The 112,034-nt window shown below is 73.3% G+C and carries 108 protein-coding genes, 1 tRNA gene and 1 pseudogene (2 of these 110 cut by a window edge); 59 read left to right on the plus strand and 51 right to left on the minus strand.

What is annotated here, in order from left to right:
- The 7 genes from LQ940_RS00780 to mftR all read right to left on the minus strand — a co-directional run.
- Window positions 1–189: the start of a mycofactocin-coupled SDR family oxidoreductase gene (locus tag LQ940_RS00780; RefSeq protein WP_231241077.1), read on the minus strand. Its footprint begins 600 nt before the window's first position; the window shows 189 of its 789 coding nt (coding positions 1–189); it begins with the start codon at window positions 187–189; the stop codon falls past the left edge of the window.
- Window positions 186–863 carry a mycofactocin biosynthesis peptidyl-dipeptidase MftE gene (gene mftE, locus LQ940_RS00785; protein ID WP_231241076.1) on the minus strand — a complete coding sequence of 226 codons (678 nt, stop codon included), beginning with the start codon at window positions 861–863 and terminating at the stop codon, window positions 186–188. The genes LQ940_RS00780 and mftE overlap by 4 nt, the downstream gene beginning before the upstream one ends.
- A 1-nt stretch (window position 864) precedes the next feature.
- Complete coding sequence (gene mftD / locus LQ940_RS00790) at window positions 865–2,091, minus strand: pre-mycofactocin synthase MftD (protein WP_231241075.1); 1,227 nt, start codon at window positions 2,089–2,091, stop codon at window positions 865–867.
- Window positions 2,088–3,323, minus strand: coding sequence for a mycofactocin radical SAM maturase (gene mftC, locus LQ940_RS00795; RefSeq protein WP_231241074.1), 1,236 nt, complete (start codon window positions 3,321–3,323; stop codon window positions 2,088–2,090). The genes mftD and mftC overlap by 4 nt, the downstream gene beginning before the upstream one ends.
- Window positions 3,320–3,601, minus strand: coding sequence for a mycofactocin biosynthesis chaperone MftB (gene mftB / locus LQ940_RS00800; RefSeq protein WP_231241073.1), 282 nt, complete (start codon window positions 3,599–3,601; stop codon window positions 3,320–3,322). The genes mftC and mftB overlap by 4 nt, the downstream gene beginning before the upstream one ends.
- A 3-nt stretch (window positions 3,602–3,604) precedes the next feature.
- Window positions 3,605–3,724, minus strand: coding sequence for a mycofactocin precursor MftA (mftA, locus tag LQ940_RS00805; RefSeq protein ID WP_231241072.1), 120 nt, complete (start codon window positions 3,722–3,724; stop codon window positions 3,605–3,607).
- 73 nt (window positions 3,725–3,797) lie between these two features.
- Entirely contained in the window at window positions 3,798–4,406 is a 609-nt protein-coding gene (gene mftR, locus LQ940_RS00810) for a mycofactocin system transcriptional regulator (RefSeq protein ID WP_231241071.1), read from the minus strand.
- Between the two features lie 164 nt (window positions 4,407–4,570).
- Here mftR and LQ940_RS00815 point away from each other — a divergent pair, with 164 nt between their 5' ends.
- On the plus strand, window positions 4,571–5,050 hold the full coding sequence (locus tag LQ940_RS00815) for a nuclear transport factor 2 family protein (RefSeq protein ID WP_231241070.1): 480 nt from the start codon (window positions 4,571–4,573) through the stop codon (window positions 5,048–5,050).
- Here the strand turns inward: LQ940_RS00815 and LQ940_RS00820 are convergent.
- Window positions 5,047–5,550 (minus strand): nuclear transport factor 2 family protein, encoded by a 504-nt coding sequence (locus tag LQ940_RS00820; RefSeq protein WP_231241069.1) that lies wholly within the window; start codon window positions 5,548–5,550, stop codon window positions 5,047–5,049. The two genes, LQ940_RS00815 and LQ940_RS00820, sit on opposite strands and share 4 nt — an antisense overlap.
- Window positions 5,547–6,401 (minus strand): TIGR03619 family F420-dependent LLM class oxidoreductase, encoded by an 855-nt coding sequence (locus LQ940_RS00825; RefSeq protein WP_231241068.1) that lies wholly within the window; start codon window positions 6,399–6,401, stop codon window positions 5,547–5,549. The genes LQ940_RS00820 and LQ940_RS00825 overlap by 4 nt, the downstream gene beginning before the upstream one ends.
- A gap of 135 nt (window positions 6,402–6,536) precedes the next feature.
- Between LQ940_RS00825 and LQ940_RS00830 the strand changes: the two genes are divergently transcribed.
- Window positions 6,537–7,370 (plus strand): IclR family transcriptional regulator, encoded by an 834-nt coding sequence (locus LQ940_RS00830; RefSeq protein ID WP_231241067.1) that lies wholly within the window; start codon window positions 6,537–6,539, stop codon window positions 7,368–7,370.
- On the opposite strand, the gene LQ940_RS00835 is transcribed toward LQ940_RS00830, so the two are convergent.
- From LQ940_RS00835 to LQ940_RS00845, 3 genes are read right to left on the minus strand one after another with little or no spacing between them, the layout of a single operon-like run.
- Window positions 7,342–8,133 carry an SDR family NAD(P)-dependent oxidoreductase gene (locus LQ940_RS00835; protein ID WP_231241066.1) on the minus strand — a complete coding sequence of 264 codons (792 nt, stop codon included), beginning with the start codon at window positions 8,131–8,133 and terminating at the stop codon, window positions 7,342–7,344. The genes LQ940_RS00830 and LQ940_RS00835 overlap by 29 nt on opposite strands.
- Window positions 8,130–8,468, minus strand: a complete 339-nt coding sequence (locus tag LQ940_RS00840) for a hypothetical protein (RefSeq protein ID WP_231241065.1) — start codon at window positions 8,466–8,468, stop codon at window positions 8,130–8,132. Before LQ940_RS00840 ends, LQ940_RS00835 begins: the two co-directional genes overlap by 4 nt.
- On the minus strand, window positions 8,468–9,613 hold the full coding sequence (locus tag LQ940_RS00845) for a Rieske 2Fe-2S domain-containing protein (protein WP_231241064.1): 1,146 nt from the start codon (window positions 9,611–9,613) through the stop codon (window positions 8,468–8,470). Before LQ940_RS00845 ends, LQ940_RS00840 begins: the two co-directional genes overlap by 1 nt.
- Window positions 9,614–9,816: 203 nt before the next feature.
- On the opposite strand from LQ940_RS00845, the gene LQ940_RS00850 reads away from it, so the two are divergent.
- From LQ940_RS00850 to LQ940_RS00890, 9 genes are all read left to right on the plus strand, one after another.
- Window positions 9,817–10,449 carry a TetR family transcriptional regulator gene (locus tag LQ940_RS00850; RefSeq protein ID WP_231241063.1) on the plus strand — a complete coding sequence of 211 codons (633 nt, stop codon included), beginning with the start codon at window positions 9,817–9,819 and terminating at the stop codon, window positions 10,447–10,449.
- Window positions 10,446–11,216, plus strand: coding sequence for an SDR family oxidoreductase (locus LQ940_RS00855; RefSeq protein WP_231241062.1), 771 nt, complete (start codon window positions 10,446–10,448; stop codon window positions 11,214–11,216). Before LQ940_RS00850 ends, LQ940_RS00855 begins: the two co-directional genes overlap by 4 nt.
- A 114-nt stretch (window positions 11,217–11,330) precedes the next feature.
- Complete coding sequence (locus tag LQ940_RS00860) at window positions 11,331–13,004, plus strand: class I adenylate-forming enzyme family protein (protein ID WP_231241061.1); 1,674 nt, start codon at window positions 11,331–11,333, stop codon at window positions 13,002–13,004.
- Window positions 13,001–14,281, plus strand: coding sequence for an NADH:flavin oxidoreductase (locus LQ940_RS00865; RefSeq protein ID WP_231241060.1), 1,281 nt, complete (start codon window positions 13,001–13,003; stop codon window positions 14,279–14,281). Before LQ940_RS00860 ends, LQ940_RS00865 begins: the two co-directional genes overlap by 4 nt.
- Before the next feature lie 38 nt (window positions 14,282–14,319).
- Entirely contained in the window at window positions 14,320–15,273 is a 954-nt protein-coding gene (locus LQ940_RS00870; protein WP_231241059.1) for an ABC transporter permease, read from the plus strand.
- The gene (locus LQ940_RS00875) at window positions 15,260–16,342 is read left to right on the plus strand and encodes an ABC transporter permease (protein ID WP_231241058.1); all 1,083 of its coding nucleotides are present in this window, start codon (window positions 15,260–15,262) and stop codon (window positions 16,340–16,342) included. Before LQ940_RS00870 ends, LQ940_RS00875 begins: the two co-directional genes overlap by 14 nt.
- Complete coding sequence (locus LQ940_RS00880) at window positions 16,339–17,346, plus strand: ABC transporter ATP-binding protein (RefSeq protein ID WP_231241057.1); 1,008 nt, start codon at window positions 16,339–16,341, stop codon at window positions 17,344–17,346. The genes LQ940_RS00875 and LQ940_RS00880 overlap by 4 nt, the downstream gene beginning before the upstream one ends.
- Window positions 17,336–18,331, plus strand: a complete 996-nt coding sequence (locus LQ940_RS00885) for an oligopeptide/dipeptide ABC transporter ATP-binding protein (RefSeq protein WP_231241056.1) — start codon at window positions 17,336–17,338, stop codon at window positions 18,329–18,331. Before LQ940_RS00880 ends, LQ940_RS00885 begins: the two co-directional genes overlap by 11 nt.
- Window positions 18,328–19,743 (plus strand): amidase, encoded by a 1,416-nt coding sequence (locus tag LQ940_RS00890; RefSeq protein WP_231241055.1) that lies wholly within the window; start codon window positions 18,328–18,330, stop codon window positions 19,741–19,743. Before LQ940_RS00885 ends, LQ940_RS00890 begins: the two co-directional genes overlap by 4 nt.
- Before the next feature lie 74 nt (window positions 19,744–19,817).
- Here LQ940_RS00890 and LQ940_RS00895 read toward each other — a convergent pair whose 3' ends face one another.
- Both LQ940_RS00895 and LQ940_RS21695 read right to left on the minus strand, forming a co-directional pair.
- Window positions 19,818–21,443: an ABC transporter substrate-binding protein gene (locus LQ940_RS00895; RefSeq protein ID WP_231241054.1), complete on the minus strand. Its 1,626-nt coding sequence runs from the start codon at window positions 21,441–21,443 to the stop codon at window positions 19,818–19,820.
- 173 nt (window positions 21,444–21,616) lie between these two features.
- Complete coding sequence (locus LQ940_RS21695) at window positions 21,617–22,207, minus strand: TetR/AcrR family transcriptional regulator (protein WP_269217224.1); 591 nt, start codon at window positions 22,205–22,207, stop codon at window positions 21,617–21,619.
- Window positions 22,208–22,295: 88 nt separating this feature from the next.
- On the opposite strand from LQ940_RS21695, the gene LQ940_RS00910 reads away from it, so the two are divergent.
- The 11 genes from LQ940_RS00910 (at window position 22,296) to LQ940_RS00960 (ending at window position 34,969) form a co-directional block, all read left to right on the plus strand.
- Window positions 22,296–23,045 carry an SDR family NAD(P)-dependent oxidoreductase gene (locus LQ940_RS00910; protein ID WP_231241053.1) on the plus strand — a complete coding sequence of 250 codons (750 nt, stop codon included), beginning with the start codon at window positions 22,296–22,298 and terminating at the stop codon, window positions 23,043–23,045.
- Window positions 23,046–23,078: 33 nt separating this feature from the next.
- Window positions 23,079–23,918, plus strand: a complete 840-nt coding sequence (locus tag LQ940_RS00915) for an SDR family oxidoreductase (protein WP_231241052.1) — start codon at window positions 23,079–23,081, stop codon at window positions 23,916–23,918.
- A 130-nt stretch (window positions 23,919–24,048) separates the two neighbouring features.
- Window positions 24,049–24,213, plus strand: a complete 165-nt coding sequence (locus LQ940_RS00920; protein WP_231241051.1) for a hypothetical protein — start codon at window positions 24,049–24,051, stop codon at window positions 24,211–24,213.
- A complete protein-coding gene (gene kdpA, locus LQ940_RS00925; RefSeq protein ID WP_231241050.1) occupies window positions 24,210–25,874 on the plus strand; it encodes a potassium-transporting ATPase subunit KdpA in 1,665 nt (554 codons plus the stop codon). Before LQ940_RS00920 ends, kdpA begins: the two co-directional genes overlap by 4 nt.
- Before the next feature lie 62 nt (window positions 25,875–25,936).
- Window positions 25,937–27,979: a potassium-transporting ATPase subunit KdpB gene (gene kdpB / locus LQ940_RS00930; protein ID WP_231241128.1), complete on the plus strand. Its 2,043-nt coding sequence runs from the start codon at window positions 25,937–25,939 to the stop codon at window positions 27,977–27,979.
- 27 nt (window positions 27,980–28,006) lie between these two features.
- Window positions 28,007–28,630, plus strand: a complete 624-nt coding sequence (kdpC, locus tag LQ940_RS00935; protein WP_231241049.1) for a K(+)-transporting ATPase subunit C — start codon at window positions 28,007–28,009, stop codon at window positions 28,628–28,630.
- A gap of 33 nt (window positions 28,631–28,663) precedes the next feature.
- The gene (locus tag LQ940_RS00940) at window positions 28,664–31,201 is read left to right on the plus strand and encodes an ATP-binding protein (RefSeq protein ID WP_231241048.1); all 2,538 of its coding nucleotides are present in this window, start codon (window positions 28,664–28,666) and stop codon (window positions 31,199–31,201) included.
- On the plus strand, window positions 31,198–31,878 hold the full coding sequence (locus LQ940_RS00945; RefSeq protein WP_231241047.1) for a response regulator: 681 nt from the start codon (window positions 31,198–31,200) through the stop codon (window positions 31,876–31,878). Before LQ940_RS00940 ends, LQ940_RS00945 begins: the two co-directional genes overlap by 4 nt.
- 97 nt (window positions 31,879–31,975) lie before the next feature.
- Window positions 31,976–33,007, plus strand: coding sequence for a methylenetetrahydrofolate reductase C-terminal domain-containing protein (locus LQ940_RS00950; RefSeq protein ID WP_231241046.1), 1,032 nt, complete (start codon window positions 31,976–31,978; stop codon window positions 33,005–33,007).
- Entirely contained in the window at window positions 33,004–33,771 is a 768-nt protein-coding gene (locus tag LQ940_RS00955; protein ID WP_231241045.1) for a class I SAM-dependent methyltransferase, read from the plus strand. The genes LQ940_RS00950 and LQ940_RS00955 overlap by 4 nt, the downstream gene beginning before the upstream one ends.
- A 97-nt stretch (window positions 33,772–33,868) precedes the next feature.
- Window positions 33,869–34,969: a phosphatase PAP2 family protein gene (locus tag LQ940_RS00960; protein ID WP_231241044.1), complete on the plus strand. Its 1,101-nt coding sequence runs from the start codon at window positions 33,869–33,871 to the stop codon at window positions 34,967–34,969.
- A gap of 77 nt (window positions 34,970–35,046) precedes the next feature.
- On the opposite strand, the gene LQ940_RS00965 is transcribed toward LQ940_RS00960, so the two are convergent.
- From LQ940_RS00965 to LQ940_RS00985, 5 genes are all read right to left on the minus strand, one after another.
- Window positions 35,047–36,201 carry a CapA family protein gene (locus LQ940_RS00965; protein WP_231241043.1) on the minus strand — a complete coding sequence of 385 codons (1,155 nt, stop codon included), beginning with the start codon at window positions 36,199–36,201 and terminating at the stop codon, window positions 35,047–35,049.
- 18 nt (window positions 36,202–36,219) lie between these two features.
- Complete coding sequence (locus LQ940_RS00970) at window positions 36,220–37,014, minus strand: SDR family NAD(P)-dependent oxidoreductase (RefSeq protein WP_231241042.1); 795 nt, start codon at window positions 37,012–37,014, stop codon at window positions 36,220–36,222.
- 92 nt (window positions 37,015–37,106) lie between these two features.
- Complete coding sequence (locus LQ940_RS00975) at window positions 37,107–37,673, minus strand: cysteine hydrolase family protein (RefSeq protein WP_231241041.1); 567 nt, start codon at window positions 37,671–37,673, stop codon at window positions 37,107–37,109.
- Between the two features lie 77 nt (window positions 37,674–37,750).
- A complete protein-coding gene (locus LQ940_RS00980; RefSeq protein ID WP_231241040.1) occupies window positions 37,751–38,419 on the minus strand; it encodes a response regulator transcription factor in 669 nt (222 codons plus the stop codon).
- Window positions 38,416–39,231, minus strand: coding sequence for an AfsR/SARP family transcriptional regulator (locus LQ940_RS00985; protein WP_231241039.1), 816 nt, complete (start codon window positions 39,229–39,231; stop codon window positions 38,416–38,418). Before LQ940_RS00985 ends, LQ940_RS00980 begins: the two co-directional genes overlap by 4 nt.
- 214 nt (window positions 39,232–39,445) lie before the next feature.
- Here LQ940_RS00985 and LQ940_RS00990 point away from each other — a divergent pair, with 214 nt between their 5' ends.
- The 3 genes from LQ940_RS00990 to LQ940_RS01000 are packed head-to-tail and all read left to right on the plus strand — an operon-like array spanning window position 39,446 to window position 41,719.
- Window positions 39,446–40,366 (plus strand): manganese catalase family protein, encoded by a 921-nt coding sequence (locus LQ940_RS00990; protein WP_231241038.1) that lies wholly within the window; start codon window positions 39,446–39,448, stop codon window positions 40,364–40,366.
- 25 nt (window positions 40,367–40,391) lie between these two features.
- Complete coding sequence (locus LQ940_RS00995) at window positions 40,392–41,477, plus strand: putative manganese transporter (protein ID WP_231241037.1); 1,086 nt, start codon at window positions 40,392–40,394, stop codon at window positions 41,475–41,477.
- A 17-nt stretch (window positions 41,478–41,494) separates the two neighbouring features.
- A complete protein-coding gene (locus LQ940_RS01000; RefSeq protein WP_231241036.1) occupies window positions 41,495–41,719 on the plus strand; it encodes a hypothetical protein in 225 nt (74 codons plus the stop codon).
- Window positions 41,720–41,761: 42 nt separating this feature from the next.
- On the opposite strand, the gene LQ940_RS01005 is transcribed toward LQ940_RS01000, so the two are convergent.
- Complete coding sequence (locus tag LQ940_RS01005) at window positions 41,762–42,469, minus strand: hemerythrin domain-containing protein (RefSeq protein WP_231241035.1); 708 nt, start codon at window positions 42,467–42,469, stop codon at window positions 41,762–41,764.
- A gap of 153 nt (window positions 42,470–42,622) precedes the next feature.
- Window positions 42,623–43,576: a helix-turn-helix transcriptional regulator gene (locus LQ940_RS01010; protein ID WP_231241034.1), complete on the minus strand. Its 954-nt coding sequence runs from the start codon at window positions 43,574–43,576 to the stop codon at window positions 42,623–42,625.
- Window positions 43,577–43,676: 100 nt separating this feature from the next.
- Between LQ940_RS01010 and LQ940_RS01015 the strand changes: the two genes are divergently transcribed.
- A complete protein-coding gene (locus tag LQ940_RS01015; RefSeq protein ID WP_231241033.1) occupies window positions 43,677–44,099 on the plus strand; it encodes a VOC family protein in 423 nt (140 codons plus the stop codon).
- A gap of 128 nt (window positions 44,100–44,227) precedes the next feature.
- On the opposite strand, the gene LQ940_RS01020 is transcribed toward LQ940_RS01015, so the two are convergent.
- From LQ940_RS01020 to LQ940_RS01030, 3 genes are all read right to left on the minus strand, one after another.
- Window positions 44,228–45,319 (minus strand): ABC transporter ATP-binding protein, encoded by a 1,092-nt coding sequence (locus LQ940_RS01020; RefSeq protein ID WP_231241032.1) that lies wholly within the window; start codon window positions 45,317–45,319, stop codon window positions 44,228–44,230.
- 107 nt (window positions 45,320–45,426) lie between these two features.
- The gene (locus tag LQ940_RS01025) at window positions 45,427–46,080 is read right to left on the minus strand and encodes a response regulator transcription factor (RefSeq protein ID WP_231241031.1); all 654 of its coding nucleotides are present in this window, start codon (window positions 46,078–46,080) and stop codon (window positions 45,427–45,429) included.
- A complete protein-coding gene (locus LQ940_RS01030) occupies window positions 46,068–47,318 on the minus strand; it encodes a sensor histidine kinase (protein ID WP_231241030.1) in 1,251 nt (416 codons plus the stop codon). Before LQ940_RS01030 ends, LQ940_RS01025 begins: the two co-directional genes overlap by 13 nt.
- A 133-nt stretch (window positions 47,319–47,451) precedes the next feature.
- On the opposite strand from LQ940_RS01030, the gene LQ940_RS01035 reads away from it, so the two are divergent.
- The 4 genes and pseudogenes from LQ940_RS01035 to LQ940_RS01045 all read left to right on the plus strand — a co-directional run bounded on the left by LQ940_RS01035 (window position 47,452) and on the right by LQ940_RS01045 (window position 51,049).
- Window positions 47,452–48,207, plus strand: coding sequence for an ABC transporter ATP-binding protein (locus LQ940_RS01035; protein WP_231241029.1), 756 nt, complete (start codon window positions 47,452–47,454; stop codon window positions 48,205–48,207).
- 754 nt (window positions 48,208–48,961) lie between these two features.
- A pseudogene (locus LQ940_RS21835) lies at window positions 48,962–49,261 on the plus strand (FtsX-like permease family protein); the annotation flags it as partial.
- A gap of 195 nt (window positions 49,262–49,456) precedes the next feature.
- The gene (locus LQ940_RS21840; RefSeq protein ID WP_442939794.1) at window positions 49,457–50,659 is read left to right on the plus strand and encodes an FtsX-like permease family protein; all 1,203 of its coding nucleotides are present in this window, start codon (window positions 49,457–49,459) and stop codon (window positions 50,657–50,659) included.
- A gap of 129 nt (window positions 50,660–50,788) precedes the next feature.
- A complete protein-coding gene (locus LQ940_RS01045) occupies window positions 50,789–51,049 on the plus strand; it encodes a PspC domain-containing protein (RefSeq protein ID WP_231241027.1) in 261 nt (86 codons plus the stop codon).
- Between the two features lie 6 nt (window positions 51,050–51,055).
- On the opposite strand, the gene LQ940_RS01050 is transcribed toward LQ940_RS01045, so the two are convergent.
- From LQ940_RS01050 to LQ940_RS01060, 3 genes are read right to left on the minus strand one after another with little or no spacing between them, the layout of a single operon-like run.
- Window positions 51,056–51,403 (minus strand): MmcQ/YjbR family DNA-binding protein, encoded by a 348-nt coding sequence (locus tag LQ940_RS01050; RefSeq protein WP_231241026.1) that lies wholly within the window; start codon window positions 51,401–51,403, stop codon window positions 51,056–51,058.
- Between the two features lie 34 nt (window positions 51,404–51,437).
- Entirely contained in the window at window positions 51,438–52,901 is a 1,464-nt protein-coding gene (locus LQ940_RS01055) for a protein adenylyltransferase SelO (RefSeq protein WP_231241025.1), read from the minus strand.
- 22 nt (window positions 52,902–52,923) lie between these two features.
- Window positions 52,924–53,454, minus strand: a complete 531-nt coding sequence (locus LQ940_RS01060) for a pyridoxamine 5'-phosphate oxidase family protein (protein ID WP_231241024.1) — start codon at window positions 53,452–53,454, stop codon at window positions 52,924–52,926.
- A gap of 131 nt (window positions 53,455–53,585) precedes the next feature.
- Between LQ940_RS01060 and LQ940_RS01065 the strand changes: the two genes are divergently transcribed.
- Window positions 53,586–53,957, plus strand: a complete 372-nt coding sequence (locus tag LQ940_RS01065; protein WP_231241023.1) for a VOC family protein — start codon at window positions 53,586–53,588, stop codon at window positions 53,955–53,957.
- A gap of 14 nt (window positions 53,958–53,971) precedes the next feature.
- On the opposite strand, the gene LQ940_RS01070 is transcribed toward LQ940_RS01065, so the two are convergent.
- The 5 genes from LQ940_RS01070 to LQ940_RS01090 form a co-directional block, all read right to left on the minus strand.
- Window positions 53,972–55,183 carry a YibE/F family protein gene (locus tag LQ940_RS01070; RefSeq protein WP_231241022.1) on the minus strand — a complete coding sequence of 404 codons (1,212 nt, stop codon included), beginning with the start codon at window positions 55,181–55,183 and terminating at the stop codon, window positions 53,972–53,974.
- 49 nt (window positions 55,184–55,232) lie between these two features.
- On the minus strand, window positions 55,233–55,979 hold the full coding sequence (gene ppgK, locus LQ940_RS01075; protein ID WP_231241021.1) for a polyphosphate--glucose phosphotransferase: 747 nt from the start codon (window positions 55,977–55,979) through the stop codon (window positions 55,233–55,235).
- Entirely contained in the window at window positions 55,970–56,710 is a 741-nt protein-coding gene (locus LQ940_RS01080; RefSeq protein WP_231241020.1) for a helical backbone metal receptor, read from the minus strand. Before LQ940_RS01080 ends, ppgK begins: the two co-directional genes overlap by 10 nt.
- A gap of 111 nt (window positions 56,711–56,821) precedes the next feature.
- Complete coding sequence (gene icmF / locus LQ940_RS01085; RefSeq protein ID WP_231241019.1) at window positions 56,822–60,052, minus strand: fused isobutyryl-CoA mutase/GTPase IcmF; 3,231 nt, start codon at window positions 60,050–60,052, stop codon at window positions 56,822–56,824.
- A gap of 51 nt (window positions 60,053–60,103) precedes the next feature.
- Window positions 60,104–60,997: a hypothetical protein gene (locus tag LQ940_RS01090; RefSeq protein WP_231241018.1), complete on the minus strand. Its 894-nt coding sequence runs from the start codon at window positions 60,995–60,997 to the stop codon at window positions 60,104–60,106.
- A 57-nt stretch (window positions 60,998–61,054) separates the two neighbouring features.
- Between LQ940_RS01090 and LQ940_RS01095 the strand changes: the two genes are divergently transcribed.
- From LQ940_RS01095 to lysX, 3 genes are read left to right on the plus strand one after another with little or no spacing between them, the layout of a single operon-like run.
- Entirely contained in the window at window positions 61,055–62,389 is a 1,335-nt protein-coding gene (locus tag LQ940_RS01095; RefSeq protein WP_231241017.1) for an LssY C-terminal domain-containing protein, read from the plus strand.
- Window positions 62,386–63,084, plus strand: coding sequence for a DUF998 domain-containing protein (locus LQ940_RS01100; RefSeq protein WP_231241016.1), 699 nt, complete (start codon window positions 62,386–62,388; stop codon window positions 63,082–63,084). The genes LQ940_RS01095 and LQ940_RS01100 overlap by 4 nt, the downstream gene beginning before the upstream one ends.
- Window positions 63,081–66,413 (plus strand): bifunctional lysylphosphatidylglycerol synthetase/lysine--tRNA ligase LysX, encoded by a 3,333-nt coding sequence (gene lysX / locus LQ940_RS01105; protein WP_231241015.1) that lies wholly within the window; start codon window positions 63,081–63,083, stop codon window positions 66,411–66,413. Before LQ940_RS01100 ends, lysX begins: the two co-directional genes overlap by 4 nt.
- A gap of 12 nt (window positions 66,414–66,425) precedes the next feature.
- On the opposite strand, the gene LQ940_RS01110 is transcribed toward lysX, so the two are convergent.
- Window positions 66,426–68,000, minus strand: coding sequence for an adenylate/guanylate cyclase domain-containing protein (locus LQ940_RS01110; protein ID WP_231241014.1), 1,575 nt, complete (start codon window positions 67,998–68,000; stop codon window positions 66,426–66,428).
- Window positions 68,001–68,072: 72 nt separating this feature from the next.
- Here LQ940_RS01110 and LQ940_RS01115 point away from each other — a divergent pair, with 72 nt between their 5' ends.
- Window positions 68,073–68,816, plus strand: coding sequence for a lytic murein transglycosylase (locus LQ940_RS01115; protein WP_231241013.1), 744 nt, complete (start codon window positions 68,073–68,075; stop codon window positions 68,814–68,816).
- Window positions 68,817–68,907: 91 nt separating this feature from the next.
- Here the strand turns inward: LQ940_RS01115 and LQ940_RS01120 are convergent, their stop codons facing one another.
- Window positions 68,908–69,810, minus strand: coding sequence for a sulfite exporter TauE/SafE family protein (locus tag LQ940_RS01120; protein WP_231241012.1), 903 nt, complete (start codon window positions 69,808–69,810; stop codon window positions 68,908–68,910).
- A 177-nt stretch (window positions 69,811–69,987) separates the two neighbouring features.
- Between LQ940_RS01120 and LQ940_RS01125 the strand changes: the two genes are divergently transcribed.
- From LQ940_RS01125 to LQ940_RS01135, 3 genes are all read left to right on the plus strand, one after another.
- Complete coding sequence (locus LQ940_RS01125; RefSeq protein ID WP_231241011.1) at window positions 69,988–70,494, plus strand: nuclear transport factor 2 family protein; 507 nt, start codon at window positions 69,988–69,990, stop codon at window positions 70,492–70,494.
- A gap of 66 nt (window positions 70,495–70,560) precedes the next feature.
- A complete protein-coding gene (locus LQ940_RS01130) occupies window positions 70,561–71,052 on the plus strand; it encodes a PGPGW domain-containing protein (protein WP_231241010.1) in 492 nt (163 codons plus the stop codon).
- Window positions 71,053–71,084: 32 nt separating this feature from the next.
- Window positions 71,085–72,074, plus strand: a complete 990-nt coding sequence (locus LQ940_RS01135) for an alpha/beta hydrolase (RefSeq protein WP_231241009.1) — start codon at window positions 71,085–71,087, stop codon at window positions 72,072–72,074.
- A 3-nt stretch (window positions 72,075–72,077) separates the two neighbouring features.
- Here the strand turns inward: LQ940_RS01135 and LQ940_RS01140 are convergent, their stop codons facing one another.
- From LQ940_RS01140 to LQ940_RS01160, 5 genes are all read right to left on the minus strand, one after another.
- Window positions 72,078–72,797 (minus strand): FAD-binding oxidoreductase, encoded by a 720-nt coding sequence (locus LQ940_RS01140; RefSeq protein ID WP_231241008.1) that lies wholly within the window; start codon window positions 72,795–72,797, stop codon window positions 72,078–72,080.
- Window positions 72,794–73,405 (minus strand): sulfite oxidase-like oxidoreductase, encoded by a 612-nt coding sequence (locus LQ940_RS01145; RefSeq protein ID WP_231241007.1) that lies wholly within the window; start codon window positions 73,403–73,405, stop codon window positions 72,794–72,796. Before LQ940_RS01145 ends, LQ940_RS01140 begins: the two co-directional genes overlap by 4 nt.
- Window positions 73,406–73,442: 37 nt before the next feature.
- Window positions 73,443–73,961 carry a cupin domain-containing protein gene (locus LQ940_RS01150; protein ID WP_231241006.1) on the minus strand — a complete coding sequence of 173 codons (519 nt, stop codon included), beginning with the start codon at window positions 73,959–73,961 and terminating at the stop codon, window positions 73,443–73,445.
- A gap of 54 nt (window positions 73,962–74,015) precedes the next feature.
- Window positions 74,016–74,927 carry an NAD-dependent epimerase/dehydratase family protein gene (locus tag LQ940_RS01155; RefSeq protein ID WP_231241005.1) on the minus strand — a complete coding sequence of 304 codons (912 nt, stop codon included), beginning with the start codon at window positions 74,925–74,927 and terminating at the stop codon, window positions 74,016–74,018.
- A gap of 66 nt (window positions 74,928–74,993) precedes the next feature.
- Window positions 74,994–75,926 carry a hypothetical protein gene (locus LQ940_RS01160; protein ID WP_231241004.1) on the minus strand — a complete coding sequence of 311 codons (933 nt, stop codon included), beginning with the start codon at window positions 75,924–75,926 and terminating at the stop codon, window positions 74,994–74,996.
- A 259-nt stretch (window positions 75,927–76,185) separates the two neighbouring features.
- Here LQ940_RS01160 and recC point away from each other — a divergent pair, with 259 nt between their 5' ends.
- The 4 genes from recC to LQ940_RS01180 are packed head-to-tail and all read left to right on the plus strand — an operon-like array spanning window position 76,186 to window position 85,283.
- On the plus strand, window positions 76,186–79,530 hold the full coding sequence (gene recC / locus LQ940_RS01165; RefSeq protein ID WP_231241003.1) for an exodeoxyribonuclease V subunit gamma: 3,345 nt from the start codon (window positions 76,186–76,188) through the stop codon (window positions 79,528–79,530).
- Complete coding sequence (locus LQ940_RS01170; protein WP_231241002.1) at window positions 79,527–82,871, plus strand: UvrD-helicase domain-containing protein; 3,345 nt, start codon at window positions 79,527–79,529, stop codon at window positions 82,869–82,871. The genes recC and LQ940_RS01170 overlap by 4 nt, the downstream gene beginning before the upstream one ends.
- On the plus strand, window positions 82,868–84,628 hold the full coding sequence (gene recD, locus LQ940_RS01175) for an exodeoxyribonuclease V subunit alpha (protein WP_231241001.1): 1,761 nt from the start codon (window positions 82,868–82,870) through the stop codon (window positions 84,626–84,628). The genes LQ940_RS01170 and recD overlap by 4 nt, the downstream gene beginning before the upstream one ends.
- Before the next feature lie 43 nt (window positions 84,629–84,671).
- Window positions 84,672–85,283: an ACT domain-containing protein gene (locus LQ940_RS01180; protein WP_231241000.1), complete on the plus strand. Its 612-nt coding sequence runs from the start codon at window positions 84,672–84,674 to the stop codon at window positions 85,281–85,283.
- Window positions 85,284–85,374: 91 nt separating this feature from the next.
- Here the strand turns inward: LQ940_RS01180 and LQ940_RS01185 are convergent, their stop codons facing one another.
- Entirely contained in the window at window positions 85,375–85,821 is a 447-nt protein-coding gene (locus LQ940_RS01185; protein WP_231240999.1) for a nitroreductase family deazaflavin-dependent oxidoreductase, read from the minus strand.
- A gap of 55 nt (window positions 85,822–85,876) precedes the next feature.
- On the opposite strand from LQ940_RS01185, the gene LQ940_RS01190 reads away from it, so the two are divergent.
- Window positions 85,877–86,818: a 1,4-dihydroxy-2-naphthoyl-CoA synthase gene (locus tag LQ940_RS01190; RefSeq protein WP_231240998.1), complete on the plus strand. Its 942-nt coding sequence runs from the start codon at window positions 85,877–85,879 to the stop codon at window positions 86,816–86,818.
- Here LQ940_RS01190 and LQ940_RS21845 read toward each other — a convergent pair.
- Window positions 86,812–87,102 (minus strand): Rmf/CrpP family protein, encoded by a 291-nt coding sequence (locus LQ940_RS21845; RefSeq protein WP_374229447.1) that lies wholly within the window; start codon window positions 87,100–87,102, stop codon window positions 86,812–86,814. The two genes, LQ940_RS01190 and LQ940_RS21845, sit on opposite strands and share 7 nt — an antisense overlap.
- A 16-nt stretch (window positions 87,103–87,118) precedes the next feature.
- A complete protein-coding gene (locus tag LQ940_RS01195; protein WP_231240997.1) occupies window positions 87,119–89,287 on the minus strand; it encodes an ABC transporter permease in 2,169 nt (722 codons plus the stop codon).
- Window positions 89,288–89,435: 148 nt separating this feature from the next.
- On the opposite strand from LQ940_RS01195, the gene LQ940_RS01200 reads away from it, so the two are divergent.
- The 6 genes from LQ940_RS01200 (at window position 89,436) to thpR (ending at window position 93,969) form a co-directional block, all read left to right on the plus strand.
- On the plus strand, window positions 89,436–90,041 hold the full coding sequence (locus LQ940_RS01200) for a TetR/AcrR family transcriptional regulator (protein ID WP_231240996.1): 606 nt from the start codon (window positions 89,436–89,438) through the stop codon (window positions 90,039–90,041).
- A gap of 58 nt (window positions 90,042–90,099) precedes the next feature.
- Window positions 90,100–90,711, plus strand: coding sequence for a class I SAM-dependent methyltransferase (locus LQ940_RS01205; RefSeq protein ID WP_231240995.1), 612 nt, complete (start codon window positions 90,100–90,102; stop codon window positions 90,709–90,711).
- Entirely contained in the window at window positions 90,708–91,394 is a 687-nt protein-coding gene (locus tag LQ940_RS01210) for an NAD-dependent deacylase (RefSeq protein WP_231240994.1), read from the plus strand. The genes LQ940_RS01205 and LQ940_RS01210 overlap by 4 nt, the downstream gene beginning before the upstream one ends.
- A gap of 47 nt (window positions 91,395–91,441) precedes the next feature.
- A complete protein-coding gene (locus LQ940_RS01215; protein WP_231240993.1) occupies window positions 91,442–92,587 on the plus strand; it encodes an acyl-CoA dehydrogenase family protein in 1,146 nt (381 codons plus the stop codon).
- Between the two features lie 71 nt (window positions 92,588–92,658).
- Window positions 92,659–93,387 (plus strand): VIT1/CCC1 transporter family protein, encoded by a 729-nt coding sequence (locus tag LQ940_RS01220; protein ID WP_231240992.1) that lies wholly within the window; start codon window positions 92,659–92,661, stop codon window positions 93,385–93,387.
- Between the two features lie 12 nt (window positions 93,388–93,399).
- Window positions 93,400–93,969, plus strand: a complete 570-nt coding sequence (thpR, locus tag LQ940_RS01225) for an RNA 2',3'-cyclic phosphodiesterase (RefSeq protein WP_231240991.1) — start codon at window positions 93,400–93,402, stop codon at window positions 93,967–93,969.
- 19 nt (window positions 93,970–93,988) lie between these two features.
- Here the strand turns inward: thpR and LQ940_RS01230 are convergent, their stop codons facing one another.
- The 5 genes from LQ940_RS01230 to upp all read right to left on the minus strand — a co-directional run bounded on the left by LQ940_RS01230 (window position 93,989) and on the right by upp (window position 98,742).
- The gene (locus LQ940_RS01230) at window positions 93,989–94,156 is read right to left on the minus strand and encodes a hypothetical protein (RefSeq protein ID WP_231240990.1); all 168 of its coding nucleotides are present in this window, start codon (window positions 94,154–94,156) and stop codon (window positions 93,989–93,991) included.
- Between the two features lie 56 nt (window positions 94,157–94,212).
- Window positions 94,213–94,995 (minus strand): inositol monophosphatase family protein, encoded by a 783-nt coding sequence (locus LQ940_RS01235; protein WP_231240989.1) that lies wholly within the window; start codon window positions 94,993–94,995, stop codon window positions 94,213–94,215.
- Window positions 94,996–95,026: 31 nt separating this feature from the next.
- Complete coding sequence (pntB, locus tag LQ940_RS01240; protein WP_231240988.1) at window positions 95,027–96,484, minus strand: Re/Si-specific NAD(P)(+) transhydrogenase subunit beta; 1,458 nt, start codon at window positions 96,482–96,484, stop codon at window positions 95,027–95,029.
- A 1-nt stretch (window position 96,485) separates the two neighbouring features.
- A complete protein-coding gene (locus tag LQ940_RS01245; RefSeq protein WP_231240987.1) occupies window positions 96,486–98,024 on the minus strand; it encodes a Re/Si-specific NAD(P)(+) transhydrogenase subunit alpha in 1,539 nt (512 codons plus the stop codon).
- A 76-nt stretch (window positions 98,025–98,100) separates the two neighbouring features.
- Entirely contained in the window at window positions 98,101–98,742 is a 642-nt protein-coding gene (gene upp / locus LQ940_RS01250; protein ID WP_231240986.1) for a uracil phosphoribosyltransferase, read from the minus strand.
- Window positions 98,743–98,865: 123 nt separating this feature from the next.
- On the opposite strand from upp, the gene LQ940_RS01255 reads away from it, so the two are divergent.
- Genes LQ940_RS01255 through LQ940_RS01270 form a run of 4 tightly spaced genes read left to right on the plus strand, consistent with a single transcriptional unit; the run spans window position 98,866 to window position 102,330 of the window.
- On the plus strand, window positions 98,866–99,351 hold the full coding sequence (locus tag LQ940_RS01255) for a tRNA adenosine deaminase-associated protein (protein WP_231240985.1): 486 nt from the start codon (window positions 98,866–98,868) through the stop codon (window positions 99,349–99,351).
- Window positions 99,352–99,377: 26 nt separating this feature from the next.
- Window positions 99,378–99,827 carry a tRNA adenosine(34) deaminase TadA gene (gene tadA / locus LQ940_RS01260; RefSeq protein WP_231241127.1) on the plus strand — a complete coding sequence of 150 codons (450 nt, stop codon included), beginning with the start codon at window positions 99,378–99,380 and terminating at the stop codon, window positions 99,825–99,827.
- 38 nt (window positions 99,828–99,865) lie between these two features.
- Window positions 99,866–101,104 carry a hypothetical protein gene (locus LQ940_RS01265; protein ID WP_231240984.1) on the plus strand — a complete coding sequence of 413 codons (1,239 nt, stop codon included), beginning with the start codon at window positions 99,866–99,868 and terminating at the stop codon, window positions 101,102–101,104.
- On the plus strand, window positions 101,101–102,330 hold the full coding sequence (locus tag LQ940_RS01270) for an alpha-hydroxy acid oxidase (RefSeq protein ID WP_231240983.1): 1,230 nt from the start codon (window positions 101,101–101,103) through the stop codon (window positions 102,328–102,330). The genes LQ940_RS01265 and LQ940_RS01270 overlap by 4 nt, the downstream gene beginning before the upstream one ends.
- Before the next feature lie 140 nt (window positions 102,331–102,470).
- Here the strand turns inward: LQ940_RS01270 and eda are convergent, their stop codons facing one another.
- Genes eda through zwf form a run of 3 tightly spaced genes read right to left on the minus strand, consistent with a single transcriptional unit; the run spans window position 102,471 to window position 106,457 of the window.
- Entirely contained in the window at window positions 102,471–103,109 is a 639-nt protein-coding gene (eda, locus tag LQ940_RS01275; protein WP_231240982.1) for a bifunctional 4-hydroxy-2-oxoglutarate aldolase/2-dehydro-3-deoxy-phosphogluconate aldolase, read from the minus strand.
- The gene (edd, locus tag LQ940_RS01280) at window positions 103,093–104,961 is read right to left on the minus strand and encodes a phosphogluconate dehydratase (protein ID WP_231240981.1); all 1,869 of its coding nucleotides are present in this window, start codon (window positions 104,959–104,961) and stop codon (window positions 103,093–103,095) included. Before edd ends, eda begins: the two co-directional genes overlap by 17 nt.
- A complete protein-coding gene (gene zwf / locus LQ940_RS01285; RefSeq protein WP_231240980.1) occupies window positions 104,958–106,457 on the minus strand; it encodes a glucose-6-phosphate dehydrogenase in 1,500 nt (499 codons plus the stop codon). The genes edd and zwf overlap by 4 nt, the downstream gene beginning before the upstream one ends.
- Before the next feature lie 114 nt (window positions 106,458–106,571).
- On the opposite strand from zwf, the gene LQ940_RS01290 reads away from it, so the two are divergent.
- Entirely contained in the window at window positions 106,572–107,738 is a 1,167-nt protein-coding gene (locus tag LQ940_RS01290) for an ROK family transcriptional regulator (RefSeq protein ID WP_231240979.1), read from the plus strand.
- 71 nt (window positions 107,739–107,809) lie between these two features.
- On the opposite strand, the gene LQ940_RS01295 is transcribed toward LQ940_RS01290, so the two are convergent.
- The gene (locus tag LQ940_RS01295; RefSeq protein WP_231240978.1) at window positions 107,810–108,646 is read right to left on the minus strand and encodes an AraC family transcriptional regulator; all 837 of its coding nucleotides are present in this window, start codon (window positions 108,644–108,646) and stop codon (window positions 107,810–107,812) included.
- 48 nt (window positions 108,647–108,694) lie between these two features.
- Here LQ940_RS01295 and LQ940_RS01300 point away from each other — a divergent pair, with 48 nt between their 5' ends.
- From LQ940_RS01300 to LQ940_RS01320, 5 genes are all read left to right on the plus strand, one after another.
- Complete coding sequence (locus LQ940_RS01300) at window positions 108,695–109,129, plus strand: DUF2000 family protein (protein WP_231240977.1); 435 nt, start codon at window positions 108,695–108,697, stop codon at window positions 109,127–109,129.
- 10 nt (window positions 109,130–109,139) lie between these two features.
- Window positions 109,140–110,177: an aldose epimerase family protein gene (locus LQ940_RS01305; RefSeq protein ID WP_231240976.1), complete on the plus strand. Its 1,038-nt coding sequence runs from the start codon at window positions 109,140–109,142 to the stop codon at window positions 110,175–110,177.
- A gap of 29 nt (window positions 110,178–110,206) precedes the next feature.
- Entirely contained in the window at window positions 110,207–110,785 is a 579-nt protein-coding gene (locus LQ940_RS01310) for a TIGR03086 family metal-binding protein (protein WP_231240975.1), read from the plus strand.
- 61 nt (window positions 110,786–110,846) lie between these two features.
- Window positions 110,847–110,936 (plus strand) — tRNA-Ser (locus tag LQ940_RS01315).
- Between the two features lie 780 nt (window positions 110,937–111,716).
- Window positions 111,717–112,034, plus strand: partial view of a hypothetical protein gene (locus tag LQ940_RS01320; RefSeq protein ID WP_231240974.1) — the start only. 633 nt of this gene lie beyond the right edge of the window; only the first 318 of its 951 coding nucleotides appear in the window; its start codon is at window positions 111,717–111,719; its stop codon lies beyond the right edge, outside the window.

The raw sequence follows: 112,034 nt of genomic DNA on the forward strand, positions 1-112,034 counted from the left end.
GTCGGGGAAGGCTCGCGCGACCGCGTCGAGCTGCTCGCGGTTGGCCATCGGGTAGCCGACCCCAGGTGACACCAGTCCACCGCTGCAGATGTCCAGGGCGGTGACGGAGTAGCCCTGGCGGCAGAGCGTGGCGACGGTGGCGGCGCCGATGCCGCGGGCCGCCCCGGTGACCAGGGCGACCCGGCTCACCGGGCCACCCTCTCCTCGCGGAGGGCGCGGAGGGCGTTCCCGACGATCTGCTCGAGGATCCGGGCGCCGTGGTGGGCGGAGGCGCCGGTCGGGTCGCCGAGCACGCCGTTGGCCGAGACCGCGGCCACCCCACCGGTCCGCATCGCGGGGAGGATCTCGTCCAGGGGCCGGGTGTTGCCGGCCTCGGCCCGGTGGCGGCGTACGGACCACGGCGCCAGGTGCAGCATCAGCGAGGTCTCGGTGTGCCCGGCGTGCAGGTCGACGTCCTCGGTGGCGCACGGCACCCAGGTGACGTCGTGTCCCTCGGCGCGCAGCTGCTCGACGGCCTCGTGTACGGCGGTCAGGTTGCCGCCGTGGGCGTTGACGAGCACGACCCGGTCGGCCCAGCAGCGGATGGACCGCACCAGCTCGACGACCAGGAGGCGCAGGGCCTCGGTCCCGATGGAGCAGGTCCCCGGGAACGCCTGGTGCTCGCCGCTGGATCCGTAGGAGACGGCCGGGGCGACCCAGGCGTCGCCGAGCTCGAGCGCCATCCGGTCCGCGACCGCCCGGGCGATGAGCGTGTCGGTCTCGAGCGGCAGATGCGGCCCGTGCTGCTCGATCGAGCCCACCGGCACGATCACCAGCGTCGCGCCCGACGTCTGAGGCGAGGTCGCCTCGGCCAGCTCGGTCATGTCACGCCCGCACCGGGTGGTCCGAGCCGAGCGCCCGGTGGAAGTCCGCCGGCAGGACGAGGTCGTCCGGGGTCACGTCGTGGATCGAGGCGACGCCGATCCCCATGAGGGCGGAGTCGATCCCGCCGCGCAGGATGTCCAGGACGTTCTCGACGCCCGTCTGGCCGTTGGCCGCGAGGCCCCACAGGTAGGCGCGGCCGATCATCACGGCACGGGCCCCCAGGGCGACGGCCTTCACGACGTCGGAGCCGCGGCGGATGCCGCCGTCCATGACGACCTCGATCTGGGACCCGACGGCGTCGGAGATCGGCTTGACCATCCGGATCGCCGCAGGGGTGCCGTCGAGGTTGTTGCCGCCGTGGTTGGACACCGAGATCGCGGAGGCACCGGCGTCCACGGCGCGGCGGGCGTCGTCGATGCGGCAGACGCCCTTGAGCATGAACGGCCGGCCGCCGCTGATCTGCTGCCACTGCTCGCGCATCCAGGACACGTCGTCCCACGACGGGGGCGGGGTGGTCATCCATTCGTAGTAGGCGGCGAAGAAGGTCGGCGCCTGGCCACCCGGCGGGGTCAGGTTGGGAGCGGTGAGGTCGGGGATCTGGCCGGTCCTGCCGAACTGGTAGAGCCAGCGCGGCCTGGTGACGACCTGCGGGGCGAGCCGCACCATCGTCTTGAGGTCGACCCGCTCCGGGATCTCGGGGCTGCCCCAGTCGCGCCCCATCGAGAACGACCAGTCCAGGGTGGCGATCAGGCCGAGCGCGCCTGCGTCATGGGCGCGCTGCATGCGCTGGACGACGACGTCGCGGTCGCCGGTCCAGTACATCTGGAAGAACGTCGGAGCGCCGGTCGCGGTGACCTCCTCGACCGACTTGGAGGCGAAGTTGGACAGGCCCATGACGGTCCCGCGGGCCGCGGCGGCGCGGGCGACGGCCACCTCGCCGTCGGGGTGCACCGCCTGTACGCCGGTCGGGCTGATCACCACCGGCAGCGAGATGTCCTGGCCCATGACCGTGGTGGCCTGGGCCCGCTCGGCGTGCTGGCCGGCGACGTGGGGCGCGAGGCCGATCTCGGCGAAGGCCGCCTGGTTGTCGGCCACGCTCTGGCCGCGCTCGGAGCCGGCGACCAGAGCGCCGTACACGGGCGCGGGAAGGCGCTTCTTCGCCCGGGCCTGGGCCACGGCCACCGACTCGAACCAGGGGTTCGGCTTCCAGGGGTTCTCGAGCTTCACGAGCAGCAGCCGTTCTGGTGAGTGGGGTCGAAGCCCGCGAGGGGGCTCTCCGCGCACGCCGAGACGGGCGGGCGCGTCAGGAGCTTGAGCATCACCGGCTGGTTGCGCGTGGGGCTGGCCTTGGAGTGGTCCTGGCTCGCGGCGGGGACCGCCCGATCTCCGGCGAGGGCCTGCTCGCCATACCCCTGCACGCACTCGGGGTCGGGCCCGTCGAGCGGGAGGCCGGTGAAGAACTTGGCCGCCATGCAGCCGCCGCGGCAGGAGTCGTAGAAGTCGCACTTCGCGCAGGCGCCGCCGGTCTGCGGCGAGCGCAGCTCGGTGAAGAGATCGGACTCCTGCCAGACCTTCTTGAAGCCACCCTCGTCGAGCAGGTTGCCGGCCAGGAAGTTGTCGTGGATGGCGAACGGGCAGGCGTAGACGTCGCCGATCGGGTCGATCAGGCAGACCACCCGCCCCGCGCCGCAGAGGTTGAGGCCGGGCAGCGCCTCGCCGAACGCGGCGAGGTGGAAGAAGGAGTCGCCCGTGAGCACGTTGTCGCCGCGGGCCATCAGCCAGTCGTAGAGCACCTTCTGCTGCTCCGGCAGTGGGTGCAGCTCGTCCCACACGTCCGCGCCGCGGCCGCTCGGGCGCAGCCGGGTCAGGCGCAGGGTGGCGCCGAACCGGTCGGCGAGGGCCTGGAACTCGTCGAGCTGGCCGATGTTCTGCCGGGTGCAGACGACCGAGATCTTGGCATCGGAGAATCCGGCGTCCTGGAGGTTCTTCAGGGCCGTGAGCGCCGTGTCGTACGAGCCCGGGCCGCGCACGTAGTCGTTGACCTCGGCGGTCGCGCCGTCGAGCGAGATCTGCACGTCGACGTAGCCGTTGCACGCGGGCGAGGCCAGGAACGCCGCGCGCTCGGGAGTCAGACGTACGCCGTTGGTGGAGAACTTCACGCCGACCTGGTGGTCCACGGCGTACTGCAGCAGGTGCCAGAAGTCGGGCCGGATCGTCGGCTCGCCGCCACCGATGTTGACGTAGAAGACCTGCATCCGCTGGAGCTCGTCGATCACCGCCTCGCACTGCTCGGTCGTCAGCTCGCGCGGGTCGCGGCGGCCGGAGGAGGACAGGCAGTGCGCGCACTCCAGGTTGCAGGCGTAGGTCAGCTCCCAGGTCAGGCAGATCGGCGCGTCGAGGCCGTACTCGAACTGCTCGACGAGGGATCCCGTGGTCGGGCGCTCTTGCAGGGTGGTCATGCGGTGACTGCCTCTCGGGGGCGGATCATGTCGGTGGCAGCGAGCCCGCGCAGTGCCTTGACGTAGGCCTGGTGCTGGGTGTCCGGGACGCCCGCGGCGGCCAGGGCCGAGCGCACGTCCGGCTGCTCGGCCAGGGCACGGACCACGGCCACGAGCTCAGGACGCTTGAGGAACGTGAGCTTGCGGTTGCCGAAGTGGTAGGCCAGGGCGCCGAACGGCTCGGGTCTCAGCGCCACCGAGGGCGACAGCCCCCAGGCCTGGTCGAGGAGGTCGTCCATGGCTCAGTACACGCCGCACATGCCGTCGATCGAGACCTCCTCGATGAGGTCTTCGGTGACCAGGTCCTGGTCCGTACTGGCGTCGGCGACGGCGGAGGTCTGGGTCTGGGTGGGCTCGGTCATGGTGGACCTTCCGGTGCGGGAGTGAGGAAGCCCACACTTTAAGTGCACCCGGTGCAACAATGGAAGGGTTCCCTCAGAATCGCTCGAGGAAGTCGCCGAGCGCCTCCCGGGTCTCGGCCAGGAGCTGCGGCACGGTGCTGTCCGGGTCGGAGAGCCAGCGCTCGTACGCCGTGAGCGCCAGCGCCAGGCTCACGTGCCCGACCGTCTGCGGCAGCAGGTCGCCCGGATCGACCGCGAGTCGCCGGGCGACGTACTCGCTGATCACCTGGCGCCACTCGCGGTAGCGCAGCACCGAGTGCGCCTGCAGGGCGGGCGTCTGGAGGATCAGCCGCATCCGGTCGAGGTGCGGCGGCTCGGCGTCACCGGGGAACTCGTTGAAGCCCACGATCCCCTGAAAGACCGCCTCGTGCAGCGGCAGGTCCTCGGGCATCGCCTCCAGCAGCGCCCGGAAGCTCTCGAGCGTCCGGTCGAACTGTCCCCACGGGATGTCGTTCTTGGAGTCGAAGTAGCCAAACAGCGTGCGCCGGCTCACCCCGACCTCGCGCGCGATGTCCTCCAGCGTCGTGGCCTCGAACCCGCGCTCCGCGAAGAGGCGGAACGCGGCCTGCTCGATCTCGGCATGCGTGGTCGCCACCGGCCGCCCACGCGACGGGCGCTTCTGGCGCGGGCCCGGAGCAGTCATCCTGTGGAATCTACCTCCCGAGCAGCCCGCATGCGTTCTCGGCGAAGCTTCCTCCGCACGCCGATCCGCCCCGCTGGTGGGCGTCTGGTCATGCCGGCCCGCCAGGTCCCACTGAACGGTCACTGCCCAGCCGGGGGAGTGAGTCGCTGCCTACGGTCCCGTGCATGGCTCACCACGACGACATCGCTGCGATCAGCCGGCTGAAGTACCGCTACCTGCGCTGCCTCGACACCAAGCAGTGGGACGACTTCGCGGCCTGCTTCGCCCCCGACGCCACCGCGGACTACAACGGCCTGGTCTTCTCCGATCCGACGGCGCTGGTCGACTTCATGCGCACGAACATGGGCGAGGGCGTGCTGACCATGCACCAGGCGCACCACCCCGAGATCGACGTCGCACCCGACGACGCCGATGATGCGGGCACCGCGACCGGCACGTGGTACCTGCACGACAAGGTGATCGTCGACGCGCACCGGTTCGCGCTGGAGGGCGGGGCGTTCTACGCCGACCGCTACGTGCGCGGCGCCAACGGCGGCTGGCTGATCCAGCACACCGGCTACCGGCGCACCTTCGAGCTCACCTGGGACCTCGACGACCCGGCGCGGGTCAAGGTGGCCGGCCCGGAGGCGCGAGCGCGCGGCTAGGGCCCGGGCGTGGTGGCGGCGAGCAGCGCCCGCGCCGCCGGCGTACCGTCCAGGCCGCGGGTGGTGCGCCGCGTGGTGCGCCACGCCCCTTCGGTCCGCACGAGCTCCCAGCGGTTGGCCCCGATGCGGGCCACGTGGGTGCGGCCCTCGTGTCGCACGAGCAGGACCGACTCGCAGACCGCGACGGCCCGGTCCCCGTCGACGACCACGTGGGCGGGGCCGAGAAAGTGGCTGCAGCCTCGCGAGATCAGCTCCTGGTGAGCGTCGGAGCGCACCATCGCCTCGATCTGGGGGCGGTCGCCCATGAACCACTCGTCGACGTCGTAGACACCGTCCTCGGTCCACAGCGCCGCGACGCGCTCGGCCTCGCCGGCGTCGACCAGCGGCCCGTACGACGCGACGAGCCGTGCGATCTCGAGCTCGTCCTCCAGCGCCCGCAACCGCGCCTCGACGGCGGCCAGGCGCACGTCGGTCGATCCGGTCTGCTGATCCTCGGTCACTGACTCTCCTCCAGCCCGGCCAGGGCCTCCAGCTGCTCGACGTAGTGGTCGGCGGACGTCGCGGCGACGTGCGCGGTGACCAGGGTGGCGCCTGCGGCGCGGGTGCGGTCGAGGGCGCGTCGGGTGCGGTCGGGCTCGCCGATCGGGTCGACGGGGCGTCCGGCGCCCAGGACGACCTCGAAGCCGTCGGGCAGGTCGGTGGCGGCGAGCAGCTCGCGCAACCGGTCGTGGCCGAGCCCGAACGGCATCCAGCCGTCGCCGAGCGTGACGGCGCGGCGCAGGCTGCGCGGCGTGTATCCGCCCACCCACAGCGATACGCGGTCCTGCACGGCGTGCGGCTCGACGACCAGTCCGGAGTAGGAGAAGTGGGGGCCGTCGTGCTCCGGAAGCCGCTGCCCGAGCGAGCCCCTCAGGGCGCGCATGGCGTCGTCAGCGACGGCGCCACGGGCGGGGAAGTCGGCGCCGACGAGCGCGAACTCCTCCTCGACAGAGCCGACCCCGACCCCCAGCACGACCCGGCCGCCGCTGACCAGATCGAGGGTGCCGTAGCGCTTGGCGACCTCGAGCGGGTGGTGGTAGCCGAGCACGAGCACCTGGGTGACGAGCCGGATCCGGCTGGTGCGCGCGGCGAGGTAGGACAGGGTGGCGAGGGGGTCCCAGTACGTGCCGCCGCGCTGCTCGGCGACCTCGACCGGCACCGCGACGTGCTCGGAGCAGGTGAGGTGGTCGAAGCCGAGCCGGTCGGCGGCCTCGGCGATCCGGGAGAGCTCGGCGATGCCGGCGGTGCGCTCCCACGCGGAGTTGAACCCGGGCAGCGCCGTGACGACGGGACTGGTGAGACCGAGGCGCATGTCGGCATCCAAGCCGGGGTGGCCCGCCGGGCGGCCGGAGCACTCCCAGTGAGCGGAACTAGAACGAATTCTAGAAATGCGTTCCGATCCGGAGCGGTCGCTGCTACGGTCAAAACTAGAATTCATTCTAGTCTCGTGGAGGTGCCCGTGGCGACGATGACGTCGGAGCGGCCCGAGAGCGGGCTGCCGCCCTCGATGGTCGAGCGGATGACCCTGATCCTCGACCGTTTCACCGAGCGCGAGAGCCGGCTCAGCCTCGAGGAGATCGCCGGCGCCACCCGGCTGCCTCGCTCGACGGCGCATCGCATCCTCGATCAGCTCGTGCGCCTGGAGTGGCTCGAGCACTCGAGCACCGGCGGCTACGGACTGGGGCGCCGCTCGCTCGTGCTCGGCGGTGGGTCCGGGGAGCACGGCGAGCTCCGCTCGGTCGCCTCGCCCTACCTGCACGACCTGTTGCTGCGTACCGGCGCCGTGGTGCACCTCGGCGTCCTCGACGGCGCCCGGGTGGTCTACCTCGACAAGCTCGGTGGCCGGTTCGCCACCAGCGTCCCCTCCCGCGTGGGCGGCTCGGCGCCGGCGTACTGCACCGGCCTCGGCAGGGCGATGCTGGCCTGGCTCGACGCCGAGACCGTGGACGGGCTCGTCGGCGACCACCTGCCGCTGCGCACCCCGGCCACCATCGGCGAGGTCGGCTCCCTGCACCACGAGCTCGCGCGGATCCGGTCCCGCGGCGGGCTCGCCCTCGAGCGGGAGGAGTGCTTCCCCGGCATCGCCTGCGCCGCGGCCGCCGTGCGCGGGCCCCGTGGTCCGATCGGCGCCGTCTCGGTCGTGACCTCGGCCGGCACCCCGCTCGAGCGCGTCGCGCCGCTGGTCATCGACGCCGCCCAGCGCATCGCGGCCGACATCTACCCCGACCTGTCGGACTCGGACCGCGGTCGGGTCAGGTGCGCGGCACCAGCAGGCGCATGATCTTCTCGGTCCCGAGCACCAGCCGGGCCCGGTCCGGCCCGCTGCGCCGCTCGACGCTCGCCTCGTTGCCGGCGACCACGTGCACCGGGCCGCTGCCCAGGGCCGCCAGGCCCTCGGCGGCCACGGCGGCCGGGTCGGCGACGTGCAGACCGGGCAGGTCGAAGTCGAGGCCTGCCCGTTGCATCGCCGGGGTGCGCGTGAGCCCGAGGACCAGATGGAGCACGTCGATGCCGTCGCCGCGCAGCTCGGCCCACAGCCCCTCGGCGAAGATCCGTCCGAACGCCTTCGCGGCGCCGTACACGCTCTCGGTCGAGGTGCCGACATAGCCGGCCAGTGACCCGACGAGCAGCACGCCACCTCGGCCGCGGGTCTTCATCGGGTCCAGGAGGCCGTAGGTCAGCCTGAGCATCGCGATGACGTTGAGGTCGACCACGCCCATCGCCGCGCCGAGGTCGCCGCCGGAGAACGGCTCCGCGCTGGTGTTGGCGCCCGCGTTGTAGACCAGCAGGCCGACCTCGACGTCGGCCACCGCCGCGACGACGGCCCCGACCGCGTCCGGGTCGGTCAGGTCGACGGCCACGGTGCGCACCTCGGCGCCGAGCGCGCGGGCGCTCTCGGCCGTCGCCTCCAGCGGCTCGGGCCGCCGCGCGACGAGCAGCAGGTGGAAGCCGTCGGCGGCGAGCTGCCGCGCCATCTCGGCGCCCACGCCCTCGGAGCCTCCGGCGACCACGGCCCACGGCCCGTAGCGGAGCACGTCGGTCATCGAGGTCGCGCCGGGGGAGTCGTGGGGGCGGCGTCGGCGAGCACCTCGAGCTGACCGCGGGCCGCCGCCTCGAGCACGGTGTCGCGCAGCGCCGAGCACCCGTCGAACGCCTGCCGGTTGGGCCGGTCGCTGGTCGGTCGGAGCGCGGAGCGCTCGTGGCAGCGCCGCAGGGCCGGGGCGCTCCACTGGATCGAGGTCTGCTCGGGGCTGCTCTTGCGCACGGCGACCTCGGCGCCGCAGGCCGAGCAGGCGACCGGGCGCATCGGCCGGTCCTGCAGGCGCACGTCCTCGCGCAGGGCCGGGGGCGTGGGATCGGTCGGGGTGCGCTCGGACATCAGCCCGGGACCGCGTCGCGGGCGGCGAGGTTGTCCTGGACCTCGAGCTGCCAGGCCTCGTTGGCGTGGGTGGTGTCGATCTCGAACTCGAAGCGGTCGGTCATCTCGGGGGCGACGGCGGCGGCGTCGACGTAGAACTGCTGGTACCAGCGGCGCAGCTGGTAGACCGGCCCGTCCTCCTCGCAGAGCAGCGGGTTGTCGATGCGGGCCTTGCTCTTCCAGATCGCGACATCCTGCTCGAACCCGTAGCGGATGAACTTGCCGGTGGTCGCCGCCATCGCCTCGGCGTCCTCGTCGGAGATGCCCTCCTTCTTCTCCACCATGATCCCGTACTGGAGCACGAACGAGCTCTCGTCGATCGGGTAGTGACAGTTGATCAGGATCGTGTCCACGTCGAGGTCCTCGTAGTGGTAGGTCACCTCGTCGATCATGAACGACGGGCCGTGGTAGGCGGCGACCGACGACGTGCCGAGCACGACGGGGTTGCGGGCAGACGGACGTGCGGGGCGCACGTCCTCGCGGCCGGCCCCGTCCATGTACTGGTGCGCCGTCGTGCCCTCGAAGACGTTCTTGAAGTAGGTCGGGAACGAGTAGTGCACGTAGAAGAAGTGCGCCATGTCGACGACGTTGTCCACGATCTCGCGGCAGTTGGCGCCGTCGATGACCGTCTCGTACCAGAGCCACTCGGTCCACCGGTCGTCGCCGACCTGCGGGATCCGCGGGATCGTCACGTCGGCCGGTGGCGGATTGCCCTCGGGGTCGTTCCAGACGAACAGCATCCCGTCCTGGACCAGGGTCGGCCACGCCGCTGTCCGGGCGCGCAGCGGGACCCGGCGGGCGTAGGGGATCTGCTTGCAGCGCCCGTCACCTCCCCACCGCCAGTCATGGAAGGGGCAGGCGATCTCGTCGCCCTTCACCGTGCCTTGCGACAGGTCCCCGCCCATGTGGCGGCAGTAGGCGTCGAGGACGTGCAGCGCGCCGTCGGAGCCGGCGAAGACCACGAGTTTCTGCCCGAAGGCGTCGACCCGGTGCGGTCGGCCGTCGGCAAGGTCGCGGGTCAGGCCCAGGCAGTGCCAGCCCCGGGCGAAGCGTCGCGGCGTGGGGTCGACCTCGATGTGTCGCACCGCCTGGTCGTGCTGGGTCATGTCGCCTCCGTACGGCTGGTGGTGGGGCCCCGCGGGGGACCGGGCGGGCCGGCTGCTGCGACCGCACGACGACTCTCGGTGCGGTCGGCGAAGGCTGCTCGGCGAGGTCCCACTCACCGGTAGTCGGGGACGGGCCCGGAAGGTCCGGCGCGCAGGATGGGTGTGGTGCGGCGACTGCGCCGCGACCAGACCAGGAGGTGACCGTGCCCCGCATCACCGAAGCCCGGCAGCCCGCCGAGCCGAGCTCGGCGGAGCAGAAGGACCGCTATCGGCGAATGCTGCGCGCGGCCAGCCGGCTCGGCGCGGAGCACGGGCTCGAGCGGATGCAGATGCATGACGTGGCCAAGGAGGCCGGCGTGGCGATCGCGACCCTCTACCGCTACTTCCCGTCCAAGACGGACCTGTTCGTCGCGGTGCTGCACCGTCACGTCGACCAGCTCGGCCAGGACGACGTCCTGGCGCAGCGTGGTGGTGCGAGCTCGGGCTCGCGCGCCGACGCGGTGGCCGACGTGCTGGTCGCCGCGAGCCGCCGGATGCTCCACCGCCCGCAGCTGGCCACCGCCATGCTCCAGGCCAACAACGCCGCGCAGCTGCAGGGCGCTCGGGAGTACACCGAGGCCAACGCGGCCTTCCACCGCATGCTCCTCACCGCGCTCGGGGTCGGCGACGAGCCGGAGGACGAGGACCTGCGGATGGTCCGCATCGTCGAGCAGACCTGGTACGGCGTCCTGGTGTCGACCCTGAACGGCGTCATCGACCTGCCGCAGGCCGAGCACGACACTCGACTGGCCGCCCGGCTGCTCCTCGGCCCTCGCTACGACGCGACGCGGCCGTGAGCCGCGTCGTCGCGGTCACCGGCTCCGCATCCGGTATCGGCGCGGCCACCGCCGCCTTGCTGCGCCAGCGCGGCGACCGGGTGATCGGGGTCGACCGGGCCGACGCCGGCGTCGAGGTCGTCGCCGATCTCTCCACGGCGCAGGGCCGCGCCGAGGCAGTCGCGGCGGTCACCGAGCTGACCGGCGGAGTCCTCGACGGCCTGGTCACCTGCGCCGGCCTGAGCCGCGCCGGCGCCCCGCAGGTCAGCGTCAACTACTTCGGCACCACCGAGCTGGTCGACGGGCTACGTCCGGCCCTGGCCGCGTCCAGCGCCCCCCGGGTCGCTCTGGTCGGCTCCATCTCGGCCATCCAGCCGCACGACGCCGCGCTGGTCGACGCCTGCCTCGTCGGCGACGAGCCCGCCGCTCTGGCCCTGGCCGAGTCGGCGCTCGCCGACGGTCGGCCGCACGAGATCTACTCCTCGACCAAGGCGGCGCTGGCGCGCTGGCTGCGGCGGGTCAGCGTCACGGCCGACTTCGCCGGTGCCGGGATCGCGCTCAACGCGATCGCTCCCGGGGTCGTGCTCACCCCGATGACCGAGGAGCTCGTCTCCGACCCGCAGTGGAGGCAGGTCATGGATCGCGCCGTCCCGATGCCGCTCAACGGCTACGCCTCGCCCGAGACCATCGCGTATGCGCTCGCCTGGCTGCTGTCGGTGGAGAACTCCCACATGGCCGGCCAGGTCGTCTACGTCGACGGCGGCGCCGAGGCCCTCGCCCGCCCCTGACCCGTCGTGCCTGGGCGCTCCGGCCCGGAGGCCGCTCCGGCCCGGAGGCCGCTCCGGTCCCGGTCACCGGGAGGGCCGTGGGCCGACCTGGCGCGGTCGGCTCATCCTCTGGCTGTGAGCCAGACCACTGACGCGGACGCCGTGACCGAGCAAGGCGCCGCGGCGCGCGCCGCGATCGCCGCGATCACCGGCCCGGGCGGGCCCAGCGAGATGCGCACCGAGCAGGTCCTCGGCGCCCCGGTCGCGGTGTTCGTCGAGCGTTACCGCGCGCTGCACGAGGTGCTCGCCGACTCCGTGCGCCACGGCGACCGGCCGTACGTCGTGTCCCTGGAGGCCACGCTCACCTTCGCCGAGCATGCCCGCCGGGTCTCCTCGCTCGCGCAGGTGCTGCGCGAGGAGCACGGGGTGCGCAGCGGTGACCGGGTCGCGATCGCGGCCGCCAACTCTCCGGCATGGATCGAGTCGTTCTGGGCCGTGGTGTCGATCGGTGCGATCGCGGTCGGCTGCAACGCCTGGTGGTCCCCGCGCGAGGTGGCCCAGGCGCTGGAGCTCACCAGCCCCGTGCTGGTGCTGGCCGACGAGCGCCGGCGCGAGGCGTCAGGGTCGACCGGCGTGCCGGTGCTCGACCTCGAGTCCGGTCACGAGCGGCGCTGCACCGCTCACCCCGAGGCGCCGCTGCCCTCGGCCGACGTCGACGAGGACGACCCGTGCGTCATCCTCTTCACCTCGGGCACCTCGGGCCGCCCGAAGGGCGCGGTCCACACCCACCGCAACCTCTGCGCGGTGCTCGGGTTCCACCGTCACAACGACGTGCTGAGCGCGATGTTCGGCGACCCGGTGGCCCCCGAGGACAAGGTCTACCTGCTGGCGATGCCGCTGTTCCACATCGGCAGCCTGCACAACCTGACCGTGCCTCGTCTGGCCGGCGGCAGCACCGTCGCCCTGCACCTCGGAGCCTTCGATCCGGCGCGGGTGCTCCAGCTGGTGCAGGAGGCCGGAGTGACCCACTGGGGGGCCGTGCCCACCATGGCCAACCGGCTGCTCGCCTTCGAGCGGGTGCGCGACTACGACACCTCGTCGCTCTACGCCTTCTCGCTGGCCTCGGCACCCTCGTCGGTGGCCTTCCAGGACCGGCTGCGCGAGCACCTGCCGTTCGCGGGCGCGCTGGTCGACAGCTACGGGCTGACCGAGTCGTGCACGGCGGTCGCCGTCGCGACCCCGGCGGACCTCCTGGAGTCGCCCGGCACCCTGGGCGCGCCCATCATCGGCGTCGAGATGGAGGTGCGCGACGCCCTCGGCGAGCGGGTGACCGCCGGCGTCGAGGGCGACATCTGCGTGCGCAGCGCCTACAACATGCTCGGCTACTGGGCCGACGACGCGGCGACCCGGGCGGCGTTCGACGACCAGCGCTGGCTGCGTACCGGCGACATCGGCACCCTGGACGAGAAGGGCAGGGTCCGGCTGTCGGCCCGCCGCTCCGACCTGATCATCCGCGGCGGCGAGAACGTCTACCCCGCCGAGACCGAGGCCGTGCTCGCCGAGCACCCTGCGGTGGCGGAGTGCGTGGTGCTGGGGGTCCCCGACGACGACCTCGGTCAGCAGGTCGCCGCCGTCGTGGTGACCCGCGATGGCGCCGCCACCGACGGACTCGAGCAGGCGCTGCAGGCCCACGTCGCCGCCGAGCTCGCGCACTACAAGGTGCCGACCCGGTGGCGGATCACCGCCGAGCCGCTGCCGCGCAATGCGACGGGCAAGGTCCGCCGCCCCGACGTCACCGTCACCACATGAGCACCACCAGGGGTCCCGTGGGCCAGCCCGCCGTGCCGGAGGTCTTCACCCCGGGCCGGATCGGTCCGTTGCGCCTGCGCAACCGCACGATCAAGGCCGCGACGTACGAGGGGCTGAGCCACCGCGGGCAGGTCACCCAGGACCTCGTCGACTTCCACGTCGCCTACGCCCGCGGCGGCGTCGGGATGACCACCGTCGCCTACTGCGCCGTCGCGAAGGACGGGCGCACGGATCGCCACCAGGTGGTGTGGACCGACGAGGCGATGCCCGGCCTGCGAGCGCTGACCGAGGCCGTGCACGACGCCGGAGCCGCGGTCTCGGCGCAGATCGGCCACGGCGGCCCGGTCGCCGAGTCACGCAGCAACCGGTCGCCGGCCCTCGGGCCGAGCCGCCGCGCCAACATCCTCGCGATGAGCACCTCCCGGGCCGCCAAGGTCGCCGACCTCGAGCGGATCGTGGCCGCCCACGGCCGAGCCGCCGCGATGGCCGTCGACGCGGGCTTCGACGCCGTGGAGGTGCACCTGGGCCACAACTACCTGGCCAGCGCGTTCCTCAGCCCCAAGCTCAACCGCCGCACCGACGACTACGGCGGCAGCCTGGGCAACCGTGCCCGCCTGGCCCGCGACGTGATGCGGGCGGTGCGCGACGCGGTCGGAGACCGGATCGCCGTCATCGCCAAGCTCGGCATGGACGACGGCGTGCCCGGAGGCTTCTGGCTCGACGAGGCCATCCCGGTCGCGCAGTGGCTCGAGGCCGACGGCACGCTCGACGCTCTCGAGCTGACCGCGGGCAGCTCGCTGCTCAACCCGATGTACCTCTTCAAGGGCGACGTGCCGCTGGCCGAGTTCGCCGGGATCATGCCGCAGCCGATCCGCGCCGGTGTCCACCTCGTCGGCCACCGGCTGCTCAAGAGCTACCCCTACCGCGACGCGTTCCTGCTCGAGGACGCCCGCCAGGTGCGCGCCGCCGTCGACCTTCCGATGGTGCTGCTGGGCGGCGTGACCGACCGGGCGGTGATGGACACCGCGATGGCGGAGGGCTTCGAGTTCGTCGCCATGGCGCGCGCGCTCCTCCGCGAGCCCGACCTGGTCGACCGGCTGCAGCGCGACGCCGGGGCCCGCTCGCTGTGCGTGCACTGCAACAAGTGCATGCCGACCAACTACACCGGCGTCCGCTGCGTCCTGGTCGAGCGCCGGACCAGCCGCGGAGCGCTCTGGGGCACGACCGAGGGGTACGCCGCGCCGCCCCCGCCGGTCGCTTCCGGTGAGTGGGACTGATCTCGGCGGCGCCGCGGGGCCGGTGCGAGGTTCGGTCGGTGATCCGGCGTCTCCTGCTTCCCCTCCTGGAGCTGGTCGCCGTCCTGCTGCTGGTGAGCGTCGGCGTGTTCGGGCTGCTGGCGCTGGTCCCCGGCGACCCGGCCGTGGCCGTGCTGGGCGAGGGCCGGGCCCCCGAGGAGTACGACGCCCTGCGCCGCCAGCTCGGCCTGGACGAGCCGTTCTGGAGCCGCTACCTCGACTGGCTCGGCGGTGCCGTCACCGGTGACCTCGGCACCTCGCTGGTGCCACCGCAGGGGCCGGTGCTCGACCGCATCGTCTCCGCCCTTCCGGTCAGCCTCGAGCTGGCCCTGCTCGGGCTGGTGATGGCCCTGGCGATCGCCGTGCCACTGGCCATGTGGTCGGCCTCCCACCCCGGAGGCCGCGCCGACCGGTCGATCAGTGCGGCGACGTTCGGGCTGCTGTCGATGCCGTCGTTCCTCGTGGGGCTGCTGCTGATAGCGCTTCTGGTCAACACCCTCGACCTGTTCCCGCGCAACGAGTGGGTGCGCCTGGGCGAGAGCGTCACCGGCAACCTGCACCACGCGTTCCTGCCCGCCCTCACCATCGCGCTGATGGAGGCGGCGATGTTCACTCGGATCCTGCGCAACGACCTCGTGACCACGCTGCGCGAGGACTTCATCCTCTCGGCCCGGGCGCGCGGCATGACCCCGCTGCGGATCCTGCTGAGCGACGCCCTGCGGCCCTCGTCGTTCTCGCTGGTCACGATCCTCGGCCTCAGCATCGGTCGCCTCGTCGGGAGCACTGTCATCGTGGAGTACCTCTTCGCCCTGCCCGGGATGGGCAAGCTCGTCATCGACGCCGCCAACCAGGGCAACTACCCCGTGGTGCAGGGGGCGGTGCTCGTCGTCGCCGTGGTCTACGTCGGCAGCAACACGCTCATCGACTGGTCCTACGGCCTCCTCGACCCCCGGACCCGTCGTGCTCGCGTCTGACCCGGTGCTGCCCGACGTCGCGCCCGTCGAGCCCGTCGCCGGCGCAGCCCTCGGTCCGCGCCAGCGTCGTGGCCGGCTCGTGGCCACCGGCGCTGCGCTCGTCGTGGCCGGCGCCGGCCTCGCCGCCTGGTCGGTCGGCAGCGATGCCGTGGTCACCGCCGCTCGCGCGGTGCTGGTCGTCGCCGGCCTGCTCGTCGTGGTCGCCGGGCTGAGCCGCCTCGCGCGCGGCCTGCTCGGGCGTCCGGTGGACGTCGTCCTGTGGCTGGGCGTCGCCTGGCTGGTGCTGGTGCTCGGGGCGGCCGCCCTGGCGCCCTGGCTCCCGCTGGGCAACCACGACGACTCCGTCGCCGGGCTGAGCGAGCCGATCTTCGCCGCGCCCGACCTCGGCTCGGAGCACCCGCTCGGCACCAACAACTACGGCCTCGACGTGCTCTCGCGCGCCATCCACGGAGCTCGTACGTCGATCCTCGTCGCCCTGCTCGCGGTGCTCGTCGGCACCACGGTCGGCGGCCTGGTCGGGATGGTCTCGGGCTTCCTGCGCGGCACGACCGACCGGGTGGTCGGCGTGCTCTCCAACGCGCTGCTCGCCGTGCCCCCGCTGATCCTGCTCATCGCCCTCGGGGCGGTGCTCGAGCCCAGCGTGCGCAGCATCGCGTTCGCGCTGTCGCTGCTGACGATCCCGAGCATGGTGCGCCTGGCTCGGGCCAGCACGATCGCCGTCGCCGAGCGCGAGTTCGTGCTGGCCGCCCGCGCGATGGGGGCCAGCCGTTGGCGGCTGCTGCGCCGTGAGGTGCTGCCCAACGTCGTCCTGCCGGTGCTCTCCCTCGCGGTCGTGATGATCTCGGTCCTGGTCGTGGCCGAGGCGTCGCTGTCGTTCCTCGGCATCGGTATCGAGCAGCCGGCGCCCACCTGGGGCAACATGATCGCCGAGGGCCAGGGAGGCGTCATGGAGGAGCATCCGTACCTGGTCGTGGTCCCGGCCGTCTGCCTCTTCCTCACCGTCTTCTCCTTCAACCTGCTCGGCGAGAGGGCGCAGAAGGCCTGGGACCCGAGGAGCGCGAAGCTGTGACCACCACCGACCCCCTCCTCGTCGTCGAGGACGTGCGCACCGTCTTCCACACCGCCCGCGGCGATGTCCGCGCCGTCGACGGCGTCTCCCTCACCCTCGCGCCGGGCGAGACCCTCGGCCTGGTCGGTGAGTCGGGCTCCGGCAAGTCGGTGCTCGGGCGCACCGTGATGGGTCTGGTCGCCAGCGGCCCGACCACCACGGTGAGCGGCCGCGTTCGCATCGGAGGCCAGGACGTGCATGCGCTGCACCCGCGGCACCGCCGCCGGCTGTGGGGACCCGAGGTGGCGATGGTCTTCCAGGACCCGATGACCTCGCTCAACCCGGTCAAGCGGGTCGGCACCCATCTCACTGAGACGCTGCGCCGCCACCTGCGCTGCTCGCGCGCCGAGGCCGCCGACCGAGCGGTCGACCTGCTGCGCCAGGTCGGCATCCCCGATCCGGCCCGCCGGGCCCGGCAGTACCCGCACGAGCTCTCCGGCGGCATGCGCCAGCGCGTCGTGATCGCCGCCGCGCTGGCCTGCGACCCGCGGCTGCTCATCGCCGACGAGCCCACCACCGCCCTCGACGTGACCGTCCAGCAGCAGATCCTCGACCTGCTCGCCTCGCTCGTGCGCGACCGGACGATGGCCATGATCCTGGTCAGCCACGACCTCGGCGCGGTCGTCGGCCGCACCGACCGCATCCAGGTGATGTACGCCGGCCGCACCGTCGAGTCCGGCACGACCCGCGACGTCTTCGGCGCCGCCCAGCACCCCTACACGGACGCGCTGCTCGGCTCGATCCCACGGCTGGGCGACCCACCGCACACCGTGCTGCGCTCGATCGAGGGGAGCCCGCCCGACATGGCCCGACCCCCCGCGGGCTGCCGCTTCGCGCCGCGGTGTCCCCGGGCCACGGACCGGTGCCTCGAGGACCTCCCGGAGCTGGTGCTCGGCGCCGACGACCGCCTGGTCGCCTGCCACCACCCGGTCCACGAGTCGTCAGGAGCCGGACATGGCCGGTAGCGGAACCGCCCACCTGCGCCCCGACCGCGACCTGGCGCTGGCCGTCGACGACCTCGTCGTCGAGTTCCGGGTCGCGGGCGGCACGGTGCACGCCGTCTCCGGCCTGCACCTCGACCTGCTGCCGGGCGAGACCCTCGGCATCCTGGGGGAGTCCGGCTGCGGAAAGTCCAGCGCCGGGCGTGCCCTCATGCAGCTGCCGCCGCCCACGTCGGGCACCGTACGGCTCGGCGACACCGAGCTGACCGCCCTCTCGCCGCGCGACATGCGGCGGGCGCGGGCTCGGATGCAGCTGGTGCTGCAGGACCCGGTGTCCGCGCTCAACCCGCGCCGCCGGGTCGGCGACATCGTCGTCGAGGGGCTCGAGATCTGGGGCTGGGGCGATCGTGACCGCGCCCGCGTCGTCGACGAGCTGCTGACCTCCGTGGGCCTGGACCCCGAGACCGTGCGCGACCGCCGACCGCACGAGCTGTCGGGGGGCCAGTGCCAGCGCGTGGCCATCGCCCGCTCGCTCGCGCTCGACCCCGACGTGCTCATCTGCGACGAGCCGGTGTCCAGCCTCGACGTGTCGGTGCAGGCGCAGATCCTCAACCTCCTCGAGCGGGCCCGCGAGCGCTTCGAGCTCAGCATGGTGTTCATCGCGCACGATGTCGCCGTGGTCAAGAACATCAGCGACCGGGTCCTGGTGATGTACCTCGGCAAGACCTGCGAGGTGCTGCCCTCGGCCGCTCTCGAGACCTCGGCGCGGCACCCCTACACCCGGCTCCTGCTCGACTCGGTGCCGAGCGCCGTCGACGCCGACCGGGTGCCCCAGCCGGCCCGCGCGATCGAGCTGCCCTCGCCCCTCGACCCGCCGTCCGGGTGCCGCTTCCGCACCCGCTGCCCGCTGGCCACCGAGCGCTGCGCCGTCGAGGAGCCGGTGCTGCGGGAGCTTGCGCCGGGACAGTTCGTCGCCTGCCACCACGCCGAGCGCCAGGGGCCTGCGTGACCACGTACGCGGACGCCACCGCGACCGCCGCCGCGATCCGGTCCGGCGAGGTGTCGGCCCGCGAGGTCGTCGAGCGCGCCATCGCCCGCATCGAGGAGCACGACGCGGTCCTCGGCTGCGTGGTCTCCGAGCGGTTCGAGCGGGCCCTCGCCGAGGTCGACGCGGTCCTGCCACCCGGGCCGCTGCACGGGGTGCCGCTGCTGGTGAAGGACCTCGGCATGCGGGTGGCCGGTCTGCCGGCCACCCGCGGCAGCCGGTTGTGGGTCGACGACGTCGCGACCGTCGACAGCGAGCTGGTGCGCCGCTACCGCGCGGCCGGCATGGTCGTGCTCGGCACCAGCAACAGCCCGGAGCTCGGGAAGAGCGCCAGCACCGAGCCGCTCCTGCACGGCCCGACCCGCAACCCGTGGTCGACCGGCCGCTCGGCCGGCGGGTCCTCTGGCGGCTCCGCGGCCGCCGTCGCCGCCGACCTGGTGCCGCTCGCCCACGGCAACGACGGCGGCGGCTCGCTGCGGATCCCCGCGTCGATGTGCGGGCTGTTCGGTCTGAAGCCGAGCCGCGGGCGCGTCACGACCTTCCCGGCGGCCAGCAGTCTCGCCGCCCCGCTGACAGCCAACCACGTGCTCACGCGCTCGGTGCGCGACAGCGCCCTGCTGCTCGACCTCACCAGCGCGCCGGTGCGCGGCGACGCGTTCGCCGCCCCCACGCCCGCGACGCCGTTCGCCGAGCAGGCGGCCCGGCCCCCGGCCCGGCTGCGCATCGGGCTGGTCACCCGGCGCGCCGACGGCGGCGCCGTCGACCCGCAGGTGGTCGAGGCGGTCCGCACCACGGCAACCCTGTGCGAGGACCTGGGCCACGTGGTCGACGAGGTCTCGCCGGCGTACGACGCCGGGCTGGCGACCGCGGGGTTCGCCACGCTCATGGGCGTCTCGCTGCTGGCCGAGGTCGGGCACCGGCTCGGCGAGCTCGGCCGCGAGCTGCGCGAGGACGACCTCGAGCCGTTCACCCGGATGCTGCACGACCACTATCGCGCCACCATGACCGCGGTCGAGGTGCACGACGCCCACGTCGCGGTCCAGGAGGTCGGCTGGCAGCTGGGCGCGATCTTCGAGCGCGTCGACCTGCTGCTCACCCCGACGCTGCCGCTGCCCGTGCCCGAGCTCGGTGTCCTCGACACCAGGCGGCCGGAGGTGATGTGGCAGGTCGCCGGCGACTACTCGTCGTTCACCGCGGTCGCCAACGCGACCGGCATGCCCGCGCTCTCCCTGCCCTGCGGCCTCGACCGCGACGGCCTGCCGCTGGGCGCACACCTGATGGGCGACCTCGGCGCCGAGGGCACCCTCCTCGCCCTCGCCGCCCAGCTCGAGCAGGCCCGGCCCTGGCCGCTCGTCGCTCCGGCGTACGCCGGCTGACGCCCGCGGCCCGACCGCGCCGAGACCACGAAGCCCCCACCCGGAGACCGGGCGGGGGCTTCGTCGATGCGGGCTCAGCCCTTCCAGGCGTCGCCGAACAGCAGCATCGTCTCCGAGGTCGAGGTGATCCCGTGGACGTCGTCGTTCCAGGGCTGGAAGAACGCGCCTGCGCCCATCGCGACGCCGGGCACGGTCTCCTGCCATAGCTCGTTGATCTGCGTCAGCAGCGCGGTGGCCTCGTCGCCCTCGGCCGCCTGCAGCTGGGCGATCAGCTCGTCCATCTCGGGGTTGGCGTAGCCCGAGGGGTTCTGCGGCGAGGCGCCGATCAGGTTGGTGGCCAGGCGGGAGTAGGGGTCCTCGTCGGGGATGCTCATCGCCGAGACCGCCAGGTCGTAGTCGTGGGTGACGTAGATCCGCTGGGTCTGGTCGGCGATGTTGCGCAGCAGGTCGGTCTTGACGGTGAATCCCGCCGCTTCGAGCATCGCCTGGATCGTCACCGCGCCGGTCTGCGAGGCCTGGTCGGACTGGCCGACGTAGGTCAGGGTGCCGTCGTACCCGTCGGCCTTGGCCTCCGCCAGCAGCGACTTGGCCTTCTCCAGGTCGTAGTCCGACGTCTCGACCTCGGCGAAGTAGGGCGCGCTCGGCGAGTAGATGTTGCGGCCCGGCAGGCCGGCGCCGCCGCTCACCCGCTCGGCGTAGACGACCGGGTCGATGGCGTGGTTGATGGCCTGGCGGACCCGTACGTCGGACGCGGCGCGCCCCTCGCGGTTGTTGAGCCAGAACATCGTGGCCAGGCCGCTGGGCGACATGATCCCCGCGAAGCCGTCGTTGCGGGCCTTCTCCAGGGTCTGCGGGGCGCGGATGTTGGCCGCGTCGACGGTGCCGTCGGTGAGCGACTCGAGTCGGGCGTCGTCGCTGCCCAGCCATACGAAGCGCAGCTCGTCGAGGTGCGGCGCCCCGCCCCAGTAGTCGGGGTTGGCGGCGAGCACGAGCTCCTCGGCCGGCTGGTAGCTGTCCATGACGAACGGCCCGGCACCGATGGGCTCGAAGGCGTCGGGCCCGCCGGCGTACGCTGCCGGCGCCACGACCATGCCGGGGCCGCTGGCCAGCATGTTGGGGAAGGTGATCCACGGCTGGTTGAGCGTGAACACCACCGTCGAGTCGCCCTCGGGCCGCATGTCCTTGATGTTGGTGGCGAGCAGGAGCGTGTTGTAGCCGGCGTTCTCCATGTAGTAGCCGAGGCTGCCGACCACGGCGGCCGCGTCGAGCGGGGTGCCGTCGGAGAACATCACGCCGTCGCGAAGCGTGAGCGTCCAGGTGACGTTGTCCTCGGTCGTCAGCGACTCGGCGAGCCAGGGCTCGAAGCTGTCGCTGGCCTGGTCGTAGCGCATCAGGACGTCGTAGACCGCCGCGAGGGCGTTGCCGCCGGCCGCGCCGTTGGGGATGGTCTTGGTGGGGTCGAGGCTGCGGGCCTCGGAGTAGTCGGCCAGCGTGAGCGTGCCGCCCTGCTGCGGCTCGCCCGGGTCGTCGGTGACGCCGACGACGCCGGCGGCGTAGATCTCCTCCTTGCTCAGCGCGGACGATCCACCGTCCCCGTCCCCGTCGTCGTCCTCGCTGTCCGAGCTGGCGCATCCGGCCACGAGCAGCGAGCCCGCGAGGAGTGCGGTGGCGATGCGGCCCCGTGTCGTGAAGCGGTTCACTGATCCTCCAGTGGGTCGTCCTGGCGTCTCGGGACGCCCGGATCGTGTGTGATGCGTCACGCTAGGAGTGGCCGTACTTCGCTCTCCGATGCGGTCTCACTCACCGGGAGGTGGTCGCTGGGTGGGCCCACGGCCTTCGGGTCCAGGCGAGCGCGCTCTGGGGGCGCGGGCCCCTAGCCGGCGCCTGCGGTGGCTGCCGCATCGTCGGTCATGCGGCGCACCACCTCCACGATGGCGCTGCGCAGCTCGGCGCGGGGTGGCAGCGAGGGCTGGAGCGCGGGGGAGGTGAGATGCCAGGTCTGCGCGACGGACAGCACGATGGCGAGGTACGTGCGGGGTGACAGCGAGCCCGTCCGGCCGAGGCCCCGGTCCTTCAGGACCGCCTCCTTCTCGGCGTAGGAGTCCACCTCGGCCGCGGTCGCCTCGGGCCGCTCGAGCTGTCGCCACATGCTGAGCCGGAAGACCGCCGGGTCGTCCATGAGGGCGTCGAACATCGAGCCGGCGTAGCCCGGCAGGTCGTCGGGGTCGAGCGGCACCGCGGCGATGAGGCGCTGGAGGGCGCCCGCGACCACGAGGTCGAAGAGCGTCTCCTTGTTGCCGAAGTAGAGGTAGATCATCCGCTTGTTGGCCTCGGCAGCCGCGGCGATCCGGTCGACCCGGGCCCCGCTGAGCCCGAACTCCGCGAACTCGGCCGTCGCCGCGTCGAGCAGACGCCGCTGCGTCGCTGCCTTGTCACGGGTGGTCGTCGACGCCGAGGGGGTCACCCGCCCAACCTAGCGCGGCTCGGACCCTTGTCACCAACTGGTTAGTGGGTTACCTTCTAACTAACCAGATAGTTACAGGAGGCAGATCATGAGCTCACGATTCACGGCACGGACCGTGCTCGTCACCGGCGCCACCGGCGCCCTGGGAGAGGCGCTGGCGAGGGCCTTCCACGCCGAGGGCGCCCACGTGGTCGTCGCGGCGCGCGACCGCGTGGCCGGCGAGCGCCTGGCCCGCGACCTCGGCGCCCGCGCGAACGCGGTCGGCCTCGACGTGACCAGCGAGGAGCAGTGGCAGGCCGCCGTCCGGCATGCCGAGGAGGTCGCCGGGCCGGTCTCGGTCCTGGTCAACAACGCGGCCAACCTCCAGGTCGGCACCGTCGAGTCGGTCCCGGTGGACGCCTGGCGAGCGGTCATCGACACCAACCTCACGGGCTCGTTCCTGGGGATCCGCGCCGTCGTGCCGAGCATGGTGAGGGCGGGCGCCGGCTCGATCGTCAACATCTCCTCGATCGCCGGGCTGCACGCCGCGCCCGGCCTCGTGGCCTACTCCGCCAGCAAGTGGGCTCTGCGGGGTCTCACCCGGACCGCAGCCGCGGAGCTGGCGCGCAAGAGCATCCGCGTCAACGCGGTCCATCCCGGGATCATCGACACCCCGCTGGCCTACGACCCGGCCACCCACCAGGAGCTGGTCCCCGTCGACGGCTTCGCGATCCCCCGACAGGCGAGCACGGCCGAGATCGCGCAGTACGTCCTGTTCGTCGCCTCCGAGGATGCCGCGTTCTCGACCGGCTCCGAGTTCATCGCCGATGGCGGCTTCGCCCTCGGGCCCGTCGCCTGACCCCTCAGCACACCGCCGATCAAGGAGATCACCATGACCACCTGGCTCATCACCGGAACCTCCAGCGGCTTCGGACGCAGCCTGACCGAGCTGCTTCTCGAGCGCGGCGACACCGTCGCGGCCACCCTGCGCCGGCCCGACGCTCTCGCCGACCTGCAGTCCCGGCACGGCACGCGGCTGTGGGTGCGCACCCTCGACGTGACCGACACGCCGGCGCTGCGCCGGGTCGTCGACGAGGCGTTCGCTGAGCTCGGCACCGTCGACGTCGCCGTCTCCAACGCCGGCTATGGGCTCTTCGGCGCGGCGGAGGAGCTCGACGACGCCGAGATCCTGCGGCAGCTCGACACCAACGTCGTCGCCTCCATCCAGCTGGCCCGTGCCCTGGTGCCGCACCTCAGGGGCCAGGGCGGCGGCCGCATCCTCCAGCTCTCCAGCCTCGGCGGGCAGGTCGGGTTCCCGGGCCTGTCGGTCTACCACGCCTCGAAGTGGGCGATCGAGGGCTTCTTCGAGGCGTTCGGCCCCGAGGTGGCGCCGTTCGGGATCCAGACGATGCTGGTCGAGCCCGGCATGTCCCGGACCGAGTTCGCCGGCTCGTCGGCCAGGATCGGCGCCCCTCACACCCGCTACGACGGGGGTGTCCTCCGGGTCGACTCGGTGGCGCGCGAGGCCATGCCGGGAGACCCCCGCAAGATGGCGAGGGCGATGATCGCGGCCGCCGAGCGTGACCAGCTGCCGGCCAGGCTCTCGCTCGGCTCGGACGCCTACACGATGATCCGCGAGGCCCTGCAGACCCGGCTCGCCCGCCTCGAGGAGCAACGAGACCTCGCCTTCTCCACCGACGCCGACGACTACCGGCCGCCGCCCGCAGCCTGACTCGGCCGGCCCCCGTCGACGTGGTCCGGATCACGTCGCCGCAAACGATGCGTCAAGACCGGGCCCGGGAGGCGTCAGGGAAGCGTCAAGAGCGCGCAGGCGGCGAGATCCGAGGTCTAGGAATGGCTCCGTGCTCGATCTCATCTACGTCCTCGTGACCCTGGGGGTCTTCGTCCTTCTCGCGCTGCTCGTCGGCGTCCTCGACCGCTCGGGCGCGTCGGAGTCACCACCCCGCGAGGCCGGTGGGCCCGCTGAGCCACGCCGCGACCTCGTCGCCGAGGGCGGCGCCACGTGAGCGCCGTCGGTCCGGCGATCGGCCAGATCCTGGTCCTCGTCGTCGCGCTCGCGATCACCGTGCCGCTCCTGGGCCGCTACCTCGCCCACGTGCTCACCAGTGATCGGCATCTCGCGGTGGAGCGGGTGTCCTACCGCCTGCTGCGCGTCGACCCCGACGCCCAGCAGCACTGGCGGACCTACGCGATGTCGGTCCTGGGCTTCTCGCTGGTCGGCATCCTCTTCCTGTTCGGCCTTGGGCGCCTGCAGGCCCACCTGCCGCTGAGCCTCGGCTTCCCGGGCCTGCCCAGTGACGGCGCGTGGAACACGGCGGTCTCCTTCGTCACCAACACCAACTGGCAGTGGTACTCGGGCGAGGCGGCCGCGGGGCATCTCTTCCAGATGTCGGGCCTCGCGGTCCAGAACTTCGTGAGCGCCGCCGTCGGCATCGCGGTCGCCGCCGCCTTCGCGCGGGGGCTGGCCGGTCAGAGGCGGGACGGTCGCGTCGGCAACTTCTGGTCCGACCTGGTGCGCTCGGTCGTCCGGGTCCTGCTGCCGTTCGCGGTCGTCTCGGCGCTGCTCCTGGTCGCCCTCGGCGTGGTCCAGAACCTCAGCGGCGCCCGGTCGGTGACCACGCTGAGCGGCGGGACCCAGCAGATCACGGGCGGCCCGGTGGCCAGCCAGGAGGTCATCAAGCAGCTCGGCACGAACGGCGGCGGCTTCTACAACGTCAACTCCGCCCACCCCTTCGAGAACCCCACCCCGCTGACCAACCTGCTGCAGATCTTCTTGATGCTGCTCATCCCCTTCGCCATGGCCTGGGCCTTCGGGCTGATCGTCAAGGACCGGCGCCAGGGCGTCGCCATCCTCGGCGTGATGGCGCTCCTGCTCACCGTCTCCGTGGGGCTGCTCACCTGGGCCGAGATGGCGGCCCCGGGGACGGCGCCCGGGCTGGCGGGCGGCGCCATGGAGGGTAAGGAGACGCGCTTCGGCGAGGCGGGCTCCGCGCTCTTCGGCGCGGCGACGACCGGGACCTCCACCGGTGCCGTCAACTCCATGCACGACTCGTTCACGGCGCCCGGTGGCGGGGTCGCGATGTTCAACATGATGCTGGGCGAGATCGCTCCGGGAGGCGTCGGCTCCGGTCTCTACGGCATGCTCATGCTGGCCATCGTCACCGTCTTCCTGGCCGGCCTGATGGTGGGGCGGACCCCGGAGTACCTGGGCAAGAAGATCGGCCAGCGCGAGATCGTCCTGGTGGCCCTCTACGTCCTCGCCACGCCGGTCCTGGTCCTGAGCGGCATCGCCATCGCCATCACCGCCAAGGACGGGCTCGCCGGGCTGCAGGCGTCGGGGCCGCACGGGCTCTCCGAGGCCTTGTACGCCGTCACGTCGGCCTCCAACAACAACGGCAGCGCGTTCGGCGGACTGACCTCGGGCACCCCGTTCTGGAACTCGCTGCTCGGGATGCTGATGCTCCTCGGGCGGTTCCTGCCGATGATCTTCGTGCTGGCCCTGGCGGGGCGCTTCGCCGCCCAGCAGCGGCTGCCACCGGGTGCCGGCACCCTCCCCACCCACCGACCGCTCTTCGCGGTCCTCCTCTCGGGCGTCGCCCTGGTCGTGGTCGGTCTGACCTACGTGCCGGTGCTCGCCCTCGGTCCGATCGTGGAGTCCCTGTCGTGAACGTCAATGTCCAGCCCAGGCCCGACGAGGTCGGCCACACCCCCACCGCGCCCAAGGCGCCGATGCCGGCCCTGAGCCTCAGCCCGGCGCTGCTGCGCGAGGCCCTCCCGGGGGCGCTGCGCAAGATGGACCCGCGCCAGCTCCTGGCGACCCCGGTCATGCTCGTCGTCGAGGCCGGCGCCGCCGGCACGACCGTGATGTCGGTGCTCGACCCCAGCACGCTCGGCTGGCTGGTCACCGTCTGGTTGTGGCTGACGGTCCTCTTCGGGGCGCTCGCCGAGTCCGTCGCCGAGGGGCGGGGCAAGGCGCAGGCCGCGAGCCTGCGCGCCCTGCAGCAGGAGACGTCGGCACGGCGCGTCACGGGCTCCGCGGAGGGCCGGCGCGGCCCGGGTGCCTTCCTCTCGCTGGCCGTCGAGGAGGTGCCCAGCACGTCGCTGCGCGCCGGCGACGTGGTCCTGGTGCGCGCCGGGGAGCGGATCCCGGGCGACGGCGATGTCGTCGAGGGCGTCGCGAGCGTCGACGAGTCGGCCGTGACCGGGGAGTCGGCACCGGTCATCCGGGAGTCCGGGGGCGACCGCAGCGCGGTCACGGGCGGCACCGTCGTCCTCTCCGACGAGATCGCGGTCAAGATCACCTCCGACCCGGGCCAGTCCTTCGTCGACCGGATGATCGCCCTGGTCGAGGGCTCCGAACGGCAGCGCACCCCCAACGAGGTCGCCCTCAACGTGCTCCTCACCTCGCTGACCGCCATCTTCGTCGTGGTCTGCGTCTCCCTGTGGTTCGTGGCCGACTACAGCGGCGCGCACCAGTCGCTGATCGTCCTGACCGCCCTGCTCGTCTGCCTCATCCCCACCACCATCGGGGCCCTGCTCTCCGCGATCGGCATCGCGGGCATGGACCGGCTCGTACGCCGCAACGTGCTGGCGATGTCGGGCCGTGCCGTCGAGGCGGCCGGTGACGTCGACGTCCTGCTGCTGGACAAGACCGGCACCATCACCTACGGCAACCGCCAGGCCTCCGAGCTGCTCACCGTCCCCGGGGTGTCCCGCGAGGAGCTCGTCGACGCCGCGCTCCTCTCCTCCCTGGCCGACGAGACGCCGGAGGGGCGCAGCATCGTGGCGCTCACCGGGGAGGGACGGCCGGTGCCGGCGGGCGCCGTGATGGTGGAGTTCTCGGCCACCACCCGGATGAGCGGTCTGGACGCCGACGGCCGACGAGTCCGCAAGGGTGCGGCCTCGGCCGCGACCCGGTGGGTGCGCGACTCCGGCGGTGAGCTCTCGTCGGAGATCGACGACCACGTCAACCGCATCAGCGCCGGCGGCGGGACCCCGCTGGTGGTCGCGGAGCAGCGCGGGGACGCCCCCGCCCGCCTGCTGGGCGTGATCCACCTCAAGGACGTGGTCAAGGAGGGCATGCGCGAGCGCTTCGAGGAGCTGCGCGCCATGGGCATCCGCACGGTGATGATCACCGGGGACAACGCGCTCACGGCGAAGGCGATCGCCGCGGAGGCCGGTGTCGACGACTTCCTCGCCGAGGCCACTCCCGAGGACAAGCTGGCGCTGATCCGCCGGGAGCAGCAGGGCGGGCGGATGGTCGCCATGTGCGGCGACGGCACGAACGACGCCCCCGCCCTGGCCCAGGCCGACGTCGGCGTGGCCATGAACACGGGCACGACCGCGGCCAAGGAGGCCGGCAACATGGTCGACCTCGACTCGGACCCCACGAAGCTCATCGACATCGTCGAGATCGGCAAGCAGCTCCTGATCACCCGCGGCGCCCTGACGACGTTCTCGGTCGCCAACGACGTCGCGAAGTACTTCGCGATCCTGCCCGCCATGTTCGTGGTGGCCTTCCCGCAGCTCGACGTCCTCAACGTCATGCGGCTGTCCTCGCCGGAGTCGGCGATCGTGTCGGCGGTCATCTTCAACGCGCTCGTCATCGTCGCGCTCATCCCGCTGGCGCTGCGGGGGGTGGCCTACCGGCCGGCGTCGGCCTCGGACCTGCTGCGCCGCAACCTGCTGATCTACGGGCTCGGAGGGCTGGTCGCGCCGTTCGTCGGCATCAAGCTCCTCGACCTGGTCGTCTCACTCATCCCCGGCCTCTGACGAAACCCGATTGGAAGACGTCTCATCATGAAGGATCTCTACGCACTGTTCCGCCACAGCCTGGCCGGCCTGCGGATGCTTCTCGCCGCCACGGTGGTGTGCGGCGTCGCCTACCCCCTGCTCGTGACCGGTGTCGCCCAGGTGGTGTTCCCCTGGCAGGCGGACGGCTCCCTGGTCACCGAGGGCGGTGAGCACGCGGACTCCGCCGACGAGGCCGTCGGCGCGAGCCTCATCGGCCAGCTCACCGAGTCCGACGGGCTGTTCCATCCCCGGCCCTCGGCGGCGGGGGACGGCTACGACCTGCTCTCGACCTACGGCTCGAACCACGGACCCGAGAGCGCCGAGCTCGTCGAGGCCATCGAGGAGCGCCGCTCCGAGGTGGCCGCCCGGGAGGGGGTGGAGCCCGCGCAGGTGCCGGTCGACGCCCTCACCGCCTCCGGCTCGGGCATCGACCCGCACATCTCCGAGGCCTACGCCGACCTCCAGGTCTCGCGCGTGGCGGCGAGCACCGGGCTGAGCGAGGACGAGATACGGCGACTCGTGCTGGCCCACACCGAAGGGCGGACCTGGGGCGTGCTCGGGGAGACGAGGGTGAACGTCCTGCGGCTCAACATCGACGTCCTCGCGGCCTCCGGGGGTGGAGCCGGGTGACGCACACCTGCGGCGACGACGAGAATCACGCCCATGGGCGATGATCCGCGGCGCGGCCGGCTGACGGTCTACCTGGGCGCCGCCCCGGGGGTCGGCAAGACGTTCGCGATGCTGGGGGAGGCGCGGCGCCGCCGCGAGCGCGGCACCGACGTCGTTGTCGGCTTCGTCGAGACCCACGGGCGCGCGCACACCGCGGCGCAGGTGGACGGCCTCGAGGTCCTGCCCCGGGCCGAGATCTCCTACCGGGGCACGACGTTCTCCGAGATGGACGTCGCGGCCATCCTCGCCCGCCGGCCGGCCGTCGTGCTGGTCGACGAGCTGGCGCACACGAACGTCCCCGGGAGCCGGCACCGCAAGCGGGCCGAGGACGTGGCCGAGCTCCGCGCGGCGGGCATCGACGTCATCACGACCGTGAACATCCAGCACCTGGAGTCGCTCAACGACGAGGTCGAGCGCATCACCGGCGTGCGGCAGCGAGAGACGGTGCCGGACGTCGTCGTCCGCACCGCCGACTCGATCCAGCTCGTCGACATGGCGCCCGATGCGCTGCGCCGGCGCATGGCGCACGGCAACATCTACCAGGCCGACAACATCGACGCGTCCCTGACGTCGTACTTCCGCGTCGGCAACCTCACCGCCCTGCGCGAGCTGGCCCTGCTGTGGCTCGCGGACCGGGTCGACGACGCCCTCGACGACTACCGCAGGGCCCACCGGATCGAGTCGCCCTGGCCGACCAAGGAGCGCATCGTCGTCGCTGTCACCGGCGGTCCCGAGAGCGAGACCCTCATCCGCCGGGGGGCCCGCATGGCGCAGCGCTCCGCGGGCTCGGAGCTGCTCGCGGTGCACGTCCTCAGCTCCGACGGGCTGCGCAACCCCGACGAGGCGAGGATCCTGCGCGCCCAGCAGCTGGTGGCCTCGCTGGACGGCTCCTTCCACTCGGTCGTGGGGGAGGACGTCTCGCAGGCGGTGGTCGACTTCGCCACCGGTGCCAACGCCACCATGATCGTGGTCGGGGTGTCGCGACACGGCGGGCTCCGGCGGCTCTTCACCGGGTCGACCGGGGACCGGATCGCCCGGCTGGCGGGCGCCGTGGACGTCCACCTCGTGACGCACGAGGAGGTCGCCGGCGCCCTGGCGCGGCCGCGTACGCTCTCGCCGCTGTCGCGGGCGCGTCAGCTGGTCGGGTGGGCAAGCGCGGTCCTCCTGCCGCTGGGCCTCGCACTGGTCCTCCACGGCTTCGAGGACACCGACCAGCTGACCCTGGCCAGCCTCCTGCTGCTCGGGGCGGCGGTGCTGGTCGCCTTCGTCGGCGGGCTGCTGCCGGCGCTGCTGGCAGCGTTCGTGGGCTTCCTGAGCCTCAACTACTGGTTCACGCCCCCGGTCGGGGACCTGGCGATCTCGCGTCCGGCCGACGTCCTCGGGCTGCTGGTGTTCGTGGCGGTTGCGGCCGCCGTCGCCACGGTCGTCGACCGCGCCTCGCGGCGTACGGCGGACGCCCTGCGGGCCCGCACCGAGGCCGCGACCATGGGCTCGCTCTCGCGCTCGGTGCTCACGGGACAGGACACGGCCGAGGCCATCGTCGAGCGGCTGCGTGAGACCTTCGGCCAGACCTGCGTCGCTCTCCTGGAGCGGGCCGACGCCGGCTGGCGCGTCCTGGCGTCCGCCGGACCCGGTGGCGCCGAGCGGCCGGAGGACGGCGACACCCGCGTCAAGGTCGACGAGGACCACGTCCTCGTCCTGTGCGGGCAGGCCCTCAGGGCCACCGATCAGCGGGTCCTCGAGGCCTTCGCGGTCCAGACCAGCCTGGTGCTGGAGTACCGGCGCCTGCGCGACCGCGACGAGCGGGCCGCCACGCTGGAGCGTGCCGACGCCACCTCGACCGCGTTGCTGCGCGCGGTCTCGCACGACCTGCGTACGCCGCTGGCGATCGTGCGGGCCTCGGTCGACGCGCTGATGACCTCGCAGCTGAGCGACACCGACCGTCATGAGCTCACCACCGCCGTGGACGGGTCCACCGCGCAGCTCGAGGGGCTCATCGACAACCTGCTGGACCTCTCCCGGCTGCAGAGCGGGCTCATCCGGCCGGTCATGAGGGCCCGTAGCCTCGACGAGGTCATCCCCCTGGCCGTCGCGGGGAGCGCTCCCGGCTCGGTGCGCCTCGACTTCGCGGAGTCGACCCCGCTCGTCCTCACCGACGCCGGGCTGCTCGAGCGGGTGGTGGCCAACCTGGTGACCAACGCCGTGCGCGCCGCCGACGGCGGCCCCGTGCGGGTGCTCGCCCACGCCCTGCCCGACACCGTCGACATCCTGGTCGTCGACCGCGGGCCGGGGGTCGCTCCGGACCAGCGCGAGCGCATGTTCGAGCCCTTCCAGCGGCTCTCGGACTCCGCGCCCGGTGGACTGGGGCTGGGCCTGGCGGTCGCCCGGGGGCTCGCCGAGGCCATCGACGGCGTGCTCTCCGCGGAGGAGACTCCCGGTGGCGGCTTGACGATGGTGCTGTCGCTGCCGAGGGCGCCCTCCCCGGGCCCGGCACCGCTCCCAGCGCCGGAAGTGGAGGGATCCGCGTCATGAGCCCCAGCGTCCTGATCGTCGACGATGAGCCGGCCCTGGTCCGTGCCCTGAGCATCAACCTGAGAGCCGCGGGCTGGCAGGTGCACACCGCCGGCGACGGCACCGGCGCCCTCCAGGCGGTGGCGGAGGTCCGCCCCGACGTGGTCCTGCTCGACCTCGGTCTGCCCGACCTGGACGGCACCACGGTCCTGGCCTCGCTGCGGGAGTGGAGTGCGGTGCCGGTCGTGGTGCTGTCCGCGCGCCAGGGAGGCGAGGACAAGGTGGAGGCGCTCGACCTGGGCGCGGACGACTACGTCACCAAGCCGTTCGCCATCGGCGAGCTCCTCGCCCGCCTGCGCGCCGCCGTGCGACGCGCCGAGGGCGGGACGCCGACCCCCGCCGTGCTCGAGGTCGGTCCGCTCGTCATCGACATGGGGCGCAAGAAGGTGGCCAAGCACGGGGTCGACGTCCGGCTCAGCCCGACCGAGTGGGCCTTCCTGGAGCTCCTGGCGCGCAACGTCGGGATGCTGGTGCCGCGCCAGCAGATCCTGCGCGAGGTGTGGGGGCCCACCTACGAGCGAGAGGGCCACTATCTGCGCGTCTACATCGCCCAGCTGCGCCGCAAGCTGGAGGACGACCCGGCGCATCCTCGCTACCTCCTGACGAGCTCGGGGCTGGGCTACATCCTGGAGCCGTAGCGGCGTCGGCCTCGGGGGGCTGAGCCGGCGTCACGTAACGTGCGAGCACCGGCCGCGGCAGTGCCCGCGGCGCTTCGATCCCCGGGAGGCACGTCGCATGGCTGGCGGTCACGTCGAGCGTGAGGTCCCCTCGTGCCCCAAGCGCATGGTGTTCGGCCCCTGCGGGGGAGTGCACGACGACGGCTCCTGTGAGGTGGACTCGCGGCCGTGCCCGTTCGCAGCCCCGGGCGCCGCCGTGGTGCGCTGGGACCGGGAGGCGCCCGTGCGCCCGGCTCCGGAGAGCACGCTGCTCGCGGCGGCGCGAGCCGGCGCCGCCGTGGTGACCGACCTGACGATCCCGCCCTTCGACGCCGCCGGGCTGGGGGACGTCGTCGAGGCGCTGAGCGGGTCCTGCGACGCCGTCCTCGTCGGCGAGCATCAGAACCGGCCGGACTTCCCGCCCTCCCTGATGGCCGCGCTCGTGACGCAGGCCGGCGGGGTGCCCTGGGTGACCCTGGCCTGCCGGGACCGCAACCGGGTGGTCCTGGAGCAGGAGCTGGCCGGTCTTGCCGTGGCAGGCGTCGACGGGGTGCTGTGCGTGACCGGCGACGCACGCGCCGCCGGGATGCGGCCGGAGGTCACCCAGGTCTTCGACCTCGACGGCACCCAGCTGGCGGCCCTTGCGTCCCAGACCGGTCACGCGGTCGCCGTGCCCGAGGCGCCGTCCGCCGCCCCCCGCCAGCTTCGTCCGGCCCGCCTGTTCCAGAAGCAGGCGGCCGGGGCGCACCTGGCGGTCCTCAACCACGTGGGCAGCCCGGCGCAGGTCGCTGGCTTCGTCGCGGCGGCCCGTGCCGAAGGGCTCACGATCCCGGTGATCGCGGGCGTGGCCGTCTACACCGACGAGAGGTCGGCGAGGGTCCTGCAGCGCTTCCCCGGCCTGGACGTCGACCCGGCGCAGGTCGAACGGGTGCTGGGTGCATCCGATGTCCGCGAGGCGGGTATCGAGACCGCGGTGCGGGAGGCCAGGGCGCTGCTGGCCGTCGCGGGGGTCTCGGGCGTCAACCTGTCCGGGCTCGCGTCGGAGGACGGCGCGCTGGCCGGCGCCCACGTCAAGGCCGAGATCGGCCGCCGGATCAAGGAGGGGCGATGATCGAGGCTGAGCCGATGATCGACGAGTTCGACACCGTGGCGTCCTGGACGGCGTCCGCGGTACGGGCGCTGGGCGAGGACCACGCCCTGCCGGCCGCGTGCCGGGGGAGCGGCAGCCCGGACGCCCTCGACTGGCTGGGCACCGCGATGGGGCTCGGCGAGGGCGCGCGACTGCTGGACTCCGGGGCCGGCGTGGGCGGCCCCTCCGAGTACGCCGCACGGTCGTGGCGGGTCCGACCGCTCCTCGCCGAGCCGATGGAGGGGGCGTGCCGCGCCTCGCGCTCGCTGTTCGGCCGCCCCGTCGTGGTGGCCGACGGCGCCGCCCTGCCGTTTCGCGACGGCAGCGTCGAGGCGGCCTGGTCGCTGGGCGTGCTCTGCACCCTGGCGGACAAGCGCCCCTACCTCGCCGAGCTACGGCGCGTCGTGGTGGCGGGGGGCGCCGTCGGTCTGCTCGTCTACGAACGAGCGGTGGACTCGCTGCCCGACCAGGCGGAGGGCAACCACTTCCCCAGCCACCAGGAGCTCCTCGACGAGCTGGGGGCGAGCGGCCTCCTGGTGGTCGGGCAGACGCTGCTGACCGACCTCCCCGGCACACCCGACGACTGGCAGGAGGCCGCGGACCGCGTGGAGGACCTGATCCGGGACCGGCACAGCGACGACGAGCGCTGGCAGCGCGCGCAGGAGCAGCAGGACACCATCGTCGGCCTGATCGGGGAGGGCCTCGTCGTCGGGCGCCTGGTCAGCTGCGTCGCCGTCCCCACGTAGGCTCGGACGCCTGGGCGTCGCCTCGCCGTCGGCCGTGGTGGGGGCGGCGAATATCGTGGTTGCGTACGAGCCGTCTGCGACCGAGGAGCCAACGAACGTGACCGAGGGGACCTCGACGGGCATCCGCCCTGGGCCCACAGGAGGCCGACGGCGTCCGGTGTGGCTCCCGCTCGCCGTGATCGCCCTGGCGATCGGCACGGCGGCGGCCGTGGGCAGCGCCGTGACCGGCGAGCCGATCGCGGACCCGGAGGGCAGCTTCCTGGGGCCGTCGTGGGTGCGCCTGCCGGTCCTGTGTGGCGCCGCGGTCCTGGCCGACCTCCTGCCGCGCGCGCTGTGGGTGGGCCGGCTCCACCCGGGGCGGACCAAGGCGGCCGTGCGCGAGCGCCTCACCTCCCATTGGACGCGCGAGCGCCTGAAGCTGGTCGTCGTCGGGATCTCGTGCTTCTACGTCGTCTACGTCTCTTACCGCAACCTCAAGTCCCTGCTGCCCGTGATCAGGTCCGAGAAGTACGACCGCGAGCTGCATCTGCTGGACCGGGCGCTCTTCTTCGGCCACGACCCCGCCCCGGTGCTGCACGACCTGCTCGGCACCAACATCGCCGCGCACCTGCTCTCCAGCGTCTACCTCGCCTACATCCCGCTCGTCGCGATCCTGGTGACGATCTGGCTGGTGTGGTCGCGCAACACCGGCTTCGGCTGGTGGTTCGTCACGTCGCAAGGGATCGCGTGGACGCTGGGGGTGCTCTGCTACTACGCGCTGCCCACGGTGGGTCCGGGCTTGGCGTACCCGCCGCTGGTCGCCGACCTGGCCCACACCGGGACCACCGACCTCATGGACTCCCTGGTCAACGCGCGCCACGGCTTCCTGTGGGGCGAGCACGACCACCAGGGGGTTGCCGGATTCGCGAGCCTGCACACGGCGATCTCGCTGCTGTGGGCCCTGATGGTCCAGCACACCGTGCGCCACCGGGGGCTGCGGATCCTGTTCTGGGTCAACTTCTTCGCCACCGTCGTCGCCACGCTCTACTTCGGCTGGCACTACGTAGCCGACGACATCGGCGGCGTGGCGATCGCGGTCATCGCGTTCTACCTGGGGGCGCGGTGGACCGGCAACGACGTCGGGCGCAAGCACGGCCTGGACCCGCCGGAGGTCGAGCCGAGCTCGACCCGCCAGGTGCAGGACGAGCCGGCCGCCTGATCCGGTCGCCCGATCCGGTCGCGTGACCGGGAGCGCCGGGCTGAACTGCCAGCGTCGCGCACGCACGGCGGTCGCCGCTACGGCGTCAGGCCGGCGCACCTGCGCAGCGCCTCACGGTCGGCCTCGAAGGCCGGGCGGTCCGACGGGGCGAGGGCGGCTGGGAGGCCGTCGGGGCCGATGCGGGCGGGCTGCCACTGCGCGGAGACGACCCTGGCGCGACCGGCGCGGGTGCGGCCCGGACGCACGGTCAGGGTGAGTACGCCGGTCGGCTCGGCGTCCTGGGTGTACCAGGCGTAGTTGCCCAGCCCGTAGGCCACGTAGCCCGCCCCCAGGCGGCCGTCGCCCTGGAGGCGATGGGCGTGGCTGCCGGCGACGACGTCGGCGCCGGCGGCGACCAGGTCGGCGGCCAGCGAGCGCTGGTCGTCGGTCGGGCAACTGTCGCCCTGGATGCCCCAGTGCAGGTAGGCGACGACCACGTCGGCGGTGCGGTCGGCGGCCCCGACGGCGCGCAGCAGCCGGGCCGGGTCGACCGCGTCGGCGGTGCCGGGGGAGGAGGCGGTCGCCGCCCACTGTCCCGTGGGATCGGCGGTGGGGTCCTCGCCTGCGACGGTGGCGGCGATCGTGGCGACGACCGTGTCGCCCACGAGGGTGCGCGCGGGGCGGAAGGCCTCGTCGGCGTCGCGGCCCAGCCCCACGACCGCCAGCGGCGGGTCGGCCGAGCGGGCCGCCGCGATCGCCGCCAAGGCCCCCGGCAGCGGGGCGCGGCCGAAGTCCAGCGCGTGGTTGTTGGCCTGGCTCGCCACGTCCACGCCGGCCGCGGTCAGCGCCCTGAGCGCCGAGGGCGGCGCCTGGAAGGTGTAGCGCTTGCCCGGCTCGGGACGCCCGCCGGAGCCGAGCGAGGTCTCCAGGTTGAGGATCGCGACGTCCGCCGCCGCGAGAGCCCGCGTCGCCGGCGCCAACGCCGTCGCCGGGTCGGCCAGCCTGCGGCGCAGCGCACCCTCGAAGTGCACGTCACCGGCCAGCGCGATGGTCACCGGCCGGGCGCGCGTGTCGGGGGTCCCCGTGGATGTTCCCGTGGATGCTCCCGTGGGACCCGGCTCCGGCTCGGGGATGGGAGACGGCGGCGTGCGGGCACCGGTGGGCGGGTCGCCTGAGGTCACCTGCGTACAGGCGACCAGGGCGAGGGCCAGCCCGCCGGCGACGAGCGAGCTCGCGAGCCGGCGGGACCTCATCCGGCGAGCGTACGGCGCTCAGTCCTGGGGCTTGGTCATCCGCGCCATGAGCGGGGTGGCCAGGGCGTCCGGCAGGTGCGTGCCGAGCTCGGCCTGGACGCGGTTGGCGAAGGAGCCGCCCACGACGCTGGAGCGGCCCTTCAGCATGGCCTCGACCCCCTCGCGCGCGACGTCGGCCGGGTCGTCCTTGTCGTCCATCTGGCCGATCTTCGTGTCCTCCATGTCGGCGCGCGAGAAGAACTCGGTCTCGGTGGGGCCCGGCATCAACGAGGTCACGCTGACCCCCGTGTCCTTGAGCTCCTCGCGGATGCCCTCCGCGAAGGAGTGCACGAACGCCTTCGAGGCGGCGTACGTCGCGTGGTACGGCCCGGGCGCGACGGCGGCGATCGACGACGTCACCAGGACCCGGCCGTCACCGCGCGCGACCAGGTCGGGCAGCAGCAGCTTGGCCAGGTGGACCGTGGAGCGCACGTTGAGGTCGACCAGGTTGAGCTCGTCCTCGAGCGGGGTCTGGTCGAAGCGGCCGTTGACGCCGACGCCGGCGTTGAGGATCACCGCGTCCAGGGGCGCGCCCTGCTCCCGCGCGGTGCGCGCCAGCTGCTCCACCCCCTGGGCGGTCGCGAGGTCCACCTGGACGGGGGTCACCGTCCGCCCGTCGCGGGCGAGCTCGGCGGCCGCCTCGTGGATGGCCGGCTCCTCGGCGGCGATGACGACGTCGTACCCGCGCTCGACGAGCTCCGCGGCGATCGCGCGGCCGATCCCCGTGGAGGCGCCGGTCACGACGGCGAGAGGTGCTGCGGTGTCGTTGGTCATCTCGCGCCGGTAACCACCCGGCACCGTTTCACCGCTGACCCGTCACAAACTTTATGACGGGTCAGCGGGGATTCGGTGAAGTTGGTGACGGGTCAGCGGTTCGCCCAGCGCTTCTCGACCTCGGCGGCGGTACGGACCTGCTGGCGGTAGCGGTCGGCGAGCTGGGCGAGCGTGTCGTCGTGCAGGTCGCGGTCCACCGAGGCCGTGGCGTCGCTCACGAAGGTCACCGCGAGGTCGTGGGCGAACGCCTCGATCGCGGTGGCGGCCACGCAGGACTCGGTGGACACCCCGCACAGGACCAGGTGGTCGACGGACTCCTCGCCCAGGACGTCGAGCAGGTCGGTGCCGAAGAAGGCGCTGTCGCGGGTCTTCGTCACCAGCCTCGCGCCCTCGGTCTGGAGTCCCTCGACCGGCTCCGCGCCGGAGGTGCCGTCGAGGGCCATGCCCTGGCCGTCCTCGCGCATGCTCATCGTCCAGGTGCTGCCGCCCGGGTCGTGGACGGTGCGCACCTCGATGACGGGTACGCCGCTCGCGCGCGCCGCCCGGACGAGGTCGTTGCACGCCGCGACCAGGTCCTCGCGACAGCGCTCCAGCTCGTCGTCGGCGAAGTAGTCACGCTGCAGGTCGATCAGGACGAGCGCCTCGCGCCCAGATGTCACGGTCTTCTCCTCTCCTGGCCCGAGTCTCGGGCAGCAGGAGTGGTACCCGGACCGGGCGGCCGCGATGCGCCCCGCGGCTACTCCTCGGTGAAGACGCGCTTCTCGGTCACGCCGAAGCCGTGCTCCAGGGCCCAGCGGGTGGCCTGGCTGCGCCGGTTGACGCCGATCTTGGCGTACGCCGTGCGGATGTAGGTCTTCACCGAGTTGATGCTCAGGTAGACCGTGGAGGCGATCTCCTGGTTGCTCATGCCCTTGGCGATCAGGGCCATCATCTCCGACTCCCGCGCGCTCAGCCCGAGCTCGGCGCCGGGCCAGGTCGCGCCGGCGCCGTCGGTCGGGATGTTCTCCTCCGCTGCCAGCTCCGGGTCGGGGAACACCTGTTCGCCGGCGTGGATGGCCTCGAGCGTCTCGATGAGCTCCTCGGCCGACAACGACTTGGAGACGTAGCCGGCCGCGCCGTCGGCCCTGGCGCGCTCGACGGCCCGCGGGTCCGGGGTGACGCTGAAGACCACGACCTTGGGGCCTCCTGGCCGCACCAGGTCGGCGACGTCCATGCCGTCGCCCGGCACGTAGCCGAAGGCGTCCAGCAGCACCACGTCCACGTCGGAGACGACCGGCTCACGGTTGTCGAGCTCGACCACGTGCACCCGGTCGGAGTGCGCCGCGAACATGGACGCGAGGCCCTGAACGACGATCTCGTAGTCGTTGACGATCGCCAGCCGGAGCGGGCGGGTGGTGTTCGTCACGAGCGGGTCCGATCTATGGGATTCCGCCGCCGGTCGGATACCGGCGGCTGGAAGGTCACGCGGCCCTGCGCCTCACACCGCGGGCAGGTCGACCGGGCGGCCGAGCAGCGGCGCCACCATGGTGCGATCGCGGGCGACGGACGCAACCCCAGGTCATGGGCCAGCAGGGTCCGGTAGGCGTCGTACTGACGCAGTGCCTCCGCGTGGTTGCCCTCCTCCAGGTGGACCGCGATCACGCTGCGGTGCGCGCTCTCGCGCAGGGGCTCGGCCTGCACCGCCCCGAGCCCGGCGCAGAGGGCGTCGGTGAACCGCCCGCGACGGCGCAGCGCGTCCGAGGAGCGCTCGAGGGCGTGCAGCCGCTTCTGTCGGAAGCTCTCCTGCTCCACCTGCAGCCACTCCTCGTCCCAGGCGGGCAGCAGGTCGCGGGTCAGGGGGGCCAGGTCGTCGAGGGCGGCGGGCGGCGGCTGGTCCGCCGTGCAGAGGGCATGGGCCTGCGCCTCCACGGCCCACAGGTCGACGTGGACGTCGCCGGCGAGACGCACCGTGGTGGTGGTGCAGGTGACGAGCGTCCGTCCGCGCGGCCGGGGCAGGCGCCACAGCACCGAGCGCAGGCTCGACGCCGCCCGGCCGGGAGCCGCCTGCGGCCAGAGCCGCTCCGCCAGGGTGGCGCGCTGGATGGGGCGCCCGCGCTGGAGCACCGCGAGCCGGGCGAGCAGCCGCTGGGCCGGCAGCGACGTCCGGAGCACGTCGCCGGCGAAGGAGACCTCGAAGTCCTCGAGCAGCCCGAGACGCAGTTGCGGATGCTCTGCCACTTGTCGCCTCCCGTCGCGGTGTCGAGCCCTAGGGCAGCAGGTGCCCTCGCCGCGCGCCGGCCTCTCTCACCCGGCGGGGTGATTCCCCGGTGACGGCGTCGCGACGGACCGGCGTACGCGGGTGGTCACCGGTGGCACCACGCGCGGGACACGGCGCGCCGGAAGGGTCGAGGTCATCGGGAGCGACCGGCGCCCCCACTGCGGAAGGACCCTCATGTACCGGCACAGCATCAACCTGCAGTTCGACGTCAAGCCCGAGCGCCCCGACGCGCTCTTCGCGGCCAAGCTCCAGGAGCTGGTCGGCGGCCAGTTCGGGGAGATGACCGTGATGATGCAGTACCTCTGGCAGGGCTGGAACTGCCGCATCCCCGGCAAGTACAAGGACATGATCCTCGACATCGGCACCGAGGAGATCGGCCACGTCGAGATGCTGGTGACCATGATGGCCCGCCTCCTCGAGGGTGCGCCGTCGGAGACCCAGGCCGACGCGGCGGCCGCCAACCCCGCCCTGGCGGCCGTGCTCGGTGGCCAGAACGTCCAGCATGCGATCGTCACCGGCGGGGCCGCGATGCCGACCAACAGCCAGGGCGTCCCGTGGAACGGCGGCTACATCGTCGCCAGCGGCAACCTGCTCGCCGACTTCCGCCACAACGTCGCCGCCGAGGCGCAGAGCCGGCTGCAGACCGCCCGGGTCTACAACATGACCGACGACCCGGGCGTGAAGGAGACGCTGCAGTTCAACCTGGCGCGCGACACCTTCCACCAGCAGCAGTGGCTGCTGGGCATCGAGCAGCTGATCGAGGACGGCTACACCGACGGCATCGAGGACTCGCTCAAGGAGGAGGAGCACCACGAGGCGGCGCGGACGTTCTACAGCTTCCACGACGGGAGCACCGCCCACGAGGGGCGCTGGGCCCAGGGCACCACGCTCATCGGGGACGAGGAGATCCGCTTCGAGGAGGGACGTCCCCTGGGCGACGACATCAACGACGTCCCGGCGCCCGACCCGCTGCTGTTCGCGACGTACGACGGGCACAAGGGCCCGGGCAAGCCCGGCAATGCGGGCGGCGCCTTCATGCAGGGCGCGGAGAACCTGCTCTCCAAGGCCAAGGAGAAGCTCACGCCCGGCGAGTGACGCCTCCACCACCCAGGAGATCGTGATGGTCGACGTGCTGCTGCGGCCCCTCGCCGACGCCTTCATGCAGGTGGGCGTCTTCGTGGCGCTGCTCGTGGCGCCCTTCGGCTGGGCCCGCTTCCGCTGGGGCCACCGGCTCGACGACGCGCTCGTGCGGCACCGCCGCCTCGGCCCCCTCGTGGCCGCGGCGCTGACGGTGCCGCCCGGGTGCGGCGGGGCGATCGTCGTCATGGCGGTCTACGCCCGGGGCGGGGTGTCGTACGGCGCGGCGATCGCGGCGCTGGTCGCCACGATGGGGGACGCGTCCTGGGTCCTGCTCGCCGCCGACCCGGTGCTGACCTTGCAGCTGAAGGTCCTGCTCGTCACCGTGGGCGCGCTGTCCGGGTACGCGGTCGACGCCCTGGGCATCGCGCCGCGGCGGCGGGTGGACGCCGTCGTACCGACCGCCCGGCCGCTGCCGGTGGATCCGGCGCCGCGCGAGCGCGTGCTCGTGGCCGCGGGGCACGTGCCGGCCGCGGTCCGGCTCCACGAGCTGGGCGTGCTGCCGGCGCTGTTGTGGCTGACCCTCGGCACCGGTGCGACGGTGAGCCTGCCGGTGACCTTCCAGCTGCTCCGGCCGGACAACCTCTACCTGGTGCTGGGGGTGGCGGGCACGGCCGTCGCCGTCGTGGCCTTCGTCCGCGGGGGCTGCAAGCTCGCCGACGACGACGACCGGACCGCTCACCCGACCTCGATGACCCAGGTGCTGCGCCACGGCGGCCACGAGATCGCGTTCGTCACCGTCTGGGTGGCCGTCGCCTACCTGGCCTGGTCGATGGTCACGCACCTGACCGGCTTCGACGGCTCCCAGCTGCCGCTGTTCGGGGTCGCCGGCGTCGTGGTCGGGGCGCTCGTGGGCCTGATCCCCGGCTGCGCGGTCCAGATCGTCTTCGCCGGGATCTTCCTGGCCGGCGGGATGCCGCTGTCGACCCTGGTCGCCAACACGGTGAGCCAGGACGGCGACGCCCTGCTGCCGCTGCTCGCCCTGGAGCACCGCTCCGCGCTGCTCGCCACCGTCCTCACCACCGTGCCGGCCCTCCTGGTCGGCGCGGCACTGCTCGTCCTCACCTGAACCCCCTGGAGGTCCCCATGCCCCGCATCCTCGGCACCACCCGGCTCCACCTGGCCCTCGCCCTCGCCGCCGCCCTCACCGGCACCCTCACCGGCACCACCTCCGGCGTGCTCGTCGCCGCCGTCGTCGTGGTCGTCGTCGCGTTGCGCGTCTGGGTGCGCGCCGAGTTGGCGTCGTCCAGTTTCACCGGGTACCCGGTGAAACTCGCGCTTCCGGTACGAAACTTCATGCGGGAGGCATGAGTTTCACCGGGCACCCGGTGAATCTCACAGCACCGCACGCAGCTAGCCCCGGTGCGTGCTGCGGTGCTCGCCGCGGCGCAGTACGCCGACCCGCTCGACGCGGCCGGCGGCGCGCGCCATGGCCTGGCTGGTGGTGCGCAGCCGGGTGGCGGTGCCGTTCGAGGTACGGCGGGCGGCCGCGTCGACGAGGTCCCGCGTGTGGTCGATGACCGTCAGCGGCAGCGCGGCCAGGGCGTTGCCGGGGGGACGGCGGGCAACGACAGGGTGCGGCCGGGTGGGCGCGGTGCGACGTACGGCCTCCCAGGCGACGCCGAGCTGACGCAGCCGGGCGGGTCCGACGGCTTCCTGCAGGCGCGGCAGCAGCTCGTCCTCCTCGTCACGCACGTCCTCGCGCAGGACCTCGACCAGGCGCCCGAGCACCTCGCGCCGCTCGCTCGGCGAGAGGGAGCCGTCCTCGAGACGTACCCAGAGCTCGTTGACCTCCTGGTGCTCCAGCTCGACCTGCAGGGTCAGCTGATGTCCCTCGGGCAGCAGTCGTCGCAGTTCGGGCCACAGCACCGACTCCTCGGCGAACGCGTGCGGGAACACCAGCCGGGCGATGCGGTGCAGCACCCGCTCCTGCTCGACGCCCGAGGTGCCCTCGAGCTGGTGCAGCAGCCGGTCGAGGCGTTCGTGGTCGCGCTTCTGCCGGGTGAGGACGCTCCAGGGGCCGCCGAGCTGGTCGACGGTCTGGTGGGCGAGGGAGGTCATGGCGTGCTCCTGAGACGGTCGGGGGGCAGCGCTGGTACCCAGCGGTCACCGGCGGCATGCTCGCTCCCGCGCAGCCCACCAGCCGCATGTAGGCCGCCGCTTTCGCCTCTACCCTCGCTGAAATATCGACCCGGTAGACCGTCGAACGACGTGTTACCTACCCTCCGCGGCCCGCACCAGCCGCTCGCCCAGGCGCGCCATCGCGTCGCGGAGCTCGGGCGGACCGACGACGGTGACCTCGGCGTCGTAGCGCGCCACCGCCCCGGCCAGCCCCGCCCACGACCATGAGCCGAGAACGAGCCGGCAGTGGTCGGGACCGAGCTCCTCGACCACCCCGTCCATCGAGTACGGCGCCACGTCGTGGGCGGGCAGCGTGAGGACCACCTCGCCGGTGCAGGGCCACTCGGGGGTGTCGGAGCCCCGGAATCGGCCGGCGACGAACGCGCCGGTGTCGCCGCCAGGCACCTCCCGCGGCACGAAGCGCGGGCCCGTCGGCGTGCGCGGGTTGAGCCGGTCGACGCGGAAGGTGCGCCAGTCGTCGCGGTCGAGGTCCCACGCCAGGAGATACCAGCGACCACCACGGACCAGCAGGTGGTGCGGCTCGGCCTGACGGGGTGGGGCGTCGGCGTCGCCGTAGTCGAACCGCAGCACCTCGCGCGCGCGCACCGCGCTGCTCACCGCGACGAGCACCTCGGGGTCGACCTCGCCGCCGGTGTGCCCCGGCATCGGCGTGACCTGCACCGCGTCGATGCGGTGCCGCAGCCGCGCTGGCATCACCTGGCGCAGCGTGGTGAGGGCCCGGGCCGCCCCCTCAGCCACGCCCGCCCCGCTGGCAGCGGCGGTCCGCAGCGCCACCGCGAGCGCCACGGCCTGGTCGTCGTCGAACAGCAGCGGTGGCAGGTCGCTGCCGGCGTCGAGGCGGTACCCGCCGTCGGGACCCTTCACGGTGCGGACCCGGTAGCCGAGCTCGCGCAGGCTGTCGACGTCGCGCCGTACGGTGCGCGGGCTGACCTCCAGCCGCTCGGCCAGGACCTGGCCGGGCCAGTCGCGGCGTACCTGCAGCAGTGAGAGCAGCGCCAGCAACCGGGCGGAAGGTCCGTGGGTCATGACCGCAGTCTCGCCGAAGTAGCGGTCACGATCTGACCGCTACCTCGCAGATGCTCCTCCCCGTGTCCCGGATCGACCGGGCCGAACACGAGGAGCACCGATGAGCATCACGACCGTCACCCACCTGAACCTCCGCGGCGAGGCCCGCGCCGCGCTGGAGCACTACCGCGCCGTCTTCGGCGGCGAGCTGGTCGCGGTAACGTACGCCGACGCCCAGGCTATCTCGGACCCGGCCGAGGCCGACTGGGTCATGTGGGGCCAGGTCGCCTCGGCCGAGGGCTTCCACGTCATGGCCTACGACGTTCCCTCCTCGCGGTCCTGGAGTCGGGGCGAGGACCCGTTCTTCGTGTCCGTGCGGGGCCAGGACGTCGAGGAGATCACCCGCTACTGGGAGCGCCTCAGCGACGGCGCCGACGTGCTCGTGCCGCTCGCGCCCGCGGCCTGGGCGCCGCTCTACGGGATGGTGCGCGACCGGTTCGGGGTCAACTGGGTGCTCGACGTGGCGGTCGAGTACGCGGGGTAGCCGGCAGCGAGTTTCACCGGGTGCCCGGTGAAACTGGCGGCTCCCGTACGAAACTTCATGCCGGAAGCGCGAGATTCACCGGGTGCCCGGTGAATCTCGCGCAGCCTCGCGCAGCCGGACAGCCGCGCTCAGGCGCTGAGCCGGGCCCCGCTGGCGGTGTCGAAGACGTGCACCTTGTCGGGGGTGGTGGCCAGCTTGACGGTCGCGCCCTTGACCAGGTCGCGACGCGCCTCGACGCGGACGACCATCTGGTGCAGCATGTCGGAGCCCTCGACGGCGGGGGTGCCGTAGAGGAAGGCGTCGGCGCCCAGCTCCTCGATCACCGCGACCTTGACCGGGTAGCCGTCCTCCTCGTCGCCGACCACGCGCCAGGACTCGGGGCGGACGCCGAGGGTCACCTCGCCGTCGGCGCGACCGAGGGCCTCGCGGTCGACCAGCAGCTCGTGCCCGTCCACCTCCACCCGGCCGTTGGCGTTGACCTTGCCGGTGAGCAGGTTCATGGCGGGGGAGCCGATGAACCCGGCGACGAACAGGTTGGCCGGCCGGTCGTAGAGCGCGAGCGGGGTGTCGACCTGCTGCAGGATGCCGTCCTTCAGTACGGCGACCCGGTCACCCATCGTCATCGCCTCGACCTGGTCGTGGGTGACGTAGACGGTCGTGATCCCCAGCCGCTGCTGGAGCGCCGCGATCTGCGTGCGGGTGGAGACGCGCAGCTTGGCGTCGAGGTTCGACAGCGGCTCGTCCATGCAGAACACCTGCGGCTGGCGCACGATGGCGCGGCCCATGGCCACGCGCTGGCGCTGGCCGCCGGAGAGCGCCTTCGGCTTGCGCGAGAGGTACTCCTCCAGGTCGAGCAGCTTGGCCGCCTCCTGGACGCGGGTGGTGCGCTCGGCCTTGCCGATCCCGGCCATCTTGAGCGCGAAGCCCATGTTCTCGGCGACGCTCATGTGCGGGTAGAGGGCGTAGTTCTGGAACACCATCGCGATGTCGCGGTCCTTGGGAGGGACGTGGGTGATGTCGCGATCGCCGATCCTGATCGTGCCCGCCGTCACCTCCTCGAGTCCCGCGAGCATGCGGAGCGAGGTGGACTTGCCGCACCCCGAGGGGCCGACGAGGACCATGAACTCCCCGTCCTCGATCTCGAGGTTGAGGTCGTCCACGGCGGGGGTCTCGGACCCCGGGTAGATGCGTTGTGCGTGCTCGAAGCTCACTGAGGCCATGGCGGAGCCATCCCTTCACCGGCAGGTACGTGCCGGACGATCCATAGTGGAGGGTCGACCGGGTGATCCCGGTCACACGGCACGCTAGCCGCTCAGGCGCGGCCTGACTAGGACCGCAGGTAGGTCAGGGTCGCCAGGACCCGGCGGTGGCCGCTGTCGGAGGTGGACAGGCCGAGCTTGGCGAAAATGTTGCCGATGTGCTTGCTGACGCCGGTCTCCGACAGCACGAGCTCCTCGGCGATGTCGTTGTTGGACTTGCCCTCCGCGACCAGCGAGAGCACCTCGCGCTCGCGTGGCGTGAGCGAGCGGATCGGGTCGTTGCTGGAGCGCCGGCTAAGCAGCTGGGCGATCACCTCGGGGTCCATGGCGGTGCCGCCGCCGAGCACCCGGCGCAGCGCGTCGACGAACTGGCCGACGTCGCCGACGCGGTCCTTGAGCAGGTAGCCGACCCCACCGGAGCCACCGGACAGCAGCCGCCCGGCGTACTGGTCCTCCACGTGGGCCGAGAGCACGAGCACCGGGAAGTCCGGCACCCGCTCGCGCAGCTCTAGCGCGGCCCGCAGCCCCTCGTTGGTGAACGTCGGCGGCATTCGTACGTCGAGCACGGCGCCGTCGATGCCCTCGTCGCGATGCGCGTCGAAGGCGGCGAGCAGGTCGTCGGCGTTGTCGACGGCCTCGACGACGATGAACCCCTCGCTCTCGACGAGCAGGGTCAGGCCGGCGCGCAGCAGGGCGTCGTCCTCGGCGATCAGGATCCGCACGGCAGCTCCACCTTCACGGTCGTCGGTCCACCCACCGGGCTGGTGAGGTGCAGGGTGCCCTCGAACGCCGAGGCCCGCCGCGCGATCCCGGCCAGGCCGCTGCCCGCCTCGGCGGACGCGCCCCCGACGCCGTCGTCGCGGACCTCCACGACCAGGACCTGCTCGTCGTCGCGCACCTCGGTGCGCAGCGAGACGCCGACACGGGAGGCGCCGGAGTGCTTCATCGCGTTGGTCAGCGCCTCGGCGAGGACGAAGTACGCCGCCGACTCGACGGCGGCCGGCGCGCGGCGCAGGCCGCTGACGTCGAGCGTGCAGGGGATCGTGGCCCGGCTGGTGAGCGACGACGCGGCGTCGCCCAGGCCGAGCTCGTCGAGCACGGGCGGGTAGATGTCGTGGACGGCGGTGCGCAGCCCGGCCAGGGCGTCGCCCGCGGCCTCCTGGGCGCGTTCGAGCAGCGGCAGCGCCGTCGTGGCGTCGGTCTCGAGCGCGCGGCGGGCCATGCCCAGCATCATCACCACCGACACCAAGCGGTTCTGGGCGCCGTCGTGCAGCTCGCGCTCGATGCGCCGCAGCTCGGCGGAGTGCGCGTCCAGGGCGGCGGCCCGGCTCGCGGACAGGGCGTCCACTCGCTGCGCGAGCACCTCCGAGCGGGGCCGCTCGAGGACGGCGAGGGTCCCGCGCGCGATGCGCCGCGCGGCCCACGGGGTGAGGAGCCAGGCCGCGGTCCCGTACAGCAGGCCGAGGCCGATGGTCAGCCACGCGTCGCGCCAGCTCTCGATCGGGAAGGCGAGCGACAGCGGCAGGTCGTCGGGGAACAGCCACCACCACGGAGCGCCCACGACGTACAGGACCGCCGCGAAGCTCATCGACACCAGCAGGATCGACACGACGAAGACCAGCGTCGCGTGCAGCAGCAGCCAGCGCAGGTTGCGGCGGGTCTGCGGTGCCCGCAGGTCGTGCTCGGCCTCGCCCAGGTCCGTCGTACGGCGGTCGGGCGCGGCGGCGAACCGCGCCGCGGCCGCGTGGGCGCGGGTCGCGAGCCGGTGCACGAGGTCGAGCGTGGGGGCGCCGCCGGTGCGACCGCTCAGCAGGGCCGCGAGCGGCAGCGAGAGGAGCGCGACGAGCAGGACCGCGATCGAGGCGGGCCACCCGACGACCTCGAGGGCGAGGTAGCGCAGGTCGCGCAGGCGCTCGCGCAGGGCCCGCCGCGACGGGCCGGGCCTCCTCGACTCGGTCACCTGTCCATCCTCCCGGCCGCGGGGGGCCTTTGTCGGTAGGGCTGGCTACACCATCAAGAGGGTGGTCAGCACGGTCGAGACGAGCGTCCCCGAAACCTAGCGTCGTAGACCTCCCACGACGAAGGAAAAGACCATGTTGACCCAGGACCTGATGTCCCCACCGACCACGGCGCTGTCGCTGCGCGGCGTCACCAAGACCTACGGCTCGGGGCACCGTCCCGTGACCGCGCTGCGCGGTGTCTCCGTGGAGATCCCCACCCAGTCCTTCACCGCCGTGATGGGCCCCTCGGGCTCCGGCAAGAGCACGCTGCTGCAGTGCGCGGCCGGCCTGGACCGCCCCGACAGCGGCACCGTCGTCGTCGGCGGCACCGAGATCTCCGCGATGCGGACCAAGGCGCTGACGGTCTTCCGTCGCGACCACGTCGGCTTCGTCTTCCAGGCCTACAACCTGCTGCCCCACCTCTCGGTGGAGCAGAACGTCACCCTGCCGCTGCTCCTCAGCGGCCACGACGTCGACCGGGCGTGGCTCGGCCACATCCTCGAGGCGGTCGGTCTCGCCGACCTGACCCGGCGGATGCCGGCGGAGCTCTCCGGCGGCCAGCAGCAGCGGGCCGCGATCGCCCGTGCGCTGGTCACCCGGCCCGCGGCGGTCTTCGCCGACGAGCCAACCGGCGCCCTCGACTCCACGACCGGCCACCAGGTGCTCGAGCTGCTGCGCCAGACCGCCACCGAGCTGGGCCAGACCGTCGTCATGGTCACGCACGACCCGATCGCCGCCGGGTACGCCGACCGGGTGCTGTTCCTCGCCGACGGCGAGATCGTCGGTGCCATGGACAAGCCCGACGCGCGTCGCGTGGCCGAGCACATGACCACGATGGGCGGTCACTGAGATGTGGGGCCTGGCTCTGGCCGGGATCCGCCGCCACCGCGGCGGGTTCGCGGGCGTGTTCGTCGCGGTGCTCCTGGCCTCGACGCTGATGACCGGCCTGGGCGTCCTCCTGGAGTCCGGGCTCCGGGGCGGCGTGCCGCCCGAGCGCTACGAGTCCGCCGACGTCATGGTCGGCGGCCGCCAGTCGCTCCCGCTCCCCGAGGACCTCGAGGTGCCGTTCCCCGAGCGGGTGACCCTGCCGAGCACCAGCGTCGAGGAGCTCGCCGCCCTGCCCGGCGTCGCGGACGCCGTGGCGGACATGAGCGTGCCGCTCGCGACCGTCGACGGCGCGGAGGTCGACGCCCACGGCTGGGCGTCGGCGACGCTCGGCTCGGACGAGCTGGTCGCCGGGGACGCTCCGGCGGACGACCGCGAGGTCGTGGTCGCCAGCGGGTCCGGGCAGCAGCCCGGAGATGAGGTCGTGCTCAGCCACGGAGGCGAGACGACGACGTACACGGTGAGCGGCACGGTGCGCGCCGACGATGCCACCGTGTTCCTCAGCGACAGTCGGGTCGAGGAGCTCTGGCCGCACTCCGGCCAGGTGGCCACCGTCGGCCTGGTCGCCGAGCCCGGCACCGACGCCGAGGACCTGGCGGAGACCGTCGAGCGCGAGGTGGACGGCACGCAGGCCTACACCGGACGCGAGCGGGGCGACCTCGAGTCGCTCGAGGCGCTGTCGGCGCGCGGCCAGCTGATGCTGCTGAGCAGCTCGTTCACCGGCGTCGCGCTGATGATCGCGCTGTTCGTGGTGGCCGGCACCCTGTCGCTCGCCGTCGCGCAGCGGCGCCGCCAGTTCGCGCTGCTGCGCGCCGTCGGTGCCCTGCCCGGCCAGGTCCAGGGGCTGATCCGGCGCGAGGTCCTGGTCGTCGCCGGGGTGGCCGCGCTGCTGGGCGCCGCGCCCGGGTACTGGGCGGCTCGCGTGCTCGGCGCGCAGTTCACCAAGGCCGGCGTGATGTCGGAGGACTTCGCCCTGGCCTACAGCCCGCTGCCGGCTCTCGGTGCGGTGCTGCTCAGCGTGGGCGCCGCGGTCGCGGCGGCCTGGGTGGCCGGACGTCGTACTGCGCGGATCTCCCCCGTCGAGGCTCTCGCGGAGGCCGACGTGGAGACGCCCGGGCTGTCCCGGTCGCGCATCATCGGCGGCGTGGTGCTCATCGCCGGCGGACTGGCGGCCGCAGGCGCGCCGTTCCTGTTCGCCGGGGCGGCGGGCCTCGTGGCCGCGGCCAGCTCCTCGCTGCTGCTGCTCTTCGGGGTCGGCCTGCTCGGTCCGCTCCTGGTCCAGCGCCTCCTCGACGTCGCCCACCGCGTCACCGGGCGCAGCTCGTCGCCGGGGGTCACGCTCGCGATGTCGAACCTGCGCGGCTACAGCCGTCGTACGGCGTCGGCCGTCGTGCCGCTGGCACTCGCGATGTCGTTCGCGTGCGTCCAGCTGTTCCTCCCCACGACCGTGGACGCGGAGGCCTCGGCCCAGTCGCGCGACGGGCTCAGCGCCGACCTCGTCGTCGCCGCCCCCGCGGGCATCTCGCCCGGCACGGTGGAGCAGGTCGCCGGCATGGACGGTGTGGAGAGCGTCAACCCGGTCGTGCGCAGTGGCGTGCTGCTGTCCGGCACCACGTTCGGCGACCCGACCGTGGAGCCCTTCGCGGCGCAGGGGGTCGACCCCGCGACGGCCCCGGGCACCCTCGACCTGGACGTGCAGGACGGCTCGCTGGAGCGGCTCGGTGATCCGGACACGATCGCCCTGAGCAGTGATGCGGCGCACTTCCTGGGCGCCGAGGTCGGCGAGACGATCGGCTTCCACCTGGGCGACGGCATCGAGGCCGACGCCGACGTGGTCGCGGTCTACGACCGTGGCCTGGGCTTCGGCGACGTCACGATGGACGGGGCCACCCTGCGCGAGCACACCAGCGCCGGCCTGGACGACTATCTGCTCGTGACGACCGAGCCCGGCGCCAGCGTCGAGCAGGAGCTCGGGGAGCTCGGCCTGGTCGCCGAGACCCCGGACGCGCTGGCCGAGGACGGCTCGGACGCCCGGGACTCCCAGGCCTGGGTCAACCGGATCGCGCTGATCGTGATCCTCGGCTACGTGGCGCTCTCGGTGGTCAACGGCCTGGTCATGGCCACCCTCGGCCGGCGGCGTGAGCTCACGCTGCTGCGCCTGGTGGGCGCCCGCGACCGGCAGGTCCGGACCATGACGCTCCTGGAGTCGCTGGCCACCGGCGCCCTGGCCGTCGTCCTCGGCACCGTGGTCGCCGTACCGCCCCTGATCGGCATCGCGCTCGGCGTCTCGGGCCGGCCGCTGCCGACGATCGAGCCACTCGCCTACGCCGCCATCGCGGTCGGGGTTGTGGTCCTGGGGGTGGTCTCGGTCTGGGTGCCGACGCGCACGACGCTGCGCACGCGACCCTCGCTGTGACCCCGGGTCCGGCCCCCGGATCTGGGGGTCGGACCAGGGTCGCACCCGATGGGATGCGGCGGCGGTGCGAGCAAGACTGGGGTCGTCGGGGAGACACCCCGGCCGCGATCCGAAGGAGCACCCCCCGCCATGAACACCGTCAGCAGAGCCTTCGCCCGACAGGGCCTGGTCCGACCCCGCGGCAGCCGCATCCTGGGCGGCGTCTGCGCCGGCATCGCCCGGCGGCTGGGGATGGGCGAGTGGACGGCCCGGCTGCTGTTCGTGCTGGTCCTGATGGTCCTGCCCGGGAGCCAGATCCTGGTCTACCCGATCCTGTGGATCCTGATGCCGTCCGAGGACCAGGTCGTCGAGGCCCCCCGCCCGCCGGTCCCGGGCGGTCCGCTGCGCTGAGGCGCCTCAGCTCGGCAGCCGGTCGGCGCGCTCGGAGACGAGCGCGGCCGGCGCGGTGAGGCGCCAGGCCTCGAAGGTGAGCTCGGCCAGCTCGTCGCGGGCGACGCCGTCCAGGTGGACGACGACCCAGCCGAAGGCGCCGGCCGTGAACTGCACCTCGAAGACCTCCGGTCGCTCGGCCACCAGCGCGAGCTGCTCGTCGAGGGTCTGCTTGAGCCCGACCGTCGCGGTGGGCTCCCACAGGTAGCCGAAGGTGTGGGCGCCGACCTGGAAGCGGTGGTAGCGGCCGTGGTCGCTGCCTCGGACGCCGGGCAGCTGGCCGACGAGGTCGAGGAAGTCGGCGATCGTGCTCATCGACGCCCAGGCTAGAGGGTCGCGGGGACAGGCCTCAGGTGCCGCAGTACGTCGTGTAGTGGCCGAAGTCCTCGGGCGCGGGCTCGGCGTAGCGCTCGAGCCCCGGCCGCTCGTCGTACGGCGCGGAGAGGGCCTCGAGCAGCCGCTGGAGCGGGTCGAGGTCGCCCTCGGTGCCGGCCACGAGCGCCTCCTCGACCAGGTGGTTGCGGGCGACGTAGACCGGGTTGGCGCGGTCCATCCTCTCGGCGTCGGGGCCGAGCGCCCGCCAGCGCTCCACCCAGGCGTCGAAGCCCGCGAGGTCGAGCACCTGGTCGCGGGCCGGCGCGACGTCGCCCCGGGCCGCGTGGCCCAGCGCCCGGAGGAAGCCGGTGTGGTCGACGCGGTCGGTCTTCATCAGCTCCACCAGGTCGCCGATCAAGGGCGTGGCGACCTCGTCGGCGAGGCCGTCCGGCAGGCCCAGCTTGGCCCGCATCCCGCGACTCCAGGCCTCGGAGTACGCCGGGCGGAAGGTGCCCAGCGACTCGACCGCCAGCGCGACGGCCTGCTCCTGGTCGTCGTGGATCAGCGGGAGGAGGGCCTCAGCGAGGCGGGCGAGGTTCCACTCCGCGACGAAGGGCTGGTTGCCGTAGGCGTAGCGGCCGGTCTCGTCGATCGAGCTGAAGACCGTGGCGGGGTCGAAGGCCTCCAGGAAGGCGCAGGGCCCGTAGTCGATGGTCTCGCCGGAGATCGTCATGTTGTCGGTGTTCATGACGCCGTGGACGAAGCCGACCAGCATCCACTGCGCGACGAGCGAGGCCTGGGCAGCGACGACGGCCTCGAAGAGCGCCCGGTACGGCGACTCGGCGTCGGCGGCGCCCGGGTGGTGGCGCGCGATCGCGTGGTCCGCGAGCCGGCGGAGCAGGTCGATGTCGCCCTGCGCGGCGGCGTACTGGAAGCTGCCCACGCGCAGATGGCTGCTCGCGACCCGCGCCAGCACCGCGCCGGGCAGGACGGTCTCGCGGCGCACCGGGCGACCGGTCGCGACCACGGCCAGCGATCGGGTGGTGGGGATGCCGAGGCCGTGCATGGCCTCGCTGACGACGTACTCGCGCAGCATCGGGCCGACCGCCGCCAGCCCGTCGCCGCCGCGCGCGAACGGCGTACGGCCCGAGCCCTTGAGGTGCAGGTCGCGCAGGGTGCCGTCGGCGGCGGTGAGCTCGCCGAGCAGCAGCGCGCGCCCGTCGCCCAGGCGGGGGCTGAAGCCGCCGAACTGGTGGCCGGCGTAGGCCTGGGCGACCGGCCGCGCGCCCTCGGGCACGTGGTTGCCGACGAGCAGGCGCACTCCCTGGTCGGTCCGCAGCGAGGCGGGGTCCAGACCGAGCTCGGCGGCAAGCGGCTCGTTGAGCGCGAGCAGGGTGGGGGAGGGCGCCTCCTCGGCCTGCCACTCCAGGGCGAGCTCGGGCAGCTCGCGCGCGAAGCGGTCGCCGAGGACGACGGTCTGGGCGGGGGCGAGGCTCACGCGAACGAGCCTACGTCGTGGCTCAGAGCGCCCACCTGGTCGCGCCGCCCGGCTCGACGGTGGCCACCGCCGTCATCGAGCGGACCTCGACGCGGTAGACGTGCCACGGCGGTGGGCCGGCCGAGGGGGCGCTGAAGTCAGCGGTGAGCGACGTGCCGGTCTCGTCGACGCGGCACGGCCAGCCGCCCGCGGCCCACTCCGCTGCTCGCCTCGCCACCGCCTCGGGGTCGCTCACCCGCGCCGCGGTCCCGTCCATCACCAGGTCGAAGTCGTGCGTGGCGACCGCCAGGGCGCAGCGCGCGTCGCGCGCGAGGTTGCGCGCCTTGCGGGTGGCGGGACCCGTCTCGAACCAGACCGCCCCCTCCGCCCAGAGCGCGCCGATGCCGGTGACGTGCGGGGCTCCGTCGGCGCCGACGGTGGTGAGCCAGCAGGTATGGCGATCGGGGCCCCCCGAGCCCGGCGCCTGCGAGAGCCCGGCGTCGAGCCGGGCCGTGACCGCGTCCAGGTCGAGGGGTGCGAGGTCGTAGTGGGCGGCGAGGTTCGTGACGTCCATGCCGGCTACGACCTCCCGGCCGGGCCGGACTCATCGGTACAGGTGGGCTCGCATGCGGACAGAACCTGACCTGAACCCCGCCTAGCGTGGCTCAGAGCCCCGAACAGCGGGGCGGGAAGCAAGGAGCAGACATGGACTTCAGGATCGAGCTGATCCCCCTCGCGGTGCGAGACGTCGACCGGTCGGTCGCGTTCTACGGCGAAGGGCTGGGCTGGAACGTCGACCACGACCAGGTGATCTCTCCCGAGCTGCGCTTCGTGCAGGTGACCCCGCCGGGGTCGGCCTGCTCGATCTGTTTCGGTGTCGGCCTGGACATGATGCCCTCGGGCTCGGCGCAGTTCATCCAGGTCGTCGTCGAGGACGCCGACGCGGCCCTGGCCTACCTGCGCGACCGCGGGGTCGAGTGCCAGGGCGTGGACGACCAGCCCTGGGGCCGTTTCGTCAGGTTCGACGACCCCGACGGCAACCGGTGGGCCCTGCAGCAGCTCGTCGCCCCCGAGTAGGCCCGAGTAGGCCCTCAGGCGCCGCCGGTCGGGGCGGCGGCCGGCACGGTGAGCGCCGCGATCGCCGTCGTGAGCGGGACCGCGAGCACCAGACCGATGCTGCTCACCAACGAGCGCACGATCTCGGCGGTGATCTCCTCGGTGCCGAGCAGGTCGACCACCGGCCGGTCGTAGAGCTGCAGCACGAGGAGCAGCGTGAGCGCCGTGCCGGCGTATGCGAACACGATCGTGTAGATCGTCGAGGCGATGTGATCGCGACCGATGCGCATGCCGCTGTGGAAGATCTGGGTGCGGGTCATGGTCGGCGAGGCGGCGCGCAGCTCCCACACCGCCGACGACTGGGTGATCGTGACATCGTTGAGCACGCCCAGCCCGGCGATGATGACGGCCGCGATGAGCAGGCCCTGGAAGCTGACCTCGGGGGTGAACGCCGCCAGCAGCCCGCCCTCCTCGCCCGCGACGCCGGCCAGGTGCGTGGAGCGGACCGCCCACCAGCCGACGAATGCCGTGATGGCCAGTCCGGCCAGCGTGCCGGCCAGTGCCGTGCTCGTGCGGACCGAGAACCCGTGGGTCGTGTAGAGGACGACGTACATGATCACGGTGGCGGCCACCAGCGCGACGGGGATCGCCGACTCGCCGGTGAGCAGCGCCGGCAGGGCGAAGACGAACATCACGGCGCTCGCGAAGCCCAGGCCCAGGAGGGCCATCACCCCGCGCAGCCGGGCGATCGCGACGACCACGACGACGAACGCGATCCCCAGCAGCCACAGGGTCCCGGAGCGGTCGGTGCCGAAGTAGGCGAACCGCGCGTCGGCGTCTCCCTCCGGGGGCTGGCGCACCAGCTCCAGCCGGTCACCCGGGTCGAGCCCCGAGCCGGTCACCTGGGGAGGGACCTCGACCAGAACCTCGACGCCGGCGTCGGGCCCCTCGTCGACCGTCGCCCGCACCCGCCCGCACTGCTCCTCGGCCGGCGACACCTCGGCGGACTCGCAGGCGGGCTCGACCTCCTCGACGACGGCCTTCGGGAAGGTCACCCCGTCCGCGGCGAACCCCACCGACCCCTGCAGGTCGTCGGCGGCCGCCCGGTCCGGCCACAGCAGCAGCAGGCCGATCAGGGTGGCGACGCCGATCCCGGCCAGGATCCCCAGCAGCGAAACGCGTGGCACCCAGTCGACCTCGACCTCGGGCCCGACGGTGCCGGCGCGGTGCGAGTGTCCGTGGGCCATGCCTCCATCCTCCCGCTGACCCGTCAGAAAGTTTCTGACGGGTCAGCGGTCAGGACACGTTGAGGGCGGCGCCGATGATGCCGGCCCGGTTGCGCAGGGTGGCGGGGACGATCGGGGTGTCGAGGTCGAGCAGGGGCAGGAAGCTCGCGGCGTGCTTGCTGACGCCGCCGCCGACGACGAGCAGGTCGGGGGAGAAGAGCTGCTCCAGGGCGCGGTAGTAGCGGGTGAGCCGCTCGGCCCACTGCTCCCAGGACAGCGACTCGCGCTCGCGGGCGCTGTTGGCCGCGCGGCTCTCGGCCACGGCCCCGTCCAGCTCCAGATGGCCGAGCTCGGAGTTGGGGACCAGGACGCCGTCGTACAGGAAGGCGCTGCCGATGCCGGTGCCGAGCGTGGTGACGATGACCAGTCCGGACTCGCCCCGGGCGGCGCCGAAGCGGACCTCGGCGAGGCCGGCCGCGTCGGCGTCGTTGACCGTGCGCACCGTCCGGCCGGTCGCCTCGGAGAACAGCGCGTCGGCGTCGGTGCCGATCCAGGAGGCGTCGATGTTGGCGGCGCTGCCGACCACGCCGTGCCGTACGACGCCCGGCACGGTCACGCCCACCGGGCCGTCGGCCTCGGGCAGCTGGGCCAGCAGGTCGACCAGCACCTGCGCCACCCGCTCCGGCGTCGACGGCGAGGGGGTCGCGATGCGCACCCGCTCGCCGGCGAAGTCGCCGGCCTGCAGGTCCACCGCCGCTCCCTTGATGCCGGAGCCGCCGAAGTCGACGCCGACCGGATGGTGCTCGTTCAGGTCCATGGGCCGGATAGTACGGAGCCGAGCACCCGGTGCGCCTCCGGCAGCGACGGGCCGTACCAGGTGAGCAGGCGGCCGCTGACCAGCCGGGTGGGGGTTCGGGTGAAGGCCTCGGGGCCGTCGGCGCTGGTGAAGACATAGGGCTCGTCGGGCAGCAGCACCACGTCCGCACCGGCCGCGTCGATCTCCTCCAGCGGGACCTTCGGGTAGCGGTCGGGATGTTCGCCGAACGCGTTGCCGATGCCGAGGCGGCCCAGCAGGTCGCCGGTGAAGGTGGAGCTGCCGACAACCATCCAGGGGTCGCGCCAGATCGGCACGGCCGCCGTGCTGCTCTCCGGCGGCAGCGCACCGCACCACAGCTCCCGCGCCTCGGCGAGCCAGTCGGGGCGGGGCCAGCCGAGGACGTCGTCGAAGAGCTCGTCGTACGCCGAGAGCGCGTCGGGGACGGTCTCGATCACCGTGACGTGCACGCGGACGCCGGCCTCACGCAGCCGGCGCACGTCGAGCTCGCGGTTCTCCTCCTTGTTGACGATGACCACGTCGGGCTCGAGCGCGCGGATCGCGGCGAGGTCGGGGTTCTTGGTGCCGCGCACGCGGGTGACGTCGAGGCCGGCCGGGTGGGTGCACCAGTCGGTCGCGCCGACGAGGGCGTCCGGTCGGGCCTGCGCGAGTGCCTCGGTGATGGAGGGGACGAGGGAGACGACTCGCTCCGCTCGCGGTGCCTGCTTGGTCATTCCTTGATCCTCACTGGGTTTCGAGACGCCGTGCTCCGCCCTCGCGGGCTCGGTCGGAGCACGGCTCCTCAACCTCCTCGCTGATCGGGCCCGGCTTCGCCGTGCCCGCGCTCAGACATTCCGGCGGTACTGGCCGCCGACCTCGAAGAACGCCTCGGTGACCTGGCCCAGGGAGCAGACGCGGGCGGCGTCCATGAGGACGGCGAAGACGTTCTCGCCCGAGACCGCCGCCTCGCGCAGGCGGGCGAGGGCCGCGGCGGCCTCGTCGGTGCGCTCGGACTGGAAGCGACGCACCCCGGCGAGCTGGGACTCCTTCTCGGCGTCGGTCGCGCGCGCGAGCTCGATCTCCTGCGGGGCCGCGCCGGACTCGGCCTTGCGGAAGGTGTTGACGCCGATGATCGGCAGCGAGCCGTCGTGCTTGCGGTGCTCGTAGAGCATCGACTCGTCCTGGATCCGACCGCGCTGGTAGCCGGTCTCCATCGCTCCGAGCACCCCGCCGCGCTCGTTGATCGCGTCGAACTCGGCGAGGACGGCGGCCTCCACGAGGTCGGTGAGCTCGTCGATGACGAACGAGCCCTGGAGCGGGTTCTCGTTCATCGCCAGGCCCCACTCGCGGTTGATGATCATCTGGATCGCGAGCGCCCGGCGCACCGAGTCCTCCGACGGCGTGGTGACGGCCTCGTCGTAGGCGTTGGTGTGCAGCGAGTTGGCGTTGTCGTAGATCGCGATCAGCGCCTGCAGCGTCGTGCGGATGTCGTTGAAGTCCATCTCCTGCGCGTGCAGCGAGCGCCCGGAGGTCTGGACGTGGTACTTCAGCTTCTGCGAGCGCTCGCCGGCGCCGTACCTCTCCTTCATGGCGACCGCCCAGATGCGGCGGGCGACTCGGCCGATGACGGAGTACTCGGGGTCCATGCCGTTGGAGAAGAAGAACGACAGGTTGGGCGCGAAGTCGTCGATGTCCATGCCGCGCGCGAGGTAGGCCTCGACGTAGGTGAACCCGTTGGCGAGCGTGAACGCCAGCTGGCTGATGGGGTTCGCCCCGGCCTCGGCGATGTGGTAGCCGGAGATGGAGACCGAGTAGAAGTTGCGCACCTGGTGGGCGATGAACCACTCCTGGATGTCGGCCATCATCCGCAGCGAGAACTCGGTGGAGAACAGGCAGGTGTTCTGGCCCTGGTCCTCCTTGAGGATGTCGGCCTGCACGGTGCCGCGGACGTTCGCGACCGCGTGCGCCGCGAGCATCGCGCGCTCCTCCTCGGACGGCTCGCGGCCCTCCTTCTCGCGGAACGCGTCGACCTGCTGGTCGATCACGGTGTTGAGGAAGAACGCCAGCACCGTCGGCGCCGGCCCGTTGATCGTCATCGACACCGACGTCGACGGCGCCACCAGGTCGAAGCCGTCGTAGAGCACCTTCATGTCGTCGAGCGTCGCGACCGAGACCCCGGACGTGCCGACCTTGCCGTAGACGTCGGGGCGCGGGTCCGGGTCACGGCCGTAGAGCGTCACGGAGTCGAACGCCGTCGACAGCCGCTTGGCGTCCCCTTCGGCCGAGAGGATCTTGAACCGTCGGTTGGTGCGTGCGGGGTCGCCCTCGCCGGCGAACATCCGCGCGGGGTCCTCGCCGTCGCGCTTGAACGGGAACACGCCGGCGGTGAACGGGAAGAAGCCGGGCAGGTTCTCGCTCCGCCAGAAGCGGACCAGCTCGCCGTGGTCGGCGTAGCGCGGCAGCGAGACCCGCGGGATCTTGGTGCCGCTGAGCGACTCGCGGGTCAGGGCGGTGTGGATCTCCCGGTCGCGGACCTTCACCACCTGCTCGTCGCCGGAGTAGGACTCCACGACCGCCGGCCACCGCTCGATCTGCTGGGCGACCTCGGCAGGCAGGGCCTGGCGGGCCTTCTCCAGCAGTGCCGGTACGCCGCCGGCGTCCAGGCCCTCGTCGCTCGCCAGCTCGCCGGCGACCAGCTGGAGGCGCTGCACCCGACGGGCCGCCTCGGCGAGCTCGGCGGTGCGCGCGTGGTAGCCGCGCACGGTCTCGGTGATCTCGGCGAGGTAGCGCACGCGCTCCGACGGCACGACCTGGCGGATGCCCGAGGAGTGCCGCACGTCGACCGGTGGCAGCGTCCCCTCGGTCACCGGCAGCCCGCGCTCGCCCAGCAGGCCGCGCAGGTGCTGGTAGAGCGCGGTGACCCCGTCGTCGTTGAAGGTGGCGGCCGAGGTGCCGAACACCGGCATCTCGTCCGGCTGCTGGCCGAAGGCCTCACGGTTGCGCACGAGCTGGCGCCCGACGTCGCGCAGCGCGTCCTTGGCGCCACGGCGCTCGAACTTGTTGATCGCCACGAGGTCGGCGAAGTCGAGCATGTCGATCTTCTCGAGCTGGGAGGCGGCGCCGAACTCCGGCGTCATCACGTACATGGAGGTGTCGACGAACGGCACGATGGCAGCGTCGCCCTGGCCGATGCCGGGGGTCTCGACGACGACCAGGTCGAAGCCGGCGCCCTTGATGACGTCGATGACGTCGGCCAGGTGCTCGGGCAGCTCGTGGGCGCCCCGGGTGGCGAGCGAGCGGAAGAAGATCCGGTCCCCGTCCAGCGAGTTCATCCGGATCCGGTCGCCCAGCAGCGCGCCGCCACCGCGCCGCCGGGTCGGGTCGACGGCGAGCACCGCGATGCGCAGCTTGTCCTGCTGGTCGAGCCGGAAGCGGCGTACGACCTCGTCGGTCAGCGACGACTTGCCGGAGCCTCCGGTGCCGGTGATGCCGAGGACCGGGGTGCTGGTGCGCGCCCCCGCCGCCCGCAGCTGGTCGAGGACGTCGGCGGGCAGCTGGCCACGCTCGGCGGCGGTGATCGCTCTGGCGATGGCGAACCGGTCCCCGCTGAGGACCTGGTCCGCGGTGACCTGACGGCCGGCCCAGAGGTCGAAGTCGCACTCCTGCACGACCTGGCTGATCATGCCGACCAGGCCCAGCCGCTGGCCGTCCTCGGGGGAGAAGATGGTCACGCCCGACCCGCGCAGACGCTCGATCTCTGCGGGCACGATGACGCCGCCGCCGCCCCCGACGACCTTGACGTGGTCGGCGCCCTGGGCGCGCAGCGACTCGACGAGGTACTCGAAGTACTCGACGTGGCCGCCCTGGTACGACGACACCGCGACGCCCTGCACGTCCTCCTCGATCGCCGCGTCGACTACCTCCTGAACGGAGCGGTTGTGACCCAGGTGCACGACCTCCGCGCCCTGGCTCTGCAGGATCCGCCGCATGATGTTGATCGAGGCGTCGTGGCCGTCGAAGAGGGCCGACGCGGTCACGAGGCGCACGGGATGGGTGGGGCGGTACAGGTCGGACATGGGTCCTCCGGAGGCTCACAGCTGGGGCGTCACCCAATATAGTAGGACGTCCTAGTAATTCCCACTCCGCGTCGCGTCCTCGGGGTGCCCCTCCTCGGGAGGGGCGACCTCGCCGTGGCGGGCGAGCGCGACCGCGCCGGCGACCGCGAGGACGAACCCGGCGCCGGCGACGAGCCCCCACCCGGGCCGCGGCTGGTCGCCGAGCAGCAGCAGCCCCACCAGGGCCGGCGCCACGGTCTCGCCGACGACCAGGGGGGCGGTGGCCTGGGTGACGCTGCCGCGCTGGAGGGCGATGGAGTAGGTGAGCAGCGCGACCACCCCGGCGACGGCGAGGGCGTAGGTGGCCGGACTCCTCAGCAGCGGGCCGACCTCGTCGAGCAGGTGCTGGGGCGAGAGGTCGCCCGGCAGCATCCGCGAGGCGACCGCCGTCGCCCCGAACGCGAGCCCCGCGACGGTGCCCAGCGCCCGGGCCCCGGACGCCCCGGGGAGCCGGGCCAGCGGGATGGCCGCCACGGCCAGGAGCACGGCCGCCCCGAGGACGCCCCACTGCTCGGCGTCGCTGACATCGACGCTGCGGTCCTCGGTGGCGGAGAGCCCGACCAGCACCAGGCCGCCGACCACCACGGCGATCCCGATCCGGTCGGAGCGGCTCAGCGGCATCCGCAGGAAGAGGGCGCCCAGGACGGCCGTGACGGCCAGGAAGCTGGCCACCACCGACTGCACCACGAAGAGCGGCAGGCTGCGGACCGCGACCAGGCTTAGGAGGAACCCCAGGCCGTCGAGGCCGACGCCGCCGAGGTAGGTCCCGGAGCGGAGCAGGCGGGTCAGGAGCCGCGGGTCGAGGCCCTGCACCCGGTCGGCCCGGCGGGCCGCGACCGCCTCGAGCAGGGAGCTGACGCCGTAGCACAGCGCCGCCCCCGCTGCCGCCAGCAACCCGAGAAGCATCCACCCAGGCTAGACGTGCGCGGAGGGGTCCTCGTGCGCGTCGGGCACACTGGTGTGATGCCGAGCACCAGCCGGCACGACCGAGTTCTCTCGTGGAGCGCTCTGCTCGACGGCTGGTTCTACGCGCTCTCGTGCGTGACGGGGCTCTGGTTCGCCTTCGTGCTGCTGCGCGACGGGGTCCGTCCCGGCTGGCCGACGCTGCTGCTGGTCGTCTTCTGGCTGTTCCTCAGCTACCTGGTCCTGCCGCGCCTGCACCGGATCCTCACCTCGATCTACCTGCCCGGCTACTTCGTCGGGCGCACCCGCACCAGCGACGGGCTGCTGGGTGACCCGGTGAACCTCGGCTTCCTGGGGGACGCCGCCCAGGTCCACGGCGCGATGATGCGCGCCGGCTGGACGCTGGCCGACGAGCTCGACGTGCGCAGCGCCTGGGGCATCGTCCGCGGCGTGCTTCGGGGGCGCAGCTACGTCGGCGCCCCGGTGAGCCCGCTGCACCTCTTCGACCGCAAGCAGGACTTCGCCTACGAGCAGGAGGTCGCGGGCAGCCCCACGCGGCGCCACCACATCAGGTTCTGGCGGTGCCCGGACGGGTGGCTGCTGCCGGGGGGCTTCCGGGCCGACTGGCTGGGCGCGGCGACCTTCGACCGGCGCGTGGGCCTGTCGCTGTTCACCCTCCAGTTCACCCATCGCATCGAGGAGGACACCGACGTCGAGCGCGACTTCGTCGTCGCCCGGGTGTGCGCGGCGGTGCCCGGGGTGCGCGTCGGCGTGATCGAGAAGTTCTCCTCCGGCTACCACCACCGCAACGGCGGCGGCGACCGGATCCGCACCGACGGCGACCTGCCGATCCTGGACCTGCGCGCCACGTCTCCCGGCCCCGGCGCCGCCGTGGCGACCAGCACTCCGGCGCAGACCGCCGCGGCGACGCTCCTGGCGCGGGTGAGGAGCGCCCCCGAGACGGTGCTCGTCGGCGGCGGGATCGCGCTCGCCCGCGCGACGACGTACGGCGTGGGCGCGACGCTGTACGCCGTGCAGGAGCGCGTGACCCCGCTCGTGGTGGCGGTCATCGCGCTCGCCGTGTGCGAGGCGACGCTGGCACTGACCGTGCTGGCGGGGCACAACTGGGCGCGGCTGCTGCTGACCGCGGGCTGCTCGGTGACCGCCGTGGTCTCCATGGTCGGCTCCGTCGTGGGCCACACGCCGCCGGTGGGAATCGGCCAGCTCCTCACGGCTGGCGGCAGCATCCTGGTGCTGATGGCGCTCTCGAGCCAGCAGGCACGCGAGTACGCGACGGGCCGGGCGTACGGCGCGGCCTCGGGCGCGGCCCCGTTGGAGACGAATCCGGCGCCGGCGCCCTCGCCCGGCGAGACCCGGCCGGAGGTGCGGCGATGACGCCCCGACCCAGGCCGCTGCGGCCGGCCGCCCTGGGCGTCGGCGCCGGCCTGCTCTACTCGAACTTCGTGCTCGACTGGGTACGCCGAGGCCCCGAGAGCCTGTCCCACGCGGTGAGCGAGCTGGCGGCTCCGGGCGAGCCGCTCGCCTGGGTCTACCGCGGCGGCGAGGTCGCCAGCGCGGCGCTGGTGCTGCCGCTGCTGCCCTCGGTGCGCGCCGCACTGCCGCCCGGCCCGGGGCGTGAGGTCGTCACCGCCGCCACCGCCCTCTTCGCGCTGGCAGCCACGGTGGCGGCCGTCGTGCCCACCCCGTGCGGGCCGGGTGAAGGCCACGAGAAGGTCGACCGGCGACCCCGCAGCGACCTGCACGACCGCGCCAGCATCGCCGCCGATGCGGCGCTCTACACCGGCGTGGTGGCGACCTGGGCGAGCACGCGCCGCCGCGGCCCCCGGTGGCTCCACCGCGCGGCCCGCCGGGTCGCGTGGGTGGGGGCGGGCACCAGCGCGGCGTACCTCCGCGCGCGCCCCTCCGCGGACCTGCGCCTCGTGGCGGGTGTCAGCCAGCGGCTCGACATCGTCACGGTGAGCGCCTGGCTGTGCTGCCTCGGCGTCCTCGCAGCAAGGGCCGTCCCACGAGAGGCGCCCCATGAGGCCGTGCCGGCTGTCTCCCACCTCGTGACAGGACGACGCACATGAGCGACCCGAGCACCGAGCGGCGCCCGCGCCTGCACCTGCCCACCGACGACCGGTGGCCGGACCGCTTCGCGGGCACGATGTTCCTCTTCGGCACGCTGGTCGCCGTCGTCTCGGTGGTGCCGCCGTGGCACCGCTACTTCGAGCGCTCGACCGACCCGCTCTCTCTGCTGACGATCCCGGTCGTCCCGAGCCTGGTGTACGCCGCGCTGCTCCTGGTCACCGGCGTCGCGCTGCGCCGCCGGCTGCTCGCGGCGTGGTGGGTGGTGCTGCTGTGGTGGCTGGGCCTGCCTCAGGTCGGTCGCGTGCTCTCGATCGTCGAGGGGAAGGACGTGGCGCTCTCGGCCGTCGGGCTGGTGCTCGTCGCCGCGGTGATGGTCCTGGCGGTGCGCGTGCGGCACCAGTTCGTGGCCCGCCGCGCGCCGGGCAGCGTCTGGACGGCGCTCGTGCTGTTCGTCCTCGGTGGGGTGGCGACCCTGCTGGTGGGGGGCGGCCTCGTCGGCGCCTTCGGCAGCTCCACGAGCTACTCGGCTTCGCTCGACTACGTCCTCGACGCGATCCTGTTCGACCTCGGCCGGATCAGTCCCGAGCCGTCGGTCGCCGCGCCGTGGTGGGTCCGGCTGGTCATCGGGGTGCTCGGCGCCGTCGTGGTGCTCGGTGCCGCGCTGGTCCTGTTCCGGCCCTCTCGTGACACCCGCACCCTCTCGGTCGCCGACGAGGCGCGGGTGCGGGCACTGCTGCGTGACTTCGGGGACCACGACTCGCTCGGCTACTTCGCGACCAGGCGCGACAAGGCGGTGGTGTGGGACACCGGCGAGCCCGCCACCGCGCGGGCGGGCGTCTCCTACCGCACGGTCGGCTCGGTGAGCCTGGCCAGCGGCAACCCGGTCGGCGACCCGGCGCACTGGCCCGACGCGATCGGCCGGTGGCGCGAGCAGGCCCGGGCGAACGGCTGGTCGCTGGCGGTCATGGGGGCCGGCCACGAAGGCGCGGTGGCCTACGCCGACGCCGGCCTCTCGCTGCTCGACCTCGGCGACGAGGCGATCGTCGACATGGCCGACTTCTCGCTCAACGGGCCGGGGATGAAGTCGGTGCGCCAGTCCGTCTCCCGCCTCCACCGCCGCGGCTACACCACCCGCGTGGCGCGCCACGCGACGCTGACCGAGGCCGACTTCGCCGCCCTGGACACCGCCGCCGAGTCGTGGCGGGGGGACGGCGGCGACGAGCGCGGCTTCTCGATGGCGCTCGGCCGGCTCGCGGACCCGCTGGACGGGGCCTGCATGCTGGTGGCGGCGTACGACGCCGAGGGGGGCCTGCGCGGCTTCCTGAGCTTCGTCCCCTGGGGCCGCACCGGACTCTCGCTGGACCTGATGCGCCGCGACCCGACGTCCGACAACGGGCTGGTGGAGCTGATGATCGCCAGCCTGGCCGACCAGGCGGCGACGTTCGGGATCGGGCCGGTCTCGCTGAACTTCGCGATGTTCCGCGAGGCGTTCGAGCGTGGGGCCGAGATCGGCGCCGGCCCGGTCGCCCGGCTCTGGCGCCAGGGCCTGCTGGTGGCCAGCCGGACCTGGCAGCTGGAGTCGCTCTACCGCTCGAACGCCAAGTACCTCCCGCGCTGGCAGCCGCGCTACCTGGGCTTCGAGTTCACCTCCGACCTGCCCCGGGTCGGCATGGCGGCCGGCAACGCCGAGGGCTTCCTCACCGCGCCCTCGATCGCGCTGCTGCGCCGCAAGGCCAAGGCCGAGGAAGGGTTGGAGACCGGCGGCCCCGACCACGCCGCGGCGGTGCTGGCGCTCATCCCGCCCGCGCCCGACGTCGTCGCCGAAGCGATCTCTCCCGACCACCTGCCAGACCAGATGCGGGTCCGTCGCGCCAAGCTGGACCGGATCCGCGCTCGTGGGATCGACCCGTACCCCGTCACCGCGCCCCGGACCCACACGCTGGCCGAGGTGCGTGCCCTGGTGGCCCCCGACCTCCCGCCCGGCACCGAGACCCCGGCCACGGTCAGCGTGGTCGGCCGGGTCCTGCTCAAGCGGGACCTGGGCCGACTGGGCTTCGCCACGTTGCGCGACGGCAGCGGGGACCTGCAGGTGATGGTGGACGCCACACACGTGTCGGCCTCCGACCTGGACTTCTGGCGGCACTCGATCGACCTTGGCGACCACGTGAGCGTCACCGGGCGGGTCATCACGACCGAGAAGGGGGAGCTCTCAGTGCGGGCCGAGTCGGTGCTGCTCGCCAGCAAGGCGCTGCGCCCGCTGCCCGACAAGCACCGGGGCCTCACCGACCCCGAGGCCCGGGTCCGGATGCGCTACGTCGACCTGATCGTGCGTCCCGAGTCGCGCGCGATCGCCTACCAGCGCGCGGCGGCCGTCCGCAGCGTGCGGGACTCGCTGCAGGCGCGCGGCTTCACCGAGGTCGAGACCCCGGTCCTGCAGACCGTGCACGGGGGCGCCAACGCCCGGCCCTTCGAGACCCACATCAACGCCTACGACATGGACCTCTACCTGCGGATCGCGACCGAGCTGCACCTCAAGCGGCTGCTGGTCGGCGGGATGGAGAAGGTCTTCGAGGTGGGGCGGCAGTTCCGCAACGAGGGCGCCGACTTCAAGCACAACCCGGAGTTCACCTCGCTGGAGGTCTACGAGACCTACGGCGACTACGACACCATGCGGGTGCTGACACAGGAGCTCATCCAGGAGGCGGCCATCGCGGTCCACGGCGCGCCGGTCGCCCGCCGGGCGGACGCCGAGGGCCGGGTCGTCGAGTTCGACCTGTCGGGGCAGTGGCCGGTGAAGACCATCTGCCAGGCGGTCTCGGAGGCGCTGGGCGAGGAGATCAGCACCGAGACCCCGCTGCCCACGCTGCTCGCCTACGCCGAGAAGATCGGCCTCGAGCTGGACCTCGACCCGTCGTGGGGCTTCGTGCTCGAGGAGATCTACGGCGAGCTGTGCGAGAGCCGGACCACCACGCCGGTCTTCTACACCGACTTCCCCAAGGAGAACGCGCCGCTGACCCGCCCGCACCGGCGCCAGCCCCGGCTCACCGAGAAGTGGGACCTGGTCATGTTCGGCGCCGAGCAGGGGACGGCGTACTCGGAGCTGATCGACCCCGTGGACCAGCGCGAGCGGCTGGTCGCCCAGTCCCTGCTGGCGGCCGCCGGTGACGCCGAGGCGATGCAGGTGGACGAGGACTTCCTCCAGGCCCTGGAGTACGGCATGCCGCCGACCGGGGGCATGGGCCTGGGCATCGACCGGCTGGTCATGAACCTCACCGGGCTCAGCATCCGCGACACCATCCTCTTCCCGCTGGTCCGGCCGCAGCGCTGAGCCGGATCGGGCTCAGGAGCGCGGGCAGGGCACCGCCAGCTCCGTCTCTTGGGGTCGCCCGCGCAGCAGCGCGCTGCCCTGGCGGCTCCACTGCGCCCCCTCCTGGGCGGCCTCCTCGCCCGCCGCCTCGACGGTGGCCCAGGTGGCGAGCAGCCGTCCGTCGACGCCCTTGGCGAGGTCGGTCAGGCGGGCGGCGGAGTTCACCGCGTCGCCGATGACGGTGTACTCGAACCGCTCGCGGTGTCCGACGTTGCCGGCGACGACCTCCCCCGTCGCGACGCCGATCCCGGCCCCGATCTCCGGCACCTCGGCCGCCAGCCGGGCCGCCATCGCGCGCGCCGAGGCCAGTGCGGCGCCGGCGTGGTCGTCCAGCTCGACCGGCGCGCCGAAGATCGCGAGCACCGCGTCGCCGATGAACTTGTTGACGAGCCCGCCGTGGCGGTCGACCTCGTCCACGACGACGCCGAAGAAGCGGTTGAGCACCTGCACGACCTCGGCGGGCGAGTGTTCGGTGGCGTACGTCGTGGAGCCGACCAGGTCGACGAAGACCACGGTCACCACCCGGGTCTCGCCGCCCAGCTCGACCTCGCCGTTCGCTGCGGCGTCCGCGACCTCGCGACCGACGTGTCGGCCGAACATGTCGCGCAGGTGCTCGCGCTCGCGCAGTCCGTGGACCATCTCGTTGAAGCCGGCCTGCAGCAGCCCGAGCTCGGTGCCGTCGTAGACCGGCACCTCGCGGTCGAGGTCGCCGCGCTCGACGTCGAGCAGGGCGTCGCGCACGGACAGGATCGGGGCGACGACCGAGCGCGCGTTGAGCACCGTGAGGAAGAACCCGAAGACCAGGATGACGCCGGCCAGCACGAGCGCCGTCACCGCCAGGCGGGTCAACGACGTGGCGTCGTCGGTGAGCGCGACCACGGCCGCGACGACCAGCCCCACCACCGGGGCGCCGGTGCCGAGCCACCAGAAGAGCACCATCCGGCCCCCGACCCCCGCGCCCCGAGGGCGGCGCCGGCTCAGCGACGCGCCGGCGAGGGCCCGGGCGGCCAGGGGGCGCAGGGTGAACTCCGTCAGCAGGTAGGCCACCCCGCACGACACCAGCCCCGCGATGCCCACGGTCAGGCCGGTGCTCAGCGCCCTGCTGGGCTGCAGGAGCAGGGACAGTCCGGTGAACAGCACGGTGGCCACCAGCCACATGAGTGCCTGCATCAGCGTCAGCCGCAGCGGCACGCGCAGCGCCTTGCGGCGGTCCTCGTAGTCGGGGGTGCTGTCGGTGGTGGCCCACCGCAGGGCCCGCAGCGTCGTCGCCGTACCGACCGCCGCGCCGACCAGCACCGCCGCCGCGACGTAGACAGGCACGGCGATCGCCAGCGACACCACCGTCGCGCGGGTGGGCTCGGGGGCGGGGACCACGAAGTAGGAGATCACGAAGACCAGCGCCGCGCCGACGAGGTTGGTGGTGACCAGCAGGGCGGTCAGCAGGACCTGCACCCGGATCCGCAGCGCCCGGGCGGACTGGTCGGCCGCTCCCAGGAGCCGCGAGCCGAACGGGTTGCGCCGGCGGGCGTCGGTGCGGCGCAGCGGCATGGGGCGGAGCCTAGTGCCGCCGCGGGCCGGGATGTCGTGGTCCCGGCAAGGCCACGCATACTGGTCGGCGTCATGTCCGGCCACCCACTGCGCAGCGCCCTGCTCCTCCTGGTGGCGCTGGGGACCGTGGGCGCCGGCGGGTACGCCGTCCAGCAGTCCCTGTACGCCGGTCGCGAGCCGCTCGACCTGACCCCGGGCGCCGTACTCGACGAGGCGCCGCCGCCGGCCACGGCCCCAGCGGCTCCGGCGAGCACGGTGCCGCTGATCGATGCGGCCTGGGTGAGCGCCACGGCGGCCCGTGCCGGGATCCCCGAGCCGGCCGTCCTCGCCTACGCGCGCGCCACCGTCCGCATCGATGCCGACTGCGGGCTCGGCTGGACGACCCTGGCCGGCATCGGCTGGGTCGAGTCGCAGCACGGCGCCATCGGGGGCCGGCGGCTGCGGGCGGACGGCACCTCCTCCCGCAAGATCCTCGGTCCGGCGCTCGACGGTGACGGCGGGTTCGCCGCGATCCCGGCGACCGCCGAGTCGACGCAGTGGCACGGCGACCCCGACTGGGACCACGCCGTCGGGCCGCTGCAGTTCATCCCGTCGACCTGGGACGACTGGGCCTCCGACGGCGACGGCGACGGTCGGACCGATCCGAATGACATCGACGACGCGGCCTACGCCGCCGCCCGCTACCTGTGCCACGACGACGCCGACCTCACCACCGGCACCGGCTGGGCCAGCGGCGTCTTCTCCTACAACCACGCCCAGGCCTACGTCGACTCCGTCTACGCCGCGGCCACCTCCTACGCCTCCCGCACCAGCTGACCCGTCACCAACTCACGCAAATCCCCGCTGACCCGTCACAAACTTTCTGACGGGTCAGCGGGGATTCGGTGCAGTTGGTGACGGGTCGGTGTCAGGCGGGGACGCGCTCGGCCGCAGCCGTCTCCCGCTCGAGGGCGCGGGCGAGGCGCTCCTGGCGGACGGCCCACACGATGCCGCTGACCCAGAGCACCGCGATGGTCGCGGCGACGAGGACGACCGTGGTGGTGTCGGCGCCGAGCGTCTCCACGATGGTCTTGGAGTTGGTGAGCACGATCAGGCCGCCCGCCGCGACGCCGAGGACGCGGGCGGCGAGCTTCTTGACCAGCCAGGCCGCGATCGGGGCGGCGATGACGCCGCCGGCCAGCAGGGCCAGCGCGTAGGACCAGGGGATGTCCTCGGAGGCCAGCGCGAACAGGAAGCCCAGCGATCCGCCCACGGCCACCACGAACTCCGAGGTGTCGATGGAGCCGACGACCTTGCGCGGCTCGAGCCGGCCGGAAGAGAGCAGCGTCGTGGTCCCGACCGGGCCCCAGCCGCCGCCGCCGATGGCGTCCAGCGCGCCGCCGACCAGGCCCATGGGGGCCAGCATGCGGGCCGACGGCCGGCTCTTGAACGTGGGCCGTCGGCCGCCGAGGACCAGGAAGCGCCAGATGACGTAGAGACCCAGGCAGAGCAGGATCCCGGCGACCCACGGCTTCGCGGCGTCGCCGTCGAGGTTGGACAGGAGCGTCGCGCCGGCGAAGGCGCCGACGAAGCCGGGCACGGCCAGGATCGAGACGGTGCGCCAGTCGACGTTGCCGAGCTTGTGGTGGGAGAAGCCGGAGACCAGGGAGGTCCCGATCTCGGAGAAGTGGACGGCGGCGGAGGCGGAGGCCGGAGCGAGGCCCGCCGCGAGCAGCAGCGTCGAGGAGGTGACGCCGTACGCCATCCCCAGCGAGCCGTCGATGAGCTGGGCCAGGAGTCCGACGAACCCGAGGACGATGAGCTTGCGCATGCGGTGCACCTTCCGGCTGTTCGGACCCTGCACCGGGCCCGACGTAGTCGACTGTGATCCAGTAATGGACTGAATTACTAGAGATTATGCAGTGACGCGACTCGATCGTCCAGTCCCGGCGTGCCGGCCGCAGGCCAGGGACTAGAACCTGTTCTTGTTCCTTGGTTGGATGAGCGCGTGACCACCAAGCGCACGGGGACCTTCACCGCCGACGAGATCACCGAGGCGTACGCCGCCATGCACGCCCGCGTGCAGGAGCACACGCGCACCGGCGACTGGGGCGACTTCGCGCTGAGCTTCACCGAGGACGCCGAGTACGTCGAGCACGCCTACGGCACCTTCCGCGGCCGCGACGCGATCCGGTCGTGGTCGGTGGCCACGATGACGTCGTTCCCGGGCGGCGTGATGACCGCCTTCCCGCTGGCATGGCAGGTCGTCGACGTCGCGACCTCGCGTCTGCTCTGCGAGGTGCGCAACCTGATGCCCGACCCGGGCGACGGCTCGCACCACGAGGCCTCCAACCTGACGATCATGACCTACGCCGGCGACGGCCTGTTCTGCCGCGAGGAGGACGTCTACAACCCGCTGCGCTTCCTACGGATGACCCTGCGCTGGGCCGAGGTCGCCGAGGCTCACGGCACCCTGTCGGAGCAGGGCCGCTCGTACGTCGCGACGTACGGCTGATCCCGAGCACGACGCGGATCGGGGCATCCCGGACGCCGCGTTGGCCGCGTCTGGGATGCTCAGTGCATGAGAACGGCGGCGAAGCGGATCGGGCTGGAGACGGTCGGCTGGGTGTTGGTCGTGGCCGGCATCGCCGCGCTGGTGCTGCCGGGCCCCGGCCTGCTCATGGTCTTCGGTGGTCTGGCGATCCTCTCCCAGCAGTACGAGTGGGCCGAGCGGCGCCTCGCGCCGATCAAGTTCCGCGCGCTCAAGGGCGCCGCGGAGAGCGTGGAGACCCTCCCGCGGATCGTCATCTCGATCATCGGAGTCCTGGTCCTGCTCGCCGCCGGCGGGCTGTGGATCGCGAGCCCGCCCTCCCCCGAGTGGTGGCCGCTGAGCGACACCTGGTGGCTGCCGGGCGGCTTGGCCACCGCGGTCACCCAGATCGCGTCGGCGTTCATCGCGATGGGGCTCATCGTCTACAGCTACCGCCGCTTCCACGGCGACCCCGACGCCGTCGCCCGGCTCGAGGAGGACCTGGAGCGAGCCGATGCCGACGCCCGGTGGAGCGAAGACTGACCCGGCTACCAGGGCGCTGAGACAATGGTCGTATGACGACCAGGCTCAGGTTGCCGCCGGGCGTGCGTGCCATCGACCGGCTGATGAAGGCCAACAAGATCTTCTCGATCGAGCGCATGGACCAGCGCGCGCTGGAGCGTGCCCAGACGGCGGTCATCCCCGACGCCGGCCTCGGTGCGATCCTCGCCGGCCTGATCATCGGGCGCGCGCGGGCGGGGGTCACGATCGCCACCAGCTCGTTCCCGGCCGAGCACGGCGAGGTGCCCTTGCGGATCTACACCCCCGACGCCCCCGGCGGTCCCCGCCCGGTGGTGGTGAACTTCCACGGTGGCGGGTTCGCGCTCGGCAGCTCGCGGCAGGGCGACTGGATCTGCTCGACCGTCGCCGCCGACCTGGACGCCGTCGTGGTGTCCGTCGACTACCGGCTCGCGCCCACCCACCGCTTCCCGGCCGCCGTCGAGGACTGCTACGACGCCCTGGTGTGGACCGCCGCGCACGCCGACGAGCTGGGCGGCGACCCCGAGCGGATCGGGCTCATGGGCGACAGTGCCGGCGGAAACCTGGCCGCCGTCGTGGCGATCATGGCCCGAGACGAGGGCGGGCCGCGGGTCCTGCACCAGAGCCTGATCTACCCCGCGACCGACCTCACCGAAGGGCTGCGCGAGCACGAGTCGTACCTCGCCAACACGCGCGGCATCGTCCTGAGCAACGCCGACCTGGAGATCTTCCGCGGGTTCTACCTCACCGAGGACGACGACCCCTCCGACTGGCGCCTCTCGCCGCTGCACTCCGAGGACCTCTCCGGACTGCCCCCGGCCGTCGTGGTGGTCGCGGGGCTGGACCCGCTGCACGACGCCGGAGTCCGCTACGCCGAGGCGCTCGTGGCGGCCGGGGTGCCCGCCCGGGTGGAGGACTTCCACGTGATGCCGCACGGCTTCCTCGGCTTTCCGTACTTCAGCCGCGGGGCGAAGCCGGCCATGGCCGCGATCGTCGCCTCCCAGCGTGAGGCGCTGGCGCGGTGAGCCTCAGCCGGTAGCGCCGAACTGCTCCACCCGGATCGTGTCGGCGCGGACCCCGACCTCGCCGAGCAGCCGGGTGGCGAAGGACGCGAAGCCGACCGAGCCGCAGACGTAGGCCCGCTCCACGCCCTCGGCGAGGGGCGCGACCTCCTCGGGGTACGGCGGGGCGGCCACCCGGTCGCCGAGGTTCTCACGGGTCAGCGCGACGAACGCGCCCGCCTCCAGCAGCTCGGCGGCGTAGGGGAGTTCGGCCAGGGTGCGCCCCACGGCGACCACCCGGAGCCGGTCGGCGAGTCCCTGGGCCCGCGCATGGCGCAGCATCGCGACGACCGGCACCACGCCGGTGCCGCCGACGACGCACAACGCGGTCGCCTCGCCGGCCCACGTGAACCAGCCGCCGATCGGGCCGCGCAGCTCGAAGACGTCGCCCACCTCCGCCACGTCGTGCAGGTGCCCGGAGACCTCGCCGCCGGGCAGGCACTCGACCATCAGCTCCAGGAGCGGGTCGCCGGGCGCGGACGCCACCGAGTACGAGCGCTGCGCGGTGTAGCCGTCGGGCGCCCGCAGCCGCAGCACGTAGTGCTGGCCGGGGAGGTGGTCGATCCGGTCCGCCACCTCCAGGCGCAGTCGGACCAGCCGGTCGCCGATCCGCTCGAGCTCGACGACCGCGCCCGTCGTCCAGTGGCCCACCGGCGCGGGGCCGGTGGGCAGGGGAGCGGTGCTCACGGGTCGCCCTGGTAGCGCTGCTCCAGCCACGGGTCGCCCCGGTCGTGGTAGCCGTTCTGCTCCCAGAAGCCCGGCCGGTCGTGGGTCATCAGCTCCAGCCGGTCGACCCACTTGGCGGACTTCCAGAAGTACAGGTGCGGCACGAGCAACCGCACCGGCCCGCCGTGCTCGGCGGCCAGCGGGCGACCGTCGTACTCCCAGACCAGCCACGCCCTGCCGCCGGTGACGTCGGCGAGCGGCAGGTTGGTGGTGTAGCCGGTCGAGGAGTGGGCCATGACGTAGCCCGCCTCCGGCGTCGGGCCCGTGATGTCCAGCAGGGTGTCGACACTGGCGCCGGTGAAGGTGGTGTCGAGCATCGACCAGGTGGTGACGCAGTGGATGTCGCCGAAGTACGACGAGCCGGGCAGCGCGTGGGCCTCGCGCCAGCTCCACGTGTGCGGGCGCTCCACGGCGCCGTCGACGGTGATCGTCCAGTCCGCGGCCGCGATCACCGGCTGGGCCTCCGCGGTGAGCACCGGCCAGTCGCGCCCGGTGTCGTACTGACCGGGCGGCAGCCGCTCCGGTCGCCCGCGCCGGTTGCCGCCTCCGAAGCCGCGTGTCACTGGCATGGGCCCAGACTGCCAGGTCCCGGCAGCCGCGGTGGGATCAGTCGGGGATGGCGGCGGGAGTGCCGGTGCGGAACAGCGTGGAGATGTAGAGGACGACCGGGGTCGTGCCGCGGTTGGCGGCGTGGTGGGTCATGTTCGGCTGCTCGACGATCCACTGGCCGGCGCGCAGGCGCGCGGTCTGGCCGGCCCTGACCTGCCGTACGACCCGGGGGTCGTCGGACGGACCGGTGCGCACGGCGGTCGACGAGGTCTCGACCGTGTAGGTCAGGACCCCGGACTCGACGTAGGAGATCTGGGTGCCGGGGTGGTGGTGGCTGGCGAGCTCGGCGCCCGGCATGACGGTGACCCGGTTGAGCCCCAGGGTGCGGTCGGCCGCGCCGCGCGGTGCCCGGTCCTCGGCGAGCAGCTCGCGTACGACGACGACCGGGGCGGCGGCCCGGGCTGCTGCGCCGGTCTGGTTGGCCTGGTCGGCGGAGGCGCTCCAGCCGACGCCCACCCCGGAGGCGACGAGGGCGACCGCGGCGGCGGGGACGAGCAGGGTCCTGGTGAGGGTCATGCGTCGCAACCTAGCGCCGTACGGCGCTCGGTCGTGGCGCTTCGCACGGATCGCTCAGGCGCGCAGGCCCGCCTCGATCTCGGCGAGCGCGGTGGCCAGTGCGACGGTCGGCCGCCAGCCCCAGGCACGGGCGCGTTCGGTGGCGATGTGGCCGGTCCAGGCCGGGGCGTCGTCCCAGACCGGGTCCACGCCGACGGCACGGGTGACGGTCTCGTAGTACTCGCGCTGCTGCGCGGGCTCTGCGGCGACGTTGACGGCCGTGAAGCCGCCCGCGACCGGCCCGGCCTCCGGGTCGGCGGCCGTGGCGACCGCGCCCGTGGCGAGGTCGGCGGCGAAGGCGGCGAGGTCGTCGACGTGCACCCACGACAGGGTCGCCTCGGGCACGGTGCGGCGCGCCCGCTCATCGCTGCGGATCGCCGCCGGGCGCTTGGTGTTCCAGGTCGAGGTCTCCCCGGCGCCGAAGACCTGCGGGGGCCGCAGGACGACCCGGGTGATCCCCTCGATGCCGGCCAGGGCGGCGTCCGCGTCGCGCTTGGTCAGCGGGTACGCCCCGGCGGTGTCCGGGACCAGCGGTGCGGACTCGTCGACGACGAAGTCGCCGGGCGAGCGGTCGTAGACGGCGGCGGTCGAGACGTGCACGAAGAGCTCGACGCCGGCGTCGGCGGCGGCCCGCGCGAGCGTCGCGGTCCCCTCGACCCCGATCCGCCGCTGGGTCTCGAGGTCACTGCCCATCGGGTGCACGGTGGAGATGACCGCGGCCGCGCCCTCGACCACCGAGGCCGCGAAGGCCGGCTCGTCGAACTCGCCGACCCACTCCTCCACCCCGGCCCGCTCCGGCGCCGCACTCGCGCGCCGTACGACGGCCCGGACGGTGGCACCGCGCTCGACGAGGGCCGCGACCACGCGGGACCCGACCAGGCCGTTGGCTCCAGTGACGACGACGGGCGCGCTGCTGGGTGTGGTCATGCTCCCACCTTGGCAGGGCGGTGGCTGGCCCCGCCGCGCTCGTCGCAGTGGCTAGGAGGAGCCGGGTCAGCGCCGCTTGCGCAGGGTGACCGACGTCGTCACGGAGCGGGCGGCGCCGCCGTTGGGACGGTAGGTGACCGTGACCCGCACGGTGACGCGTCCCTTGCGCAGCAGGGTGCGGCGAGCCGCGCCTCGGGCGACGACGGGTAGCGAGAGCGTGCGGGCTCTCGCGGAGTCCAGGGAGACCGGCGCGACGCCGCGGCCGGCGAGGGTCGTCGTACCCACGCCCGGGACGGTGGCCGGGAGCACGGCGGTACCCGCGGCACGGTTGCCCCTGGCGGCGCCCAGGCGCAGCGTGTTGGGCGGCGCACGGAGCCCGAACCGGACGTCGTCGACCGCCTCGTTGGCGGCGGATCCGTTGGCCATGATCTGGACGTGGTCGATGAGCCGGTCCGCGGTGATCCCCACGAACCGCATCGCGCTCAGCGCCGGGCAGTCGACGGTCAGCTGCGTCGCCGCACTGAGGTCGACGTAGCTCACCGTGACGACACAGGTCCCGCCCGCGAGGGTGCCGAGCCGGAACCCCACGGTGTCCACCGGGCTGGTGAAGTCGAGAACCAGCTCGTCGTCGGTGGCGTTGGCCAGCACGGCCGTCGAGGAGAGGCTCTGGTAGCCCGCCGCCCCGAGGGCCATGGTGAAGTTGGCGCCATCGCCGTCGACGACGCGGTAGCGCACCCCGGGGGTGAGCGTCCCGGCCGCGTAGCACTCGTCCGTGGTCGCCGAGGAGAGGACGTCGGTGCCGCAGTCCTTGACCCCGGAGGCGACCTTGGAGCCCTCGAAGTCCTCGCGCGCCAGGGTCGGATAGGCCAGCAGGAAGGTGTGCTCCGCCGCGGCGATGCTCGCCGTCCCCGCGCGGGCCGGCGCGGCGGGCGCGGCGAGCGCCGTACCGACGGCGAGCAGCATGGCGAGGACGGGTCGGGTGAGGCGGGATCGGGGCATGGCGCTCTCCTGGGCCGGGTCCCGCTGCCCTGAGGGTGGCCTCGGGTCTCATCACGCTGCCACCCGCGGGCGCCGTGCGCCATGGCCCCGATGGGTCATCCGGGGACGGTCGCGGTCGCCGAGCGCCGTACTTGTCGGGTGTTCCTGTCGCTTGTCAGGTGTTGCAACCCCTGACAAGCGCAGGGATACCCGGTCAGCCGGGTATCCATCCACCCCGCCGCCCGACCCCCGTCGGCGCGCCGCACTAGGGTCGGCGACGATGACGCTCCACCTGCACCGCGCGCCGCGCACCGACGAGCTCGCCGACGCGCTCGGCGGGCTGCTGGCCGCGCCGCTGCCCGACCCGTTCGCGCAGGAGGTCGTGGTGGTGCCGGCGAAGGGCGTGGAGCGGTGGCTGACGCAGCGCCTCAGCCATCGTCTCGGGGCCGGGCCCCGCGGCGGTGACGGCGTCTGCGCCGGGGTGCGGTTCCTCAACCCGCGCTCGCTGGTGAGCCTGCTGCTCGACCGGGAGCGCGACGACCTGTGGGACCCCGACCGCCTGGTCTGGCCGCTGCTGGCCACGATCGACGACAGCCTCGACCAGCCCTGGTGCGCCACTCTCGCCGCCCACCTCGGACACGGTCTCGACGGCGACGAGGTGCTGCTGCGACGCAACCGCCGCTACTCGGTGGCCCGCCGGCTCGCCGGCCTCTTCGCGTCGTACGCCGTCCAGCGGCCCACGCTCGTCACCGACTGGCGCGAGGGCCGCGACACCGACGGGGCCGGCGGCCCGCTCCCGAGCGACCTCGCCTGGCAGGCGCACCTGTGGCGCGCGCTGCTCGAGCGCACCGGCGTCGAGCCGCCCGACCTCCGCCACGCGCGGGCGCTCGGCCTGCTGCGCGCCGGCGGCGACGGGCTCGACCTGCCCGCCCGGCTGAGCCTCTTCGGCCACACCCGGCTGCCGGTGACCGAGGTGGCGCTGCTCGGCGCGCTGGGCGAGCACCGCGACGTCCACCTTTGGCTGCCCCAGCCCTCGCCCGTGCTCTGGGACGCGCTCGCGGGGGCGGGCGGGGTGACCGCGCGCGACGACGACACCTCGGCCGAGCTCGTGGGTCACCCGCTGCTGGCCTCGCTGGGCCGCGACACCCGTGAGCTGCACCGCACGCTCGCCGAGGTCGACACCGAGGACCACCCGATCGCCACGAGCGCGCGGGCGCCGACCACGCTGCTCGCTCATCTGCAGCACGACCTGCGCGCCAACCACGCGCCGACGCCGGCCGAGCGTGCCCACCGCAGCCACGACCCCGCCGACCGCAGCCTGCAGGTGCACTCCTGCCACGGCGCGGCGCGCCAGGTCGACGTGCTGCGCGAGGTGCTGGTCGGGCTGCTCGCCGACGACCCGACGCTCGAGCCGCGCGACATCCTCGTGATGTGCCCCGACATCGAGACCTACGCGCCGCTGATCTCGGCCGGGTTCGGGCTGGCCGACGTGGTCGACGACGGGGACGGCGGCGGACACCCGGCCCACCGGCTCCGGGTCCGGCTGGCCGACCGCGCGCTCACCAGCACCAACCCGCTCCTGGCGGTCGCCGCCACCCTGGTGGACCTGGCCGACGGCCGGATGCGCGCCTCGGAGGTGCTCGACCTGGCCAGCACTCCGGCGGTGCGGGTGCGGTTCGGGTTCAGCGACGACGACCTGGACCGGATCACCCGCTGGGTCGGCCAGGCCGGCATCCGCTGGGGCCTGGACGCCGAGCAGCGCGGGCGCTTCGCCATGCAGGGCTTCGCCCACAACACCTGGCGCGCCGGGCTCGACCGGGTGCTGCTCGGCGTCGCCATGAGCGGTGACGACCACCGTCACCTCGGCCGCGGGCTGCCGGTCGACGACGTCGGCAGCGGCGACATCGACCTCGTCGGCCGCCTCACCGAGATGGTCGACCGGCTCGCCGCCTGCGTCACGGAGCTCGGACGGGCCACGGACGTCGACACCTGGATGCGGGTGCTCGCCGACGGCGTGCGCGGGCTCACCGACGTCGACGACGACGACGGCTGGCAGGTGCCGCAGCTGGAGCGGGAGCTGGCCCGCGCCGCCGCGTCCAGCGATGAGGGGCGTGCCGTGGCGCTGCGCCTGGCCGACGTACGCGCGCTGCTGCAGTCGCGCCTGGGTGGGCGGCCCACGCGCGCCAACTTCCGCACCGGCACGCTCACCGTCTGCACGATGGTGCCGATGCGCTCGGTGCCCCACCGGGTCGTCTGCCTGGTCGGGCTCGACGACGGCGTCTTCCCGCGGGTCACCGTCGACGACGGCGACGACGCCCTGGCCCGTCGGCCGCTCACCGGCGAGCGCGACGCGCGCAGCGAGGACCGCCAGCTGCTGCTCGACGCGCTGCTCGCCGCCACCGAGACCGTCGTCATCACCTACTCCGGCGCCAACGAGCACTCCGGCGCCGAGCGCCCGCCCGCCGTCCCCCTCGGCGAGATCCTCGACGCCGCCGACCGTACGACGTCCGCGCCCGTCCGCGACCGGATCCTCAGGGTCCACCCGCTGCAGCCCTACGACCCGCGCAACCTCCAGCCCGGGGGCCTGGCCGTCGGCGACGACGCCCGTCCGTTCAGCTTCGACCGGGCCGCCCTGGGCGGTGCCCGGGCGCTGGTCACCGAGCGCCGGCCGGTGCCGCCGCTGCTCGACGCCCCCCTCGCCGAGCGGCCGGCCGAGGACGTGTCGCTGGCCGACCTCAAGGCCTTCTTCACCCATCCCGTGCGCTCCTTCCTGCGCCAGCGCCTGGAGATCTCGACGCCGCTGGAGCCCGACGAGCTCAGCGACGCGATCCCGGTCGAGCTCGACAACCTCGAGCTCTGGCAGGTCGGCGACCACCTCCTGCGGGAGGTGCTGGCCGGCCAGGACCCGACCGCCGTCATGACCGCCGAGCAGCTGCGCGGCACCCTTCCGCCCGGTGTGCTCGGCTCGGGCGAGCTGCGGAAGGTCGTCGAGGAGTCCCAGAAGCTGTTCACCCGCACCGCCGACCTGCGCGCCGGCACGCTCCGCTCCGTCGACGTCGACGTGGAGCTCGGCGGCGGCCGGCGGCTGTCCGGCACGGTGTCGGGCGTCTACGGCGCCAAGCTGGTCTCCCTGGGCTACTCCCGCCTCAAGCCCCGCCAGCGGCTGCTCTCCTGGATCGACCTGCTGGCGCTGAGCGCCGCGCGCCCCGACGAGAGCTACACCGCCCACGCCGTCGGCCGCGAGCGGGCCGGGCCGCGCCGAGCCCTCGCCGGACCGCTCGACCACCGGGCGGCCGAGCATCTGCGCACCCTCGTCGCGCTGCGCGACCTCGGCCTGCGCTCCCCGCTGCCGCTGCCCATCGCCACCGGCGCCGCCTGGGCCGAGGGTCATGCCCGTCAGCTCCAGGGCGACGACGTCGCGCCGGAGTCGCTGGCGCGCAGGTCGTGGGAGACCGACCCCCACAACTCCTTCGGCATCGAGGGCGAGGACGCCGACCCGCACCACGTGCGCACCTACGGCCGCGACGCGCCGCTGGAGGTGCTGCTCGAGGCCGGCCTGGCGACCTACGCCTGGCAGGTCTGGGAGCCGCTCCTCACCGGTGGCGAGAGGGTGGGGCCGCTGTGAGCGAGCAGCTGGCGCCGTTCCACATCACCGCGGACCTGCCGGGGGTCGGCACCACGCTGCTCGAGGCCAGCGCCGGCACCGGCAAGACCTGGACGATCGGCGCCCTGGTCACCCGCTACGTCGCCGAGGGGGTCGCCGGACTGGACGAGATGCTCGTCGTGACCTTCGGTCGCGCCGCCAGCCAGGAGCTGCGCGAGCGCGTGCGGGCCCAGCTCGTCGAGGCCGAGCTAGCCCTCGACGGCGACCCCGCGGTCGACCCGTCGAGCTCCGACCTGCTCCGGCTGATCCTCGACTGCGACGACGCCGAGCGCGCGCGGCGCCACCAGCGCGTCGTCGACGCCCTGGTCGGCTTCGACGCCGCGACCATCGCCACCACCCACCAGTTCTGCTCGATGGTGCTGAGCTCGCTCGGCGTCGCCGGCGACACCGACGCCCGCGCCCGCCTGGTGGAGGACCTCGACGACGTGGTGTCCGAGGTCGTCGACGACCTGTACCTGCGAGCCTTCGCGTTCTCCGAGGACCGTCCGGCCTTCACCCACACCGAGGCGATGGCGATCGCGCGCGCGGTCGTGCGGGACCCGCAGGCCCACCTCGAGCCCGCTGCCGACGACCGCGCCACCCCCGCCGGTCGGCGCGTCTCGTTCGCGCTTAAGGTGCGCGAGGAGCTCGAGGTGCGCAAGCGGCGGCTCGGCGTCCTCTCCTACGACGACCTGCTCGAGCAGCTGGCCCAGGCGCTCGAGCCGGCCGGCTCTCCCGCCCGCGTGCGCATGCGGGAGCGCTGGCGGGTCGTGCTGGTCGACGAGTTCCAGGACACCGACCCGGTCCAGTGGCAGGTCCTCGACCGCGCGTTCACCGGCGTCGCCACGATGGTGCTGATCGGCGACCCCAAGCAGGCGATCTACGCGTTCCGCGGCGGCGACGTCACGACGTACCTCGCCGCGGCCGCGACCGCTACCGCCCGGCAGACGCTCGGGGTCAACCGCCGCACCGACGCCGGCCTGCTGACCGCGTCCCAGCGGCTGCTGCTCGGTGCCGAGCTCGGCGACGACCGGATCGTGGTGCGCCCGGTCGAGGCCCACCACGACGAGAGCCGGCTGGCCGGCGCGCCCTCGTCCTCCCCGTTCCGGCTGCGCGTCGTGCGCCGCGACACCTTCGGGCGCGGCGCCAACGCCACGCTCGCGGTCGCCGACGTCCGGCCGCACATCGCCCGCGACCTGGCCCTCGACGTACGCCGCCTGCTCGCCGCCGGAGCCACCTTCGAGGGCCGCCGGCTCGAGCCCGCGGACGTCGCGGTCATCTGCTACCGCCATGCCGACCTGGCCGAGTCCCAGCGGGCGCTGCACGCGGCCGGCGTCCCGGCCGTGATCGCCGGCGGCGGCAGCGTCTTCGCGACGCCGGCCGCCGTGGAGTGGCTGACCCTCCTGGAGGCGCTCGAGCAGCCGCACCGCTCGCCGCGGGTGCGCGCCGCCGCGCTCACCTGCTTCCTGGGCCGCACCGCCGCCGAGCTCGACCGGGGCGGGGACACCCTCACCGACGAGCTCAGCGAGATCCTGCGCGGCTGGGTGGAGCTGGTCCCGCGCCGTGGCATCGCCGCGGTCATGGAGGCCGCCTACGCCGGGGGGCTGCCCGCGCGCGTGCTCGCCGAGGTCGGCGGCGAGCGGCGGCTCACCGACCTGCGCCACCTCGGCGAGGCCCTGCACGAGGTCGCCACCACCGAGCGCCTCGGCGTGGTCTCGCTGCTGGCCTGGCTCCGGGCGCGGGTGGCCGAGGGCCGTGCGGGTCGGGGACAGGAGCGCACCCGTCGCCTGGACTCCGACGCCGCGGCCGTGCAGCTGGTGACGATCCACGCGAGCAAGGGCCTGGAGTACCCCGTCGTCTACCTGCCCTCCCTGGCCGACCGGTTCGTGCCCAAGCCCACCCGGCCGCTGTTCCACGACCCCGACGGCCGGCGCTGCCTCGACGTCGGGGCCGGTGGCTCCGGGTGGAGCGAGCACGTGCGCCGCTGGGCCGACGAGGAGGCCGGCGAGTGGCTCCGGCTGCTCTACGTCGCCCTCACCCGCGCGCAGTCGCAGGTCGTGTGCTGGTGGGCGCCGACCAAGAACGCCGTCGCGTCGCCGCTGCACCGGCTGCTGATGCGCGACCCGGGCGCCGACCTCGGAGCCGGGCTGGTGCCGGAGGCGCCGCCGGTGCCGTCCGACGAGGCCGTCGTCGGGCTGTTCTCGGCGTGGCGGGACCGCGGTGGGCCGGTGCCGGAGGCCGCCCTGCACGCCGACCCCGGACCCGACCCGGTGCTTCCGGCACTCGGCGACCTGGCCGTGCGCACGTTCGACCGCGAGGTCGACACCGAGTGGCGGCGCACGTCGTACTCCGCGCTGAGCCACGTCGAGGCGGCGCCGGCGGCGGGCGTGGCCAGCGAGCCCGAGGTGGCGGCCAAGGACGACGAGGACGTCGAGGCCCTCCCGGAGGCCGCCGCGGGGGCGGGGAGCGGGGTGCCGTCGCCGATGGCGGGTCTGCCGGTCGGTGCGACGTTCGGGTCGTTGGTGCACGGCGTACTGGAGCACCTCGACCCCGACGCGCCGGACCTGCGCGCGGAGATCCTCGAGCACCTCGACGAGCAGCTCGTGTGGTGGCCCGTCGAGCTCGACCGCGACGAGCTCGCCGACGCCCTCGTCGCGGTGTGCGACTCGCCGCTCGGGCCCCTGGCCGGCGGCGCGACGCTGCGGCGGATCCCGCTGCGCGACCGGCTGCGCGAGCTCGACTTCGAGCTGCCGCTGTCCGGGGGAGACCTCGCGGCGCAGGGCGAGCGGGGGGCCCGGCTCGCCGACCTCGCCCCGCTGCTGCTGCGCCACCTGCCCGAGGGTGACCCGGTGCGCGGTTACGCCGCAGCGCTGGAGGTCCCGGCCCTGGGGGAGCAGTCGTTGCGCGGCTACCTGACGGGCTCCGTCGACGTCGTGCTCCGGCTCGGCGACGCCGAGGACCCGCGCTACCTGATCGTCGACTACAAGACCAACTGGCTCGGGCCCCGCGACCTCCCGCTGACCGCCCACTCCTACCGGCCCGAGGCGCTCGACGCCGCGATGGCGCACTCCGACTACCCCCTGCAGGCCCTGCTGTACGCCGCCGTGCTGCACCGCTTCCTGCGCTGGCGCCAGCCCGGTTACGACCCGCAGCGCCATCTCGGCGGTGTCCTCTACCTCTACCTGCGCGGCATGTGCGGCCCCGACACCCCGCTGGTCGACGGCGAGCCGTGCGGGATCTTCAGCTGGCGCCCGCCGGTCGCCCTGGTCGAGGAGCTGTCCGACCTGCTCGACGGCGTCGTCGCCCCGGGGGCGAGGCCATGACCGAGCTCTTCGAGCCCGCCCCCTACGACCGGCGCCTCGCGCTCGCCGCGACCGGGCTGCTGGCCTCCTTCAACGTGGCCGGGGTCCTGGAGGCCGGCGACGTGCACGTCGCGCGGCGCGTCGGCGACCTCGGCGGCGAGTCCGACGAGCGGGTGCTGCTCGCCGTCGCCCTGGCCGTACGCGCCGTGCGCTCCGGCTCCGTCTGCGTCGACCTCACCACCGTCGCCGCCCTGGCCCCCGAGCTCCCCTGGCCGACGGCCCAGGACTGGACGGCGGCGGTGGCTGCCTCGCCGCTGGTGGCCGCCGGCGCGCTCCGGCTCGAGGAGGCGCTGGTCTACCTCGACCGCTACCACCGCCTGGAGACCCAGGTCGGCGAGGACCTGCTCGCCCGCGTCGCCGCGAGCGCCCCGCCGGTGGCGGAGGAGGCCCTGGCGTCCGCGCTCGCGCGCGTCCGGGGCGAGCACCTCAGCGCTGCCCAGGAGGCCGCGTCCGTGGCCGCGGTCCGGCAGTGGACGACCGTCCTCACCGGCGGCCCCGGCACCGGCAAGACCACCACCGTGGCCAGGATGCTGGTGCTCCTCGCCGACCAGGCCGCCGCTCTGGGCGAGCGCTTCTCGGTGGCGCTCGCCGCCCCCACCGGCAAGGCCGCGACGCGGCTGCAGGAGGCGGTGCTCGGCGAGCTCGCCTTGCTGGACCCGCAGGACCGCGAGCGCGTCGGTCGCCCCGAGGCGATGACGCTGCACCGGCTGCTGGGCTGGCGCCCCGACAACGCCACGCGCTTCCGCCATGACCGCGGCAACCGGCTGAAGTACGACGTGGTCGTGGTCGACGAGTGCTCGATGGTCGAGCTCACGATGATGGGCCGGCTGCTGGAGGCGGTGCGCCCGCAGGCCCGGCTGGTCCTGGTGGGCGACCCGCGCCAGCTCACCTCGGTCGGGGCCGGCGCGGTGCTGGCCGACGTGGTCCGCGGCTTCGAGGGCCACCCCGCCTCGCCGGTCGTGTCCCTGACCGAGAACTACCGCTCCACCGAGGACATCAAGGACCTCGCCGAGGCGCTGCGCGGGGGCGACGCCGACGAGGTGCTCGCCACCTTGCGCCGTACGAGCGAGGAGGTGGAGTTCGTCGAGACCGACGAGCCGGCGGAGGCGCTGCGCGGCGACGCGCTCGATGCGGCCCTGGAGATCCGCGCCGCCGCGGAGGCCGGCGACCACGAGCGGGCGCTGGCGGCGCTCGACCGCCACCGCCTGCTGTGCGCGCACCGCGAGGGCCCCTACGGCGTCCGCCACTGGAACCGCACCGTCGAGCGCTGGGTCGCCGAGGAGACCGGGCAGCCGATCTACACCGCCTGGTACGTCGGGCGCCCGGTGCTGGTGACGACCAACGACTACGCGCTGGGCGTCTACAACGGCGAGACCGGCGTGGCGGTGGCGCAGCCCGACGGGCGGCTGCGGGTGTGGGTCGCGGGGTCGGAGTCGGTGCGCGACCTGGCCCCGGGGCGACTCGAGGCGATCGAGACCATGCACGCGATGACGATCCACAAGAGCCAGGGCAGCCAGGCCGAGCGGGTCACGGTGCTGCTCCCCGAGGCCGGGTCGCGGCTGCTGACGCGCGAGCTCTTCTACACCGCGGTGACCCGGGCCCAGCGGCAGGTGCGGGTGGTCGGCACGGAGGCCGCCGTACGCGCCGCGGTCGAGACGCAGGCACAGCGCGCCACGGGGCTGCGTCAGCGACTCCTCGCGGCGCGCTCCGCGGACTGAGAAACCGAAACCGCACCGCAACACCGGCGGGTTAGGGTCGAGCGTGCCCTACCTGCTGCGTGTCGAGCTGCCCGACGTCCCCGGGTCGCTGGGGCGCCTTGCCAGCGCCGTCGGTGAGGCGGGCGGCGACATCGAGGCGATCGAGATCGTCGAGAAGCGCCACGACGGCATGGCCGTCGACGACGTGCTGCTGGAGATGCAGCCCGGCAGCATGCCCGACTCGATCGTGTCGGCCTGCCACCTGCTCGAGGGGGTCAAGGTCGTCTGGATCAGCCGGTACGCCGCCGGCGGCAACCTCTTCCTCGACCTGGAGGCGGTCGAGGACCTCACCGCGCACCCGGCCGAGGCCGTTAACCGCCTGGTCGACCTGCTGCCGATGACCTTCCGCTCCGACTGGGGCATCCGGCTGCACCGCGCCAAGGGCATCCTCTACGGCACCGGCGCCGCTCCCGAGGAGCTCGCGTTCGTCGAGATCGAGCGCCCCGGTCGCCTGGAGTCCCTCGCCGAGGAGGTCACCCTGTACGCCGCCGCCCGACTCGACGGCAACGAGATCCTGGTCATCGGGCGCCACGGCGGCCCGGAGTACCTCGACTCCGAGATCGCCCGCCTCGGCCACCTCGCCGGCCTGGCCCAGTCCATCGCCCGCGTCGGCTGAGGCTCGCCCGCCGGGATAGTCCCGGACTTTTGTGCTGTGGGAACGGTGTTCTCACCGACACAAACGCCAGGGACTACCCCACCGGAGGCGCTCAGTCCTTGCGCTCCAGCAGGAACACCGGGATCTCGCGGTCGGTCTTCTCCTGGTACTCCGCGTACGGCGGGTACTGCGCGACGCAGCGCTCCCACCACTCGGCGCGCTCCTCGCCCTCGGCGACGCGGGCGACGTAGGTGTGCGGCTCGGGGCCGTCCTGGAGGTCGACCTCGGGGTGGGCCAGGAAGTTGCGGTACCAGGACGGGTGCTCCGGATCGCCGCCCTTGGACGCCACCGCGGCGTAGACCCCGTCCTTCTCGACCCGCATGACCGGGTTCTTGCGCAGCTTGCCGGAGGTCGCTCCTCGGGACGTGATCACCACGATCGGCCACTCCGGCTTGCCCATCAGCGTGTTGGCCTCGCGGCCGCCGCTGGCCTCGTACTTCTCGACCTGGTCGCGTACCCATTCGCTGGGGCTGGGCTCGTACTCGCCTTCAAGTGTCATGCCTCCAGAAGACCACAGCGTCGGCGTCTGTTCCAGCGCCGATACAGTCGCCGGCATGAGTGCCATCGACGGCGTGTCGGAGACCTTCGACCCCGAGGCCTGGGATGCCGTGCCCGGCTTCGAGGACCTCACCGACCTGACCTACCACCGCGCCAAGGCGCACGGAACGGTCCGGGTGGCCTTCGACCGGCCGGACATCCTCAACGCCTTCCGCCCGCACACCGTCGACGAGCTGCTGCGGGTCCTGGAGCACGCGCGCATCAGCAGCGACGTCGGCTGCGTCCTGCTCACGGGCAACGGCCCCGGCGAGCGCCACGGCAAGTGGGCGTTCTGCACCGGGGGCGACCAGCGCATCCGAGGCCGCGCCGGCTACCAGTACACGCGACCGGAGGGAGCAGACGGGAGAGCGGGTGAGACATCGGACTCTGTGGACAAGGCCAAGCTCGGCAGGCTGCACATCCTCGAGGTCCAGCGGCTGATCCGGTTCATGCCCAAGGTCGTCATCTGCGTCGTACCGGGGTGGACCGCCGGCGGCGGGCACAGCCTGCACGTCGTGTGCGACCTGACGATCGCGAGCAGGGAGGAGGCGCGCTTCAAGCAGACCGACGCCGACGTCGGCTCCTTCGACGGCGGCTTCGGCTCGGCCTACCTCGCGCGCCAGGTCGGCCAGAAGTTCGCTCGGGAGATCTTCTTCCTCGGCCAGGAGTACGACGCCGAGGACGGCGTCCGCATGGGCGCGGTCAACAAGGCCGTACCCCACGCCGAGCTCGAGGCGACCGCGCTGGAGTGGGGCCGGCTCATCAACGGCAAGTCCCCGACCGCCCAGCGGATGCTCAAGTACTCCTTCAACCTCATCGACGACGGGCTCGTCGGCCAGCAGCTCTTCGCCGGCGAGACCACCCGCCTGGCCTACATGACCGACGAGGCCGCCGAGGGACGAGACCAGTTCCTCGAGAAGCGCGAGCCCGACTGGTCGCCGTTCCCCTGGTACTACTGAGCCCCGTCGCTCGGTGACGGAGCCGGGCCTCCGCGGCCCGGACTGCCCACCACGGCGTGGTGGCCGCGCAGCCACCACAGGGCCAGGAGGCGCTGACCTGCGTCGAAGGGCGGTCGGTGCGGGCAGCTGGTGAGCGGGCGCCCGGCCCGCGCCGCCGACACGCCGTCGTACCAGGCGTCGAGCACCGCCTGACGCAGGGACGTCGTTGGCGCAGGCGCTCCCGGGCGCTCCCGCGGCCGATCGCCCGGGAGGGGGCGCGGCCGACGGGAGTCGCCGGGAGTCATGGCCTGCGGACCGCCGTCAGCCGGTCGGCTCGGGGTCGGCCCCGGCCGAGACGAGCACGCCGTCGTCGTCCGCGTCGGCGGACTTCGAGGGGCGCTCGGGGCGGTGGCGCGGTCCCATCGGGGCGGGAGGCCGAGCGCTGTCCCGGTTCAACCACCGGTCGGCCACCAGCAGGTTCAGCAGCAGACCGACAGCGCCCCAGATCCCGATGACGAGCAGGTTGCCGCCGACCCCCTCGCCGTCGAAGTAGACCGCCGAGCGGGCGAGGTCCACGGCCGCCGGGAGTGGCAGGAGGTCGGCGAGGGGCCGGAAGAACTCGGGGACCATGTAGAGCGACAGACCGCCGCCGGAGGCGGGGACGCCGGCCAGCATGACCACGATCATCACCGGGACCAGGGCGCCCAGCCCCCATATGCGGATCAGCACGGCGCTGGCCCAGGCGACCGCGAAGACCGTGAGGGATCCGTAGCCGATCAGCTCGAGGGCGTGACCGTTGACCGCGCCGATCAGCACGTCGAAGAGGAACCACAGCCAGACCGAGATGCCGATCGACCACCCGGTGACCAGAGGCAGGAGCTGACGGGTGCGGGTGAGGTCGGGCGCGCCCCCGCGCATCACGGCGAAGAAGAGGAAGCCCGCCATGATCCAGCCCATGCCGACATACATGCTGTTGGAGCCGTTGCTGTCGTCGTCGGTCAGCGGGGCGAGATCCTCGATGGCCAGTGCGCCGCCGCTCTCGGCCGCCACGCCCTGGAACATCTGGGTCACGACCGACTGCTGGCTGGGGCCCGCGCCGGCGGCGGTGATCAGCGTGGGGTCGGCGTCGGCGGAGGTCGGCAGGACGTACGCGGCGACCAGCTCCTGGCTGTGCAGCAGCTCCTCGGCCTCGTCGGTGGACTCCACCACGCGCAGGTCGAGGTAGTCGCCGAGACCCGCCTCGAGGCCCGCGACGGCCTTGTCGGCCTGGGCGGCCGGGCCGACCACGGCGACCGGCATGTCGTGCACGTCGGGCTGGTGCATCGACAGGCTCATCAGCGTCACGACGGTGATCATGATGCTGAGCGGGAAGAGCGCCGTCGCGGCCAGACGGGTCCGGTACGGCGCCACGGGCCCGCCGGGAAGTGCCGCGAGGGGTGCGTCCGGGCCGGTGTAGACGGGTCCGCCGACGATGAGGTGGCCCGAGCGGCGCTCCTTGAGGGCGGCCAGGCCGGCGGCGACGACCAGCCAGACGGCGAGGGTGAGGACGTGGCCCCAGAGGCCCGAGCCGTCGAAGTAGATCGCCGAGCGCAGCGCCTCGCCCGCCGCGGGCAGCGGCAATACGCTGTGCAGGAACTGCAAGAACTCCGGCATCGAGTGCACCGAGAGGGCCAGGTTGGAGGACGGCACCCCGAAGATGACCCACAGCAGCATGCCCAGCAGCACGGCGAACGGGCCCATCACCTTGGTGAAGAGCAGCTGGGCCGTGGCGACGGCGGTGACCGCCAGCGTGCCGACGCCGAGGAAGAGGGGGTAGTGCCCCTCCACGGCCCCGACGATCGGCCCGAGGATCAGCCAGATCAGCGAGCTCGTGAGCACACCCCAGCCGACGGCGAGGGGCAGGAAGCGACGCACCCGCAGCAGGTTGGGCGTACCGCTCAGCAAGGAGCTCAGCGGCACGTAGCCCGCCAGCATCATGCCCATCGCGGCGAAGAGCACCATGGTCCCGGAGCCGTCGCCCTCGGGGAGCTTGCCCAGGTCGACGGTCTCGACCGACCACGACTCGGCGACGGCGGCGCCGCCGAGCATGCGGTCGACCAGCGTCGCCTGGGAGGCGCCGCCGGCCATCGCTCGGTAGACGGTGGCGGCCCCGCTCCCCTCCGGGAGGGTGATCGCGCCCGCGATGTCCTGGTCCCCGATCAGCTCCTCGGCCTCGGCCAGATCCTCGACCAGGCGTACGTCGAGCGCCCCGTCCGCTCCGTCCTCGAGCCGCTCGGCGAAGCGCTCGGCCGCGGCTCCCTGGCCGACGACGGCCACGGGCAGGTCGCGGGGCTGGGGGTCGTGCATGGTGCCCATGTAGGTGGCGTACATCATCGTGACGATCAGGAACGGCATCACGAAGAGGGCGATCATGCGGCCCTTGCGCTCGGCCGGGGTCTCCGGCGGCGGCGGCGGGTACTTCACGCCGGCAGGCTCAGTGGTCGTAGACACGGGGGGTCTCTCCTCAGCGGCGCCTCGGTGGGCGCCGCACGCGGTGGCAGGACCCGGTGCCGGGCCTGGCAAAATATTAAGTCACATGGCGTAAAACGCCAAGACTCGGTACCGTGAGGGCCGCGTCGCCAGCCACCGAGGGGGAGCCATGCCGCGGCCGGACGTCCGCCAGCCCCTCCTCGACGCCGCCGAGCGGCTCTTCGCCGCGCGCGGGATCTCGACGGTCTCGGACCGTCAGGTCGCGGAGGCGGCCCACAACAGCAACCACTCGGCCGTCCGCTACTACTTCGGCGGCCGGACCGGGCTGCTGGAGGCGCTGCTGGATCGTCACGCCGCCTCCGTCGAGCCGGCGCAGCAGCGGATGTTCGCGCAGTCCGACTCGCTGCTCGGGGACGTCCGCGCTCTCGTGATCCCGCTGACCGACGCGCTGGACGAACTGCCCTTCCCGTCGTATCGGGCGCGCTTCCTGCGCCAGGCGATGCACGACCCGGCCACCGCGGAGCTGATGCGGGACCGGGACCGCTTCTCCACCTCCGCCCGCATCGTCGCCTCGGCCGCCGAGCGGCTCGCGAGCCTGGACCGCCAGGTGATCGCGGGGCGGGCCAGGCTCACCGCGCACGTGGTGAGCACCGCCTGCGCCCAGATCGAGGAGGACGCCGAGCGCACCGGCGAGCGGCCGCGCTGGAACGAGGCCGGCGCCTTCCTGTGCGACGCGGTCGCCGGCATGCTGCAGGCGCCGGTCACCGCGACCTAGCCCCGCGTGCCTCGCCGGTGTGGGAGCAGACCTCGAGACGGCCTGGTACTACTGGTCCGTGACCCTCTGGCAGCGCATCGCCCGCGAGACGACCGGCGACGACTACGCCGCGGCGTACGCTCGCCGGTTCGCCGCGCTTGCGGCCCGCGGCCAGGACGTCCACGGCGAGGCCGGCCTGGTCGGCGCGCTGGTCCGGCCGCCTGCGCGGGTGCTCGACGCCGGGTGTGGCACCGGCCGGATCGCCGTACGGCTCCAGGAGCTGGGCTACGTCGTCGTCGGGGTCGACGTCGACGCGACCATGCTGGGTCAGGCCCGTGCCGCGGCGCCGGAGCTGGACTGGCGCGAGGGTGACCTCGCCACCCTCGACCTCGGTGAGACCTTCGACCTGGTGCTGTTGGCCGGCAACGTCATCCCGCTGCTGGAGCCGGCCACGCTGCAGGCGGCCGCCGCGCGCTTGGCGGCGCACGCAGTGCCCGGAGGCCTGGTCGTGTGCGGGTTCGGCCTCGACGCGGACCACCTGCCCGGGGACTGCCCGGTCACCCCGCTTGCCGACGTCGACGCGGCCTTCGCCGCCGCCGGCCTGGTGGCGCAGGAGCGCTTCGCCACGTGGGACCGGGCGCCGTACGACGACGGCGGCTACGTCGTCACCGTGCACCGGAGGGACGCATGAGGATCGTGGTCCTGACCGGCGCGGGCATCTCCGCCGAGAGCGGGGTGCCGACGTTCCGCGACGCCGACGGGCTGTGGGAGGGCCATCGGGTCGAGGAGGTCGCGACCCCCGAGGCCTACGACCACGCGCCGATCCGCGTGCACCGCTTCTACGACGCCCGCCGCGCGGCGCTCGCGGGCGTCCGGCCCAACCCGGCCCACCACGCGCTGGCCAGGCTGGAGCAGGCGCTCGGCGACGACCTGCTCGTCGTGACCCAGAACATCGACGACCTGCACGAGCGGGCCGGCTCGACGCGCGTGGTGCACATGCACGGTGAGCTGCTCTCGGCGCTGTGCCGCGGCTGCGGTCAGCGGGTGCCCTGGGACGGCGACCTGGAGCACCTGCCGCCCTGCCCACGATGCGGGGTGAGCGAGCTCCGTCCGGACGTGGTGTGGTTCGGCGAGGTGCCCTACGAGATGGACCGGATCCTCGACCGGCTCGCCACCACGGACCTGTTCGTGTCCATCGGGACCTCGGGGGCGGTCTACCCGGCCGCCGGCTTCGTCCGGGAGGCGGCGGCGTACGGCGCCCGCACCCTCGAGCTCAACCTGCAGCCCAGCGAGGGCACCGACCTGTTCGACGAGGCCCGGCACGGCCCCGCGGGGCTGCTCGTCCCGGCCTGGGTCGAGGAGCTCCTGGGCTGATCCGGCTCCCGGCCGGCCAGCGGCTACCCGCCGGTAGGATCGAGGGCATGAAGCGCGAGATCTACGACGAGGACCACGAGGCGTTCCGCTCGTCGGTCCGCGAGTTCCTGGACCGGTCGGTCGTCCCCCACGTCGAGCAGCACGCCGCCGACAAGGCGCTGCCGCGGGAGTTCTGGCTGGAGGCCGGCAAGCAGGGCTTCCTCGGGCTCGAGATCCCCGAGGAGTACGGCGGCGCGGCCGCAGGGGACTACCGGTTCAACGCCGTGCTCCTGGAGGAGCTGTCCAAGGTCAACGCCGCGCTGTCCTCCTGCGTGGGCATCCACGCCGACATCGTCACGCCGTACCTCGTCGAGCTCACCACCGAGGAGCAGCGCCGGCGCTGGCTGCCCGGTGTCGCCTCCGGCGAGCTGCTCACCGCCATCGGGATGACGGAGCCCTCGGGCGGCTCCGACCTCGCGGCGCTGAAGACCTCCGCCGTGCGCGACGGCGACGGTTGGGTCATCAACGGCTCCAAGACCTTCATCACCAACGGCTACTCCGCCGACCTGGTCGTGGTCGCCGCCCGTACCTCGCCCGAGAAGAAGGCCAAGGGGATCACGCTGTTCGGCGTCCCGACCTCCGCCGAGGGCTTCTCGCGCGGCCGCAAGCTCGACAAGGTCGGGCAGGACGAGTCCGACACCGCCGAGCTCTTCTTCGAGAACCTGCGCGTCACCGACGACGACATCGTCGGCGAGCTGGACCAGGGCTTCATCCACATGATGCAGAACCTCCCGCAGGAGCGTCTGGGCTGCGCGATCTCCAACCTCGCCCACGCGCAGCAGATCCTGGTCGAGACGCTGCAGTACACCAAGGACCGCAAGGCCTTCGGCCAGGGCATCGGGTCCTTCCAGCACAACAAGTTCCTGCTCGCCGAGCTGTTCACGCAGGTCGACGTTACGCAGGCCTACGTCGACCAGTGCGTCGTCGCGCACACCAAGGGCGAGCTGAGCGCGGTCGACGCGGCGAAGGCCAAGTGGTGGACCTCGCAGGTGCAGAACGAGATCCTCGACCACTGCGTGCAGCTGCACGGCGGCTACGGCTTCATGAACGAGTACCGCGTGGCGCGCGCCTGGCGCGACGCCCGGGTCTCGAAGATCTGGGCCGGATCCAACGAGATCATGAAGGAGCTCATCGGCCGCGACCTCGGCCTCTGAGCCTCCCGCCGCTCGCCCAGCCCAGGGTCGCCTTGCTTGCGGCGCACCCGCGCCGCTCGGGACCATGAGCCATGAGCACCGCCGCAGGGATCGGGGCCGGGCGGCACGAGGACGAGCCGCACCAGGAGTCCTCGCGCAGTCGGCTCAACTGGCTGCGCGCCGGCGTCCTGGGAGCCAACGACGGCATCGTGTCGACGGCCGGGATCGTCGTGGGCGTCGCCGGCGCCACCCTCGACCGCGGCTCGATCATGGTCGCCGGCGTGGCGGGCCTGGTCGCGGGTGCGATGAGCATGGCGGCCGGCGAGTACGTCTCCGTGAGCACGCAGCGTGACTCCGAGCTCGCGCTGCTGGACAAGGAGCGGCGCGAGCTGAGCGAGGACCCGCAGGACGAGCTCGACGAGCTGGCCGGCCTGTACGTCGACAAGGGCCTGAGCGAGGAGCTGGCGCTCGAGGTCGCCCGTGAGCTCACCGCGCACGACGCCCTCGGCGCGCACGCCGAGGCCGAGCTGGGCATCGACCCCGACCACATCACCAGCGCCTGGAGTGCGGCGTTCGCCTCGATGGTGAGCTTCACCATCGGTGCGCTGCTGCCGCTGCTCACCATCCTGCTGGTGAGCCGGGACCTGCGCGTCGGGGTCACAGTCGCGTCCGTGACCATCGCGCTCGCGCTCACCGGCTGGGCGAGCGCTCGCTTCGGCTACGGCCCGACCGCCCGGGCGGTGGTGCGCAACGTCGCGGGCGGCCTGTTCGCCATGGGGGTCACCTACCTGATCGGGACGCTGCTCGGCACGCAGGTCTGAGAGGCTGGCACGATGGGGCAGCGCATGTTCGTGGCCGTCGTGCCACCGCTCGTCGTGACCGAGCATCTCGACGCGTTCTTGGAGCCGCGTCGAGAGGCCGCGCCCTTCCGCTGGGTGCCGGTCGACCAGCTGCACGTCACGCTGGCCTTCCTCGAGTCGGTGCCGGAGCGCCGACTCGACGATCTCGTCGAGCGCCTGGGCGCGGCCGCCTCGCGCCGTACGCCGTTCGAGACCCGGATCGCCGGGGGCGGGGCGTTCCCCCACGCCGCCCGGTCGCGCGTGCTCTACGCGGGCCTGGCGCTGGGCGAGGAGGAGCGCAGCTCCCTCGAGCGCCTGGCCGCCGGCACCCGCACCGCCGCGGCCACCTCGGGCATCGAGATCGACGGGCGGCGCTTCCGCCCGCATGTCACCGTGGCCCGCATCGGCCGGCCGACGGAGACCAGCAACTGGGTCCGCCTCCTCGACGCCTACGAGGGCCCCGCCTTCACCGTCGACCGGGTCTCCCTGGTCGCCTCGCACCTCGGCGAGGGCCCCCGCGGTCGCCCGCGCTACGAGATCGTCGACACCTTCCCGCTCGGCTGAGGTGCGCGCCGCAGGCCCTTCAGGCCGCCCACCGCACCGACTCGTGGATCAGGTCCGCCATGGGCACGACGCCCTCGAGGTCGGGGCGGCGCTCGAGCAGCACGGTGACGCCGCTGTGGTGGCGGATCGTCGCGTCACGGCGGCGAAGGGCCTTCGCCAGGGCGTCGTCGGTCGGGTGCTGGGTCATGGTCGCCTCCTGTGATTTAAGTGGAGTAACCCTATCGTATTAAGACAGAGGCGGGCTCAGAGACCCGGCAGCGAGGGGATCAGCCCCTGCACCAGGTCGTACGTCGCCCGGTCGGCCGCCGCGATCAGCCCGCGCGGCTCCGGCTCCTGCGGCCGGTACGGCGCCCCGCCGAAGGTGCCGACGAAGCCCCCGGCCTCGGTCAGCAGCAGGGAGCCCGGGGCGTGGTCCCAGGGCTTGGTCCCGGCGTAGAGGGCGTAGTCGGCGGCGCCCTCGACCAGGCGCGGGTAGTCCACGCCACAGCACACCCAGGTCAGCTCCAGGGCCTGGAGGGTGCCGAGGGCCCGCCCGATCCAGGTCCGACGCGAGGTGACCCCGCGTGCGGCGTCGCCGAGCGGCGGCCGGACCAGCCGCTCGCCGTCGCGCCACGCGCCGGCGCCGCGCTCGGCGACGTAGGCCACCCGGTGCTGGGGCTGCCAGATCCAGCTGCGCACGACCTCGCCGGCCCTCAGCTCGGCGACCATGACGGCGTGGTCGGGGGAGCCCGAGACGAAGTTCTTGGTGCCGTCGACGGGGTCGACGGTGAACGCGTGCTCGGCGCCGGCGTAGCGCTGCAGCACCGACGCGTCCGCCGAGGCCGCCTCCTCGCCCAGGACCACCGCATCGGGGTAGGCCGCGACGAGGGCGTCGGTGATGAGCACCTCGGCCTCGCGGTCCGCGACCGTCACCAGGTCGCCGGGCCCCTTGTGCGAGATCTCCTCGGAGGCCAGGGCGCGGAAGCGGGGGTCGATGATCTCCGCCGCCACGTCCTTGAGCAGGGTCAGGACGTCGTCGGTCTCCACGCGTCCCAACCTACTGAGCGGGTGCGGACGGCTAGTCGGGCAGGGCGCGCACGATCTCCTCGACCCGGTCCTTGGCGTCGCCGAAGAGCATGCGCGAGTTGTCCTTGAAGAAGAGCGGGTTCTGCACGCCGGCGTAGCCGGTGGCCATCGACCGCTTGAAGACGATGACGTCGCGCGCGTTCCAGACCTCGAGGACCGGCATGCCGGCGATCGGCGAGCCCGGCTCGTCGAGCGCGGCCGGGTTGACCGTGTCGTTGGCGCCGATGACCAGGACCACGTCGGTGCCGGGGAAGTCCGGGTTGATCTCGTCCATCTCCAGGACGATGTCGTAGGGCACGCGGGCCTCGGCGAGCAGCACGTTCATGTGGCCGGGCAGGCGCCCGGCGACCGGGTGGATGCCGAACCGTACGTCGACGCCGCGCGCGCGCAACCGGGCGGTGAGCTCCGCGACCGGGTACTGCGCCTGGGCGACGGCCATCCCGTAGCCCGGCGTGATCACGACCGAGGAGGCCCCGGCCAGCAGCTCGGCGGCCTCGTCGGCCTGGATCTCGCGGTGCTCGCCGTAGTCGCGGGCCTCGCCGGACACGGCGCCGTCGGAGCCGAAGCCGCCGGCGATGACGGAGATGAACGAGCGGTTCATCGCCTTGCACATGATGTAGCTCAGGATCGCACCGGAGGAGCCCACCAGGGACCCGGTGATGATCAGCAGGTCGTTGTCGAGCAGGAACCCTGCGGCCGCGGCGGCCCAGCCGGAGTAGCTGTTGAGCATCGAGACGACGACCGGCATGTCGCCGCCGCCGATGGCGGCCACCAGGTGGAAGCCGAGCGCCAGGGCGAGGACCGTCATGAGCAGCAGCGGGACGATGCCGTGGTCGTGGTCGTTCATGAACCACACCAGCAGGCCGACCGAGGCCACGATGACGCCGAGGTTGAGCCAGTGGCGCGCGGGCAGCACCAGCGGGCTGGACTTCATCTTCGCGCTCAGCTTGAGGTTGGCCACGATGGAGCCGGTGAGCGTCACCGCCCCGATGAAGACGCCGAGGAAGACCTCGACCTCGTGGATCGCGCCGAGGGACCCGGTGGTGGGCGCCTCGGGGTCGAGGAAGGAGTTGATGCCGACGAGCACGGCGGCGAGGCCGACGAAGCTGTGCAGGATCGCGACCAGCTCGGGCATCCCGGTCATCTGCACGGTGCGGGCGCGCCAGGCCCCGATCACGGCGCCGACGAGCATCGCGACCAGGACCACGCCGAGGGTGGACCCGAGGCCGCGCCAGTGGTCGAACGGGTCGGGCAGCTCGGCCTGGCGGGCGGCCAGCACGAGGGTGGCGACCAGGGCGATGCCCATGCCCACCATGCCGGCGAGGTTGCCGCGCTTGGCGCTCTCGTGCTTGGACAGCCCCGCCAGGGCGAGGATGAAGAGCACAGCGGCGACGATGTAGGCCGCCTGCACCAGCCCCGGCAGCTCGTCCGAGGTCAGGAAGTCGCTCATGTCAGTCCTTCCTGAACATCTCGAGCATCCGGAGGGTCACGAGGAACCCGCCGAAGATGTTGATGCTCGCGACCAGCACCGCGATCGTCGCCAGGATCGCGATCGCGGGGTTGGTGGAGCCGACCTGCAGGATGCCGCCGACCAGGATGATCCCGCTGATCGCGTTGGTCTCGCTCATCAGCGGCGTGTGCAGGGCGTGCGCGACGTTGGAGATCACGTAGTACCCCACGAACACCGCCAGCGCGAAGACCGTGAAGTGGTTGAGGAACACCGCGGGCGCGTACGCCGCCAGCACGGCGAACAGCACGACGCCGAGCCCGGCGGCGTACACCTTGCGACGAGGGTCCGGCGGTGGCTTGGGCGCCACCGGCTCCGGCGCGGCCACCGGCGCGGCGGCCGGGGCGGCGGAGACCTGGACCGGCGGCGGCGGCCACAGCAGCTCGCCGTCGTGGGTGACCGTGATGCCGCGCTGCACGACGTCGTCGAGGTCGAGCACCAGCTGCCCGTCCTTGGCCGGGGTCAGCAGCTTGAACAGGTTGACGATGTTGGTGCCGTAGAGCTGCGAGGTCTGCGCGGCCAGCCGGCCGGCGAGGTCAGTGTAGCCCAGCACCGTGACCAGGTTGTCGGTGACGACCTTCTCGTCGGCCACCGTGACCTCGCAGTTGCCGCCGTTGGCGGCGGCCATGTCGACGATGACGCTGCCGCTGCGCATGCCGGCGACCGTCTCGGCCGTGATCAGCAGCGGAGCCGGGCGCCCTGGGATCAGCGCGGTCGTGATGACGATGTCGGCGTCGCGCGCCTCCTCGTCGTACATCGCCGCGGTCGCCGCGACCTGCTCCGGGGTCATCTCCTTGGCGTAGCCGTCGGAAGAAGCTGCGGCCTCCATGGCTGGGTCGTCAATGGTGACGAACTGCGCCCCCATGGACTGGACCTGCTCGGCGACCTCGGGCCGTACGTCGAACGCCCGCACGACCGCGCCCATCGCGTTGGCGGCGCCGATCGCGGCCAGCCCGGCGACCCCGGCGCCGACCACGAACACCTTGGCCGGGGGGACCTTGCCGGCGGCCGTGACCTGGCCGGTGAACTGCCGGCCGAACTCGTGGGCGGCCTCGATGACCGCGCGGTAGCCCGCGACGTTGGCCATCGAGGAGAGCACGTCCAGCGACTGGGCGCGCGAGATGCGCGGGACCGCATCCATCGCCAGGGCGGTGACCCCGGCCTGGTGCAGCCGCTCGACGAGCTCGGGGCTGCGCGCCGGCGCCATGAGCGAGACGACGGTCGCGCGCGGTCGCAGCGTGCGGATCTCGGCCGTGGTGGGCGCGTCGACCTTGACGACGACGTCGCAGTCCCAGACCTCCTCGGCGCCGACGACGGCGATGCCCGCCGCCTCGTAGGCCGAGTCCGGCTGGGCGGCCAGGAGCCCGGCCCCGGACTCCACGACGACCTCGTAGCCCAGCGTCGCGAGCTGGGATGCGGTCGTCGGTGTCGCGGCGACCAGGGTCTGGCCGGGCTTGGACTCGCGCGGGATGCCGATGCGCACCGATGCCTCCTGTGGGTTGAGCCGCAGGTCAACCTACACAGGCGGGCACGTGACCGGGGTCACGGTCCGGCGAGCGTCAGTGGGCGAGCCCGTACAGCCGGTCGCCGGCGTCCCCGAGCCCGGGCACGATGTAGCCCTTCTCGTTGAGACGCTCGTCCACCGCGGCGGTGACGACCGTGACCGGGACGTCGAGGTCGGCGAGCTCCTGCTCGAGGCGCGCGCAGCCCTCGGGCGCGGCGAGCAGGCAGATGGCGGTGATGTCGTCGGCGCCGCGGTCGGTGAGGAACCGGACGGCCGCCGCCAGGGTGCCGCCGGTGGCCAGCATCGGGTCGAGGACGTAGCACTGGCGCCCCGAGAGGTCCTCCGGGAGACGCTCGGCGTACGTCGACACCTCGAGGGTCTCCTCGTTGCGCATCATCCCGAGGAAGCCCACCTCCGCGGTCGGCAGCAGGCGCATCATCCCGTCGAGCATGCCCAGCCCCGCCCGCAGGATCGGGACCACCAGGGGCTTGGGGGTGGCGAGCTTGACGCCGGTCATCGGCGCGACCGGCGTGGTGATGTCGTGGGGGTCGACGCGCACGTCGCGGGTGGCCTCGTAGGCCAGTAGGGTCACGAGCTCGTCGGTGAGACTGCGGAACGTCGGCGAGTCGGTGTTCTCGTCGCGCAGCGTCGTGAGCTTGTGGGCGACGAGCGGGTGGTCGACGACGTGGGTGCGCATGCCCAAACCCTAGTGGTCGCCGCGGGGAACAGGGTTGGCCGCCGGTGGCTTCCCGTGCCACCCTGGACAGCACCCTGCGGGCAGCACCGTGGGGCTCGCGTGACGACGTGGAGAGGAGCAGCGATGACCGAGAGCACGGACGGCATCGACTTCGCCCTCGCCGCCTACCGCGAGGAGGGGGTCTGGACGGTGCAGGAGCTGGTGCACGAGACCCTGCTCGACGTCGAGACCCTCGCCCACGCGCTGCGCCGGTTCCCCGGTGACGGCGGTGCGGTGGGGATGGTCGCGGTCGACGAGGACTTCTTCCTGGTCGTACGCGTCGCCGGCCCCCGCACCCGGGTGCTGCTCTCCGACATCACCGCCGCCGACGAGTGGGAGCTGGCCAGCTCCGCGGTCGACTTCCTGCACCTGCCGCCGCCCGAGGACGACGACGAGCAGGCCCCCGCCGGCGACCTGGACCTGCTCGGCGACCTCGGCATGCCGGCGATGGACCTGGCGATCCTGCTCGACGACGACGACCTCTACCCCGACGAGGTCCTCTCCGACGTCGCTCGGCGCCTGGGCTTCGGCGCGGAGTTCGACGACGCGGCCGGCCTCACCTCCGCGTGACGGACCGGGCCGGCTGGCGCGAGCCCATGCTCGCGGCCCTCGCCGAGGCGCGCGCCGCGCTGGCGACCGACGACGTCCCCATCGGAGCGGTCGTCGTGGGGGCCGACGGCTCGCTCGTCGGCCGCGGTCGCAACCTGCGCGAGGCGGAGGGCGACCCGACCGGGCACGCGGAGGTGGTCGCCCTGCGCTCGGCCGCGGCGGCGCTGGGGCAGTGGCGGCTGACGGGCTGCACCCTGGTCGTGACCCTCGAGCCGTGCACGATGTGCGCCGGCGCCGCGGTGCTGAGCCGGGTCGACCGGATCGTGTTCGGCGCCTACGACGAGAAGGCCGGTGCGGTCGGAAGCCTGTGGGACGTCGTGCGCGACCGCCGCCTCAACCATCGCCCGGAGGTGCTGTCGGGCGTGCTCGCAGAGGAGTCCGCGGCCCTGCTCGAGGCGTTCTTCTCCCATCAGAGGGGCAGAGAGTCACCCGATTAGGGCAGACGCGGTCACCGGTCGCGGGTTAGGCTTTTACCGTGTTGATCCGCGCCGGCCTCGGGGCCATCGTCGCGGTGGTTGCGGCCATCGCGGCGACCGCCACGCCGGCGCAGGCCGACTCCACCGTGACGGTGCGAGGCGTGGCCTTCCCCGACAGCTCCGTGCAGCTGGGGGCCGTCGGCTGCGAGTCCGTGCTCGCCCGCACCGCCGAGACGATGCAGCCACGCATCGGGCGCGGCAACGGCGCCCCCGTGGCCGGCCAGCGCAGTCTCGGCTACGACCTCGCCGGCGGGAACGCCATGGGAGCGCTGTTCTCGGTGCCCTCCGTGACCCGCACCGCGGTCGCCGGCATGGCCGTGCAGGCGCCGGGCGGCGCCTCTGGCGTCGCCTACGCCGGCTACCGCTCGCCCGCCGACGCCGGCACGAACCTGGTGTGGTTCGGCCGCGCACCGCTGACCGCGGTCCCCGGTGGCTGGCAGCAGGTCGACGCCAGCCGGCTCTCCTACACCTGGACCAAGTACGACCTCGGCACCGGTCAGGTCGTGGCGCCTCCCACCGCCGCCGCACCGAGCACCGCGCCCGCGTTCGCCGCCGCCCACGGCGGTGACGGCCCCGGGCTCTTCACGGTCGGCTTCGGCTGCGACGGCCGCCCGTTCAGCATGGACGCGGTGCGCGCCGGCACCGCCGGTGACGTCACGACGTACGACGTGGAGGGGCTGCTGACCAGCACCGAGATGGTGGGCGCGCGCTCCAGCGTCGAGGCCGGCGAGAGCGTCGACCTCGTCGGCCGCCTCGTGGTCCCCGGCGGCGTCGTACCGCACGCCACGCTGGTCCTCGAGGAGCTGGCGGCGGGCGCGAAGCGATGGCGGGTCGTCTCCGTGGTCGCCGTCGGCGACGACGGACTGGCCCACGCGCGGGTGACGCCGCGGACCCCGACCTCCTACCGCTGGCGCTTCGTCGACCGGCCCCTGGCCGAGGGCAGTGAGTCGCCCTCGCTCCTCATCGACGTGGTCACGGCGGCTGCGCCGAGCCCGACCCCGTCCGCCGAGCCGAGCCCCTCCGCGAAGCCGAGCCCGTCCGCCAAGCCGAGCCCGTCCGCGACCCCCGTCCCGAGCCCCTCGTCCCCGTCGTCGCCGGCCCCCTCGTCGCCGTCCCCGTCGGCGCCGTCCCCGTCGGTCCCGTCGGTCCCGTCGATCTCCCCCACCCCCACCCCCTCCCTCTCCCCGTCGTCGGTGCCCTCGCCGACGCTCCTCCAGGAGCCCGGCCCCACGGGATGAGGCGCCAGCTGCCGCGGCGCCACGACCTGGCTCCGCTGATCAGGTTCAGGCGGCCGGTGCTGTCCCCGCGCGAACGGCGCCTCGTCGGCGCCCTCACGGTCGAGGATCTGCGCCGGATCGCCCGGCGGCGTACGCCGAAGGCCGCGTTCGACTACACCGACGGCGCCGCCGACGGCGAGGTCTCGCTGGCGCGGGCGCGCCAGGCCTTCGCGGACGTGGAGTTCCACCCCGCGATCCTGCGCGACGTCTCCTCGGTCGACACGTCGCGGGAGGTGCTCGGGGCCCGGGCCGCGCTGCCGTTCGGGATCGCGCCGACGGGCTTCACGCGGATGATGCACGCCGAGGGGGAGGTGGCCGGCGCGACCGCCGCCGCGGCGGCCGGCATCCCGTTCGCGCTGTCCACGATGGGCACCACCTCGATCGAGGACGTGGCGGCCGCTGCGCCCGGCGGACGGCACTGGTTCCAGCTGTACATGTGGAAGGACCGGGAGCGGTCCATGGCGCTCGTCGACCGCGCGGCCGCAGCTGGCTACGACACGCTGCTGGTCACCGTGGACGTCCCGGTCGCCGGCGCCCGGCTGCGCGACGTACGCAACGGCATGACGATCCCCCCGACCCTGACGCCGCGCACGGTGCTCAACGCGATCCCGCGTCCCGGCTGGTGGCTGAACTTCCTCACCACCGAGCCCCTCGCCTTCGCCTCGCTGGACGCGTGGTCCGGCACCGTCGCCGACCTGCTGGACACGATGTTCGACCCCACCGTGACCTTCGAGGACCTGGCGTGGATCCGGTCGCAGTGGCCGGGCAAGGTGTCGGTCAAGGGCGTGCAGAGCGTCGACGACGCGCGGCGGCTGGCGGACCTGGGCGTCGACGCGATCGTCCTGTCCAACCACGGCGGCCGCCAGCTCGACCGGGCGCCGGTGCCGTTCCACCTGCTGCCCGACGTCGTGCGCGAGGTCGGCGACGACCTCGAGGTCCACCTCGACACCGGCATCATGTCCGGCCAGGACATCGTGGCCGCCCTCGCCCACGGGGCCCGCTTCACGATGATCGGCCGCGCCTACCTCTACGGCCTCATGGCCGGCGGTCGCCCCGGCGTCGACCGCACCCTGGAGATCCTCGCCGGCCAGCTCGAGCGCACCCTGCGCCTGCTCGGCGTCACCACCCTCGACGAGCTCGAGCCCCGCCACGTCACCGCGCTGCGGCGGCTGGGGCCGGTCGGCTGAGTGGATGGATACCCGGCTGACCGGGTATCCATCCCGCGTCCGTACTTCGCGGGCGATTCGCGCGCTTGTCAGGGGTTGCAACCCCTGACAAGCGCAGGCATACCCGGCTGACCGGGTATCCATCCCGGCGGCGACCAGCGTCAGCGCAGACCCGCGGCGGCGCGAGCGAGCGCCTCGACACGCGACCAGTCGCCCGAGTCGAGGACGGCGGCGGGGGTGAGCCAGGAGCCGCCGACGCAGCCGACGTTGGGCAGGGCGAGGTACGTCGGGGCGCTCGCCGCCGTGATGCCGCCGGTCGGGCAGAAGCGGGCGGTCGGGACGGGGGAGGCCACCGACCTCAGGTAGTCCACGCCGCCCGACGCCTCGGCGGGGAAGAACTTCATCGACGCGTAACCGGCCTCCAGCACCGCGAGAGCCTCCGACACCGTGGCCGTGCCCGGCAGGAACGGCAGGCCCGTGTCCGCCATGGCGCCGAGCAGCGTGGGCGTGCAGCCGGGCGAGACCAGGAAGCCGGCGCCGGCGTCGGCGGCCTCCTTGGCCTGCCCGGGCGCCACGACGGTGCCGGCGCCGACCAGGATCTCGGGCACCTCGTCCGCGATCGCGCGGATCGCGTCGAGCGCGACCGGTGTGCGCAGCGTGAGCTCGATGGCCGGGAGCCCGCCGGCGACCAGGGCGCGGGCCACCGGCACCGCGTCGGACAGGCGCTCGAGGACGACGACCGGCAGGACCGGGACGACCTCCAGCAGTGAGGGATGCCGGGACTCAGACAGGCTGGGCAAGGGGCACCTCCGTGGCCGGGAAGCCGTACGCCGGGAAGACGCTCGCGCCGGCGTCGGCGGGGCCGACCGTCGCCCGGAACGCCGAGAACAGCTCGCGGCCGGTGCCGGCCCACTCCTCGCCCTCGGGGGCGCGGCCGGTGGGGACGCGCTGCTGCAGGGCGAACACGTCGTCCACGAGCAGCCGGCCCGTCACCGCGTCGACGGTGATGAGGTCGCCGTCGCGCACTCGCGAGAGCGGGCCACCGAGGGCCGCCTCGGGGGTGACGTGGATGGCGGCCGGGACCTTGCCGGAGGCGCCGGACATCCGGCCGTCGGTCACGATCGCGACCCTCTGGCCGCGGTCCTGGAGTACGCCCAGGGCCGGGGTCAGCTTGTGCAGCTCGGGCATGCCGTTGGCGGCCGGGCCCTGGTAGCGGATCACCGCGACCAGGTCGACGCCGTCCAGTCGCCCCTCGGCGAACGCCGCCAGGAAGTCGGCCTGGTCGTCGAAGACCAGGGCCGGCGCGGTGACCACGCGGTGCTCCCGGCTGACCGCGGAGGTCTTGACGACCGCCGTACCGAGGGGGCCGGTGAGGACCTTGAGCCCGCCGTCCGCCGCGAACGGGTCGGTGGCCGGGCGCAGCACGTCGCGGTCGAGGCTGGCCTTGGGGCCCTCCTCCCAGGTGAGGTCGGCACCGCGCAGGACCGGCTCGGTCGTGTAGCGGCTCAGGCCGTGGCCCATGATCGTCTCGACGTCCTCGTGCATCAGCCCGGCGCGCAGCAGCGTGTGGATCAGGAAGCCGACGCCGCCGGCGGCGTGGAAGTGGTTCACGTCCGCGGAGCCGTTGGGGTAGATCCGCGCGAGCAGCGGCACGACGGCCGACAGGTCCGAGAGGTCCTGCCAGGTCAGCGCGATGCCGGCAGCCCGCGCGATCGCGACCAGGTGCAGGGTGTGGTTGGTCGACCCGCCGCTGGCCAGCAGCGCCACGCAGGCGTTGACGATCGCCCGCTCGCTCACGATCTCGCCGACGGGCGTGGGCTCGCCCCCCTGCCGGGTGATGGCCACCGCCCGGGTCGCGGCCGCTCGGGTCAGCGCCTCGCGCAGCGGGGTGCCGGGGTTGACGAACGACGAGCCCGGCAGGTGCAGGCCGAGCACCTCCATCAGCAGCTGGTTGGAGTTGGCGGTGCCGTAGAAGGTGCAGGTGCCGCGCGAGTGGTACGACGCCGACTCGGCCTCGAGCAGCTCCTCGCGGCCGACCTTGCCCTCGGCGTGGAGCTGGCGCACCCGAGCCTTCTCGCCGTTGGGCAGGCCGGAGGCCATGGGCCCGGCGGGCACGAACACCGTCGGCAGGTGGCCGAACGACAGCGCGCCGATCAGCAGCCCCGGCACGATCTTGTCGCAGACCCCGAGCATGAGGGCGCCGTCGAACATGTCGTGGCTGAGGGCGATCGCCGCCGACATCGCGATCACGTCGCGGCTGTAGAGCGAGAGCTGCATGCCGTCGCGGCCCTGGGTGATCCCGTCGCACATGGCGGGGACGCCGCCGGCGACCTGGGCGATCCCGCCGGCGCGGACGGTGGCCTGCTTGAGGACCGGCGGGTACTCGCCGTACGGCTGGTGCGCCGAGAGCATGTCGTTGTAGCTGGTGACGATCGCCAGGTTGGGCTTGGTGCGCCCGCGCAGCGCGGTCTTCTCGGCGGGCTCGGAGGCGGCGAGGCCGTGCGCGAGGTTGGCGCAGCCGAGCCGGCCCCGGGCGGGGTGCTGGTCGGCGGCCGCGCGGATGCGGGCGAGGTAGGCGCGACGGCCGGGGGCGCTGCGCGCCACGATCCGCGCCGTCACCTCCGCCACGACGGGGTGGGTGGTGGGGCTCATGCGTCGGACTCCTGCCAGTGTCGGCCGTCGCGCTCGAGGAGCGTGGCGGCGGCGGTCGGCCCGCTGGTGCCGGCCGGGTAGCGCTTGGGGCGCTCGGGCGACGTCGCCCACCGCCTCAGGATCGGCTCGACCCAGGTCCACGCGGCCTCGACCTCGTCGCGGCGCATGAACAGGGTCGGGTTGCCCCGCATGACGTCCATGAGCAGCCGCTCGTAGGCGTCGGGGCTGCGCTGGGTGAACGTCGTCGCGTAGCTGAGGTCCAGCGACACCGGCCGCAGCCGGATCCCGCCTGGCCCGGGCTCTTTGGCCGTCAGGTGCAGACGCATGCCCTCGTCGGGCTGGACCTGGATGTGCAGCCGGTTGGGCGAGGTGGCGCCCTCGCTGTGCGGGAACATCGCGTGCGGGGGCTCCTTGAACACCACCACGATCTCCGACATCCGCCGGTCCAGGCGCTTGCCGGTGCGCAGGTAGAACGGCACCCCGGCCCAGCGCCAGTTCTGCACCTCGGCCCGTACGGCGACATAGGTCTCGGTGCTGCTGGTCGGGTGGCCCACGTCGTCGGCGTACGACGCTGCCGGCAGCCCGTCGACCAGACCCTCGCAGTAGCGCCCGCGCACGGTGTCGCGGTCGACGTCCTGGGGCGACATCGGCTTGAGCGCCTGCAGCACCTTGAGCTTCTCGTCGCGCACCGTCTCGCGACCGACGTACGTCGGCGGCTCCATGGCGACCAGGCAGAGCAGCTGCAGCAGGTGGTTCTGCACCATGTCGCGCAGCGCGCCGGAGGTGTCGTAGTAGCCGCCCCGGTCCCCGACGCCGAGGATCTCCGCGGCGGTGATCTGGACGTGGTCGACCCAGCGCGAGTTCCACAGCGGCTCGAGGAAGGTGTTGGCGAAGCGCGTGACGAGGAGGTTCTGCACGCTCTCCTTGCCGAGGTAGTGGTCGATGCGGAAGATCTGGCGCTCGGAGAAGACCCGCCCGACCTCGTCGTTGATGGCGAGCGCCGAGGCCAGGTCGCGGCCCACGGGCTTCTCCAGGACCACCCGCGAGCTCTCCTCGACCACGCCGGCGGCGCCGAGGCGCTCGCAGGTGGGGCCGAACAGCGACGGCGCGACGGCGAGGTAGAAGACCCGCACCGCCTCCTCGTCGGTGGGCCGGTCCTTGAGGAGGTCGTGCAGCAGGTGCCAGCCCTCGGGCTCGTGGGAGTCCAGCGTCAGGTGCCGGACCCGGCCCAGCAGGCGGCGTACCGCGCCCTCGTCGAGCTCGTCGGCGACGACGTGGCGGTGCAGGCCCTCCTGCACGACCTGGCGGTAGCCCTCGTCGTCGAGCTCGGAGCGGGAGACGCCGACGATGCGCGTGGCGTCGGGGAGCCGGCCCTCCAGCTCGCGCTGGTAGAGCGCCGGCAGGAGCTTGCGCAGCGCTAGGTCGCCGGTGCCGCCGAACACGGTGAAGTCGCACGCCGGGAGGTCGGCGGCGAGCTCGGTCGTGGGCAGGGTCACCTGGCCACGGTAGGGAGAGAAGGGCGCTCTCGACAAGCACTACTTAGGTATTTTGCAAACCAAAGTGACCGGCCCGCCCTACGAGGGAGGGCGAAAGCGCCTAGGATCCGGGGCGTGACCTCCGCCGGCGACGTACTCGACCTGGTGCGGTCGGGACGGGCCAGCACCCGCTCCGAGCTGCGCCGGCTGACCGGGCTGTCCCGCACGGCGGTGGTCGCCCGGGTCTCCGCCCTCGCCGAGGCCGGACTGCTGCTGGTGGGCGAGGAGCTCGCCTCGACCGGCGGGCGGCCACCCGGCAGCATCGTGTTCCACCAGGACGCGGGCGTCGTGCTCGCCGCCGCCATCGGCCGCTCCCGCTCCCAGCTCGCGGTCTTCGACCTCGTGGGGGAGGAGCTGGGCTCGTCGTCCCTCGACCACGAGGTGGGGGCCGGACCCGAGGCGGTGATGCCGCCGGTGGCCCAACACCTGTGCCGCCTCCTCGACGAGACCGCCGGCGGTCGGGCCGTGCTGGCCGTCGGGGTCAGCCTGCCGGGCACCGTCGACCCGGTCCGCGGCGTCAGCGTCGACTCGCCGGTCATGGGTGGCTGGGACGGCGCCGACCTGGCGCCGTACCTCGCCGAGGTCGGAGCCGCACCGCTCTACGTCGGCAACGACGCGGACGTCCTGGCGCGCTCCGAGCGGCTCGGGCACGCCGCCCGCTTCCAGGACCTGCTCGTCGTCAAGGCCTCGACCGGGCTGGGGCTCGGCATCATCGCCGAGGGCCGGGTGGTGTCCGGGCACCTCGGCGGCGCCGGCGAGATCGGGCACACCAAGGTGGACGCCGCCGACGGCCGTCCCTGCCGCTGCGGCGCCACCGGCTGCCTGGAGACCCTGGCCGGCGGCTGGGCCCTCGTCGCGCGGCTCACCGAGCAGGGCCGCCACGTCGGCCACGTCCGCGACCTGGTCGACCTGGCCCTGTCGGGCGACGCGGACGCCAAGCAGCTGCTGCGCGAGAGCGGACGCCGGCTCGGCGAGGTCCTCGCCGTCGCGATCAACCTGCTCAACCCCGAGGCCGTCGTCCTCGGCGGCGACATGGCGGCCGCCTTCGACGTCTACGCCGCCGGCGTACGGGAGAGCGTCTACGCCCGCGCCTCGGCGCTGGCGACCCGCGAGCTGCAGTTCCTGCCCTCGACCTTCGGCGACCGCGCCGGCCTGGTCGGCTGCGCGTCCATGGCCCTCGACCAGGTCCTCAATCCCGCCGCCATCGACGCCCGCCTCTCCCAGCGTCCCGACCCGTCCTGAGCCCGCCGCCGGGGTAGTCCCGGACGCTTGTGTTGTTGAAACGCCGTTCCCACCGACACGATCGTCAGGGACTACCTCGCATGGGTCGATCCGGATGAGCGGGCGGCGAACCGGCCCGGGGGGACGCCGAGGACGCGCTTGAAGTGGCGGGTCAGGTGGGACTGGTCGTGGAAGCCGACGTCTGCGGCGACGCGGGCGGCGGGGACGCCGTCGAGCAGCAGGCGCCGGGCCGCGTCGACCCGGCGGCCGGTGAGGTAGCGGTGCGGTGAGATGCCGAGCTCGCGACGGAAGGTGCGGACCAGGCGTACGGGCGGGGCGTCCAGCTCGGCCGCGGCCTCGGCCAGGCTGATGCCGTCGACCAGGTGGGCGTCCAGGAGCTCGCGCAGCCGCGCCGCGAGCCCAGGATCCCGCACCGCGTCCCGCACCGCGTCCCGCCCCGCGTCCGCGACCGGGGCTCCTCGCAGATGGGCTCCCAGCCGCTCGACCACCAGTGCCAGGTCGGAGGCCGCCTCGAGCTCGTCGCCGGGTCGGCCCAGCGCGTCGTGCAGGGCCCGCACCCGCCGCAGCAGGGCCGGGTCGCCGCTCGTGGGCTCGTCGACGGCGCGCCCGGAGCGCCCGGGGTCCAGGACGTCGGCCTCCAGGTAGACCACCCGCTTGCGGAAGCCCTCCTCGGTCGCCCCGCGCCCGTCGTGCGGCACGTGCGGCGGAAGCAGCGTCACCGACGCCCGGCGGGTGGCGTGCTCGTGGCCGCCCAGGTCGTAGACGACCGTGCCGGTGTCGACCAGGAGCAGCGTCCACGTGTCGTGGGTGTGCGACGGGTACGCGTGGCGCGGGAAGTGCGCATGCAGGACCTCGGCGACCCCCGGCACCGGCGGCCGCCAGGCTCGGATCGAGGGCCCGCGCTCCATGTGCCGAACGTACAAGACCGCCGCGCCCCGCCGGGTCACGATCGAGGCATGCACGAGGCCCTCACCCCGCCGTTCGACACCAAGATCGCCCTCCTGGTCCGCGACGACCTCGTCGCCTGGCAGCGCCTCAACGTCACCGCATTCCTCGCCAGCGGCATCACGGCCGCGTCCCCGCACCTGGTCGGCGACCCGTACGCCGACGCCGACGGCACGGCGTACCTGCCGCTGCTGGGGATGCCCGTCCTGGTCTTCCAGGCCGGCGGAGACATCCTGCGCGCGGCCCGGGAGCGGGCGCTGCGGCGCGGGCTGCCGCTGGCGGTCTACACGAGCGACATGTTCCGCACCGGGCACGACGCGGCCAACCGCGCCACCGTCGCCGCGGTCGCCGGCGCCGGCCTCGACCTCGTCGGCCTGGCCCTGCACGGTCCCAAGAGCGCGGTCGACAAGGTCACGAAGGGAGCACGCCTCCATCCCGCCGACTAACGTCGGCGTCATGCGGATCAGCGAGTGGGGCACGACGCCCTCCGGCGAGACGGTGCACCGCCTGGTCCTCGGCTCCGCCCCCGGTGCGGTGCTGCACGTGCTGACGCTCGGAGCCACGGTGCACCGGCTGGAGGTGGAGGCAGGGGGCCCGCGGCGCAACATCGCCCTCGGCCACCGTGATCCCGCCGACTACCTCGGCTCCAGCGACTACATCGGCGGCACGATCGGCCGCTACGCCAACCGGATCGCCGGCGGGCGCACCACGCTCGACGAGGACGAGCTCACGCTCGGCGCACACGACCGCGGCAACCACCTGCACGGCGGCCCCGACGGCTTCGACCGGCGCGTGTGGGAGGTCGTCGACGCCGGCGCGGACCACGCCGTGCTGAGCCTGGTGAGCCCCGACGGCGACCAGGGCTTCCCCGGCACCGTCCGGGCCCAGGTCACCTTCACGGTGACCGGCCACGCCGTCGGCGTGGAGCTGGCGGCGACGACCGATGCCCCGACGCTCGTGAACCTCACCTCCCATGCCTACTTCAACCTCGACGGCGAAGGAGCGGGCACCATCGACGAGCACCGCCTCACGGTGCCCGCCGAGCGCTACACCCCGGTCGACGCCACCGGCATCCCGCTCGGCGACCACGCGCCGGTGGCCGGCACGGCCTTCGACTTCCGGCGACCAGCGGCGATCGGACCGAGGGTGCGGCGCGACGAGGAGCAGATCGTCCTGGCCCGCGGCATCGACCACAACTACGTCGTTGACGGCAAGGGCTGGCGCACCGCGGCCGTGCTCGAGTCGCCCGCGTCGGGCACCCGACTGACGCTGCGCAGCGATCAGCCGGGGCTGCAGGTCTACACCGGGAACTTCCTGGACGGCAGCCGACGTACCGCCGAGGGAGGGCTCTACCGCCAGGGCGACGGGATCGCCCTGGAGCCGCAGCTGCACCCCGACTCCCCGAACCGGCCCGATTGGCCCTCCGCCGTCCTGCGCCCCGGCGAGACCTACCGCCACCGCCTCGAGTGGGAGCTCTCCGCGATCGGCCGATGAGTCGACGACGTCGCGGTAGTCAGCCCGGTATGGACATCCTCGACCTCGGCCCCGCCACGGCGACCATGCGACGCCTGGTGCTCGGCATCGGCGACGACCAGCTCGCCCTGCCCACCCCGTGCACGGCGTACACCGTCGGCGACCTCGTCGAGCACGTCGGCGGCGTGGCTCTCGCCTTCACCGGTGCGGCTCACCGCCGACCCGTGCCCGGCGCGGACGGAGGCGGCGAGGGGGACGCGTCCCGGCTGGAGGAGGGCTGGCGCCACCGCATCGTGCGTGACCTGGACGTCCTGGCCGAGGCCTGGCGCAGTCCCGCGGCGTACGACGGGATGACCGCGGCGGCCGGCGTGGCCCTGCCCGGCGCCGTCGCCGCCCGGATCGCGCTCGACGAGGTCGTCGTCCACGGCTGGGACCTGGCGCGCGCGACGGGCCAGCGCTTCGACGCCCACCCGGCCTCGGTGGCGGCCTGCCTGGAGTTCGTCTCCGGCTTCGACGTGCCGCCCGAGGCCGGCGACGGCCCCTTCGGGCCTCCGGTCCCGCCTCCGTCCGACGCCACCGACCTGGAGCGGCTCCTCGCCCTCACCGGCCGCGACCCGCGCGCCCGGTGACCTCCGGGGGCGGCCGCCCCAGATTTCACCGACCCCCACACGCTCCGGTAGCCTTCCCGGCGGTGGCGTGTCCGAGCGGCCTAAGGAGAACGCCTCGAAAGCGTTTGTCGGTGCAAGCCGACCGAGGGTTCAAATCCCTCCGCCACCGCCAAGTGAGACACGTGAGAACCCTCAGTGAGCGAACGCTCGCCGGGGGTTCTTGCGTTACTGCCCGCGCCAGAGGCGAGGACGGCCACCACGGGTGTCATTGGCGCGCGCACAATTGCGTTCGGCGAGCAGCCGACGAGCTTCGCGGCGCGGTTGTAGGACACCCATTGAGGAGCCCTAGCGGCGCGTTCACGAACGGCGTCGCCATCAACAGGAAGGGGCTGGCCTTCCTTCCGAGAGGCTAGCTGACCAGTGCGGGCGATTGACCGACGTACTTCGGGGTGCGGTTCAGGACGGTGCCCGCTTCTGTGGTGGTCAGCCAGTCCCGAGAGGTCACCCAGCCAGTATCCGGTTGGCTGGGCCCGATCGAGCAGCAGGACGTTGGCAGCCGCCATCTGTTGCCGCTCTGCTGTCCCATCCCGACGGCCCCTACCGGGTATGTGACCCGCCGCGCAGGATCCGTGTCCCAACGGTCAATCTTGCATAGTCCTTTTGGGTCATTTGAGGTTCTGTGGGGACTAAATCATGCCTTAGCAGCCCGTAGCAGCCGTCTGCCTGAGAGAGTCCGCCGTGATATGCCGAGAGGCTCTCCAGACGGGCCGCCGGTCTCTCAAGGAGCTCAGTTGTGGCTACTTCGACACAACGATCGCGTCGCTTCCAGGTTGGTTTGGGGGCGAGCCTCAGCGCGGCATTGTTCGCCTCCTCGCCGCTGGCACAGCCTGTCTCCGCTCAGCCGGGAGTCGCCCGCGCGTCGGGAGCGCACCTACCGAGCAGTTCAGAGTCGGTGCCTGTCGAGGACGAGGTCGGTCTCGTTCCCGACCTCGCCACTGCTACCACCAACACGTATCGCGAGGCTGATGGCTCCCTGACGCTGCAGTCGTTCACTGAGCGCGTGAACTACCAGGACGAGGACGACTCGTGGGTTCCCATCGAGAACGAGCTGGTATCGGCGCCTGGTGCTGCCTATGAGGTGATGAATGCCGCCAACAGCTTCGAGACCAAGATCCCCAGTGATCCTTCGGTCACGCCGGTGAGGTTCGAGGCCGAGGGCGCGTGGGTCACCATGCGCATGCACGGCCTCGATGACGCATCACCTGCCGTG

The sequence above is a fragment of the Nocardioides sp. cx-173 genome, assembly GCF_021117365.1.
Classification (GTDB): Bacteria; Actinomycetota; Actinomycetes; order Propionibacteriales; family Nocardioidaceae; genus Nocardioides.

Excerpts from the sequence above, each read along its gene's own strand:
- mftE (WP_231241076.1), bottom strand. The coding sequence starts at position 863 with ATGACCGAGCTGGCCGAGGCGACCTCGCCTCAGACGTCGGGCGCGACG.
- mftC (WP_231241074.1), bottom strand. The coding sequence starts at position 3,323 with ATGACCACCCTGCAAGAGCGCCCGACCACGGGATCCCTCGTCGAGCAG.
- mftB (WP_231241073.1), bottom strand. The coding sequence starts at position 3,601 with ATGGACGACCTCCTCGACCAGGCCTGGGGGCTGTCGCCCTCGGTGGCG.
- mftA (WP_231241072.1), bottom strand. The coding sequence starts at position 3,724 with ATGACCGAGCCCACCCAGACCCAGACCTCCGCCGTCGCCGACGCCAGT.
- mftR (WP_231241071.1), bottom strand. The coding sequence starts at position 4,406 with ATGACTGCTCCGGGCCCGCGCCAGAAGCGCCCGTCGCGTGGGCGGCCG.
- LQ940_RS00815 (WP_231241070.1), top strand. The coding sequence starts at position 4,571 with ATGGCTCACCACGACGACATCGCTGCGATCAGCCGGCTGAAGTACCGC.
- LQ940_RS00825 (WP_231241068.1), bottom strand. The coding sequence starts at position 6,401 with ATGCGCCTCGGTCTCACCAGTCCCGTCGTCACGGCGCTGCCCGGGTTC.
- LQ940_RS00835 (WP_231241066.1), bottom strand. The coding sequence starts at position 8,133 with ATGACCGACGTGCTCCGCTACGGGCCGTGGGCCGTGGTCGCCGGAGGC.
- LQ940_RS00840 (WP_231241065.1), bottom strand. The coding sequence starts at position 8,468 with ATGTCCGAGCGCACCCCGACCGATCCCACGCCCCCGGCCCTGCGCGAG.
- LQ940_RS00845 (WP_231241064.1), bottom strand. The coding sequence starts at position 9,613 with ATGACCCAGCACGACCAGGCGGTGCGACACATCGAGGTCGACCCCACG.
- LQ940_RS00865 (WP_231241060.1), top strand. The coding sequence starts at position 13,001 with ATGAGCACCACCAGGGGTCCCGTGGGCCAGCCCGCCGTGCCGGAGGTC.
- LQ940_RS00885 (WP_231241056.1), top strand. The coding sequence starts at position 17,336 with ATGGCCGGTAGCGGAACCGCCCACCTGCGCCCCGACCGCGACCTGGCG.
- LQ940_RS00910 (WP_231241053.1), top strand. The coding sequence starts at position 22,296 with ATGAGCTCACGATTCACGGCACGGACCGTGCTCGTCACCGGCGCCACC.
- LQ940_RS00915 (WP_231241052.1), top strand. The coding sequence starts at position 23,079 with ATGACCACCTGGCTCATCACCGGAACCTCCAGCGGCTTCGGACGCAGC.
- kdpB (WP_231241128.1), top strand. The coding sequence starts at position 25,937 with ATGCCGGCCCTGAGCCTCAGCCCGGCGCTGCTGCGCGAGGCCCTCCCG.
- kdpC (WP_231241049.1), top strand. The coding sequence starts at position 28,007 with ATGAAGGATCTCTACGCACTGTTCCGCCACAGCCTGGCCGGCCTGCGG.
- LQ940_RS00940 (WP_231241048.1), top strand. The coding sequence starts at position 28,664 with ATGGGCGATGATCCGCGGCGCGGCCGGCTGACGGTCTACCTGGGCGCC.
- LQ940_RS00945 (WP_231241047.1), top strand. The coding sequence starts at position 31,198 with ATGAGCCCCAGCGTCCTGATCGTCGACGATGAGCCGGCCCTGGTCCGT.
- LQ940_RS00950 (WP_231241046.1), top strand. The coding sequence starts at position 31,976 with ATGGCTGGCGGTCACGTCGAGCGTGAGGTCCCCTCGTGCCCCAAGCGC.
- LQ940_RS00955 (WP_231241045.1), top strand. The coding sequence starts at position 33,004 with ATGATCGAGGCTGAGCCGATGATCGACGAGTTCGACACCGTGGCGTCC.
- LQ940_RS00965 (WP_231241043.1), bottom strand. The coding sequence starts at position 36,201 with ATGAGGTCCCGCCGGCTCGCGAGCTCGCTCGTCGCCGGCGGGCTGGCC.
- LQ940_RS00970 (WP_231241042.1), bottom strand. The coding sequence starts at position 37,014 with ATGACCAACGACACCGCAGCACCTCTCGCCGTCGTGACCGGCGCCTCC.
- LQ940_RS00990 (WP_231241038.1), top strand. The coding sequence starts at position 39,446 with ATGTACCGGCACAGCATCAACCTGCAGTTCGACGTCAAGCCCGAGCGC.
- LQ940_RS00995 (WP_231241037.1), top strand. The coding sequence starts at position 40,392 with ATGGTCGACGTGCTGCTGCGGCCCCTCGCCGACGCCTTCATGCAGGTG.
- LQ940_RS01000 (WP_231241036.1), top strand. The coding sequence starts at position 41,495 with ATGCCCCGCATCCTCGGCACCACCCGGCTCCACCTGGCCCTCGCCCTC.
- LQ940_RS01005 (WP_231241035.1), bottom strand. The coding sequence starts at position 42,469 with ATGACCTCCCTCGCCCACCAGACCGTCGACCAGCTCGGCGGCCCCTGG.
- LQ940_RS01010 (WP_231241034.1), bottom strand. The coding sequence starts at position 43,576 with ATGACCCACGGACCTTCCGCCCGGTTGCTGGCGCTGCTCTCACTGCTG.
- LQ940_RS01015 (WP_231241033.1), top strand. The coding sequence starts at position 43,677 with ATGAGCATCACGACCGTCACCCACCTGAACCTCCGCGGCGAGGCCCGC.
- LQ940_RS01020 (WP_231241032.1), bottom strand. The coding sequence starts at position 45,319 with ATGGCCTCAGTGAGCTTCGAGCACGCACAACGCATCTACCCGGGGTCC.
- LQ940_RS01035 (WP_231241029.1), top strand. The coding sequence starts at position 47,452 with ATGTTGACCCAGGACCTGATGTCCCCACCGACCACGGCGCTGTCGCTG.
- LQ940_RS01045 (WP_231241027.1), top strand. The coding sequence starts at position 50,789 with ATGAACACCGTCAGCAGAGCCTTCGCCCGACAGGGCCTGGTCCGACCC.
- LQ940_RS01050 (WP_231241026.1), bottom strand. The coding sequence starts at position 51,403 with ATGAGCACGATCGCCGACTTCCTCGACCTCGTCGGCCAGCTGCCCGGC.
- LQ940_RS01060 (WP_231241024.1), bottom strand. The coding sequence starts at position 53,454 with ATGGACGTCACGAACCTCGCCGCCCACTACGACCTCGCACCCCTCGAC.
- LQ940_RS01065 (WP_231241023.1), top strand. The coding sequence starts at position 53,586 with ATGGACTTCAGGATCGAGCTGATCCCCCTCGCGGTGCGAGACGTCGAC.
- LQ940_RS01070 (WP_231241022.1), bottom strand. The coding sequence starts at position 55,183 with ATGGCCCACGGACACTCGCACCGCGCCGGCACCGTCGGGCCCGAGGTC.
- ppgK (WP_231241021.1), bottom strand. The coding sequence starts at position 55,979 with ATGGACCTGAACGAGCACCATCCGGTCGGCGTCGACTTCGGCGGCTCC.
- LQ940_RS01080 (WP_231241020.1), bottom strand. The coding sequence starts at position 56,710 with ATGACCAAGCAGGCACCGCGAGCGGAGCGAGTCGTCTCCCTCGTCCCC.
- icmF (WP_231241019.1), bottom strand. The coding sequence starts at position 60,052 with ATGTCCGACCTGTACCGCCCCACCCATCCCGTGCGCCTCGTGACCGCG.
- LQ940_RS01090 (WP_231241018.1), bottom strand. The coding sequence starts at position 60,997 with ATGCTTCTCGGGTTGCTGGCGGCAGCGGGGGCGGCGCTGTGCTACGGC.
- LQ940_RS01095 (WP_231241017.1), top strand. The coding sequence starts at position 61,055 with ATGCCGAGCACCAGCCGGCACGACCGAGTTCTCTCGTGGAGCGCTCTG.
- LQ940_RS01100 (WP_231241016.1), top strand. The coding sequence starts at position 62,386 with ATGACGCCCCGACCCAGGCCGCTGCGGCCGGCCGCCCTGGGCGTCGGC.
- lysX (WP_231241015.1), top strand. The coding sequence starts at position 63,081 with ATGAGCGACCCGAGCACCGAGCGGCGCCCGCGCCTGCACCTGCCCACC.
- LQ940_RS01110 (WP_231241014.1), bottom strand. The coding sequence starts at position 68,000 with ATGCCGCTGCGCCGCACCGACGCCCGCCGGCGCAACCCGTTCGGCTCG.
- LQ940_RS01115 (WP_231241013.1), top strand. The coding sequence starts at position 68,073 with ATGTCCGGCCACCCACTGCGCAGCGCCCTGCTCCTCCTGGTGGCGCTG.
- LQ940_RS01120 (WP_231241012.1), bottom strand. The coding sequence starts at position 69,810 with ATGCGCAAGCTCATCGTCCTCGGGTTCGTCGGACTCCTGGCCCAGCTC.
- LQ940_RS01130 (WP_231241010.1), top strand. The coding sequence starts at position 70,561 with ATGAGAACGGCGGCGAAGCGGATCGGGCTGGAGACGGTCGGCTGGGTG.
- LQ940_RS01135 (WP_231241009.1), top strand. The coding sequence starts at position 71,085 with ATGACGACCAGGCTCAGGTTGCCGCCGGGCGTGCGTGCCATCGACCGG.
- LQ940_RS01145 (WP_231241007.1), bottom strand. The coding sequence starts at position 73,405 with ATGCCAGTGACACGCGGCTTCGGAGGCGGCAACCGGCGCGGGCGACCG.
- LQ940_RS01150 (WP_231241006.1), bottom strand. The coding sequence starts at position 73,961 with ATGACCCTCACCAGGACCCTGCTCGTCCCCGCCGCCGCGGTCGCCCTC.
- LQ940_RS01155 (WP_231241005.1), bottom strand. The coding sequence starts at position 74,927 with ATGACCACACCCAGCAGCGCGCCCGTCGTCGTCACTGGAGCCAACGGC.
- LQ940_RS01160 (WP_231241004.1), bottom strand. The coding sequence starts at position 75,926 with ATGCCCCGATCCCGCCTCACCCGACCCGTCCTCGCCATGCTGCTCGCC.
- recC (WP_231241003.1), top strand. The coding sequence starts at position 76,186 with ATGACGCTCCACCTGCACCGCGCGCCGCGCACCGACGAGCTCGCCGAC.
- recD (WP_231241001.1), top strand. The coding sequence starts at position 82,868 with ATGACCGAGCTCTTCGAGCCCGCCCCCTACGACCGGCGCCTCGCGCTC.
- LQ940_RS01185 (WP_231240999.1), bottom strand. The coding sequence starts at position 85,821 with ATGACACTTGAAGGCGAGTACGAGCCCAGCCCCAGCGAATGGGTACGC.
- LQ940_RS01190 (WP_231240998.1), top strand. The coding sequence starts at position 85,877 with ATGAGTGCCATCGACGGCGTGTCGGAGACCTTCGACCCCGAGGCCTGG.
- LQ940_RS21845 (WP_374229447.1), bottom strand. The coding sequence starts at position 87,102 with ATGACTCCCGGCGACTCCCGTCGGCCGCGCCCCCTCCCGGGCGATCGG.
- LQ940_RS01200 (WP_231240996.1), top strand. The coding sequence starts at position 89,436 with ATGCCGCGGCCGGACGTCCGCCAGCCCCTCCTCGACGCCGCCGAGCGG.
- LQ940_RS01210 (WP_231240994.1), top strand. The coding sequence starts at position 90,708 with ATGAGGATCGTGGTCCTGACCGGCGCGGGCATCTCCGCCGAGAGCGGG.
- LQ940_RS01215 (WP_231240993.1), top strand. The coding sequence starts at position 91,442 with ATGAAGCGCGAGATCTACGACGAGGACCACGAGGCGTTCCGCTCGTCG.
- LQ940_RS01220 (WP_231240992.1), top strand. The coding sequence starts at position 92,659 with ATGAGCACCGCCGCAGGGATCGGGGCCGGGCGGCACGAGGACGAGCCG.
- thpR (WP_231240991.1), top strand. The coding sequence starts at position 93,400 with ATGGGGCAGCGCATGTTCGTGGCCGTCGTGCCACCGCTCGTCGTGACC.
- LQ940_RS01230 (WP_231240990.1), bottom strand. The coding sequence starts at position 94,156 with ATGACCCAGCACCCGACCGACGACGCCCTGGCGAAGGCCCTTCGCCGC.
- pntB (WP_231240988.1), bottom strand. The coding sequence starts at position 96,484 with ATGAGCGACTTCCTGACCTCGGACGAGCTGCCGGGGCTGGTGCAGGCG.
- upp (WP_231240986.1), bottom strand. The coding sequence starts at position 98,742 with ATGCGCACCCACGTCGTCGACCACCCGCTCGTCGCCCACAAGCTCACG.
- LQ940_RS01255 (WP_231240985.1), top strand. The coding sequence starts at position 98,866 with ATGACCGAGAGCACGGACGGCATCGACTTCGCCCTCGCCGCCTACCGC.
- tadA (WP_231241127.1), top strand. The coding sequence starts at position 99,378 with ATGCTCGCGGCCCTCGCCGAGGCGCGCGCCGCGCTGGCGACCGACGAC.
- LQ940_RS01270 (WP_231240983.1), top strand. The coding sequence starts at position 101,101 with ATGAGGCGCCAGCTGCCGCGGCGCCACGACCTGGCTCCGCTGATCAGG.
- edd (WP_231240981.1), bottom strand. The coding sequence starts at position 104,961 with ATGAGCCCCACCACCCACCCCGTCGTGGCGGAGGTGACGGCGCGGATC.
- LQ940_RS01295 (WP_231240978.1), bottom strand. The coding sequence starts at position 108,646 with ATGGAGCGCGGGCCCTCGATCCGAGCCTGGCGGCCGCCGGTGCCGGGG.
- LQ940_RS01300 (WP_231240977.1), top strand. The coding sequence starts at position 108,695 with ATGCACGAGGCCCTCACCCCGCCGTTCGACACCAAGATCGCCCTCCTG.
- LQ940_RS01305 (WP_231240976.1), top strand. The coding sequence starts at position 109,140 with ATGCGGATCAGCGAGTGGGGCACGACGCCCTCCGGCGAGACGGTGCAC.
- LQ940_RS01310 (WP_231240975.1), top strand. The coding sequence starts at position 110,207 with ATGGACATCCTCGACCTCGGCCCCGCCACGGCGACCATGCGACGCCTG.